Annotated in this window: 88 protein-coding genes, 4 tRNA genes and 3 pseudogenes (2 of these 95 running past the window's edge); 45 read left to right on the top strand and 50 right to left on the bottom strand. The window is 65.8% G+C overall.

Translation table 11 applies throughout. From position 1 onward, the window contains the following. The 3 genes in view from EPAKOI_RS06475 to EPAKOI_RS06465 are tightly spaced (at most 23 nt apart) and all read right to left on the bottom strand, a layout consistent with a single transcriptional unit that may run on beyond the window. Nucleotides 1-194 carry the 5' portion of a hypothetical protein gene (locus tag EPAKOI_RS06475; protein ID WP_423193307.1) on the bottom strand. It extends 76 nt beyond the left edge of the window, so only the first 194 of its 270 coding nucleotides appear in the window; its start codon is at nt 192-194; its stop codon lies beyond the left edge, outside the window. Next, nucleotides 194-1,603: a LutB/LldF family L-lactate oxidation iron-sulfur protein gene (locus tag EPAKOI_RS06470; RefSeq protein ID WP_423193306.1), complete on the bottom strand. Its 1,410-nt coding sequence runs from the start codon at nt 1,601-1,603 to the stop codon at nt 194-196. Before EPAKOI_RS06470 ends, EPAKOI_RS06475 begins: the two co-directional genes overlap by 1 nt. 23 nt (nt 1,604-1,626) lie before the next feature. After that, nucleotides 1,627-2,352: a (Fe-S)-binding protein gene (locus EPAKOI_RS06465; RefSeq protein ID WP_423193305.1), complete on the bottom strand. Its 726-nt coding sequence runs from the start codon at nt 2,350-2,352 to the stop codon at nt 1,627-1,629. Between the two features lie 244 nt (nt 2,353-2,596). Between EPAKOI_RS06465 and EPAKOI_RS06460 the strand changes: the two genes are divergently transcribed. Continuing rightward, entirely contained in the window at nt 2,597-3,382 is a 786-nt protein-coding gene (locus tag EPAKOI_RS06460) for an IclR family transcriptional regulator (protein ID WP_423193490.1), read from the top strand. Between the two features lie 93 nt (nt 3,383-3,475). On the opposite strand, the gene pbpG is transcribed toward EPAKOI_RS06460, so the two are convergent. The 4 genes from pbpG to EPAKOI_RS06440 form a co-directional block, all read right to left on the bottom strand. After that, on the bottom strand, nt 3,476-4,663 hold the full coding sequence (gene pbpG, locus EPAKOI_RS06455) for a D-alanyl-D-alanine endopeptidase (protein ID WP_423193304.1): 1,188 nt from the start codon (nt 4,661-4,663) through the stop codon (nt 3,476-3,478). Between the two features lie 273 nt (nt 4,664-4,936). Continuing rightward, entirely contained in the window at nt 4,937-5,632 is a 696-nt protein-coding gene (locus tag EPAKOI_RS06450; RefSeq protein ID WP_124684477.1) for a nitroreductase, read from the bottom strand. Nucleotides 5,633-5,643: 11 nt separating this feature from the next. Then, nucleotides 5,644-6,105: an acyl-CoA thioesterase gene (locus EPAKOI_RS06445; RefSeq protein ID WP_423193303.1), complete on the bottom strand. Its 462-nt coding sequence runs from the start codon at nt 6,103-6,105 to the stop codon at nt 5,644-5,646. A gap of 127 nt (nt 6,106-6,232) precedes the next feature. Next, entirely contained in the window at nt 6,233-7,177 is a 945-nt protein-coding gene (locus EPAKOI_RS06440) for a histone deacetylase (RefSeq protein ID WP_423193302.1), read from the bottom strand. A 458-nt stretch (nt 7,178-7,635) separates the two neighbouring features. On the opposite strand from EPAKOI_RS06440, the gene phaP1 reads away from it, so the two are divergent. The 7 genes from phaP1 (at nt 7,636) to EPAKOI_RS06405 (ending at nt 21,385) form a co-directional block, all read left to right on the top strand. Continuing rightward, a complete protein-coding gene (gene phaP1, locus EPAKOI_RS06435; protein ID WP_124684480.1) occupies nt 7,636-8,214 on the top strand; it encodes a TIGR01841 family phasin PhaP1 in 579 nt (192 codons plus the stop codon). 418 nt (nt 8,215-8,632) lie between these two features. Then, entirely contained in the window at nt 8,633-16,582 is a 7,950-nt protein-coding gene (locus tag EPAKOI_RS06430; RefSeq protein ID WP_423193301.1) for a hemagglutinin repeat-containing protein, read from the top strand. A 425-nt stretch (nt 16,583-17,007) separates the two neighbouring features. After that, entirely contained in the window at nt 17,008-17,619 is a 612-nt protein-coding gene (locus EPAKOI_RS06425) for a hypothetical protein (protein WP_423193300.1), read from the top strand. A gap of 86 nt (nt 17,620-17,705) precedes the next feature. Further along, entirely contained in the window at nt 17,706-18,023 is a 318-nt protein-coding gene (locus EPAKOI_RS06420; protein ID WP_423193299.1) for a hypothetical protein, read from the top strand. A gap of 244 nt (nt 18,024-18,267) precedes the next feature. Then, nucleotides 18,268-18,702, top strand: a complete 435-nt coding sequence (locus EPAKOI_RS06415) for a hypothetical protein (RefSeq protein WP_423193298.1) — start codon at nt 18,268-18,270, stop codon at nt 18,700-18,702. 142 nt (nt 18,703-18,844) lie between these two features. Continuing rightward, nucleotides 18,845-18,973 (top strand): hypothetical protein, encoded by a 129-nt coding sequence (locus tag EPAKOI_RS06410; RefSeq protein WP_423193297.1) that lies wholly within the window; start codon nt 18,845-18,847, stop codon nt 18,971-18,973. A gap of 639 nt (nt 18,974-19,612) precedes the next feature. Then, a complete protein-coding gene (locus EPAKOI_RS06405; RefSeq protein WP_423193296.1) occupies nt 19,613-21,385 on the top strand; it encodes a ShlB/FhaC/HecB family hemolysin secretion/activation protein in 1,773 nt (590 codons plus the stop codon). Nucleotides 21,386-21,434: 49 nt separating this feature from the next. On the opposite strand, the gene lpdA is transcribed toward EPAKOI_RS06405, so the two are convergent. The 4 genes from lpdA to aceE form a co-directional block, all read right to left on the bottom strand. After that, the gene (gene lpdA, locus EPAKOI_RS06400; protein WP_423193295.1) at nt 21,435-23,231 is read right to left on the bottom strand and encodes a dihydrolipoyl dehydrogenase; all 1,797 of its coding nucleotides are present in this window, start codon (nt 23,229-23,231) and stop codon (nt 21,435-21,437) included. A gap of 39 nt (nt 23,232-23,270) precedes the next feature. Beyond that, nucleotides 23,271-23,903, bottom strand: a complete 633-nt coding sequence (locus EPAKOI_RS06395; protein WP_423193294.1) for an MFS transporter — start codon at nt 23,901-23,903, stop codon at nt 23,271-23,273. 59 nt (nt 23,904-23,962) lie between these two features. Further along, nucleotides 23,963-25,630, bottom strand: coding sequence for a dihydrolipoyllysine-residue acetyltransferase (gene aceF / locus EPAKOI_RS06390; protein ID WP_423193293.1), 1,668 nt, complete (start codon nt 25,628-25,630; stop codon nt 23,963-23,965). A 200-nt stretch (nt 25,631-25,830) separates the two neighbouring features. Further along, on the bottom strand, nt 25,831-28,518 hold the full coding sequence (gene aceE / locus EPAKOI_RS06385; protein WP_313837857.1) for a pyruvate dehydrogenase (acetyl-transferring), homodimeric type: 2,688 nt from the start codon (nt 28,516-28,518) through the stop codon (nt 25,831-25,833). A gap of 434 nt (nt 28,519-28,952) precedes the next feature. Between aceE and EPAKOI_RS06380 the strand changes: the two genes are divergently transcribed. Further along, the gene (locus EPAKOI_RS06380) at nt 28,953-31,583 is read left to right on the top strand and encodes a PAS domain S-box protein (RefSeq protein ID WP_423193292.1); all 2,631 of its coding nucleotides are present in this window, start codon (nt 28,953-28,955) and stop codon (nt 31,581-31,583) included. A gap of 138 nt (nt 31,584-31,721) precedes the next feature. Continuing rightward, a complete protein-coding gene (locus tag EPAKOI_RS06375) occupies nt 31,722-32,354 on the top strand; it encodes a response regulator transcription factor (protein WP_124684486.1) in 633 nt (210 codons plus the stop codon). A 55-nt stretch (nt 32,355-32,409) separates the two neighbouring features. Here the strand turns inward: EPAKOI_RS06375 and EPAKOI_RS06370 are convergent, their stop codons facing one another. Then, nucleotides 32,410-33,108 (bottom strand): energy-coupling factor ABC transporter permease, encoded by a 699-nt coding sequence (locus tag EPAKOI_RS06370; RefSeq protein ID WP_124684487.1) that lies wholly within the window; start codon nt 33,106-33,108, stop codon nt 32,410-32,412. 159 nt (nt 33,109-33,267) lie between these two features. Between EPAKOI_RS06370 and folD the strand changes: the two genes are divergently transcribed. From folD to EPAKOI_RS06345, 5 genes are all read left to right on the top strand, one after another. Then, nucleotides 33,268-34,125, top strand: a complete 858-nt coding sequence (folD, locus tag EPAKOI_RS06365; RefSeq protein ID WP_313837859.1) for a bifunctional methylenetetrahydrofolate dehydrogenase/methenyltetrahydrofolate cyclohydrolase FolD — start codon at nt 33,268-33,270, stop codon at nt 34,123-34,125. 144 nt (nt 34,126-34,269) lie between these two features. After that, nucleotides 34,270-36,375 (top strand): M3 family metallopeptidase, encoded by a 2,106-nt coding sequence (locus EPAKOI_RS06360; protein WP_423193291.1) that lies wholly within the window; start codon nt 34,270-34,272, stop codon nt 36,373-36,375. A gap of 27 nt (nt 36,376-36,402) precedes the next feature. Beyond that, on the top strand, nt 36,403-36,828 hold the full coding sequence (locus EPAKOI_RS06355; protein ID WP_423193290.1) for a hypothetical protein: 426 nt from the start codon (nt 36,403-36,405) through the stop codon (nt 36,826-36,828). A gap of 6 nt (nt 36,829-36,834) precedes the next feature. Continuing rightward, the gene (gene xth / locus EPAKOI_RS06350; protein WP_423193289.1) at nt 36,835-37,632 is read left to right on the top strand and encodes an exodeoxyribonuclease III; all 798 of its coding nucleotides are present in this window, start codon (nt 36,835-36,837) and stop codon (nt 37,630-37,632) included. 4 nt (nt 37,633-37,636) lie between these two features. Further along, nucleotides 37,637-39,484, top strand: a complete 1,848-nt coding sequence (locus EPAKOI_RS06345) for a SulP family inorganic anion transporter (RefSeq protein ID WP_423193288.1) — start codon at nt 37,637-37,639, stop codon at nt 39,482-39,484. Between the two features lie 183 nt (nt 39,485-39,667). On the opposite strand, the gene EPAKOI_RS06340 is transcribed toward EPAKOI_RS06345, so the two are convergent. Further along, a complete protein-coding gene (locus tag EPAKOI_RS06340) occupies nt 39,668-39,931 on the bottom strand; it encodes a DUF1488 domain-containing protein (protein WP_066738920.1) in 264 nt (87 codons plus the stop codon). A gap of 331 nt (nt 39,932-40,262) precedes the next feature. On the opposite strand from EPAKOI_RS06340, the gene EPAKOI_RS06335 reads away from it, so the two are divergent. Further along, nucleotides 40,263-40,338, top strand: a tRNA-Lys gene (locus EPAKOI_RS06335). 77 nt (nt 40,339-40,415) lie between these two features. On the opposite strand, the gene EPAKOI_RS06330 is transcribed toward EPAKOI_RS06335, so the two are convergent. Further along, a complete protein-coding gene (locus EPAKOI_RS06330; protein ID WP_423193287.1) occupies nt 40,416-41,801 on the bottom strand; it encodes an 8-oxoguanine deaminase in 1,386 nt (461 codons plus the stop codon). A gap of 110 nt (nt 41,802-41,911) precedes the next feature. Next, on the bottom strand, nt 41,912-42,811 hold the full coding sequence (locus tag EPAKOI_RS06325) for a LysR family transcriptional regulator (protein WP_423193286.1): 900 nt from the start codon (nt 42,809-42,811) through the stop codon (nt 41,912-41,914). 126 nt (nt 42,812-42,937) lie between these two features. On the opposite strand from EPAKOI_RS06325, the gene EPAKOI_RS06320 reads away from it, so the two are divergent. The 5 genes from EPAKOI_RS06320 (at nt 42,938) to EPAKOI_RS06300 (ending at nt 50,633) form a co-directional block, all read left to right on the top strand. Then, nucleotides 42,938-43,013: transfer RNA gene (locus tag EPAKOI_RS06320), tRNA-Lys, on the top strand. A gap of 272 nt (nt 43,014-43,285) precedes the next feature. After that, entirely contained in the window at nt 43,286-44,263 is a 978-nt protein-coding gene (locus EPAKOI_RS06315; RefSeq protein WP_423193285.1) for a tripartite tricarboxylate transporter substrate binding protein BugE, read from the top strand. Nucleotides 44,264-44,429: 166 nt separating this feature from the next. After that, nucleotides 44,430-44,801 (top strand): hypothetical protein, encoded by a 372-nt coding sequence (locus tag EPAKOI_RS06310; RefSeq protein WP_124685131.1) that lies wholly within the window; start codon nt 44,430-44,432, stop codon nt 44,799-44,801. A gap of 297 nt (nt 44,802-45,098) precedes the next feature. Then, nucleotides 45,099-45,620 carry a MarR family transcriptional regulator gene (locus EPAKOI_RS06305; RefSeq protein WP_124684495.1) on the top strand — a complete coding sequence of 174 codons (522 nt, stop codon included), beginning with the start codon at nt 45,099-45,101 and terminating at the stop codon, nt 45,618-45,620. Between the two features lie 141 nt (nt 45,621-45,761). Next, on the top strand, nt 45,762-50,633 hold the full coding sequence (locus EPAKOI_RS06300) for an NAD-glutamate dehydrogenase (protein WP_423193284.1): 4,872 nt from the start codon (nt 45,762-45,764) through the stop codon (nt 50,631-50,633). 77 nt (nt 50,634-50,710) lie between these two features. On the opposite strand, the gene EPAKOI_RS06295 is transcribed toward EPAKOI_RS06300, so the two are convergent. Both EPAKOI_RS06295 and EPAKOI_RS06290 read right to left on the bottom strand, forming a co-directional pair. Continuing rightward, nucleotides 50,711-51,100 carry a hypothetical protein gene (locus tag EPAKOI_RS06295; protein ID WP_124684497.1) on the bottom strand — a complete coding sequence of 130 codons (390 nt, stop codon included), beginning with the start codon at nt 51,098-51,100 and terminating at the stop codon, nt 50,711-50,713. Between the two features lie 456 nt (nt 51,101-51,556). Next, entirely contained in the window at nt 51,557-51,967 is a 411-nt protein-coding gene (locus tag EPAKOI_RS06290) for a hypothetical protein (protein ID WP_423193283.1), read from the bottom strand. A gap of 265 nt (nt 51,968-52,232) precedes the next feature. Between EPAKOI_RS06290 and EPAKOI_RS06285 the strand changes: the two genes are divergently transcribed. After that, the gene (locus EPAKOI_RS06285) at nt 52,233-52,493 is read left to right on the top strand and encodes a hypothetical protein (protein WP_124684499.1); all 261 of its coding nucleotides are present in this window, start codon (nt 52,233-52,235) and stop codon (nt 52,491-52,493) included. Between the two features lie 25 nt (nt 52,494-52,518). On the opposite strand, the gene EPAKOI_RS06280 is transcribed toward EPAKOI_RS06285, so the two are convergent. After that, complete coding sequence (locus EPAKOI_RS06280; protein ID WP_423193282.1) at nt 52,519-53,994, bottom strand: sensor histidine kinase; 1,476 nt, start codon at nt 53,992-53,994, stop codon at nt 52,519-52,521. Beyond that, nucleotides 53,991-54,731 (bottom strand): response regulator transcription factor, encoded by a 741-nt coding sequence (locus EPAKOI_RS06275; protein WP_423193281.1) that lies wholly within the window; start codon nt 54,729-54,731, stop codon nt 53,991-53,993. The genes EPAKOI_RS06280 and EPAKOI_RS06275 overlap by 4 nt, the downstream gene beginning before the upstream one ends. A 167-nt stretch (nt 54,732-54,898) precedes the next feature. Here EPAKOI_RS06275 and msrB point away from each other — a divergent pair, with 167 nt between their 5' ends. Genes msrB through msrA form a run of 3 tightly spaced genes read left to right on the top strand, consistent with a single transcriptional unit; the run spans nt 54,899 to nt 58,083 of the window. Continuing rightward, entirely contained in the window at nt 54,899-55,420 is a 522-nt protein-coding gene (gene msrB, locus EPAKOI_RS06270; protein ID WP_124684502.1) for a peptide-methionine (R)-S-oxide reductase MsrB, read from the top strand. A 27-nt stretch (nt 55,421-55,447) separates the two neighbouring features. Then, nucleotides 55,448-57,286: a cytochrome c biogenesis protein DipZ gene (locus EPAKOI_RS06265; RefSeq protein ID WP_423193280.1), complete on the top strand. Its 1,839-nt coding sequence runs from the start codon at nt 55,448-55,450 to the stop codon at nt 57,284-57,286. Between the two features lie 44 nt (nt 57,287-57,330). Continuing rightward, nucleotides 57,331-58,083 (top strand): peptide-methionine (S)-S-oxide reductase MsrA, encoded by a 753-nt coding sequence (msrA, locus tag EPAKOI_RS06260; RefSeq protein ID WP_313837870.1) that lies wholly within the window; start codon nt 57,331-57,333, stop codon nt 58,081-58,083. 243 nt (nt 58,084-58,326) lie between these two features. Here the strand turns inward: msrA and tssJ are convergent, their stop codons facing one another. The 9 genes and pseudogenes from tssJ to EPAKOI_RS06215 form a co-directional block, all read right to left on the bottom strand. Continuing rightward, a complete protein-coding gene (tssJ, locus tag EPAKOI_RS06255; protein ID WP_423193279.1) occupies nt 58,327-58,896 on the bottom strand; it encodes a type VI secretion system lipoprotein TssJ in 570 nt (189 codons plus the stop codon). Next, nucleotides 58,893-59,894 (bottom strand): type VI secretion system baseplate subunit TssG, encoded by a 1,002-nt coding sequence (gene tssG, locus EPAKOI_RS06250; protein WP_423193489.1) that lies wholly within the window; start codon nt 59,892-59,894, stop codon nt 58,893-58,895. The genes tssJ and tssG overlap by 4 nt, the downstream gene beginning before the upstream one ends. A 68-nt stretch (nt 59,895-59,962) precedes the next feature. Further along, the gene (tssF, locus tag EPAKOI_RS06245) at nt 59,963-61,783 is read right to left on the bottom strand and encodes a type VI secretion system baseplate subunit TssF (protein WP_423193278.1); all 1,821 of its coding nucleotides are present in this window, start codon (nt 61,781-61,783) and stop codon (nt 59,963-59,965) included. 21 nt (nt 61,784-61,804) lie between these two features. Further along, nucleotides 61,805-63,379, bottom strand: a complete 1,575-nt coding sequence (tssA, locus tag EPAKOI_RS06240) for a type VI secretion system protein TssA (RefSeq protein WP_423193277.1) — start codon at nt 63,377-63,379, stop codon at nt 61,805-61,807. A gap of 340 nt (nt 63,380-63,719) precedes the next feature. After that, nucleotides 63,720-65,771, bottom strand: a pseudogene (locus tag EPAKOI_RS06235) (ImcF-related family protein); the annotation flags it as partial. 1,109 nt (nt 65,772-66,880) lie between these two features. Next, a complete protein-coding gene (locus EPAKOI_RS06230; protein ID WP_423193276.1) occupies nt 66,881-67,852 on the bottom strand; it encodes a hypothetical protein in 972 nt (323 codons plus the stop codon). 327 nt (nt 67,853-68,179) lie between these two features. Next, complete coding sequence (locus EPAKOI_RS06225; protein ID WP_423193275.1) at nt 68,180-68,938, bottom strand: hypothetical protein; 759 nt, start codon at nt 68,936-68,938, stop codon at nt 68,180-68,182. Nucleotides 68,939-69,006: 68 nt separating this feature from the next. Next, on the bottom strand, nt 69,007-71,526 hold the full coding sequence (locus tag EPAKOI_RS06220) for a glycoside hydrolase family 19 protein (RefSeq protein ID WP_423193274.1): 2,520 nt from the start codon (nt 71,524-71,526) through the stop codon (nt 69,007-69,009). Nucleotides 71,527-71,532: 6 nt separating this feature from the next. Further along, nucleotides 71,533-73,881, bottom strand: coding sequence for a type VI secretion system Vgr family protein (locus EPAKOI_RS06215; RefSeq protein WP_423193273.1), 2,349 nt, complete (start codon nt 73,879-73,881; stop codon nt 71,533-71,535). 284 nt (nt 73,882-74,165) lie between these two features. On the opposite strand from EPAKOI_RS06215, the gene tssB reads away from it, so the two are divergent. From tssB to tssE, 8 genes are all read left to right on the top strand, one after another. Continuing rightward, the gene (gene tssB / locus EPAKOI_RS06210; protein ID WP_313839813.1) at nt 74,166-74,672 is read left to right on the top strand and encodes a type VI secretion system contractile sheath small subunit; all 507 of its coding nucleotides are present in this window, start codon (nt 74,166-74,168) and stop codon (nt 74,670-74,672) included. A gap of 24 nt (nt 74,673-74,696) precedes the next feature. Then, nucleotides 74,697-76,256, top strand: coding sequence for a type VI secretion system contractile sheath large subunit (gene tssC, locus EPAKOI_RS06205; RefSeq protein ID WP_423193272.1), 1,560 nt, complete (start codon nt 74,697-74,699; stop codon nt 76,254-76,256). A 104-nt stretch (nt 76,257-76,360) separates the two neighbouring features. Beyond that, on the top strand, nt 76,361-77,707 hold the full coding sequence (tssK, locus tag EPAKOI_RS06200; protein ID WP_423193488.1) for a type VI secretion system baseplate subunit TssK: 1,347 nt from the start codon (nt 76,361-76,363) through the stop codon (nt 77,705-77,707). Then, entirely contained in the window at nt 77,704-78,354 is a 651-nt protein-coding gene (locus EPAKOI_RS06195; protein WP_423193271.1) for a DotU/TssL family secretion system protein, read from the top strand. Before tssK ends, EPAKOI_RS06195 begins: the two co-directional genes overlap by 4 nt. Nucleotides 78,355-78,361: 7 nt before the next feature. Further along, a complete protein-coding gene (locus tag EPAKOI_RS06190; protein WP_423193270.1) occupies nt 78,362-80,077 on the top strand; it encodes an OmpA family protein in 1,716 nt (571 codons plus the stop codon). A 13-nt stretch (nt 80,078-80,090) separates the two neighbouring features. Further along, nucleotides 80,091-80,576 carry an Hcp family type VI secretion system effector gene (locus EPAKOI_RS06185; RefSeq protein WP_124684516.1) on the top strand — a complete coding sequence of 162 codons (486 nt, stop codon included), beginning with the start codon at nt 80,091-80,093 and terminating at the stop codon, nt 80,574-80,576. Between the two features lie 102 nt (nt 80,577-80,678). Further along, nucleotides 80,679-83,408, top strand: coding sequence for a type VI secretion system ATPase TssH (tssH, locus tag EPAKOI_RS06180; protein WP_423193269.1), 2,730 nt, complete (start codon nt 80,679-80,681; stop codon nt 83,406-83,408). Continuing rightward, entirely contained in the window at nt 83,408-83,836 is a 429-nt protein-coding gene (gene tssE, locus EPAKOI_RS06175; RefSeq protein WP_172966063.1) for a type VI secretion system baseplate subunit TssE, read from the top strand. Before tssH ends, tssE begins: the two co-directional genes overlap by 1 nt. 563 nt (nt 83,837-84,399) lie before the next feature. Here tssE and EPAKOI_RS06170 read toward each other — a convergent pair. Continuing rightward, nucleotides 84,400-85,101: a hypothetical protein gene (locus tag EPAKOI_RS06170; RefSeq protein ID WP_423193268.1), complete on the bottom strand. Its 702-nt coding sequence runs from the start codon at nt 85,099-85,101 to the stop codon at nt 84,400-84,402. Beyond that, entirely contained in the window at nt 85,098-85,445 is a 348-nt protein-coding gene (locus EPAKOI_RS06165) for a hypothetical protein (protein WP_423193267.1), read from the bottom strand. The genes EPAKOI_RS06170 and EPAKOI_RS06165 overlap by 4 nt, the downstream gene beginning before the upstream one ends. 465 nt (nt 85,446-85,910) lie before the next feature. Here EPAKOI_RS06165 and EPAKOI_RS06160 point away from each other — a divergent pair, with 465 nt between their 5' ends. Further along, the gene (locus EPAKOI_RS06160; protein ID WP_423193266.1) at nt 85,911-86,078 is read left to right on the top strand and encodes a hypothetical protein; all 168 of its coding nucleotides are present in this window, start codon (nt 85,911-85,913) and stop codon (nt 86,076-86,078) included. An 89-nt stretch (nt 86,079-86,167) separates the two neighbouring features. Here EPAKOI_RS06160 and EPAKOI_RS06155 read toward each other — a convergent pair. The 13 genes from EPAKOI_RS06155 to EPAKOI_RS06095 form a co-directional block, all read right to left on the bottom strand. Beyond that, a tRNA-Pro gene (locus EPAKOI_RS06155) sits at nt 86,168-86,244 on the bottom strand. A gap of 56 nt (nt 86,245-86,300) precedes the next feature. Further along, a complete protein-coding gene (locus EPAKOI_RS06150) occupies nt 86,301-86,735 on the bottom strand; it encodes a MerR family transcriptional regulator (RefSeq protein ID WP_124684521.1) in 435 nt (144 codons plus the stop codon). A gap of 215 nt (nt 86,736-86,950) precedes the next feature. Continuing rightward, nucleotides 86,951-87,367 (bottom strand): integration host factor subunit alpha, encoded by a 417-nt coding sequence (locus tag EPAKOI_RS06145; protein ID WP_124684522.1) that lies wholly within the window; start codon nt 87,365-87,367, stop codon nt 86,951-86,953. A gap of 74 nt (nt 87,368-87,441) precedes the next feature. Beyond that, on the bottom strand, nt 87,442-89,889 hold the full coding sequence (pheT, locus tag EPAKOI_RS06140; RefSeq protein WP_423193265.1) for a phenylalanine--tRNA ligase subunit beta: 2,448 nt from the start codon (nt 89,887-89,889) through the stop codon (nt 87,442-87,444). 72 nt (nt 89,890-89,961) lie between these two features. Next, nucleotides 89,962-90,987 (bottom strand): phenylalanine--tRNA ligase subunit alpha, encoded by a 1,026-nt coding sequence (pheS, locus tag EPAKOI_RS06135; protein ID WP_423193487.1) that lies wholly within the window; start codon nt 90,985-90,987, stop codon nt 89,962-89,964. A gap of 185 nt (nt 90,988-91,172) precedes the next feature. Continuing rightward, on the bottom strand, nt 91,173-91,529 hold the full coding sequence (rplT, locus tag EPAKOI_RS06130; RefSeq protein ID WP_008650487.1) for a 50S ribosomal protein L20: 357 nt from the start codon (nt 91,527-91,529) through the stop codon (nt 91,173-91,175). A gap of 28 nt (nt 91,530-91,557) precedes the next feature. After that, nucleotides 91,558-91,755 (bottom strand): 50S ribosomal protein L35, encoded by a 198-nt coding sequence (gene rpmI, locus EPAKOI_RS06125; RefSeq protein ID WP_006575466.1) that lies wholly within the window; start codon nt 91,753-91,755, stop codon nt 91,558-91,560. A 170-nt stretch (nt 91,756-91,925) separates the two neighbouring features. Further along, nucleotides 91,926-92,447, bottom strand: coding sequence for a translation initiation factor IF-3 (gene infC, locus EPAKOI_RS06120; protein WP_124684525.1), 522 nt, complete (start codon nt 92,445-92,447; stop codon nt 91,926-91,928). A 47-nt stretch (nt 92,448-92,494) separates the two neighbouring features. Continuing rightward, nucleotides 92,495-94,402, bottom strand: a complete 1,908-nt coding sequence (gene thrS / locus EPAKOI_RS06115) for a threonine--tRNA ligase (protein ID WP_124685136.1) — start codon at nt 94,400-94,402, stop codon at nt 92,495-92,497. 350 nt (nt 94,403-94,752) lie between these two features. Beyond that, a tRNA-Val gene (locus EPAKOI_RS06110) sits at nt 94,753-94,829 on the bottom strand. A gap of 21 nt (nt 94,830-94,850) precedes the next feature. Further along, nucleotides 94,851-97,082 (bottom strand): RelA/SpoT family protein, encoded by a 2,232-nt coding sequence (locus tag EPAKOI_RS06105; RefSeq protein WP_423193264.1) that lies wholly within the window; start codon nt 97,080-97,082, stop codon nt 94,851-94,853. A gap of 16 nt (nt 97,083-97,098) precedes the next feature. Then, on the bottom strand, nt 97,099-97,461 hold the full coding sequence (locus tag EPAKOI_RS06100) for a RidA family protein (protein WP_124684527.1): 363 nt from the start codon (nt 97,459-97,461) through the stop codon (nt 97,099-97,101). 29 nt (nt 97,462-97,490) lie between these two features. Further along, complete coding sequence (locus tag EPAKOI_RS06095; protein ID WP_423193263.1) at nt 97,491-98,372, bottom strand: alpha/beta fold hydrolase; 882 nt, start codon at nt 98,370-98,372, stop codon at nt 97,491-97,493. 188 nt (nt 98,373-98,560) lie between these two features. Here EPAKOI_RS06095 and EPAKOI_RS06090 point away from each other — a divergent pair, with 188 nt between their 5' ends. Together EPAKOI_RS06090 and EPAKOI_RS06085 are read left to right on the top strand one after the other, a co-directional pair. Continuing rightward, nucleotides 98,561-99,337, top strand: a complete 777-nt coding sequence (locus EPAKOI_RS06090; RefSeq protein ID WP_423193262.1) for a 3-hydroxybutyrate dehydrogenase — start codon at nt 98,561-98,563, stop codon at nt 99,335-99,337. A gap of 12 nt (nt 99,338-99,349) precedes the next feature. After that, on the top strand, nt 99,350-99,847 hold the full coding sequence (locus tag EPAKOI_RS06085) for a DUF411 domain-containing protein (RefSeq protein WP_423193261.1): 498 nt from the start codon (nt 99,350-99,352) through the stop codon (nt 99,845-99,847). A 125-nt stretch (nt 99,848-99,972) separates the two neighbouring features. Here EPAKOI_RS06085 and EPAKOI_RS06080 read toward each other — a convergent pair whose 3' ends face one another. Together EPAKOI_RS06080 and EPAKOI_RS06075 are read right to left on the bottom strand one after the other, a co-directional pair. Then, a complete protein-coding gene (locus tag EPAKOI_RS06080; RefSeq protein ID WP_423193260.1) occupies nt 99,973-100,611 on the bottom strand; it encodes a CoA transferase subunit B in 639 nt (212 codons plus the stop codon). A gap of 11 nt (nt 100,612-100,622) precedes the next feature. After that, nucleotides 100,623-101,321, bottom strand: a complete 699-nt coding sequence (locus tag EPAKOI_RS06075) for a CoA transferase subunit A (RefSeq protein WP_124684532.1) — start codon at nt 101,319-101,321, stop codon at nt 100,623-100,625. A 157-nt stretch (nt 101,322-101,478) separates the two neighbouring features. On the opposite strand from EPAKOI_RS06075, the gene EPAKOI_RS06070 reads away from it, so the two are divergent. The 8 genes and pseudogenes from EPAKOI_RS06070 to EPAKOI_RS06035 all read left to right on the top strand — a co-directional run. Further along, nucleotides 101,479-102,024 carry a PAS and helix-turn-helix domain-containing protein gene (locus EPAKOI_RS06070; protein WP_124684533.1) on the top strand — a complete coding sequence of 182 codons (546 nt, stop codon included), beginning with the start codon at nt 101,479-101,481 and terminating at the stop codon, nt 102,022-102,024. 311 nt (nt 102,025-102,335) lie between these two features. Continuing rightward, a pseudogene (locus tag EPAKOI_RS06065) lies at nt 102,336-102,566 on the top strand (contractile injection system protein, VgrG/Pvc8 family); the annotation flags it as partial. A 4-nt stretch (nt 102,567-102,570) separates the two neighbouring features. Further along, nucleotides 102,571-103,038 (top strand): DUF2345 domain-containing protein, encoded by a 468-nt coding sequence (locus EPAKOI_RS06060; protein WP_423193486.1) that lies wholly within the window; start codon nt 102,571-102,573, stop codon nt 103,036-103,038. A gap of 191 nt (nt 103,039-103,229) precedes the next feature. Further along, entirely contained in the window at nt 103,230-104,210 is a 981-nt protein-coding gene (locus EPAKOI_RS06055) for a T6SS immunity protein Tli4 family protein (RefSeq protein WP_423193259.1), read from the top strand. A 225-nt stretch (nt 104,211-104,435) separates the two neighbouring features. After that, nucleotides 104,436-105,335: a T6SS immunity protein Tli4 family protein gene (locus EPAKOI_RS06050; RefSeq protein WP_423193258.1), complete on the top strand. Its 900-nt coding sequence runs from the start codon at nt 104,436-104,438 to the stop codon at nt 105,333-105,335. A 194-nt stretch (nt 105,336-105,529) separates the two neighbouring features. Then, nucleotides 105,530-105,703, top strand: a complete 174-nt coding sequence (locus tag EPAKOI_RS06045) for a hypothetical protein (protein ID WP_172966064.1) — start codon at nt 105,530-105,532, stop codon at nt 105,701-105,703. An 82-nt stretch (nt 105,704-105,785) separates the two neighbouring features. Next, a complete protein-coding gene (locus EPAKOI_RS06040) occupies nt 105,786-106,979 on the top strand; it encodes a hypothetical protein (RefSeq protein ID WP_423193257.1) in 1,194 nt (397 codons plus the stop codon). Nucleotides 106,980-106,987: 8 nt separating this feature from the next. Continuing rightward, nucleotides 106,988-110,143: pseudogene (locus tag EPAKOI_RS06035) on the top strand (ImcF-related family protein); the annotation flags it as partial. A gap of 351 nt (nt 110,144-110,494) precedes the next feature. On the opposite strand, the gene EPAKOI_RS06030 reads toward EPAKOI_RS06035, so the two are convergent. The 5 genes from EPAKOI_RS06030 to EPAKOI_RS06010 all read right to left on the bottom strand — a co-directional run bounded on the left by EPAKOI_RS06030 (nt 110,495) and on the right by EPAKOI_RS06010 (nt 114,763). Continuing rightward, nucleotides 110,495-110,896 carry an acyl-CoA thioesterase gene (locus EPAKOI_RS06030; RefSeq protein ID WP_423193485.1) on the bottom strand — a complete coding sequence of 134 codons (402 nt, stop codon included), beginning with the start codon at nt 110,894-110,896 and terminating at the stop codon, nt 110,495-110,497. Nucleotides 110,897-110,903: 7 nt separating this feature from the next. Continuing rightward, the gene (locus EPAKOI_RS06025) at nt 110,904-111,932 is read right to left on the bottom strand and encodes a DctP family TRAP transporter solute-binding subunit (RefSeq protein ID WP_124684537.1); all 1,029 of its coding nucleotides are present in this window, start codon (nt 111,930-111,932) and stop codon (nt 110,904-110,906) included. Between the two features lie 34 nt (nt 111,933-111,966). Beyond that, nucleotides 111,967-113,271 (bottom strand): TRAP transporter large permease, encoded by a 1,305-nt coding sequence (locus EPAKOI_RS06020; RefSeq protein ID WP_172966065.1) that lies wholly within the window; start codon nt 113,269-113,271, stop codon nt 111,967-111,969. Next, nucleotides 113,268-113,867 (bottom strand): TRAP transporter small permease, encoded by a 600-nt coding sequence (locus EPAKOI_RS06015; protein WP_124684538.1) that lies wholly within the window; start codon nt 113,865-113,867, stop codon nt 113,268-113,270. Before EPAKOI_RS06015 ends, EPAKOI_RS06020 begins: the two co-directional genes overlap by 4 nt. A gap of 110 nt (nt 113,868-113,977) precedes the next feature. Next, nucleotides 113,978-114,763, bottom strand: coding sequence for an SDR family oxidoreductase (locus EPAKOI_RS06010; RefSeq protein WP_124684539.1), 786 nt, complete (start codon nt 114,761-114,763; stop codon nt 113,978-113,980). 437 nt (nt 114,764-115,200) lie between these two features. Between EPAKOI_RS06010 and EPAKOI_RS06005 the strand changes: the two genes are divergently transcribed. After that, nucleotides 115,201-115,343: the start of a 4Fe-4S dicluster domain-containing protein gene (locus EPAKOI_RS06005; RefSeq protein WP_423193256.1), read on the top strand. Its footprint extends 1,537 nt past the window's final position; only the first 143 of its 1,680 coding nucleotides appear in the window; its start codon is at nt 115,201-115,203; its stop codon lies off the right edge, out of view.

The raw sequence follows: 115,343 nt of genomic DNA, 5'->3' as shown, positions 1-115,343 counted from the left end.
TCTTGGGCGAAGGCGGCCGACATCTCCATCCGGCGTAGCAATTCCTCCATGACCTGCCCGAACGCGGGCGGCAGCGACAACGATGCGGCCGATGCGCGCCAGCGGGCGATCAGCTCGCCGACGGGCAGCGTGCCGGCCACGTGGGCGTCCAGTGCCTGGCGCATGACGGCCAGCGTGTCCTGATTGGCGCTCATTACCGCGCCCTCCTTTCCTTGTAGAGTTCGCGGAACGTGCGGCCCGCCGGGGCGGGCATGTCGCGGGTGTCGGTCCAGCCCTTGCCGGCCATTGGCAGGCTGGCGATCAGCTTGCTGCGCCCGCCCATGCGGGACAGCAGGCGGGCGCCGATGCGCGTCAGGAATGCATAGAGATCCGGGCGGCGCGCCACGTAGCCCCACGCCTGCAAGGCCACGCGCTCCTGCCACGGCCGCAGGTGGCGCTCCATCTGCTTCTCGCGCAGCTTGCGCAGCAGGTCGGACAGCGGGATCGATGCCGGACACACCCGGTTGCACTCGCCACACATCGTCGCAGCCTGCGGCAGGTCCACGGCATTGGCCAGCCCCACGTAGCTCGGCGTCAGCACGCTGCCCATCGGCCCCGGATAGACCCAGCCATAGGCGTGCCCGCCGATCTTCTGGTACACCGGGCAGTGGTTCATGCAGGCGCCGCAGCGGATGCAGCGCAGCATTTCCTGGAATTCGCCGCCGATCAGGCCGCTGCGGCCGCCGTCGACGATGACGAAATACATATGCTCCGGGCCGTCCTGCTCGCCGGGCGCGCGTGGGCCGGTCAGGATCGAGAAATAGTTCGAGATGGCCTGCCCCGTGGCCGAGCGCGGCAGCAGCCGCATCACCGTGGCCAGGTCTTCCAGCGTCGGCAGCACCTTCTCGATGCCGGTCACGGCCACATGAACGCGCGGCATGATCGTGCACATGCCCTCGTTGCCTTCGTTGGTCACCACGGCCACCGAGCCGGTCTCGGCGATGATGAAGTTGCCGCCGGTCACGCCCATGTCGGCCGACAGGAACTCGGGGCGCAGCACCTCGCGGGCCTCGCGCGTCATCTCGGGAATGTCGGTCAGGCGCGGCTTGTTGTGGACCTTCGCGAACAGGTCGGCAATCTCGTCCTTGTCCTTGTGGATCACGGGCGCGATGATGTGCGACGGCGGCTCGGCATCGTTGATCTGCAGGATGTACTCGCCCAGGTCGGTCTCGATGCTCTGCACGCCCATCTCGCCCAGCACCTGGTTGAGCCGCATCTCCTCGGTCACCATCGACTTGCTCTTGATGACCTTCTTCACGCCATGCTTGTGGGCGATCTCGGCCACCAGCCGCGCCGCGTCGGCCGTGGATTCGGCGAACAGCACCGTGGCGCCGCGCTGCGTCGCATTATCTTCAAAGGTGGCGAGCCAGACGTCCAGGTTCTCCAGCGCGCGGTTGCGGCGCTCCTTCAGCGCGGCGCGCGTGGCGTCGAAGTCGATGTCGCGGATGGCATCGGCGCGGGCCGTGACGAACTTCGTGGACAGTTTCTCGAGGTTCTGCTGCAGCCGCTGGTCGGCCAGCTTCTGGCCGGCGCGCGCCTTGAACTCCATGCTGTGGACTTGCATCGTGGGGGTTTCCTTTTGGCGCGTCAGGCGTCGCCGGCCAGTACCTGCGCGATATGCAGCACGCGCGTGCGCGAATCGCCGGTGCGGCGCAGCCGGCCTTCGATGTTGAGCATGCAGCCCAGGTCGCCCAGCACCACGGCATCGGCGCCGCTGGCCTGGATGTTGGCGCACTTCTCGTCGACGATGGCCGTCGAGATGTTGCCGTACTTGACCGAGAACGTGCCGCCAAACCCGCAGCACGCCTCGCAGTCCTTCATCTCGGTCAGTTGCACGCCGGGCAGCTTGTCCAGCAGCGCGCGGGGCTGCTGCTTGACGCCCAGTTCGCGCAGGCCCGAGCACGAATCATGATAGGTGACATGGCCGGTAAAGCCGGAGTCGAGCGTGTCGATCCGGGCCACGTTGACCAGGAAGTCGGTCAGCTCGAACACCCGCTCGCGCAGGCGCTCGTAGCGGCCGTGGAGTTCGGGGTCGTCGCGCAGCAGGTCGTGGTAGTGATGGCGGATCATCCCGCCGCACGATCCCGAGGGCACCACCACGTAGTCGAACATCTCGAACTCGCGCAGGAATTTCTCGGCCAGGTCGCGCGAGACGGTGCGCTCGCCGGAGTTGTACGCGGGCTGCCCGCAGCACGTCTGCGCCTCGGGCACCATCACCTCGTAGCCGGCCGATTCCAGCAGCTTGAGCACGGAGAACCCGATGTCGGGACGCATGAGGTCCACCAGACAGGTGGCGAACAGTCCGATTCGCATGACTTCCCTTTTCCAGACCCAGAAACCCCGCAATTATGCCCCGCCACCCTGCCGCTGCGGGCACCGGGCGCCGCAATCCTGCTCATGGCCGGGCCAAATGTGGCTCATCGACGGCGCGCTGCCGGGCAGTATCGGCCGAAGGAAATCTCGGAAATCACGTTTCACCCGTTGAAATTTTCACGATGCGAGATAGAATCAGGCAACCGCTTAATATGCCGCACGGCAACATTTTCCCATGGCAGAAATGGCAGAAGCCGACAAGGCGCCCGGCAAGACCTCGATCCAGGTGATCGAGCGCATGATGACGCTGCTCGACGCGCTGGCCCAGCACGCCGACCCCGTCAGCCTGAAAGAGCTGTCGGGGGCCACCGGCCTGCACCCTTCCACCGCCCACCGGATTCTCAACGACATGGTGGCGTGCCGCTTCGTCGACCGGTCCGACCCCGGCAGCTACCGCCTTGGCATGCGGCTGCTGGAGCTGGGCAACCTGGTCAAGGCACGGCTGTCGGTGCGCGACGCGGCGCTGGCGCCGATGCGCGCCCTGCACCGCGTGACCGGGCAGACCGTGAACCTGTCGGTGCGCCAGGGCGACGAGATCGTCTATATCGAACGCGCCTATAGCGAGCGATCGGGCATGCAGGTGGTGCGCGCCATTGGCGGGCGGGCGCCGCTGCACCTGACCTCGGTCGGCAAGCTGTTCCTGGCCGCCGACGAAGGCCCGCGCGTGCGCAACTACGCCACGCGCACGGGGCTGGCCGGGCATACGCGCACGTCGATCACCGACCTTGCCAAGCTGGAGCGCGAACTGAGCTGGGTCCGGACCAACGGCTACGCGCGCGACAACGAGGAGCTGGAACTGGGCGTGCGCTGCATCGCCGCCGGCATCTACGACGATTCGCGGCGGCTGGTGGCCGGCCTGTCGCTGTCGGCGCCGGCCGACCGGCTGCAGGATAGCTGGCTGCAGAACCTCAAGGAGACCGCGCTGCAGATCTCGCGCGGCATGGGCTACGTGCCGGAACCGTCGGCCTGACCGCGCCGCCGCCCTTCATCGCCAGACGGCCAAAAAAGAACGCGCCGGGAGCGCAAGCTCCACGGCGCGTTTTCCATGCGCGACGGCAACCGCTCAGGTGCCGTGCGACTGCTGCGATGCCAGGACCGCCGCAGGGGATTTAGGACCCTGCGTAAGATTGGGTGTAGACGGAAAAGGGCGCGGCTGGCCCCCTGCCGACGGTGGCTGGTGCTCAAGCCATTGGCGCACCCGCGTGGCATCGGCAAAGCGCGACAGCTTGCCGACCGAATCCAGGAACACCATCACCACGTTGCGATCGTTGACGCGCGTCTGCATCACGAGGCACTGGCCGGCTTCCGAGATATAGCCGGTCTTCTGCAGGCCGATCTCCCAGCTGCCGCCACGCACCAGGCGATTGGTGCTGACGTAGTGCATCGTGCGGCCGGCGACGCTGACCTCGTGCTCGGGCTGCGTCGAGAATTCGCGGATCGTCGGGTTGCGGTAGGCGGCGTTGACCAGGCGCGCCAGATCGACGGCGCTGGACACGTTGCTGCTGGACAGGCCGCTCGAATCGACGAAGTGGCTGTCGTTCATGCCCAGTTCGCGGGCCTTCTTGTTCATGGCGCTGACAAACGCGGGCAGGCCGCCCGGATAGCTGCGGCCCAGCACCGACGCGGCGCGGTTCTCCGACGACATCAGCGCCAGCAGCAGCATCTCGTGGCGCGTGAGCGTGGTGCCAAAGCGTAGGCGCGAGCTGCTGTGCTTCTCGGTGTCGCGGTCGTCCTCGGTCACCGTGAGCATCTCGTCCATCGGCAGGCGGGCGTCCATCACCACCAGCGCGGTCATCAGCTTGGTGATCGAGGCAATCGGCAGCACGGCCGTGGAATTCTTCTGGAACAGCACCTCGTTGGTGTTCTGATCCATCACCAGCGCCACCGACGAGCGCAGCGACAGCGCGTCTTCGGTATCGCGCAGGCCCATTGCCTCGCCCAGCGACGGCTTGGCCGGCACGAAAGCGGCCCGCACCGGCGCCGCATGGCGGGCCGCCACGACGGAGCGCTTGCCGTTCTTGAGCACGATCACCTTGCGCGGCGACGCTGTCGCCTTGGCAGAAGCAACCGCTTTGGTGGATTTAACAGCTTTTTGAGTCTTTTTCGCCGACGTTTTCGCCGCAGTCGACTTCGTCGCTGCGTACGTGGCCGGCGCGGCCATCATGGCGACCGACACCAGCGCCGCAGTGGCGAAGGCGGTCAGTCGAGGAAGGCCGAAGCGTAGAGAAATCATGGATTCGGTCCGGAACATGTCTGTTCAGCGCGGAAACGGAATGGCGCTAGTGTAGGAAATTAAGAAATTCTTAGCAAGATTAACGACTTACAACGGCTCTTTAAAGTTCGATTGCCAAACATTTCCACGATGTGGAAAAAGAGACGTTTCAGTCATCCCCTGCCTAACGTAAATACAACAATACTTTTGCGCCGGCGGCGCCGGGATCACCCCACCCTTCAGGCCCCGGATAACGTCATAACGGCCTGCATGATGGAATCCTAATACCGGAAAACGCCGACTGCGGGTGAATCAGGAGAGGAAACGCACGAACTGGCTGACCGGTTCACGTTCCGTCGTCAACTGGTTGGCCGTCGCGTCGGGGTCTGCATAGCCGAGCGACATGCCGCACACCACCATTTCCTCCTCGGTCAGCCGCAGGTGCTGCTTGATGATCGTATGGAACTGCGTGAACGCCGCCTGCGGGCAGGTGTCCAGCCCGCGGGCCCGCGCCGCCACCATGATGCTCTGCAGGAACATGCCGTAGTCCAGCCAGCTGCCCTGCTCCATGATCCGGTCGATCGTGAAGATCAGCCCCACCGGCGCGTCGAAGAACCGGAAGTTGCGCGCGTGCTGCTCGTGCATCCGCGCCTTGTCCTCGCGCCGGATGTCCAGCAGGCTGTACAGGTCCCAGCCGAGCTTGCGGCGGCGCGACAGGTACGGGTCCACCCACTCGCGCGGGTAGTACGGATACTCCTCGCGGTACTTGGCGTCGCGTTCGGGATCGTCGTAGGCGGCCAGCACGTCGGCGCAGAACCGCGCCTTGGCTTCGCCCGACAGGACATAGACCTTCCAAGGCTGGGTGTTGGTACCGGACGGCGCCCGGCTCGACACGGCCAGGATGGCCTCGATGGTCTCGCGCGGCACCGGGGTGTCCAGGAACGCGCGGACCGAGCGGCGCGTGGTGATGGCGCGATCGACAATCGCGGCGTCATCTGGGGGCGACATCGGGTCTCCTGTCATGCCTGCTGTCTGTTGTCCTCGGGCCGGTCGACGACCAGCGCCTGCAATGCCTGCCGCAGCGCCGGCGGCAACGCCACCGGACGCCGCGTCTCGCGGTCCACGTAGACGTGCACGAAGTGCCCCTGCGCGGCCGCCACGTCGTCATCGTTGCGGAACAGCCCCACCTCGTAGCGCACGCTCGAATTGCCAAGCCGCGCCACGCGCAGGCCCGCCACAACCGTATCGGGAAAGCTCAGCGACGAGAAGTAGTTGCACTGGATCTCGATGACGAGCCCGATCGTGCCGCCCCGCTCGATGTCGAGCACGCCTTCCCGGATCAGGTACGTGTTCACGACGGTATCAAAGTAACTGTAGTAGACAACGTTGTTGACGTGGCCATAGACGTCGTTGTCCATCCAGCGTGTGGTGATGGGCTGGAAGTGCGCGTACGCGCTTCGGCTATCGGGTTCAGGCTTCATCGGATGCGATCCAGGTCGGCAGGAAGCGAAGACGGGATGAGCGTCGCCGCAGCCACACGGGAGGTCCGTATGAGCGCACGGCAAACCACAAGGTTCCCAGGATTTTGCGATGTATGCGACGCCATCGTCAGACCGCCGCGGCCACGGATGCGGCCGGCAGGCCGTCGAGCGCGCGATAGCGGGCGTGATAGCCGGCGGCCAGCATGACGGTTTGCCGGTGCACGGCCACGGTGTTCTCGATCTGGTTGCCGTAGCCGCCGGCCATCGCCACGGCAATCGGCAGGCGCTGCGACAGCGCGAAATCGAACACCATGGTGTCGCGCCGGGCCAGCCCCGCCATGGTCAGGCGCAGCCGGCCGAGCCGGTCGTCCTCATGGGGATCGGCGCCGGCCAGGTAGATCAGCAGGTCGGGCGCAAAGCGGGCGCGCAGTGTGTCGAGCGCACCAGCCAGCGCGGCCGCATAGCCGTCGTCGTCGCACCCATCGGGCAGGCCGACGTCGAGATCGCTGGCCTCCTTGCGGAACGGGTAGTTCTTCTCGCCATGCAGCGACAGCGTGAACACGGTGGGGTCGTCGCGCAGGATGGACGCCGTGCCGTTGCCCTGGTGGACGTCGAGGTCGATCACGGCCACGCGGCGCACGTTGCCGTCGCGCTGCAGCTGGCGCGCGGCGATGGCGGCGTCGTTGAACACGCAGAAGCCGCCGCCCTTGTCGGCATAGGCGTGATGGGGGCCGCCGGCCAGGTTGACCGCCACGCCCTCGGCCAGTGCGGTGCGGCATGCGGCAATCGTCGCACCGGCCGACCGGCGCGAACGCTCGACCATCTCGGCCGACCACGGGAAGCCGATCTCGCGCTGGCGCGCCGCGTCGAGCTGGCCGCTGGAGATATCGGCGATGTAGTCGGCGGTATGGGCCAGCGCCAGCGCGGCATCGTCGGCGCGTGGCGCTTCGTGCAGGACCAGCCCCGGCACGTCGTGCACCACGGCGTCGCGCAGCATGCTGTATTTGCGCATGGGGAAGCGATGGCCGGGCGGCAGCGGCAGGACGAAGTGGTCGGCGTAGAAGGCTTGCATCGAACGAATGGGAGGCGCGGGAAGCCCGGCGGCGCGTGACGCGCTGGCGCCATTCCCCGACCGGGCAGTCAGCGATGGTAGCACCGCCGCTGCCGGCGTGTCCGTACCCGCCTGAAACGGGCGTTTTTCTCGCGTTGCACCACCGGAAATGGCATCTGCCGACTCAGGAAAAACCCTGATCTGGCGCCGGATAGTGGCTCACGATGCCTTTCCCGGCCCCTTCCGGCCCCTATTTTTTGTGCGACGCACAAAAACCGCTTGACACATATCGTCGAATTCTTAGAATTGGAATTGTTGCGGCGCATCAAAGCGCTGGACGGTCGGCAACGACAGTCCGGACGGCGCCGCCGGATACGAAGGTACGCTCGGGCTGGCCAGACATTCAAGTCATGGCCTTGACATCTGGGCGGCTTAATTTCTTTACGCTTGACCTTGAAGTTCACCACTGGAGACCAGCAATGATCCTGACCCCGGAACAAGTTGCAGCCGCACAAAAAGCCAACCTCGAGACCCTGTTCGGTCTGACCTCGAAGGCCTTTGAAGGCGTCGAGAAGCTCGTCGAGCTGAACCTGCAAGTGGTCAAGGCTACGTTTGCCGAGAACGTCGACAACGCCAAGAAGGCGCTGTCCGCCAAGGATGCCCAGGAACTGCTGGCCATCCAGGCCTCGCTGGTGCAGCCGGTTGCCGAGAAGACCCTGGCCTACACGCGTCACCTGTACGAAATCGCTTCGGAAACCCAGAGCGAGTTCACGAAGGTTGCCGAAGCCCAGCTCGCCGAAGGCACGAAGAACGTGCAGGCCCTGGTCGACAACTTCGCCAAGAACGCCCCGGCCGGCTCGGAATCGACCGTCGCCATCGTGAAGTCGGCCATCTCGGCCGCCAACAACGCCTACGAATCGGTCCAGAAGGCCACGAAGCAGGCTGTGGAAATGGCCGAAAGCAACTTCCAGGCTGCCGCCACCGCCGCGACCAAGGCTGCCCAGCAAGCCAGCGCCACGGCCCGCACGGCTGCCAAGAAGCCCACGGCTGCCGCCTAAGCTTCTGCATCTGTAACACTCCAGCGTACCGGCTCCGGCCGGTCCGTTGGCAGAGCGCCCTCTCCGCCCGTCGACCAGGACGCTCCGCCAACGGCGGCGACCCCCGCAGCACCCCTATCGCCCGCACCGTACCGCTGTCTCCTCGGTGCCGATCCAAAAGGTATCGATTCAAACCCGGCCCCTGCCAGCAGGTCGCCGGTTTTTTTTCGTCCCGGCATTGGTGGACGCCAGAGATGCTTGGCGGTTAATTGATAAATGGCGCCGATATCAAGATCCCGCAAATTCCCATAAGGCGTTGATGTATATAGCGAAAACGCCATTCCCACCCAACTCGCCCAGCATTGACATGCGTTAAGGCCTGACCAGGCACCCGGCGGTTACAGTCCGCGCCATCCCGCAATCCGCGCCAGGCCGAATCGTGAATCGCAGTCGCTACCGCCTCGTCTTCAACCATCATCGCCGCATGCTCATGGCCGTGGAGGAATCCGCCACAAGCCAGGGCAAGGGCCGGGAGGCAGGCAGCCGGGCCGGCACGCGCGGCACCCCCACCACCACCGTGCGTTTTGCCGTGCCAACACTGGTCCTCTCGGCCTGGATCGCGGCGGGCCTGCCCGTGGATGGCTGGGCGCAGGTGGTGGCCGACCCGAACGCGGGCGCGCACCGTCCGACCATCGGCCAGACCGCGAACGGCCTGCCCCAGGTCGATATCACCCGGCCCTCGGGCGCGGGCGTATCCATCAACGACTACAGCCGCTTCGACGTGCCGAAGTCCGGCGTCATCCTCAACAACTCGCCGACCGCCGTCGCCACCCGGCAGGCCGGGTTCATCAACGGCAACGCCAACCTGCTGCCGGGCGGCTCGGCCCGGATCATCGTCAACCAGGTCACCAGCGCCAACCCGAGCCAGCTACGGGGTTACCTTGAAGTGGCCGGGCCGCGCAGCGAGGTGATCGTGGCCAATCCCAACGGCATCCTCGTGGACGGCGCCGGCTTCATCAACACCAGCCGTGCCACGCTGACCACTGGCGCGCCGGTCTACGGCGGCAGCAGCAGCCTCGACGCGTTCCGCGTGACCGGCGGTCGGATCGCCGTGCAGGGCGACGGGCTCAATGCCACCAATGTGGACCAAGTCGACCTGATCGCCCGCGCGGTACAGGTCAACGCCGCGCTATACGCGAACCAGCTCGGCGTGGTGGCCGGCGCCAACGAGGTCAGGCGCGATACGCTGGCCGCCACGCCAATCACGGGTGCCGGCCCTGCCCCGTCCGCCGGCATCGATGTCGCCGAACTGGGCGGCATGTACGCCAACAAGATCCTGCTGGCCTCTACCGAGCATGGCGTGGGCGTGTCGCTGCGCGGCGTGGCGGCGGCACAGGCCGGCGACCTGACGCTGACTTCCGCGGGCCGTCTGGTGCTGGCCGGCCAGGCGTCGGCGAGCGGAAACGTTGTGGCCCGCGCCCGCGACGGGATCGACCACACCGGCACCACCTACGGCATGCAGGATGTCTCGATCGAAACCGGCGGCGCGCTGTCGAACCGCGGCACGCTGGCAGCGCAACGCGGGATGTCGATTGCCGCCGGCAGCGTGGCATCGACGGGCACGCTGGCGGCTGGCGTGGACCGGGACGGCACGGCCGGCGCTCCGGCGGATCTCAGCGTGGTGGCCACCGCCGGGACGTTGTCCGCGACCGGCCAGAACCAGGCCAGCGGCAACGTAACACTCCAAGGCGCGGGGCTCGATCTCGCCGGCAGCCAGACCGCAGCGGGCGGGAATCTCGACCTGCGGGCCGGACCTGGCGATCTCGATTTGACCGGCGCCAACGCGACGGCGGGCGGCAAGCTCTCCGCCAACGCTGCAGGCGCCCTGACCAATGATCGGGGCCAAATCGCCAGCAATGGCGACATGACCCTCTCGGCGGGCAGTGTGTCGAACCGGGGCGGACAGATCGGCACGCAAGGCAGCGCCTTGATGGCAGCGGCCCGCATCGACAATCGTGACGGGGCGGTACAGGCGGCAGGCGCCCTGTCGTTCGTGGGGCCGGTGGCGCTGGACAACCGCAAGGGCCTGCTCTACGGCGGCAAGCGCTTCACGCTCGATCACGTCGGCGCCACGTTCGCCAATGCCGGCGGCCAGGTGCTCGGCGGCACCGATGTCACGATTCGCGTCGACTCGCTCGACAATCTCAAGGGCGCCATCAAGGCCAACCGGGACGTGACCGTGGCCGGCGCCGTCTCGGGCAATGGCGAGATGGCAGCGGGCCGAAACTTGTCGCTCGATGTCTTGGGCGACTACGAGAACGATGCCGACAACAGGCTGCGCGCCGACGGAGACATGCGCCTCTCGGCCAGCGGCAAGCTGACCAACACCGGCACGCTGGCGGCGGTGGGCGGCTTGACCGTGCAAGGCGCCGATGTGGTCAATGCCGAGGGCGCCGGCATGGTGGGCCGCTCGACTACCGTCGAGGCCGGGCATTCCCTCGCCAACGCCGGCCGCATCGAAGGCGATACGGTCCGCACGCACGGTGCCACGACCACCAACACCGGCACGATCATCGGCAACGACGTCACGGTGCAAGGCGGAATCATGGTCAACCATGGCCCGGCGGCACTGGTGGCCGCGGTGAAAAACCTGCGCGTCCACGCCACCGATTCGGTCCACAACCTTGACGGCGCCACGCTCTACAGCGCGGGCGACCTGCAGATTGCCCGCGATGGCGAACGGGATGCGGAGACCGGCCTGCTCGTCAACCAGATGGCCAAACTGGTCAACCGGTCGGCCACGATCGAGGCCGAGGGCGATATCGACATTGCAGCCACCGATATCAGCAACACACGGACGAGCATCGTGACCGAGGCCGGGACGCCCACGTCAACCACGAAGAAGCTGAAGCTGTGGCAGGCAGGGCTGAAGGGCTGGGACCTGCACTACTACGCAAGCATCACCTTCCCGGCCTGGCGCTGGGGTACGGAAAACGCCGGCGTCAGCACGCCGCAGACCGACGCACTACGCACGCCGGTCACCATCACCGTAGACAAACGGACCGTGGCGAACCTCGACACCGGCAAGCGCAGCCTGACATTCCTCGAATCTCCCATCGAACTGTTCCGGGGCCAGGATGCGGAAAGGGGCTGCGACATGGAGACCTACGTCTGCTCGCGCGCGCTCACCACCCATCCCACCCAGTATTTCGAGGAGATCCGCGACAACGGCGATACGTACAGCATCACCTTCTGGCCCGACTTCGACCCGGAAATCCATATCCGGCCCGACGAAGTCCGCCAGCAGCACATTGGCACGGACCACAACGAGATTTTCCGGACCATCACCACCACCACCGCGACCGACCGGCTCGTCAGTGCGTCGGACCCAGCCAGGATACAGGCCGGCGGCGCGATCCGGATGCAGAGCCGGGGCGGCAAGATCCTGAACCATTCCTCGATCATGGCGGCCGGCGGCGATCTGGTCCGGGTGTCCGACGCCGGGGCGGTGCAAGACATCGGGACGGTCCTGCAACGGACCGTGACGACGACCGAGACGTCCACGCTCTACTGGCACCAGCGCAGCGGGAGCCGAGAGAGCTTCTACGACATCGCCTTCCCCACCACACCCCAGGCGCCGACGACCGTCGCCAGCCTGCCGGCCATCGCCACGGCCAACCAGGCCGTCAAGACCTCCGGACAGACCATCGACATCGCCACCGTGAACCGCTCGGGCGAGACCGTCACGGGCGGTGATGGCGGCGGCAACGGCTTGCGCGAGGGCCTGCCGGACCTGCGATTGCCGACCAACGGCCTGTATCGTCACCAGACCGCGCCGGACGACACCTACCTGATCGCCACCGATCCGCGCTTCACGCAGTATTCACAGTTCATTTCGAGCGACTACATGCTCGGCCAGCTCGGGCTCGACCCGATGCAGATGCAGAAGCGGCTCGGCGACGGCCACTACGAGGCCAGGCTGATCCGGGATCAGGTCACGCAACTGACCGGCCGCACCTTCCTTGGCGAGCATGACGACAACCTGGCGCAGTACCAGGCGCTGATGGACAGCGGCGTGGCCCATGCCGGCGCGCTGAACCTGACCCCCGGTATCGGCCTGACCGCGGACCAGATGTCGCAGCTCACCTCGGACATGGTGTGGATGGTCAGTCAGGATGTGACGCTGCCCGATGGCACGCGGCAGAGCGTGCTGGTGCCCAAGGTCTACCTGGCGCAAGCCAGCACCGTCGACCTGCAAGGCTCGGGTGCGCTGGTCAGCGGCAAGCAGGTCAGCATGCAGGCCACCGGGACCGTGGCGAACAGCGGCCGGATCGTCGGCGACCTCGCCACGCGCGTGGTGGGCACGAAAGTGATCAATCAGGGCGCCATTGGTGCAGTGGGCACGACGCTGGTGGCGGCTCAGGAAGACGTCCGCAATCTGGGCGGCCGGATCGCCGGCACCGATACGCTGGTGACGGCCGGACGAGACGTGATTAATACCGCATACACGATCACGAACACCACGAGCCTCGCCAACGGCAACACTGCGAGTGCCACGGGCGTGGGCGCGGCGGGATCGATTTCCGCCACGAACAGCGTCGGCGTGCTGGCCGCGCGCGACATCGACATGGCAGGCGGCAGCGTCAATGCGGGTCAGGACGCCCTGCTCGGCGCCGGCCGTGACCTGACGCTAGGCACGGCGACCACAGGCACCACGCAGGATGCCAGCGCGAACGGTGGCAGCGACTTCCTGCGGGAGCGGACCAATACGGGCGTCGGCAGCCACGTGCAGGCCGGCGGCAGCTTGACGGCCGTGGCCGGACGCGACGCGTCGCTGATCGGCTCGGCCATCGAGGCCGGCGGCAACGCTACCCTGCTCGCGGGGCGCGACGCCACGGTGACCGCGTCGCTGGATACGCAATCGCGCGAGTCCGCCTCGCTCAGCAACAAGCGGTCGCAATCTACGGCTTCGTCGTTCGACGAAACTGCGCGCGGCAGTGCGATCCAGGCGGGCAGCAATGCCACGTTGGGGGCCGGGCAAACCGCCGCCGTGGGCGCGTTCCTGCAGGCCAACGGCATCACCCCGGTGGACGCCGGCCCGCAGCGGGCCGGCAGCGTCGCCATCCTCGGCTCGTCGGTCAGCACGGGCACCGCTGACAGCCCCGGCGGCGCCGTGGCGCTGGTGGCCACCGGCGACATCGGCATTGGCACGGTCACCGAACGGCACGCATCGCAAAGCTGGTCGCAATCGAAGAAGTCGGGCTTCATGTCGAAATCCGAGACGACCAAAACCACCAGCTCGCGCGAGACCGTGGCCGTGGGCTCGGTGGTTTCCGGCGACGCCATCGTCGGCAGCGCGGGCCGCGATCTCGCCATCAGCGGATCGACCGTGGCCGCAACGCAGGACCTGGGCCTCGAAGCCGGCCGCAACCTGACCATCGCCGCCGCCGAGAGCACGAGCGAGCGCAGCAGCTACTCGCGCACCCGGGCCTCAGGTCTTGGCGCGACGGGCGGCGGCCTTTCCTATGGCTCGCGCGACCAGAAGGACACCTACAACGACAGTGCAGTGACGCAGACCGGCGGCCTGGTCGGCAGCACCGACGGCAACGTCAGCCTGCGGGCCGGGACCACGCTGCAGGTGACTGGCAGCCAGTTGATCGCTGCCAAGGACCTCAAAGGGGTGGGCGCGGACGTGGTGATCGAAGCTGCCAAGGGCAAGGAGCACCACGATGAGACCCACGAGATCAAGCAAACTGGCCTGACGCTCGGCGTCAGCGGCGGCGCCCTGGGCTCGGCCATCAACGCGGGGCAAAAGGTCGGTTCCGCATCGAAGAGCCAGGATGGCCGGGCATCGGCACTGTGGGGTATCGCCGCGGGACGCGATGCGTACGACGCGGCCATGGGCGCCGGCGACGCGGTCAACAGCCTGGCCGGCGGCGGCGGTCTGGCGGGCACCGCGATTACGCTCTCGCTGGGCACCAGCAAAAGCAAGACCACCCTCACGCAGGACAGCACCACGCATACCGGGTCGAACGTACAGGCCGGCGGCAAGGCTGTCTTCATCGCCACGGGCACTGACGCCGACGGCAACCAGACGGCCGGCAACCTCGACATCATCGGCTCCGGCGTCTCGGGTGCCCATGTGGGGCTGGCGGCCACGGGCGAGGTCAACGTGGTCTCCGCCACGGACACCTACGAGAGCCACAGCACGAGCAAATCAAGCAGCGGCAGCATCGGAGTGTCGTATGGCGCACATGGTTTCGGGGTGTCGGTGTCGGGCGCGAAGAGCAAAGGCAACAGCGACACTACCGGCACCACGCAGGTCAACAGCCGCGTGACGGGCAGCGAAACCGTGCCGATCGTCTCCGGTGGCGACACCAACATCCTCGGCGGCGTGGTCAGCGGCGGCAAGGTGGCGGCCAACATCGGCGGCAACCTGACCATCGCCAGCCGCCAGGACACCGAGGAAACCAAGGCGCGGCAACAGAGCATGGGCGGCGGCCTCAGCTTCAGCCAGGGCGGCGGCCTGAGCGGCTCGTTCTCGGCGTCGAAGGGCAAGGCTGACGGCAGCTACGCCAATGTGGCCGAACAATCCGGCATCCGGGCCGGCGACGGCGGATTCGATGTCCAGGTCAAGGGCAACACCGACCTCCAGGGCGCCGTCATCGCCAGCACGGCCGACAGGGAAAAGAACAAGCTGACCACCGGCACCCTCAGCTGGAGCGACATCGAGAACAAGTCCGACTACAAGGGCACCTCGCTCGGGGTGGCCGGCGGCTTCACCTTCGGACCGAAGGCCAAGGACGAAAAATCCGGCCAGACCGCGGGCAAGAATACTGGCGGGATAAGCCCCATGATTCCCCAGAGCGAGAGCGGCAGCCAGCGCGGGCTGGCCCAATCGGGCGTCGCCGAGGGCACCCTTCAGATTACCGATCAGGGCAACCAGCAGCAGGACGTGGCAACCCTCAACCGCGATACGACCGATACCAACTCGGGCGTGGGCAAAGGCCCGGACCTCAACAGCCTGCTCAACAAGCAGGCCGACATGATGTCGGCCGCCCAGGCGGCTGGCGAGGCCGTGGCCAAGTCAGTGGGCGACATCGCCGGCAGCAAGCTCAAGGACGCGGCCGCGGAGCAAAAGAAAGCGCAACAAGCCTTCGACGCCGACCCCAGCGAGGAAAACCGCGCCGGACTGGCCAAAGCCACCGCCGATGTCGAAGGCTGGAAGGAAGGCGGCGACTACCGCGCCGCCCTCCACGCCGCCGGCGGGGCGATGATCGCCGGGTTGGGAGGTGGGAATGCGCTGGCCGGGGCGGTGGGCGCAGGGGCTTCCTCGCTCGCAGCTGGGAAGCTGGCTTCGCTGGGACAGTCGGTGGCGGATGGCGTTCGCAGTGGGAATGCCGGTTTGGATGAAGCGATTGGGAATCTGGCGGCGAACGTGCTGGCTGGGGGGATCGGGGCGGCTGTTGGTGGTGGGTCCGGGGCGGCGACTGGGGCGAATGTGGATCGGTTTAATCGGCAGTTGCATCAGAGCGAATACGACCTAGCCAAGAAAAACGCGAAGCTGGTGGCCGAGAAGCTTGGTATCTCAGTAGATGAAGCCGAGGGCCGAATCGTGGCCGAAATTCTTCGAAACTCGGACGAGCGCACAGCCGACGCCGCAGGCGGCAAGCATGATTATGACGTCCGTAAAATCGTGGGATGCCAGAATCTGAATTGCAACGGCTCGACCGAAGCTGAATATGCAAACCACGATTTCAATCGTGAGCTTATACCCGCCAATCAGGCTGGGTATGATCGAGGGCAATCTCGGTTGGGCTCTGGCCAAACGTATAACGACCTTGTCACGTCCAATATCGTGAAGGACCCGGTGGGGACGGCCATAGCTGGGGCAGGGATGGTCGGATTGGGGTATCTGACGGGCGGAACCCGAACGGCAATTGGTACTAAGCTACTGGGCGGCGGCTTGAGCGGGACCGTGAACTACCTGGCTCAATCCGGCAAACCGGAATGGATTGATGTTGCTACAGCCACAGCAGCGGGATTCATTGCGACAGGATCGGGGCTTAGCTCCTCATTGTTCACTAATGTCGGTGGCGCCCTCACTAGCTCAAGCATCAAAGGTGAAAATCCAAACAGCAGTTTGGGTGCTGCGGCCCTAGGTACAGTTGGTGGATATAGCGCAGGGAAAGTAGCTACATCTTCTTCCGCTAGATTCTATCCGCCTCACGGTTGGTCTACGCCGGACTGGATCGACATAGGTTTTGGAATCACAAAGTGGAATGCACCCAGCCCCATCCCGGGGATCTTCGGCGGATTTGGATCCACCATAACGCAGGAACTATTGGGGAACGAAGCAAAAAATCAGTTTGAAAGAGCACGAAAATGACACGAGCCACATACGCTCTCTTGCACAATATTTTATGCGTCACGGCGATATTTACCGCATGCTTTTTCGGACTTGTCGTAGTAATAAAGTTTGCTTTCGTTCCTTTTTTAATTGCCCTCTTCCATAACTCACCTCAATGGTGCGGAATCGTTTCCGCATGCCAAGTGCGTGGGATGCCAACGCTGATGCAAGTGATGACGTCTAGCTCTACGTGGACGGATATAACAGACATCAAAATCTGGCTCAGCCTCAAGAAATGGGTGGGAGTAGGAATATTGGGTGGATTGGCCTGGTCTTTACTTCACGCGCCGTCACGCAAATAAACCTGAAATCGGCATAGCTCAGTCGATAAAACGACACTCGAAGTAAGGCAACCCTCTAAGCTCTACTTTTGACACCAAACGTTAGTGATCCGACAAATAAAGATGACCCATCAGGATGAAGATCGGTTTAATCGGCAGTTGCATCCGGATGAACGCGAGTGGGCGAAGGAAAATGCCAAGGAGTTTGCGGAGTTTTATGCGGAGCGGGCTGGTAGGGAGATCACGGAAGAGCAGGCTCAGAGTATGCTGCTGGCGTCCGGATATCGCCTTGTTGACGGCATGGCAAGTAAAGGACTTTCCGGTGAACTGCTGCCGATAGAGTTTATCGGCCAGTTCGCGGGTTCAATGTTCAGCGCAACACCCACTGAATATAACAATCCATTTCTGCATGGAAACGAGAGCGGTTCGCTAACCCCGGAGCACCAGCCATATTTGGGCGCCGGGGGAGCCGTTCCCTTAGCCCCGTCTGGAAGTTTCGTGTGGGGGTTCATTTTCAATAAAAAAGGCGACCCTGCAGAGGCCACCGATAGATTCCTGGATGGCGCTTCATATGTAGGGGGCGGCTGCTTCGGTGTTTGTTTGAACGTAAATAAGTCAATTGGTGGCAGCTATGCACTGGAACTTGGCTTTGGATCACCAGGTATTTCACTAGGCACGGGGGTTAGCAAGCCAATTGGAAAAAGCCGGGGAATAATAAAAACTTTGCACTCTTAATTCCCTTCCTTACGGCTATAGCGATAGGCCTCGTGCATTCGTGTCTATCGGGGCCTTCGATTGGACAAATAAGGAAAGCGCGAGAAATGCTCCGAGTGGATATGAGCATACTTAGAAAACAAGTCAGCAACGTTGCAAGCTTTGACGATGACCGCAAAACTAAAGTGGGTAGTGCGATTCTCTCACTGGAAATAACCCCTGCTTCTTGGACACAAAGCGGAACGCCAAGTTACGTAACGCTTCTCGATGGATTGGGTTGGAAACGGGCGGCCATCGCCACTGGAATTATTTTCATGTGCAAGCAAGGCGCCTCAGCTTCCATAATCGAACCACCATCTGAAATCAATGGTCACGGATATATTAACATGAAATACCCAGCCGATCCCCGCGCTAGATGTCAATGAATCCGAACTGAAAGGATAAAGGATGAATCTTAGCGAGCATTGACACAGGAGCCTCCACGGACCACGCAAAAAATCCTTAGAAACCGGAACAAGAGGATGGTGAACATAGTATCGGCGGCGCTGCCGCCGGAACGATAGCAGGGTATTTTGCAGGGCAAGGTATTGCGAAGCCCTTCGCCCACATCAAGGGTGACTTGGATCCGTTCAGACCAGATTGAATAGACCTCGGTTACGGAATCTCCAAATGGAATGCACCCAGCCCAATACCTGGCATCGCTGGGGTGCGGGATCTACTATCGAACAGGAACGCACAGGGAACAGCGCAAAGAATCTTATCGAGGGGCTGCAAAAAATGAATCCGCAATTCCGACACTGGATCGGCCAGGGCATACAGCTTGTGCTTTTATTCTCCGTCACAATGATTGCACTTATTTTAGCATTCGATATTTTCATCGTTCCATTACTTAATGCAATCTTCTTAAGTACAAAAAATTGGTGCGGCATTATTTATCAATGTTCCACGGGAAAACTACCCTCACTAAGTCAATTTCTATTGTCAGCCGCACCCTGGCAAAATTCAATAAATGAGCATACGTGGCCAAATATAAAGAAAGGCGTCATGGCTGGCGCCATAATGGCCTTTATATGGACTTTGTATCTTGTACCTAGGCGGAGATAACAGCACAAAAGACTACCTCCAAAGGAAACAAGAACGACTCCAAGCCATTTATTCCGGCCCAAAAAATAATTTGCATTATAGCAATATTTACAATTGATTTTGTTTCCGCTCTATGCAGTACGCAGATTTCAGGCAGGCCGACATGATGTCGGCCGCCCAGGCGGCTGGCGAGGCCGTGGCCAAGTCAGTGGGCGACATCGCCGGCAGCAAGCTCAAGGACGCGGCCGCGGAGCAAACGAAAATACGGATAAAAAATGAATCCATACGATGAGAGAAAAAAAATCTACATAAGATTAATTTGTGGATACGCTGGCGTCGCAATTCTAATAGTTATGTGCGTGACCTATGCCGCCTACCGCAATACGGGATGGAAGCCATTTATCTCTGCATCCATCATCTATATAGCGGCTTTCATGCTCGTAAATTATCACTTCATCAAGGATATTCGAGCATTACGACGAAGAGAAAGAGGGGAGCCGGATCCCCCCTCGAGAAAAAACTATTGGGAGCAAGATTGAGTGCGCCGGGAAATCGAAGGGGGCGATTGGTGCGAATCCCACCTATGGCATTGGATTGGAGGGCAAAATCAATCTCCTTGAATTTTATTATAAGAGTAGGTGATATGCATTTCGACGACGACAGCCTAAAGAAATTCTTGCGATCAAGAAAAATACTTATCGCCGTCTCCATCGTCTTTTTTTCTCGTATTTCATCTCCTTTAGGATATTCGATTCACCCTTTGCACAAACCATCCTGATGGTCGTATATTTACCGTGGATGTTATTCTGGGTTCACACAAGATGCCGATGCACGAGGACCATAGTGCTATCAGCACCATACAACCCGCTTCCGAAATCAACTTATTAATTCCAACCGGCCCGGACGCCCCCCTCTGGCCTCTCCAACGCCGATGTTTTCAACACCTTCCCAATTCGCCACCGCCGCCGCGCTTGCGGTCGGTTTTTTGAGCGTGCCATCCGTCTCGATGGCGCAGACATCTCCAACTCCCCGCCAAGCCGCAGCCCTGAACAACGCCGAGCAGGAGCAGCGTAATCGCCAACAGCAGGAAGCGCGGGAGCGTAGTGCCGCCGTGGAAGCCCCGGCAGTGCTGGCCCCTGCCGCCGAGCAGGCGGTGTTTCCGCCGCTCTCGAAAGAGGCCCCCTGCTTTCCCATCCAGCGTTTCGTTCTTGAAGTGCCAGCCGACCTCCCGGCCGACCTGCAGGCCAGCGGTGCCTCGGCCTTGCCGATGGACCCATTCGCCTTCGCACGCGCCTGGCTTGACCATTACCGGGGCGAATGCGTTGGCGGTCAGGGCGTCGGGACGCTGGTCAAGGGGCTCTCCCAGGCGATTCTTTCGCGCGGTTATGTGACCACGCGGGTGCTGGTGCCCGGGCAGGATCTGACGTCTGGTACGTTGAAGCTGGCCCTGATTCCCGGCGTGATCGGGGAAATTCGATTCAGTGAGGCCGATGTTTGGGGGACATGGAAGGCGGCGTTTCCGACCTCGGCCGGGGAACTGCTGAATCTGCGCGATCTGGAGCAGGGGTTGGAGCAGATGAAGCGCGTCGCCAGTCAGGACGTTGACATGCAGATCATGCCGACGCCGGTACCGGGTATCAGCGACGTGGTCATCACGGTCAAGCGCGGCAAGCCGTGGACGTTGGTGGCATCGGTCGATAATTCGGGATCGCGTTCCACGGGCAAATGGCAGGGAAATCTGAGTCTGGGCATCGATAACCCGCTGGGTCTGAGCGATATTCTTAATGTCGGCTTCAGTCAGGATGTGATGGTCGATGACAAGGAATATGGCACCCGTGGCTGGAATACTTTCTACGCGATTCCATGGGGTTACTGGACCGCGACTCTATCCGCATCGAGCAGCAACTATTATCAGCAAATCGCCGGCGTCAACCAGACGTTTGTTTCCAGCGGAAAATCCGAGAATGTCGACCTGAAGCTTCATCGGGTGCTGCGCCGCAGCCAGAACGATGTGCTGGGGGTGCAGATGCGATTGACGCGCCGCTTCGGTCGGAGTTTTATCGCGGATTCCGAACTTCCCAATCAGCGCCGGAACAATACGATCCTGGAACTCGGCATCACGGACAGGCATTATTTCGGTCGGTCCCAGCTCGACGCCACGGTTTCATACCGCCAGGGCATCGGGGCTTTTGGCGCGCAGGATGACCGGCTGGCAGCCGAAGGCGGGGCGACGTGGCGCTACCGGATGGTGGTGATCGACGCGAACCTCTCCGTGCCATTCAAGCTGGCAGATCAGCCTATACGTTACGTCACGACGGTGCGCGGACAGTACACCAACGACCGCCTGTATTACGTCGACGACCTGACCATTGGCAGCCGATATACCGTGCGGGGATTCGACGGGGAAAGCATGCTGGCGGGCGAACAAGGATTCTACTGGCGCAATGAACTGCAGCTTCCGTTGGGGACCTCAGGGCAATCCATATACGCGGGGCTGGATTATGGCCGGGTTGCTGGGCCAGCCACGAAAAATCAGGTTGGAAAACAACTGGCGGGCGCCGTGATCGGCCTACGCGGAGGGCTGGGCGGATCGAGACTCGGTAGTCTGTCGTATGACGCGTTTGTCGGAACGCCGGTTTATAAGCCAGAGCATCTGCATACGGCCGGACTGACTGCAGGCCTGCAGATGACATATCAGTACTAAGAAAGAAAAACCCGCCTCTCGGCGGGTTTCTCTCATTCAACAGCCAAACTCAGCGCTTGCGCGGCGGCGGCACGTCCGTGCACACCCCTTCGTAGATCTCCGCAGCCATGCCGATCGACTCGCCGAGCGTCGGGTGCGGGTGGATGGTCTTGCCAATATCCACCGCATCCGCGCCCATCTCGATGGCCAGGCAGACTTCGCTGATCAGGTCGCCCGCGTGGGTGCCGACGATGCCGCCGCCGATGATCCGGTGCGTTTCCTCGTCGAAGATCAGCTTGGTGAAGCCTTCGTCTCGGCCGTTGGCGATGGCTCGGCCCGACGCGGCCCACGGGAACACGCCCTTGCCGTACTTGATGCCCTGCTGCTTGCACTGGTCCTCGGTCAGGCCCGCCCAGGCCACTTCCGGATCGGTGTAGGCCACCGACGGAATCTGCTTGACGTCGAAGTATGCCTTCTCGCCGTGGGCGGCTTCGGCGGCCACGTGGGCCTCGTGCACGGCCTTGTGCGCCAGCATGGGCTGGCCGACGATATCGCCAATGGCGAAGATGTGCGGCACGTTGGTCCGCATCTGCTTGTCAACGTCGATGAAGCCACGGTCGGTCACGGCCACGCCGGCCTTCTCGGCGCCGATCTTCTTGCCGTTCGGCGTGCGGCCCACGGACACCAGCACCGCGTCGTAGCGCACCGGCTCGGCCGGGGCGCCCTCGCCTTCGAACTTGACGTAGATGCCGTCCGGCTTGGCTTCCACGCCCACCGTCTTGGTCTTCAGCATCACGTTGTCAAAGCGATGCTTGTTCATCTTGTCCCAGACCTTCACCAGGTCGCGGTCGGCGCCCTGCATCAGGCCATCGAGCATTTCCACCACGTCGATGCGCGCGCCCAGCGTGCTGTACACCGTGGCCATTTCCAGGCCGATGATGCCGCCGCCGATGACCAGCATCTTGTTCGGGATGTCGCGCAGTTCCAGCGCGCCGGTCGAATCGAAGATGCGCGGATCTTCGGGGATGAACGGCAGCTTCACGGCCTGGCTGCCGGCCGCGATGATCGCCTTTTCAAAGCGGATCACGGTCTTCTTGCCATTGGTGGCCTTGCCGTCGCCCTCGGTTTCCTGCACTTCCAGGTGATTCGGGTCCAGGAACGTCCCCACGCCGCGCACCACCTGCACCTTGCGCGCCTTGGCCATGCCGGCCAGGCCGCCGGTCAGCTTGCCGACCACGGTTTCCTTGTAGTGGCGCAGGCCGTCCAGGTCGATCTTGGCTTCGCCGAACAGGATGCCGTGCGCGGCCAGCGCCTTGGCCTCGTCGATCACGGCCGCGTTGTGCAGCAGCGCCTTCGACGGGATGCAGCCCACGTTCAGGCAGACGCCGCCCAGCGTGCCGTAGCGCTCCACCAGCACCGTGTTCATGCCCAGGTCGGCCGAGCGGAAGGCCGCCGAGTAGCCGCCGGGGCCGGCGCCCAGCACGAGCATGTCGCACTGGATGTCGGCGCTGCCGCCGTGCCGGGCGGCCGTGGGGGCCGGGGCCGCTGCGGGGGACGGCGCTGCCGCCGGCGCCGGCGCCGGGGCCGGGGCCGATGCAGGAGCCGGAGCCGGCGCGGCTGCTGCCGCCGCGCCGCCTTCCACCGTGCAGATCACGGTGCCCTTGGCAACCTTGTCGCCCACCTTTACCTTGACGTCCACCACCTTGCCGGCGGCCGACGACGGCACGTCCATGCTGGCCTTGTCGGACTCCAGCACGATCAGCGACTGCTCTTCCTCGACCGTGTCGCCGGCCTTGACCAGCACCTCAATCACTTCCACCGCGTCGAAATCGCCGATATCCGGCACCTTGACTTCGATCACACTCATGCTTTTCCTCCTGGATGCGCGCCCCGCCCGCCGTGGGGGTCAGGCCGCGTCGTCTTTGTTGGTTGCCGCGTCGCCGGGTTCCTGGGGCGCCGCCTGGATGCTGCCAAGGAGCTGTACCGTATGCACGTCGATCGGGCCGGCCGAGCTCTTGTCGAACTCGATCCCGGCATCCACGCCGATCCGCGCGATGTCGCCCGCGCCCAGGTCGGACCGGTCGTAGACCGCGTGCATGGCCCCGAGCGCATAGTTGCGGCCCGAGCCGATGCCCCAGAAACGGTCGAACGAGAACACCTCGCGGTAGGAATAGACGCCAAAGATGCCGCCCGGGTTGGCGATCAGGCAGACGATCTGCGAAGACTCGTACGGGTCGTCGTCGTCTTCCTTGGTGTTGATGAAGTACTCGGTCTTGAGCCGTTCATGCACCTTCAGGAAGGTCCGGAACACGTCGTCGCGCGTCAGCAGCCGGCATTCGTCGCCCATGCCCGTCAGCAGCGCGCGCATGACCGGGAAATGCGCCGTGGTGCCCGCCAGCGCGACAAAGCTCTCGCCCACGGGAATCACCTTCTGGTTGCGCTCGTAGGCACGCGACAGCCGCGTATCGCCGAACGTCACCAGCGCATCGGCCGCAATCGCTACCTCGTCACCCTTACGTACGACAACGCAGGTCGTCATGGCTCGCCCCTCGAATCGAATCGGCGGTCAGCCGGAAGCCCGGCGGACCGCCCAGGTACTTAGAGCAGGATGCGGCGGAAGTCTGCCAGCAGTGCCGCAAAGTACGTGTTGAAGCGCGCGGCCTCGGCGCCGTCGATCACGCGGTGGTCCCACGACAGCGACAGCGGCAGCGTCAGGCGCGGCGCGAACTGCTTGCCGTCCCACACCGGCTTCATGTACGACTTGCACACGCCCATGATGGCCACTTCCGGCGCGTTGATGATCGGCGTGAAGTACGTGCCGCCGATGCCGCCCAGCGACGAGATCGAGAAGCAGCCGCCCTGCATCTGGTCCGGCTTCAGCTTGCCGTCGCGGGCCAGCTTGGCCAGCTCGCCCATTTCCTGGCTGATCTCCAGCACGCCCTTCTTGTCGGCGTCCTTGATCACCGGCACGACCAGGCCGTTCGGCGTGTCAGCGGCAAAGCCGATGTTGAAGTACTTCTTCAGCACCAGGTTGTCGCCGTCCAGCGAGGCATTGAAGTTCGGGAACTTCTTCAGCGCCGCCACGGTGGCCTTGATCATGAACGCCAGCATCGTCACCTTGATGCCGGCCTTCTCGTTTTCCTTGTTCAGCTGCACGCGGAATGCTTCCAGCTCGGTGATGTCCGCCTCGTCGCAGTTCGTGACGTGCGGGATCATGACCCAGTTGCGGTGCAGGTTGGCACCCGAGATCTTCTTGATGCGCGACAGCGGCTTGGATTCCACCTCGCCGAAGCGCGTGAAATCGACCTTCGGCCACGGCAGCAGGTCCAGGCCGGCGCCCGAACCGCCGGCGGCGGCAGCGGCGGCCGGGGCAGCGGTCTGGCCCGACATCACGCCCTTGACGAAGCCCTGCACGTCCTGCTGCGTGATACGGCCCTTGGGGCCGGTGCCGGGCACGCGCGACACGTCCACGCCCAGTTCGCGCGCGAACTTGCGTACCGACGGGCTGGCGTGGGCGGCCTTGCCAGTCACGCCCTGCGCGGCGGCGGGCGCCGGGGCGGCGGCCGGGGTCGGTGCGGGCGACGGCGCGGCGGCAGCGGGTGCCGGTGCCGGTGCAGCGGCCGGAGCCGGCGCCGAGGCGGCCGGTGCGGCGGCGGCCGCGCCACCGGCGGCTTCGAGGATCAGGATCAGCGTGCCTTCGGCGACGTTGTCGCCGACCTTGACCTTCACTTCCTTGACCGTGCCGCCCTGCGGGGCCGGCACGTCCATCGTGGCCTTGTCGGATTCCAGCGTGACCAGCGCGTCCTCGGCGTTGATCGTGTCGCCGGCCTTGACGTGGACTTCGATCACCGGCACGGCGTCGTAGTCGCCGATGTCCGGCACCTTGACCTCGACGGTGCCACCGCCGGCCGGAGCCGGGGCGGGTGCCGGGGCGGCCGCGGGGGCCGGCGCAGAGGCTGCGGGCGCCGGGGCCGGTGCGGCGGCGGCCGGAGCCGGTGCGGGCGCCGGTGCCGACGCGGCGGCGCCGGCCGGTTCCAGCATTACCAGCACGGAGCCCTCGGCCACGTTGTCGCCGACCTTGATCTTCACTTCCTTGACCGTGCCGGCCTGCGGCGACGGCACGTCCATGGTGGCCTTGTCCGATTCCAGCGTGACCAGCGCGTCTTCCGCGTTGATCTGGTCGCCCGGCTTCACATGCACTTCGATGACGGGAACGGCGTCGTAGTCGCCGATGTCCGGCACCTTGATTTCAATCGCTTGACTCATTCAGTGTCTCTCCTGGGCAGCCGGCACCGTGGTCCGTTACGCGCAACGCGGCAAACGCAATCGGCGAGGTTACTCTCGCCGCACGCATCTGTCACGCTGCCGCGCATCACCTGCGCCGCCGGGCGCCGCCGGACCAGCCGGGGGCGCCCGCGGCGCGGCGGGGCGCCGTGCTGCGGGGGTTCAGTCGTGCAAGTCCGGGGTCAGACCGACATCGGGTTCGGCTTGTTCGGGTCGAGGTTGTACTTCTTGATCGCCTCGGCCACCTTCTCGCGGCCGATCGCACCCTCGTCGGCCAGCGCCTTCAGCGCGGCCACCGTCACCCAGTTGCGGTCCACTTCGAAGAAGTGGCGCAGCTTCTCGCGCGTATCCGAGCGGCCGAAGCCGTCGGTGCCCAGCACCACGTAGCGGCGCGGCACGAACGGACGGATCTGCTCGGCGAAGGCGCGGATGTAGTCGGTCGACGCGATCACCGGGCCGCGCACGCCCTTGAGCTTCTGGGCGACGAACGATTCGCGCGGCGTCTCGGTCGGGTGCAGCAGGTTGTAGCGCTCCGTGGCCTGGCCTTCGCGGGCCAGCTCGGTGAAGCTCGGGCAGCTCCAGATGTCCGATTCCACGCCCCAGTCCTTCTTGAGCATGTCGGCGGCGGCGATCACCTCGCGGAAGATGGTGCCCGAGCCCAGCAGCTGCACGCGCGGCGCGTTGCTGTTCTCCACGCCCTTGCGGAACTGGTACATGCCCTTGACGATGTCGCGTTCCACGCCAGCCGGCATTTCCGGATGCTCGTAGTTCTCGTTCATCACCGTCAGGTAGTAGTACACGTCTTCCTGCTCGGCGTACATGCGGCGCAGGCCGTCCTGCATGATCACGGCCAGCTCGTACTGGAACGTCGGGTCGTACGAGATGCAGTTCGGGATGGCGGCGTGGAACACGTGCGAGTGGCCGTCCTCGTGCTGCAGGCCCTCGCCGTTCAGCGTCGTGCGGCCCGACGTGCCACCCAGCAGGAAGCCGCGCGAGCGCATGTCGGCGGCGGCCCAGCACAGGTCGCCGATCCGCTGGATGCCGAACATCGAGTAATAGATATAGAACGGGATCATCTGCACGCCGTGCGTCGAGTACGACGTGGCGGCGGCAATCCAGTCGCACATGGCGCCGGCTTCGTTGATGCCTTCCTGCAGCACCTGGCCCGTCTGCGATTCCTTGTAGAACATGAGCTGGTCATGGTCTTCGGGCACGTACTTCTGGCCTTCCTGGTTCCAGATGCCGACCTGGCGGAACAGGCCTTCCATGCCGAACGTGCGCGACTCGTCGGGCACGATGGGCACCACGTGCTTGCCGATCTGCTTGTCCTTGAGCAGCGTGTTCAGGATCCGCACGAACGCCATGGTCGTGGACACCTCGCGGCCTTCGCCGGTGGCCTTGAGCAGCGCGTCGAACGCCGACAGCTCGGGCACCTTCAGCGCCTCGGCCTTCTGGCGGCGGGTAGGCAGGTAGCCACCCAGGTTCATGCGCGCCTGGCGCATGTATTCCAGTTCCTTCGAGCCTTCCTCGAAGGTCAGGTACGGCACTTCCTCCAGCTTCTCGTCCGGCACCGGAATGCTGAACTGGTCGCGGAACGCGCGGATGGCGTCCACCGGCATCTTCTTCTGCTGGTGGGCCACGTTCATGGCCTGGCCGGCGTCGCCCATGCCATAGCCCTTGATCGTCTTGGCCAGGATCAGCGTCGGCTGGCCCTTGTGCTCGCTGGCGGCCTTGTACGCGGCGTAGACCTTGTGCGGATCATGGCCGCCACGGTTCAGGCGCCAGATGTCGTCGTCGGACCAGTCGGCCACCATGGCCTTCAGTTCCGGCGTGTTGAAGAAGTGCTCGCGCACGTAGGCGCCGTCCTTGGCCTTGAAGGTCTGGTACTCGCCGTCCACGGCCTCCATCATCCGCTTCATCAGCAGGCCCTTGGTGTCGCGCGCCAGAAGCTGGTCCCAGCGGCTGCCCCAGACCACCTTGATCACGTTCCAGCCCGAACCGCGGAATTCCGATTCCAGTTCCTGGATGATCTTGCCGTTGCCGCGCACCGGGCCGTCCAGGCGCTGCAGGTTGCAGTTGATCACGAAGACGAGGTTGTCCAGCTTCTCGCGGCCGGCCATGCCGATTGCGCCCAGCGATTCCGGCTCGTCGGTCTCGCCGTCGCCCAGGAACGCCCAGACCTTGCGGTCGCCGGCCTTGGCCAGGCCGCGGCTGTCCAGGTACTTCATGAAGCGGGCCTGGTAGATGGCCATGATTGGGCCCAGGCCCATCGACACGGTCGGGAACTGCCAGAAGTCCGGCATCAGCCACGGGTGCGGGTACGACGAGATGCCCTTGCCGTCCACTTCCTGACGGAAGTTGTCGAGCTGCTCGGTCGTCAGGCGGCCCAGCAGGAACGCGCGCGAGTAGACGCCCGGAGCCGAGTGGCCCTGCACGAAGACCAGGTCGCCGCCGCTCTGTTCCGACGGGGCGCGCCAGAAGTGGTTGTAGCCCACGTCATAGAGCGTGGCCGCCGAGGCGAACGACGAGATGTGGCCGCCGACGTTGGTGTGCTTGTTGGCGCGCAGCACCATGGCCATGGCGTTCCAGCGCGTGTACGAGCGGATGCGGTGCTCGATGTCCTGGTCGCCGGGGATGCGGGCCTGCTGCTCCACCGGGATGGTGTTGATGTACGGGGTCTCGGCGTGGAACGGCTGCGTCACGCCATTCACGCGCGCGTATTCGATCTGCTTGTCGATCAGGAAGGCTGCGCGTTCGGCGCCTTCCGCGTTCAGGACGCCCTGCAGGGCATCCAGCCATTCGTGCGTTTCCTGGGGATCTGCGTCGTTGGCGCTGCTGGCGCCGAGGATCTGCTCTGGTACAGCGGACATGACTGTCTCCTGGGTAAATTCCTGCCCCGGCGGCCGCCCGGTGGGGCGGTTATCGGTCGGCCGGTCTGACGGTGTTGACGTCGCGGCGAAAGCCTTGCCTTCCTGCCCTGGCATCGGTGTACGGTCCAGGACGGGGATCTTTCTTGTCGGGTCGCATCGCCCGGATCCTCAAGCTCAAGCGCATGGCTGGCGCCCGCATTTGTTCGGTCGAAGCGATTCTATGGAAGCACAGCAACCGCTGACAAGCTAAATTTTCAGATTACGAAGTCCTTTCTTATAATGTGAAATATTGCCGCAGTGCACCAGAATCCGCCCGGTGGCGCGGGCTGGCGGGTCGCCGGGCGCCGCGCCCCGGCTTGTGCCGGATAGGCGCTTTCCCCAAGCGACGCACTGCAATAAAGCCGATACACTGGCCGGTCGACCGTCAATCCCTTATGCAGTTCTTCGAACGAATCCTCTCCGGCCTGCGCACGGCCATCCTGCCCCCGGGCTCCGCCGGCACGGTCGGCGACGCCTCCCACGAGGTGCCGCCCGGCGTGGCATCGGCCCGTCACGGCGATGCGCACCCCGACCACGCCGACCACCCCGACCACGGCGACCCGGCCGATCACGTCGACCATCCCGACGCGATGGAGCCGCTGGCCGCCCCGCCGCGCCGGCTCTGGATCATGCGCTGGCGCAACCTTGTGGCAACCAGCTGGTTCATGTTCATCCCGCTGGTGGCCATCGTGCTGTTTACGGTGGCGATGGGGGTGATCCTCTGGTCGCTGCACGAGACCGAGCGCCAGCAGCAGCGCGACGCGCTGTACCGCGACGCTGCCTGGGCGCAGCAGCGCGTGCGGCTGTCGCTGCTGAGCAACCAGGACCAGATGGCCTCGCTGGCGCGCGACATCGCCGCCGCGCAGCTGGACCAGGGCGCCTACCGCACCGCCGCGCAGGAAATCCTGCGCGAGAACCCCGAGATCGTCTTCATCAACTGGCTCGATGCCACCAAGCGCGGGCGCTGGTCGCTGCCGTCGACGTCCGAGTTCGCCGGGCGGCTGCGCGAGACCGTGGACAAGCCGCTGGAACCCGAGGTGCTGGACACCTTCGACGCCGCGCGCGAGACCCAGCGCGTGGTCTACTCGCGCCCGCTGACCAACGACCGCGGCGACAGCTTCATGCTGATGGAAGTGCCGATCGTGCGCGACAACGAGTTCCTGGGCACCCTGGGCGCGCTCTATTCGATCAACGGCATCCTGACGCACCTGCTGCCGCCCGAGCTGACCGAGCGCTACCGCTTCTCGCTGATCGACAAGAACAACCAGACGCGCGCCAGCACGTCGGTGCGCCCGGTGCCGGGCAACGCGCTGTCGTACGAGGTGCTGCTGGACCCGCCCGGCCATTCGCTGTCGCTGCGGGCCGACGCCTATCCGCCGCCGTCGAACCTGCCCAACAACATGCTGCTGTGGCTGGTGGTGGGGCTGTCGTGCTTCCTGCTCTGGAGCCTCTGGAGCATGTGGCGGCACACGAGCCGCCGCTCCGAGGCCCAGCGCGCGCTGCTGGCCGAGACGTCGTTCCGGCGCGCGATGGAAAACTCGATGCTGATCGGCCTGCGCGCGCTGGACCTGAACGGCCGCATCACCTACGTGAACCCGGCGTTCTGCCGCATGACGGGCTGGGCCGAGACCGAGCTGGTCGGCCGCATCCCGCCCTTCCCCTACTGGCCGCCGAACGACCAGCAGGAGATGCAGAAGCAGATCGACCTGACGCTGCAGGGCAAGTCCCCCGCCACCGGCTACGAGATGCGCGTGATGCGTCGCGACGGCAGCAGCTTCTTTGCGCGGATGTACGTCTCGCCGCTGGTGGACAGCCGCGGCCGCCACACGGGCTGGATGAGTTCGATGACGGACATCACCGAGCCCAAGCGCGCCCGCGAGGAACTGGCCGCCGCGCACGACCGCTTCACCACGGTGCTGGAAAGCCTGGACGCCGCGGTGTCGGTGCTGGCCACCGACAAGGCCGAGCTGCTGTTCGCCAACCGCTACTACCGCCAGTTGTTCGGCTGGGAGGCCGAGGGCCACCTGAAGCTGGCCGGCGACGACTTCGACAAGGAGCAGATGTCGAGCGACAACACCGACTTTGTCGATGCCTACGCCGGCCTGCCCGCATCGGAGCTGATGCCGTACGCATCTGACGCGCGCGAGGTGTTCGTGCCCGACATGCAGAAGTGGTTCGAGGTGCGCCGCCGCTACATCCAGTGGGTGGACGGCCACCTGGCGCAGATGCAGATCGCCACGGACATCACCGTGCGCAAGGCGGCCGAGGAAATGGCCCGCCAGCACGAGGAACGCATCCAGTTCACCAGCCGCCTGACCACGATGGGCGAGATGGCGTCGTCGCTGGCGCACGAGCTGAACCAGCCGCTGGCCGCCATCAACAACTACTGCATGGGCGCCGTGGCGCGGCTGCACTCGGGCCGCAGCACGCCGCAGGACCTGATTCCGGTGCTGGAGAAGACGTCGGCCCAGGCCGTGCGGGCCGGCACCATCATCAGCCGCATCCGGGGATTCGTGAAGCGCAGCCAGCCGCAGCGGCGCGAGGCGGCGCTGCACGACATCGTGGCCGACGCCGTGGGCCTGGCCGACCTGGAAGCCACGCGCCGCCGCGTGACCATCCTGACCCGCCTGCCCGCCCCGCCGCTGATGCTCTACGTCGACCCGGTGCTGATCGAGCAGGTGCTGGTCAACCTGCTCAAGAACGCCGTGGAAGCCATGGCCGGCCTGCCCGCCATGCGCGCCGCCGGCGTGGTGCGGCTGCACGCGCGGGTCGAGAACGTCGAGTTCGGCCAGTGCGTCTGCATCGACGTGATCGACCAGGGCCCGGGCGTGGACGAGGCCACCAAGGAACGGCTGTTCGAGCCGTTCTTCAGCACGAAGTCCGACGGGATGGGCATGGGCCTGAATATCTGCCGCTCGATCATCGAATCGCACCAGGGGCGCCTCTGGGTCGAAAACAATGTGGACGGCATCGGTTGTACGTTTAAAATCACCCTGCCGCTGCAGCCGGCGCTGCCCGAACAGTAACGGGCGCACCCCCTGGCATGCCGGGCGACCCTCTGCCGCGGGGCATCGGGAGGCCGGCCGGACCGTTTGCCCAGGGGTGTCGCGCACCGGCGCATGCAGTTACACTTCGTTGCAAACGACTTTGCCCCAGGAGACTTCATGACCGCAACGCCCAGCCCAACGCCGCATCGTGGCGAGACCGTCTTCATCGTCGATGACGATGAAGCGATGCGCGACTCGCTGACCTGGCTGCTAGAGGGCAACGGCTACCAGGTGCGCAGCTTCAACAGCGCCGAGCAGTTCCTGTCCGCCTACGACGCCGGCGCGGTGTCGTGCCTGATCCTCGACGTGCGCATGCCGGGCATGAGCGGCCCGGAACTGCAGGAGCGCATGATTGCCGAGAACATCGACATCCCGATCGTGTTCATCACCGGCCATGGCGACGTGCCGATGGCCGTGTCGACGATGAAGCGCGGCGCCGTGGACTTCATCGAGAAACCGTTCGACGAGTCCGAACTGCGCGCGCTGGTGGAACGGATGCTGCAGAAGGCCCGCACCGACCATTCCGCCGCCCGTGAGCAGCGCGCCGCCAAGGACCTGCTGGCCAAGCTGACCACGCGCGAACAGCAGGTGCTGGAGCGCATCGTGGCCGGCCGCCTGAACAAGCAGATTGCCGACGACCTGGGCATTTCCATCAAGACCGTGGAGGCGCACCGCGCCAACATCATGGAAAAGCTCAACGTCAACACCGTGGCCGACCTGCTGCGCCTGGCGCTGTCGCGCAACGCCTGAGGCGCCCGCGCCCGGCCTATCCCCCCTCCCGCCGCGCGGGAGCGGGGCGCCCCCCCTACTTCCCCCGCAGATAGTCCTCGTCGGCAAACGTCACCACCCATTGCGGGCGGTAGATGACGAAGATCGCCACCAGCATGCCGGTCAGGAACGCCTCGCCGAACGCGATGACGACCACGCCGGTCAGGCTTTCGGCGGCCGAAAGGCCCACGTCGGCCGGAAACCCCGTGTGCGCCAGCCACGCCACGCGCAGCGCGCCGGCCACGATGGCCGCCAGCAGCGCGGCAAAGTAGCCGTGGCCCAGGATGAAGATGAACAGGTGGCGCGGCAGCCAGCGCCGCATGGCCGCCTGCAGCGCCACCGTCACGAAGGCGGGCACGGCCGCCATCCAGACGAAGCGCGGCGCCAGCGACACCCAGTGGATGTCCTGCCAGGCCAGGCCGGACAGGTAGGCCAGCCCCAGCAGCGAGATCACGTTGGCAACCGCCAGCGACACCAGCGCCAGCGGCAGCCCGAACATCGTCACGGCCAGCGTGGCGCCCATCAGCTGGATCACCACCCCGCCGCCCAGCGTGGCGCGCGCCGACCAGAGCAGCGCCAGCAGCACCAGCGTGCCCAGCCACGCATGCTGCAGCGGTTCCCGGTCCAGCACCCGCCACGGCCGCTGGGCCAGCGCCCAGGCCAGCACCGCCACGGCCAGCGTGGGCAGCGGCCAGGTCGCCAGCAATTCCTGAATTGAAGATTCTTCGATGTCCATCGCCGGATGCTAGCAGCCGCCGGGGCTCGTTTGCTTGCATCGCGTCAAGGCGTCGCCGAATGCCGCCGACCCCTTATAATTCGGCTTTTGCCCCGCGCAGGCCCCCTTGGCGCGCGGCGCGCCGCCCCATCCTTCCAGCCTTTCCAGTCACGTACACCCATGTCCGCCCAACTGATCGACGGTAACGCCCTTGCCAAACAAATCCGTGCCGAGGCCGCCCAGCGCGCCGCCCGCCTGACCGCCGCCGGCCACCAGCCGGGCCTGGCCGTGGTGCTGGTGGGCGAGGACCCCGCCAGCCAGGTCTACGTGCGCAACAAGGTCAAGGCGTGCGAGGACAATGGCTTTTACTCGTCGCTGGACCGCTATCCGGCCGACCTGTCCGAAGCCGACCTGCTGGCCCGCATCGACGCGCTGAACCACGACCCGAAGATCCACGGCATCCTGGTGCAGCTGCCGCTGCCCAGGCACATCGACAGCCACAAGGTGCTCGAAGCCATCGCCCCCGAAAAGGACGTCGACGGCTTCCACGTGGCCAACGCCGGCGCGCTGATGACCGGCGCCCCGCTGTTCCGCCCCTGCACGCCCTACGGCTGCATGAAGATGCTGGAGTCGATCCAGTACCCGCTGCGCGGCGCCCGCGCCGTGGTGATCGGCGCCTCGAACATCGTCGGCAAGCCGATGGCCATGCTGCTGCTGCAGGCTGGCGCAACCGTCACCATCTGCAACAGCAAGACACGCGACCTGGCCGCCCATACCCGTGACGCCGACGTGATCGTGGCCGCCGTGGGCCGCCGCAACATCCTGACGGCCGACATGGTCAAGCCGGGCGCCGTGGTGATCGACGTGGGCATGAACCGCAACGACGAAGGCAAGCTCTGCGGCGACGTGGACTTTGCCGGCGTGCGCGAGGTGGCCGGCCACATCACGCCGGTGCCGGGCGGCGTGGGCCCGATGACGATCACGATGCTGCTGGTGAACACGCTGGAAGCGGCCGAGCGCACCGCCGGCCTGGCCTGATACCGGGCGCCGGGGCGCGCCGGACGCGCGCCAATCGGCCCGATAGCAAAGTCGTACTGGATATTTGGCCGCCAAGGCCTCATCTTGCACAGGTACATCGTGCCGCCGTGCGCTGTTGCCGCGGCACGCCAACCGGGAATCGCCATGACTGACACCACCGACCGCGCCAACAATCCCCTGCTGGATTTCTCCGATCTGCCGCGCTTTGCGGAGATCCGCCCCGAGCACATCGGCCCGGCGCTCGACGTGCTGCTGGCCCAGGCCCAGGCCGCCGTCGATCGCGCCGAAGACCCGGCCACCCCGGCCACCTGGCTGACCGCCGTGGAAGCGCTGGAAGCAGCCACCGAGCCGCTGGGCCGCGCCTGGGGCGTGGTGGGCCACCTGAGCGCCGTGGCGGACACGCCCGAGCTGCGCAAGGCACACGCCGACAACCTGCCGCGCATGACCGAGTTCTGGTCGTCGCTGGGCCAGAGCCTGGCCCTGTACGAAAAGTACAAGGCCGTGGCCGCCGGGCCCGAGTTTGCCGGGCTGTCCCCGGCCCGCAAGCAACTGCTGGAAAACGAGTTGCGCGGCTTCCGCCTGGGTGGCGCCGAGCTGCCCGAGGACAGCAAGCCGCGCTTTGCCGAGATCCAGGAGCAGCAGGCGCAGTTGTCCAAGGCGTTCTCGGACCACGTGCTCGACGCCACCAACGCCTACGCGCTCTATGTCGAGGACGAGGCGCGCCTGGCCGGCATCCCGGCCGACGCCCAGGAAGCCGCCCGGCTGGCCGCCGAGAAGGACGGCAAGGCAGGCTGGAAGTTCACGCTGCACTTCCCGTCGTACTTCCCGGTGCTGCAGTACGCCGACGACCGCGCGCTGCGCCAGACGATGTACGAAGCCAGCGTCACGCGCGCGTCCGAACTGGGTCCGCAGTACAACAACGGCCAGGCCGACTGGGACAACACGGCCAACATGCGCGAGCAGCTGACGCTGCGCCGGGAAGAGGCGCGGATGCTTGGCTACAACAACTACGGCGAAGTGTCGCTGGTGCCCAAGATGGCCGAATCGCCGGCCGACGTGCTCAAGTTCCTGGACGAACTGGCCGTCAAGGCCCGCCCCTACGCCGAGGCCGACTGGAAGGAACTGCGGGCGTTCGCGGCCGCCGAGCTGGGCCTGGACGAGATCGCGCCGTGGGACGTGGCCTATGCGTCCGAGAAGCTGCGCCAGAAGCGCTACGCGTTCTCCGACGACGAGGTGAAGCAGTACTTTCAGGAGCCCAAGGTGCTGGAGGGGTTGTTCGGCGTGGTCGAGAAGCTGTTCTCGGTCAGCATCCAGCCGGACCAAGCCCAGACCTGGCACAAGGACGTGCGGTTCTTCCGCGTGGTGTCGCCGCAGGGCGCGCTGCTGGCCCAGTTCTACATCGACCTGTACGCCCGCGAAGGCAAGCGCGGCGGCGCCTGGATGGACGACGCCCGCGGCCGCAAGGAGCGCGACAACGGCACGGTGCAGACGCCGGTGGCCTACCTGACGTGCAACTTCACGGCGCCCGTGGGCGGCAAGCCGGCGCTGTTCACGCATGACGAAGTCATCACTTTGTTCCACGAGTTCGGCCACGGCCTGCACCACATGCTGACGCAGGTGGGCGACCTTGGCGTGTCCGGCATCAACGGCGTGGAATGGGATGCCGTGGAGCTGCCGTCGCAGTTCATGGAGAACTTCTGCTGGGAGTACGAGGTGCTGGCCACGATGACGGCCCACGTCGACACCGGCGAGCCGCTGCCGCGCGTGCTGTTCGACCGCATGCTGGCGGCCAAGAACTTCCAGAACGGCATGATGACGCTGCGCCAGATCGTGTTCTCGTCGTTCGACATGCACCTGCACACCGACTACGACCCGCAGGGCGACGTGTCGGTGCTGGAGCTGTCGCGCCAGATCAACGACAGCAAGCACGTGGTGCCGCAGTCGCCGCTGTCGCGCTGGCCGAACACGTTCAGCCACATCTTTGCGGGCGGCTACGCGGCCGGCTACTACAGCTACAAGTGGGCCGAGGTGCTGTCCGCCGACGTCTATGCCGCGTTCGAGGAAGCGGGCCAGCTCTCGGGCAGCGTGCTCGATGGCGAGGTGGGCGAGCGCTACCGCCGCGAGATCCTGTCGGTGGGCGGCAGCCGGCCGGCCATGGAGTCGTTCGTGGCGTTCCGCGGCCGCGCGCCGCAGATCGACGCACTGCTACGGCACGGCGGCATGGCGGAAACGGCAGCCGCCGCGGCCTGACCGCCCTGCCCCGCGCGCGCCCGGCCCATGGACTCCGCGATCCCGATCCGCACGGAGTGTCCGCCGGGCGCCTGCGACTGCCGGCGCGAACTGCTGCTGGACGACCCGGCCGCCGACCGCCGCATCCTGATGCTGACCCAGCACGAGGAAAAGCGGCTCGTCGCGCGGCTGGAGGCCATCGAGACCCTGGCCGACCTGCGCCGGATGCAGGACCGGATGCGCGCGCAGCTTGGCATCGTCGTGACGATCACGCCGAGCGACAACGAGGTGCGCACGGTCAAGGGCTTCGACATCGACGTAGCCGACCAGCCGGGCCTGTGCCGCAAGACGCGCGCGGCCATCCCGGCCGCCATCCGGCGCTGCATGAAAACCCAACCGCAGATCGCCTTCGACCTGCTGAACGAGCGCGACCTGCTTGGTGGCCTGTTCGGCCAACCACCCTCACAAGAATAACGACCGATGAGAATCGCGAGCTGGAACGTCAACTCCCTGAAGGTGCGCCTGCCGCAGGTGCTGCAATGGCTGGCCGCGCAGGACGCCGCGGGCACGCCCGTCGACGCGCTGTGCCTGCAGGAACTGAAGCTGCCCGACGACAAGTACCCGCTGGCCGAGCTGGAAGCGGCCGGCTTCCACAGCATCTACACGGGCCAGAAGACGTACAACGGCGTGGCCATCGTCGCGCGCGACGGCACCATGCCGGCACCGACCGACGTGGTGCGCAACATCCCCGGCTACGAGGACACCCAGCAGCGCGTGGTAGCCGGCACCTACGGCGACGTGCGGCTGATCAGCGCGTATTTTCCGAACGGCCAGGCGCTCGATTCGGACAAGTTCGTCTACAAGCTCGACTGGCTCAAGGCCATGACCGACTGGCTGCGCGCCGAGATGATCAAGTACCCCAGGCTGGCGCTGCTGGGCGACTTCAACATCGCGCCCGAAGACCGCGACGTGCACGACCCGGCCAAGTGGGAGGGCCAGAACCTGGTCTCGCCGCCCGAGCGCGACGCGTTCAAGGCCCTGATCGCGATGGGGCTGGTCGATTCCTTCCGCATGTTCGAGCAGCCCGAGAAGACGTTCTCGTGGTGGGACTACCGGATGATGGGTTTCCGCCGCAACGCGGGCCTGCGCATCGACCACATCCTGCTGTCGCCAGCGCTGGCCGAGCACTGCACGACCTGCCTGATCGACAAGGAACCGCGCCGCTGGGAGCAGCCGTCCGACCACACCCCGGTCGTCGCCACGCTCCAGCTCGCCTGAGCCGATGAGCGCCGTCCGCGCCAACGCCGCCGCCACCCCTGCCCTGCACCGCTGGTTCCCGTGGCTGGCGCGCGTGACGCCGCTGACGCTGCGCGCGGACCTGATCGCCGGGCTGCTGGGCGCGGTGCTGGTGCTGCCGCAGGGCGTGGCGTTCGCCACGCTGGCCGGCCTGCCGCCGCAGTACGGCATCTACACGGCCGTGGTGCCGTGCATCGTCGCCGCGCTGTTCGGATCGAGCTGGCACGTGATGTCGGGGCCGACCAACGCCAATTCGCTGGCGCTGTTCGCGATGCTCAGCCCGGTGGCGTTCGCGGGCAGTCCGGCCTATATCGCGCTGGCGCTGGCCGTGACGATGCTGGTGGGCATCCTGCAACTGGCGGTGGGCGCGCTGCGGCTGGGGTCGCTGGCAAACTTCATCTCGCCGTCGGTGCTGCTGGGCTTCACGTGCGGGGCGGCCACGCTGATCGGGCTCTACGCGCTCAAGGACCTGTTCGGGCTGGCCGTGCCCACCGGCACCAGCGCGTTCGGCGTGGTGCGCTATCTGGCGGAGAACGTCGACACGATCAACGTCGGCGCGGTGATCGTCGGCGCCGTGACGCTGGCCGCGACGGTCGCGGTCAAGCGCATGTCACGCAAGCTGCCGTTCATGCTGCTGGGCCTGCTGGCCGGCTATGGCGTGGCGATGCTGCTGAACCATGGCGGCTGGCTGGGCGGCAACGCCGGGCACGTCGACGTGGTGGGGCCGATCCCGTCGGCCATCCCGCCGTTCCACCTGCCGGACATCAACTGGCGCACCGTGCCGGACCTGCTGGGCATTGCCGCCGCGCTGACCATCGTCGCGCTGGGCCAGTCGATTTCGATCGCCAAGGCCGTGGCGCTGCGGTCCGGCCAGCACGTGGACGCCAACCGCGAGTTCATCGGCCAGGGGCTGTCGAACATCGCCGGCGGGCTGTTTTCGAGCTACATCTCGTGCGGGTCGCTGAACCGGTCGATGCCGAACTTCGAGGCCGGCGCGCGGACGCCGCTGGCCAGCGTGTTCTCGGCGCTGCTGCTGGTGGCGCTGGTCACCGTCAGCGCGCCGCTGCTGGCCCAGATTCCGCTGGCCGCCATCGCCGCCATGCTGCTGCTCGTGGCGTGGGGCCTGTTCGACTTCCAGCGCCTGCGGCGGATAGCGCAACTGTCGCGCACCGAGTTCGCCATCGCGGTCGGCACGTTCGTCGCCACGCTGGTCATCCGGCTGGAAATGGCGGTGCTACTTGGCACGATCCTGTCGCTGGTGGCCTACCTGTACCGCACGTCGCGCCCGGCCGTGCGCAGCCTGGTGCCGGACGCCGACGACCCGGGCCGGCGCTTTACGCCACTGGACGAACTACGACGTCCGCAGCCCGAATGCCCGCAGCTCAAGCTGCTGCGCATGGAAGGGGCGATCTACTTTGGCGCCGTGCAGTACGTGACCGATCGCCTGCACGGGCTGCGCACCGGCGATGCCGGGCAGAAGCACCTGCTGGCGATGACCAAGAGCATGAACTTCATCGACCTGGCGGGCGCGGAAATGTGGGAGGCGGAACTGACCGAACGCCGCGCGGCGGGCGGCGACCTCTACTTCCACCGGCCGCGCACGCAGGTGCTGGAGACCTGGGAGCAGACCGGCTTTACCGACAAGCTCGGCCGCGACCATGTCTTTCCGACCAAGCGGCAGGCACTGCACACGATCATCGGTCGGCTGTCGCCCGAGATCTGCGCCCAGTGCCAGGCGCGCATCTTCGAGGAATGCGCGCAGCAGCCGGGCGGCCCGCACTACGCGCCGGCCCCGGACAAGGCCAGCCAGCCGGCACCCGTGCAGCGGGCCTGAATGGCAAAGCCTGCCGATGGCCGGCGTCGTCGACGCGGTCGGACCTTGAAAAAACTGCAAGAAAAACGGCCAGAGACAGCTTGAAAGGATGCACCGGGGAATCCGGGCACCTGGCGCGCCGGCCGGCCCGCGGTGAAGCGGAACCGAAGCCGGCGGCGGAGGGTTGTTACCGTCGGTCGGTCTTCAGACCGGCGCCACGTGCGCGCGCTTGACCACGACCGGCTGGGGCACGCCCTGCTCGATCAGCACCACGGCCGCGCGTTCGATCGTGTCACGACCGGCGCGGAACGCCTCTTCCAGCGACAACACCTGGTCGGCACTGAAGCCTTCCCAAAGCGCTTCGCGTGTTACCACGCATGTCACTTGCTCGCCATCGACAAGCGCGTGGAACAGCAAACCCTCGTTGTTGATGTCGTAGCGGTCTTGCTCCTGGAATTTGATTTCCATCATCACAGCCCTCCATATGCAAGTGGAAAAGAATCCTAACATGGCTTTGCGGAAATCGTCTTCGATCCCCTGCACTGCGCAGGCAGAATGCGATTCGTCTCAATGACCGGTGGCGGGTACGGCAAGTTCCATCGACGTGCGTCGCGATGGGTCGGTTCACACCGTCGCCTGTCGGTCGATCGCCGAGCATCGCATGCGCGTGTGTCAGCGCGATGTGCCATGGTGCCGGACGCGCGCGACGCGGCCGGTGCGCGCGTCCGGGCCATTCATGCGAGCGCCGCATGAAACGTTTGACAAAGCCAGAAATGCTGCTAGAATCTCGGTCTTCGTCGGGGCGTTAGCTCAGTTGGTAGAGCAGCGGACTCTTAATCCGTAGGTCGAGTGTTCGAGTCACTCACGCCCCACCAGACACCAGAAAGGCCGGAAGCAGCAATGCTTCCGGCCTTTTGCTTTTCCACGATTGCCGCGATTGTCGGTGCCCCGCTCAGGCCGCCAGCGACGCCTCGAACAGCGTGCGGGCCAGGCGGCGATGATCGGCCAGCACGTTCGGCAGGTCCACCGTCAGCAGGCGCCCGTCGCGCACCACCACGCGGCCGTTGATGATGCTGGTCGACACATTGGCCGGCGTGCAGAACACCAGCGCCGCCACCGGGTCGTGGCCGGCGCCCGCGTAGCCCACCGCGGACATGTCGAACGAGACGATGTCGGCCGACATGCCCGGCGCCAGCGCACCGATATCGTCGCGGTTCAGCACCCGGGCCCCGCCCAGCGTGGCGATCTCCAGGGCCTCGCGCGCGCTCATCGCGGCCGGGCCAAAGCCTACGCGCTGCAGCAGCATGGCCTGCCGCGCCTCGCCCAGCATGTGCGCGCCATCGTTCGATGCGCTGCCATCCACGCCCAACCCCACCGGCACCCCGGCGTCGCGCATGCGGCGGACCGGCGCGATGCCGGACGCCAGCCGCATGTTCGAGCACGGGCAGTGCGCCACGCCCGTACCGGTGCGTGCGAACAGCGCCAGCCCTTCGTCGTCCAGCTTCACGCAGTGCGCGTGCCAGACGTCGTGCCCCACCCAGCCCAGGTCCTCGGCATACTGCGCCGGCGTCATGCCGAACTTCTCGCGCGAGTAGGCGATGTCGTTGTCGTTCTCGGCCAGGTGCGTGTGCAGCGACACGCCGTAGTGCCGCGCCATCGTCGCCGATTCGCGCATCAGGTCGCGCGACACCGAGAACGGCGAGCACGGCGCCAGCACCACGCGCAGCATGGCGTGCCGCGACGCGTCGTGGTACTGCTCCACCAGCCGCTGGCTGTCGCGCAGGACGTCGGCCTCGCGCTCGACCACGACGTCGGGCGGCAGGCCACCCTGGCTGCGACCCACGCTCATCGACCCGCGCGCCGCGTGAAAGCGCATGCCGATCTCGTGCGCGGCGCCGATCGAATCGTCGAGCCGCGACCCGTTCGGATACAGGTACAGGTGGTCGCTCGTGGTCGTGCAGCCGGACAGCATCAGCTCGGCCATCGCGGTCTGGGTGGACACGCGGATCATCTCCGGCGTCAGGTGCGACCAGATCATGTACAGGTTGGTCAGCCAGCCGAACAGCTCGGCGTCCTGCGCCGCCGGCACGGCGCGCGTCAGGCTCTGGTACATGTGGTGGTGCGTATTGACCAGGCCGGGCATCACCACGTGGCCGTGCATGTCGGCCACCTCGGCGCGGCCCTCGTCGATCATGCGGCGATAGGTCTCTGGCAGGTCCGCCGTGGCGCCGACCCATTCGATGGCCGGGCCGTTGGCGACGAGCGCGCCGTCGGCGATCTCGCGGCGCTGGGCGTCCATGGTGACCAGTACGTCGGCGTGCTTCAGGATCAGGGTCATGGGATGTCGGGGGTCGGTGGTGGTCAACGCCCCGGAGTCTACGCAGCCCGGCCAGCCGCGCCCAAGCGCAGAATTTCGCGCGGCCTGTCCACAAATTGTGGACAGCGCCCCTAGCGGGACAGTGCCTGCAGCGTGTCGGCCATGGCGTCGGCCATCAGGCTGGCGGCCGGCGTCAGCGGGCTTTGCGCACGGGCCACGAGCCGCAGCGTCTGGCGCTGCAGGTCGTCGTCGCGCAGCGGCACGAACACCACGGCGCCGCGCGCGCGTTCCTCCATGACGTCGAGCGGATTGAGCAGCGCCACGCCGGCGCCGGTGGCCACCAGCCGCTGGATCAGCACCACCGACGTCGACTCGACGATCGGCACTACGTCGGTCGACTGGCGCGCGAAACCATCGTCCACCAGCGCGCGGATCGACAGCGACGGCGCCGGCAGGATCAGCGGATACCCCGCGCATTCGGCCAGCGTGGCCGACGCCTGCGCCGCCAGCGGATGCCCCGGCGCCACCACCGCGCCAATCGACCACTCGCGGCTGGCCACCACGCGGAAGGCCGCCACCTCGGGCAGGTCGTAGCCCAGCCCCAGGTCCGCGTCGCCCTGCTCCACCGCCTTGACGATGCCATCCACCGGCAAATCGGCCACGCGTACGACGATGCCCGGCTGATGCTGGCGGAAATCGTGCACCAGCGACGGCATCAGCGCGCCGGCCAGGCCCGACGTGGTGGCAATGGTCACCATGCCGCGCCGGGCGCCCTTGATCTCGGCCACGCGCGCCAGCAGCCCCTGGTGCTCGCGCAGGGTCTGCCGCACATGGGCCAGCACGGCCTCGCCCAGCGGCGTCAGGTGCAGGCGCTGCTGGATGCGGTCGAACAGCGGCGCGCCCAGTTCGACCTCCAGTTCCAGGATCTGGCGGTTGATGGCCGTCGGCGCCACGTGCAGGTGCTCGGCGGCGCGGCGGATGGACCCGCGCCGGACGACTTCATCGAAATAGCGGAGGACGCGCGCGTGCATGGGCTGTCAGCGGGGGAGAGGCGTGTTCGGGCATCCGCGCATTGTACGGGTCGCAAAATCCTCAAAAAAATAGTGCGAAGGGGCTTGCGCGATACTATTCGCCTTGCTAGAATCTCGTTCTTCGTTGGGGCGTTAGCTCAGTTGGTAGAGCAGCGGACTCTTAATCCGTAGGTCGAGTGTTCGAGTCACTCACGCCCCACCAGCGAATTCCCGAAGGCCCGAAGCCACCAGCTTCGGGCCTTTTGCATTTCCCTTTTGCATTTCCGCCCTCTCCTTCCTCTCCACGGCCGTGCCGCCGTACCGAGTGGTCATATGTCCACGGGTTCCTCCCTATACCCCGTCCCCGCCTTTCCGGGTTGAATGCATCTCGGCGCATATCATGGAACGTAGTTCCGTGATGCGGAACCGATAGCCTGTCCCGCGACGGACGGGCAAGACAAGCAGCAACACGCGCAATACGTTGGGAGGCATCTCTTGAAAGCAGTTCTGAAAGCGGGCGCTGTGGGCGCCCTGGCCGCTCTGGGTCTGGTGGCAACGGCGGCACACGCACAGTCGTATCCGAACAAGCCCATCCGGCTGATCGTGCCGTTCGCGGCGGGCGGCACCACCGACATCGTCGGCCGCGCCGTGTCCGACGCGCTGGGCCGCGAACTGGGCCAGCCGGTGGTGGTGGAAAACCGCGGCGGTGGCGGCGGCGCCATCGGGGCCGACGCGCTGGCCAAGTCCGTGCCGGACGGCTACACGCTGGGCATCGCCACGGTCAGCACCATGGCCACCAACCCGGCCACGAACGCGAAGAACCCGTACGACCCCATCAAGGACTTCGCGCCGATCACGAACCTGGTCAACGTGCCGAACGTGCTGACGGTGAATCCGAAGGTGCCGGCCAAGAACCTCAAGGAATTCGTCGCGCTGCTCAAGGCCAACCCGGGCAAGTACAGCTACGCATCGGCCGGCAAGGGCAGCATCTCGCATCTGGACGGCGAGCTGTTCAAGTTCATCACCAAGACCGACATGGTCCACATCCCGTACCGCGGATCGGGCCCGGCGCTCAACGACACGCTGGCCGGCCAGGTGAACGCCCAGTTCGACAACCTGCCGTCGTCGATGCCCCACATCCAGGCCGACAAGCTGCGCGCGCTGGCCGTGGCCGCGCCCAAGCGCGTGGAGGGCCTGCCCAACGTGCCGACCTTTGCCGAGGAAGGCATGAAGGACATGAACAACATGGCCTGGTACGGCCTGGTGGCGCCGGCCGGCACGCCTGCGGCCATCGTCACCAAGGTGCACGATGCCGCGGTCAAGGCGCTGCAGGACCCGAACGTCAAGAAGCGCCTGCACGACGCCGGCGCCTACCCCGACGGCAACACGCCGCAGCAGTACGCGGCCCAGATCAAGCGCGAGCTGGACCTGCGCAAGAAGATCGCCACCGACCAGAACATCACGCTGGAATAACGGCGGCGAGCGCCTCATAGGTGACGTATCTGCCGCACGTGCGTGGTTACCACAGTGCTGCGGCAGACCGTCGCGAATCCCGGTACAGTGTCAGACGATGCAGACATTTTCGACAGATTCCCTATCTGGCTGGCACCCTGCCCGGCCATCACTTGTGAGGATGATGATGCTGAAGAAGACCGTACCGGCGCTGATCGTTGCCGCCCTGACCGCCCTGGGCGCCGTGCAACTGGCGCATGCACAGAAGAACTACACGGACGGCGGCGATCTTTATAGCGGTAGCCGGACCAAGAACCAGGCCAACCCGAACCAGAACCCGGCCAAGTCCGGCAAGTTCGACCCGTACACCGACGGCGCCAAGAAGTCGACCCGCACCGACCTGGCCCCGAACCGCAAGCCGGACCCGTACACCGACGGCGCCAAGTCGGGCAAGCCCGATCCGTACCTGGACGGCGCCAAGACCGGCAAGCCGGACCCGTACCTGGACGGTGCCAAGTCGGGCAAGGCCGACCCGTACACGGACGGCGCCAAGAAGTAATCGACGCCACGCCGCGGGCCCTCGCCCGCATGGCAACGCCCGCGCAAACCCCCGCCCCACGGCGGGGGTTTTTCTTTGCGCAGGCGCCCCCTGCGGCGCCTCGGCCATAAGATTGACTAGGACATACCCGACCTGTCACGCAAATGTCCCAACATTACTGCTAGTGTTCGCCATACCGATTTTTCAAAGAAGCGACCGGCCCGATGCGAGGCAGGCGCCACCGCCGTCCGGGCCGGCCAAAGCACCGGCCCAAGAAGTGTCCCAGGCGGCAGCACCCTAATAGGGAGACCTGAGCAAATGCAGCCCAAAGCACTCGAAATTCACGAGCCCGTCGTGCTCTCGCTCGTCGATGCGGTCACCGCATGGCAGGGCGCCCTCGACCAGACCCTGAGCGATTCGGGGCTGACCTATCCCAAATGGCTGTTGCTGCGCGCCATCCGGCTTGGCGATTTCACGCGCGGCGAGCCCTGCCAGGGCGCCATCTTCCTGGACGTGCCGCAGACCGAGCGGCTGCTGCGCGAGTTGCATGCCGATGGCTGGATCGACTTTCCGGCCGACGGCACGCCGCATATCGCCGCCGATGCCTGCCCGCGCCTGGAGCGCGCCGCCCAGGCCGTGCGTGCGCTGCATTCGGTGTCCGTGGGCCAGTTGGCCCCGGCCGAGCGCGCCGCGCTGACCAGCCTGCTGCATCGCATGACCACCACGCTCGAAGACCACGCGGCGCGCCACACCCGCCGCGCCGCGCGCGACGCCCACGAACTCTCGCTGATCGTCTCCGACCAGGCCAGCCGCAGCGCGCGGCAGGCCCTGGCCGCCTGACACGCGCCCGCCTGCTTCTTCCCGCCGCACCGAGACGCCCCGCCCAGCGGGGCGTCGCCGTTTTGTCGCACCGGCGCCTCAAATCTTTCCTACAGTGTGAGGATGCACCGGCACACCACCGAGAATGACCGAGGAGACGCCATGCCCCCGGAAAACGAAGAAAAGGTCGCGCAACTGCTGGAGGATCTGGTCGCATTCGCGCGCGAGCGCCTGCCCGCCGCCACCTTCGCCATCGTCGAGCCGCTGTTTCGCCATTACTACGACCTGGCCGATGCCGAGGACCTGCTGGCGCGCGACGTGGCCGACCTGTACGGCGCCGTGATGGCGCACTGGCAGACGGCCCAGAAGTTCGTGCCCGGCGCCGCGCGGCTGCGCGTCTACAACCCGAACCTGGAAGAGCACGGCTGGCACTCGGACCACACGATCATCGAGATCGTCAACGACGACATGCCGTTCCTGGTCGATTCGGTGACGATGGAAATCAACCGCCACGGCCTGACGCTGCATTCGGCCATCCACCCGGTGTTCCGCATCTGCCGCGACGCGCGCGGCGCCATCGAGAGCATCGGCCTGGGCGGCACCGAGGCCAGCACCGATAGCTGCCGGCTGGCCTCGTTCATCCACTTCGAGGTGGACCGCACCGGCGACGCCACGCGGCTCGACGCGCTGCGGCTGGGCATCGCCGCGGCGCTGGGCGACGTGCGCGCGGCCGTGGAAGACTGGCCGCGCATGCGGCAGATCGCGCAGGAAACCGTCGCCGGCATGGCCCGCGCGGCCGACGCCAGCTCGCCCGAAGCCACCGAGGCGCGTGCGTTCCTGGAATGGATGCTCGACGACCATTTCACGTTCCTGGGCCAGCGCGACTACGAACTGGTGGCGCGCGACGGCCAGTATTTCCTGCGCGGCGAGCCGGGGTCGGGCACGGGCATCCTGCGCGAGGCGCTGCGCGACCCCGGGTCGGACGACCTGACGCCGCTGCCGCCGGCCGCGCGCGCGATCATCGAGGGCGCGTCGCCGATCTTCATCACCAAGGCCAACTCGCGGGCCACGGTCCATCGCCCCGGCTACCTGGACTACGTGGGCGTCAAGCTGCTCGATGCCGACGGCAAGCTGTTCGGCGAGCGGCGCTTCGTGGGGCTGTACACGTCCACGGCCTACATGGTCAGCACCAGCGAGATCCCGCTGATCCGACGCAAGTGCGCCAACATCCTGGCCCGCGCCGGCTTTCTGACCAAGGGCCACCTGTACAAGTCGCTCGTGACGATCCTGGAGCAGTATCCGCGCGACGAACTGTTCCAGGCCGACGAGGACGAGCTGGCCGAGATCACGCTGGGCATCCTGCGCCTGCAGGAACATCAGCGCACAAGGCTGTTCGTGCGGCGCGACCGCTTCGACCGCTTTATCTCGTGCCTGGTCTTCGTGCCGCGCGACAAGTACAACACCGACCTGCGCCAGCGCATTCAGAAGCTGCTGGTGGAGTCGTTCAACGGCACGAGTTGCGAATTCACGCCGCAGCTATCCGAATCGCCGCTGGCCCGCATCCAGCTGACCGTGCGCGGCGAGCCCGGCACCATGCCCGAGGTCGACACGCGCGAGCTGGAACAGAAGATCGTGCAGGCCACGCGCCGCTGGCAGGACGACCTCGCGCAGGCGCTGCACGACAGCCGGGGCGAGGAACAGGGCAACCGGCTGCTGCGCCGCTACGGCGACTCGTTCCCGGCCGGCTTCCGCGAGGACTACCCGGCCCGCACCGCCGTGCGCGACATCGCGCTGATGGAACACGCGCGGCAGCACCCCAGCGGGCTGGCGATGAACCTGTACCGGCCCATCGAGGCCGCGCCGGGCGCGTTCCGCTTCAAGGTGTTCCGCGCCGGCGAGCCCATCGCGCTGTCCGCCAGCCTGCCGATGCTGGAGCACCTGGGCGTGCGCGTGGACGAGGAGCGGCCGTACCTGATCGAGCCCGAGGGCGGCGAGCCGGTCTGGATCCACGATTTCGGGCTGGAGATTGCGGCGGACCCCGACGGCCGGCCGCTGGACGTCGAGATCGAGAAGATCAAGCCGCTGTTCGAAGATGCCTTCGCGCGGGCCTGGAACGGCGAGATCGAGAGCGACGACTTCAACCGGCTGGTGCTGCGCGCGGGCCTGTCCGCGCGCGACGTGACGATCCTGCGCGCGTACGCCAAATACCTGCGCCAGGTGGGCTCCACGTTCAGCAACGCCTATATCGAGCGCGCGCTGACGGCCAACCCCGGCATCGCGGCCATGCTGGTGTCGCTGTTCCACGCGCGCTTCGACCCGGCCACGGCCCGGCCGGACGGGCCGGCGGACCAGCGCGGCCAGAAATGGCTGGCCGAGATCGAGGCCGCGCTCGACAAGGTGCCGAACCTGGACGAGGACCGCATCCTGCGGCTGTTCCTGAACGTGATCGGCGCCACGGTGCGGACCAACTACTTCCATCGCGGCGCCGACGGCCAGCCGCGCCCGTACGTGTCGTTCAAGTTCAACCCGGCGCTGGTGCAGGGCCTGCCCGAGCCGCGCCCGATGTTCGAGATCTGGGTCTACTCGCCGCGCGTGGAAGGCGTGCACCTGCGCGGCGGCCGCGTGGCGCGTGGCGGGCTGCGCTGGTCCGACCGCCGCGAGGACTTCCGCACCGAGGTGCTGGGCCTGATGAAGGCGCAGATGGTCAAGAACACAGTGATCGTGCCGGTGGGCTCCAAGGGCGGCTTCGTCGTCAAGCGCCCGCCCCCGCCCACCGACCGCGACGCCTTCCTGGCCGAGGGCGTGGCCTGCTACCAGACCTTCCTGCGCGGCCTGCTGGACCTGACCGACAACCTCGTGTCCGGCGAACTGGTGCCGCCGCCCGACGTGGTGCGCCACGACGAGAACGACCCGTACCTGGTGGTGGCCGCCGACAAGGGCACGGCCACGTTCTCGGACTACGCCAACGCCATCTCGGCCGAATACGGCTTCTGGCTGGACGACGCCTTCGCGTCGGGCGGATCGGTCGGCTACGACCACAAGAAGATGGGCATCACCGCGCGCGGCGCGTGGGAAAGCGTCAAGCGCCACTTCCGCGAGATGGGCGTCGATATCCAGAGCACGCCGTTCACGGTGGTAGGCGTGGGCGACATGTCCGGTGACGTGTTCGGCAACGGCATGCTGCTGTCGCCCCACATCAAGCTGCTGGCCGCGTTCGACCATCGCCACATCTTCCTGGACCCCGATCCCGATCCGGCCAGGAGCCTGGCCGAGCGCCAGCGGCTGTTCGACCTGCCCCGCTCCAGCTGGGCCGACTACGACACCGCGCTGATCTCGGCCGGCGGCGGCGTGTTCCCGCGCACGGCCAAGACCATCCCGCTGTCGCCGCAGGTGCAGGCGGCGCTGGGCATCCAGGCCGCCACGCTGTCGCCCAACGAGCTGATGCACGCCATCCTGGCCGCGCCGGTGGACCTGCTCTACAACGGCGGCATCGGCACCTACGTCAAGGCCAGCACCGAGACGCACCTGCAGGCCGGCGACCGCTCCAACGACGCCATCCGCGTCAACGGCAGCGACCTGCGCTGCAAGGTGGTGGGCGAAGGCGGCAACCTGGGCTTCACGCAGCTTGGCCGCATCGAGTTCGCGCGCAATGGCGGCCGGATCAACACCGATGCCATCGACAACTCGGCCGGCGTGGACTGCTCCGACCACGAGGTCAACATCAAGATCCTGCTGGGCCTGGTGGTGGCCGACGGCGAAATGACCGAGAAGCAGCGCAACGCGCTGCTGGCCGAGATGACCGACGAAGTGGGCCTGCTGGTGCTGGAAGACAACTACTTCCAGACCCAGGCGCTGTCCGTGGCCAACCGCGAGGCGCCCACGCTGCTCGACGCCGAGGCGCGGCTGATCCGCTGGCTGGAACGCGCCGGCCGCCTGAACCGGCCGCTCGAATTCCTGCCCGCCGACGACGAGATCGCCCAGCGCAAGGCGCTGAACCAGGGGCTGACGTCGCCCGAGCGCGCCGTGCTGCTGGCCTACAGCAAGATGTGGCTGTACGACGAGTTGCTGGCTTCCGACCTGCCCGAAGACGCGCTCGTGGCCAACCTGCTGGTCGACTACTTTCCCAAGCCGCTGCAGGCCCGCCACGCGGCGGCCATGACGCGCCACCCGCTGCGCCGCGAGATCCTGGCCACGCACCTGACCAACATGCTCGTGAACCGCATCGGCGCCACGTTCGTGCACCGGCTGATGGAGGAAACCGACGCGCGCCCGGCCGACATCGTGCGCGCCTGCCTGCTGGCGCGCGACGTGTTCGGGCTGACCGCGCTCTGGCAGCGCATCGACGCGCTGGACAACCACGTGGACGACGCCATCCAGGCGCGCATGTTCGGCGCGCTGGGCCGGCTGCTGGAACGGGCGACGCTATGGTTCGTGCGCTACCTGCGCGGCGGCGGCACCGTGGACGCCGGCGCCACCCGCTTCACCGAGGCCGCGCAGTGGCTGTTCCCGCAGCTCGCGGCGCTGCTGCCGCCGGAGACGTCGCAGGCGATGGCCGATGCCGCGCTGTCGCTGACCGAGGCCGGCGTGGACGACGACCTGGCCCTGCGCGTGGCGGCCAGCGACAACGCGGCCGCCGCGCTGGACATCGCCGAGGTGGCGGCGTCGTGCCAGCGCAGCCTGGCCGCCGTGGCGGCCGTCTACTTCGCGCTCGATACGGACCTGAACTTCGGCTGGCTGCGCGAACGCGCGCTGTCGCTGCCGTCAGACACGCACTGGGACTTGCTGGCGCGTACCACGACGCTGGAAGACCTGGGGCGGCTCAAGCGCGCGCTGACCACGAGCGTGCTGGCGCAGGCGCACGACGGCGAGGACGCCTCGGCGCTGATCGACCACTGGCGCGGCAGCCGCCAGACCGCGCTGGACCGCTACGCGCAGATGCTGGCCGACCAGCGCGCATCGGGCGTGTCGGGCGCGGCCGGGCTGTCGATGCTGTCTGTGGCGGTCAGGGAGATCGGACTGCTGGACCGGGCTTGATGGGGCTTGGGAGGGCTTGATAAGGCTTGGGAGGCAAGCAGGACGACCGGGCAGGCCGCGCGGCGGCGGCCCGGGCCTCAGTCGTCGTCGATGACGTCGTCGTCGTCGATGTCGCGCAGCGGCGGCGCGTCGTCGCCGTCGTCCATCAGGTCGTCGTCGGCGCCGTCGCCGCGCGCGCGGAATTCCAGCCCCAGGCGCAGGAAGAGCTCGAACGCATCGGCCAGCAGGTGTTTCTGACGCGGCAGCAGGCTGGCATACGGCATGTCGTAGATCGACTGGTGCGTGCCCCGCGCGCCCTTGAGCCCGCGGTCACGTGCGATGTCAGACAGCAGCGCGGCAAAGCCCGAGAGATCCTCCGCGGCCAGCGCGGTGTTCAGCACACGGGCGATGACCTGGGAGGATGCGCCCGCCCAGCCAATGACTTCGGCATTGGAGGCGGAATCGTGGGAGATGTCGCTAATGTCCATGATTGTCTTAACGGTACGAGACCGCGCAGCCTTGAGGCGACAATCGCGACAACACGTTTCGCGGTTGACGTTGCCCCTCTTGCGCGGGGACGTCAGTGCCGTTTTCGGCCGCGCGGCGGCGGCGGGCCGGGCCGGCGCGCCGGGGCGCTGGGGGCGGGTGCGTGCGACACCTGCCGATACCGTGGCGCACCATCGGGCCCGGGGCGGGCCTCCAGCGGGTTACGCGCGCCGCACAGCGGACAACGGAACAGCGGGCCCTGGCCCTCGTTCCTGATTTCCACCTCGTCGGGCGACCACTGCGCACCGCAAGGCTGGTTCTGGCAAACAAACATCGTGGACTCCGGATGAAGCGAGTCATCGTACCACGCGGGTCTCGCGCATCACACCGCGCGCGTGTCTGAAACACGCCCCACGTCGGCGGGATGGCTTGGCGGCATCGATGCCACGCCGGTGCGCCTAGGCGTTGTTCTGGATCCAGTGGCGCGCCCACGCGCCGGCCGCGAGCCGCGCTTCGCCGGCCGTCAGAAACGTGGACGGCGGCCCGCCCGCTTCCTGCACGACGGCGCCGGCCTCCCAGATATCGCACCACGCGCGATAGCGTTCCGGACCCAGCGCCTGCCAGAACAGATGGACGACGAAGCCACGGTACTCGAACATGTCGGCCCCGCCATCGGTCTCGCGCGATGCCGCCGCCGGCCGCGAAGTGCCAGCGCGCGGGTCGGTGGACCCAGCCTCGGCCTCCGCGCCGCCCTGCGCGCCCGCGCGACGCGCATGCTGGCTGCCCAGCAGCGCGCATAACCCGGCCGTGATGGCGCCGGTCAGCAAACCCGCCGCAAACCAGCACGCCCTGCTCTCGCGTTCCACCATGCGTCGCCTCCGCTTCGGGTCGTCTCTACGATGTCGAGATGCGCCGGAGATCGGCGGTTCCTACAGGTCAGGTTATACCAATCCGGCACCCGGACAGGCGGCAGGCACCGCCATGTCGACCAGACCCGACTTGGCGCGCCCGGCGCGGCCAGCATTTTGAGAATCGGGCACGTGCAAGGCAGCAACGGCGTGGCTATACTACTGTACGTTTATACAGTATCCGCCTGACTACGCCTTCCGACCCATTCCGACCCCTGCCCACCCCATGCCCGCCTATCAAGCCGCTTCGATCCTGCTGGAAGCCCATTACTTCGGCGACGACGCCGAGCTGCTGCGCCTGCCCTGTGACCGCGTCACCGTGCAGGCGGGCGCCATCGTCGTCGACGGCCTGGAGACCCGATATCTGCGCAACCTGCGCTGGACGCCCGACTACCTGTCGTTCGAGGCCGGCGGCGACCGCCATCGCTACCCGGTGAGCCGCCCGGCCGTGGTCGGGCCGCAGGCCGCCCGCTTCGCGCTGCTCTAGGCTGTCGGGGTGGGGAGTGGAAACCCTAGCGCCCGGCCGCGCGCAGCGCGAACGTCAGCGTGGTGCCGGCGGGCCGGTCCACGAGCCGTACCTGGCTGCCGTTGAGCTGCAACATGCGCTGGACGATCAGCAGGCCCAGGCCGCCGCCGCGATGCGCGCCGCCCGACGGGAACGGCCGCTGGAAGATCGACTCGCGCAGCGCGGGCGGGATGCCCGGCCCCGTGTCGCTGACCGTGACGGCGACGTTGCCGTCCTGGGCCGCGAGGTCGATCTCGACCGTGCCGCCGGCCGGCGTGTGGCGAATGGCGTTGTCGAGCAGGTTGGTCAGCACCCGCTCGATCATGCCGAGGTCGGCCGAGACGGCTGGCAGCGCCGGCGGCACGCCCGCGCGCAGTTGCAGGTGCTTGGCTTCGGCAGGCAGCGCGAATTTTTCGAGCACGTCCTGCGTGAGGTCGACCATCGAGAAGGTCTCCGGCACCGCCTGGACCATGCCGTGCTCCAGCCGCGCCAGCTCGAACAGCGACTGGGCCAGCCCGCCGACCTTGGCGCTTTGCGCCAGCGCAATCGCCAGGTATCGCTGGCGTTCGTCGGCGCTGAGGCTGTCGGCCTTGACCGAGAGCGTTTCCAGATAGCCGTGCAGGGATGTCAGCGGCGTGCGCAGGTCGTGCGAGATATTGGCCACCATCTCGCGGCGCTCCTGATCCTGCTGCTTCAGGGCCCGCCACTGGCTGTCGATGCGCGCCGGCATCTGGCGAAACGCCGATTCCAGCGCGGCCATTTCATCGCGTGTCCCGTCGTGGGCATCGTCCCGGGGCGTCGGCGGCGGCACGGCCGGCGGGGCGTCGGCGCTGCCCGCGCCGCCGGCCGACTCGAACTGCCGGATCTCGTGGGTCAGCCGCCGCAGCGGGCGCGTGATCAGCGCAAAGGCGACCAGGCCGGCGATCAGGCCCAGCCCGGCCACCAGCGCCATCGACCACAACGTGGTGCGCATGACCGCGTCCTGCGACGCGCGGGCGGCCAGCTTGTCGTGCGCCTCGCCCATCAGCACGACGTAGATGTAGCCGCCCTGCCGCAGCGGCGCGGCGCTGAACACCTTACGGCCGGACGCGCTGCGCGGGTCGTCGCCCAGGATCGGCAGCGCCCCGCCGTCGATCAGCTTCCTGACCGGGGCCAGGTCGACGTGGTCGCGCAGCAGGTGGCCGCTTGGCGCGTCGTGGCCGCGGATGCGGCCCGTGTCGTCGAGCAGGTACACCTCGACGCTCGGATTGACGACCATCAGCTGGCCGAACAGTTGCCGCAGGGCCTGCGGCGCGATGGCGCTCTGATCCTCCAGCAGCGCATTGCGGGCGATGTAGGCGGCCAGCCCGCGCGACAGGCTCTGCACGACTTCCTTCTCGTGCATCGTGTTGGCGCGCACCTGCAGCCAGGCCGACGCCCCGCAGCACGCCAGCAGCAGCGCGGCGAAGACGGCCGACAGGCGCTGGGTCAGGGACAGGTTCACGATCCGCCCTCCCCGCCTTCCGGCCCGGCCGCCGGGTCCGCCACGAAGCGGTAGCCGCGCCGCCAGACCGTCAGGATGCGCCGGGGCTGGGCCGGGTCTGCCTCGATTTTGGTGCGCAGCCGGTTGATATGGGTGTTGACCGTGTGCTCGTAGCCCTCGTGCTGGTAGCCCCAGACCGCGTTGAGCAGGTCCATGCGCGAAAACACCTGGTCCGGGTGCCGAGCGAAGTAGTACAGCAGGTCGAACTCGCGCGGCGTCAGGTCCAGGCGCCGGCCATCGACCGATGCCTGGCGCGCCAGCGGGTCGATCGCCAGCCCGGCCAGGTCCAGGCTGCCCGCGTCGGCGCGCACGTCGCGCGCCATCGCCTCCACGCGGCGCAGCAGCGCCTTGACGCGCGCCACCAACTCCAGCACCGAGAACGGCTTGGCCAGGCAGTCGTCCGCGCCCAGTTCCAGGCCCAGGATGCGGTGGACCTCGCTGGAGCGCGCGCTGGTGATGATGATCGGCGTATAGCGCGTCATGGCGCGGGCGCGGCGGCAGATCTCCAGGCCGTCGACGCCGGGCAGCATCAGGTCCAGCACCAGCGCATCCCAGCCGCCCTGCTCCAGCAGCCGCAGGCCCTCGGCGCCGTCGGCGCTGTGCACCACCTCGTAGCGCTCGTCGCGCAGGTGCATGGCCAGCACGTTGGCAATGCCGGCATCGTCCTCGACCAGCAGGATCCGTTTCGGTTGTTCCATGTTGCACCCCGTGGCAGGAGTCTCGGGAATGGGATAGGTGTCGCTATTGTGCAGAATTCCGGCCGGCCAGTTATCACGAATTGTTTAAGGTTTGGCGAGGACTCCGAGACGCCCCGTTGCCTACCATCCGATCAATCCCTCAATCCTTCTCGATCACGGAGTCCATCATGCGCATCACCCGACGCTTCCTGCTGTCCGGCGGCACGCTGGCCGCGGCCGTGGCCACCGTGGGCGGCTGGCGCCTGCTGGCCGGCCCCGCCGCCGTGGCGGCCACCCCCGGGCAGGCCCCCGCCCGGTTCGACGTCACGCTGAGCGACGCCGAATGGCGGCGCAAGCTGACGCCGGCCCAGTACAACGTGCTGCGCCAGGAAGGCACCGAACGGCCGTACAGCAGCCCGCTCAACGACGAGCACCGCAAGGGCGTCTTTGCCTGCGCGGGCTGCCAGCGCGACCTGTTCTCGTCGAACACCAAGTTCGACAGCGGCACCGGCTGGCCCAGCTTCTGGGCGCCGCTGGCCGGCGCGGTGGGCACCACGCAGGACGTGTCGTTCGGCATGATCCGCACGGCCGTGCATTGCAGCCGCTGCGGCGGCCACCTGGGCCACGTGTTCGACGACGGCCCCAAACCCACCGGGCAGCGCTACTGCATGAACGGCGTCGCCATGACCTTCCGGCCCGTGCCGGCCTGATCCCCCGCTGCCACGGAGTCCATCGCCATGTTGCTGCTGATACTTGCCTACCTGGGCGGGGTCCTGACGATCCTGAGCCCCTGCATCCTGCCCGTGCTGCCCTTCGTCTTCGCGCGGGCCGACCAGCCATTCGTGCGCAGTGGCCTGCCGCTGCTGGCCGGCATGGGCGTCACGTTCGCCGGCGTGGCGACGCTGGCCGCCGTGGGCGGCGGATGGGTGGCGCAGGCCAACGAGTTCGGACGCTGGCTGGCCATCGCGCTGCTGGCGGTGTTTGGCCTGACGCTGCTGCTGCCCAGCCTGGCCGAGCGGCTGACCCAGCCGCTGGTCCGTGCGGGCAGCCGCCTGACCAACGCCGCGCAGGCCGACGGCCGCCCGGCCGGCCCGGCGTCGTCGTTCCTGCTGGGCATCGCCACGGGCCTGCTCTGGGCGCCATGCGCCGGGCCGATCCTGGGGCTGGTGCTGACCGGCGCGGCGCTGCAGGGCGCCAGCATCGGCACCACGCTGTTGCTGCTGGCCTATGCGGCCGGCGCGGCCACGTCGCTGGCGGTGGCGCTGCTGATCGGCGGGCGCGTGTTCGCGGCGATGAAGCGGTCGCTCGGTGCCGGGGAATGGATCCGGCGCGGCATCGGCGCGGCCATGCTGGTGGGCGTCGGCGCCATTGCGCTGGGGCTCGACACGGGCATCCTGACGCGGATCTCGACGGTGGCCACGGGCGGCCTGGAACAGCGGCTGGTCGACACGTTCGCGGCACGCAAGCCTGACGCGGGCCCCGGCAACCCGGGCAGCGCGATGATGATGCAGGCCGCCGCCACCAACGCGATGGCGCCCAAGCCTGAGGCAGGCGGGTCGATGATGATGCGCGCGGCCGGCAACGCCGGGGCGGCGGCCCTGCCGATCGAGGGCACGTTCCCGGGCCTCGATGGCGCCGTGGCGTGGCTCAACTCGCCGCCGCTGACCGCCGAGGGCCTGCGCGGCAAGGTCGTGCTGGTCGATTTCTGGACGTACTCGTGCATCAACTGCCTGCGGTCGTTGCCCTACGTCAAGGCGTGGGCAGACAAGTACCGCGACCAGGGCCTCGTGGTGATCGGGGTGCACGCGCCCGAGTTCGCGTTCGAGCGCAACCTCGACAACGTGCGCAAGGCGACGAAGGACCTGGGCGTCACCTATCCGGTGGCGATCGACAACAACTTTGCGATCTGGCGCGCCTTCCGCAACAACTACTGGCCGGCGCACTACTTCATCGACGCGCAGGGGCGCGTGCGCTTCCACCATTTCGGCGAGGGCGAGTACGACAAGTCCGAGGCCGTCATCCGCGCGCTGCTGGCCGAGGCCGGCCACGGCGCGGCGATGGAAAAGACCGCCATGGCCGCACCCGGCGCCATGCAGGGCGTGGAGATGGCGGCCGATGCGGGCGCGGTGCGGTCACCGGAGACCTACGTCGGCTACGGCCGGGCCGAGAACTTTGCCTCGCCGGGCGGGCTGCGGCAGGACGCCAGCCGCGCCTACACGGCGCCGGCGCAGCCCGCGCTGAACCAGTGGGGCCTGGCGGGCCAGTGGAAGGTGGGCGAGGAGAACGCGACGCTGGCGCAGCCGGACGGCCGCATCGTCTATCGCTTCCACGCCCGCGACCTGCACCTGGTGCTGGGCCCGGGCAGCGACGGCAAGCCCGTGCGCTTCCGCGTGACGATCGACGGCCAGGCCCCGGGCGACGCGCACGGCACCGACGTGGCCGCCGACGGAACCGGCACCGTCACGGACCAGCGCCTGTACCAGTTGGTGCGCCAGGGTGGCGACATCCGCGACCGCACCTTCGCAATCGAATTCCTCGACCCCGGCGTGCAGGCCTACGCCTTTACGTTCGGCTGAGGCCCGCGCCCCACCTTGACGCCGACTACATTAGGAAAACAACCATGAAAGCGACCCCGAACACCTTAACCCTGCTGCAACGCTGGACCCGCCCCACCACGCTCAAGATGATGGGCCTGGCCATGCTGGCGGCCGTGGCCACCACCTGGCGCGTGCCCGCCCTGTCCGCTGAGGATGCCGTGCGCATTCCCGCGCCAACCGTCGACGAGAAGGCCGACGCGAGCCATAGCGCGACGGCCATCTTTGCCGGCGGCTGTTTCTGGGGGGTGCAGGGGGTGTTCCAGCATGTACGCGGCGTAACACTCGTCACATCCGGTTACGCCGGCGGCGCGGCCAATACCGCGCAGTACGAAAAGGTGGGCACGGGCCGCACGGGGCACGCGGAGTCCGTCGAGGTGCGCTATGACCCCACGCAGATCAGCTACGGCAAGCTGCTGCAGATTTTCTTCTCGGTGGCGCACAATCCGACCCAGCTCAACTACCAGGGCCCGGACCACGGCACGCAGTATCGTTCGGCGATCTTTCCGCTGACGGCCGAGCAGAAGCGCATCGCCGACGCCTACATCGCCCAGCTCGGCGCGGCCAAGGCGTACCCGTCGCCAATCGTCACGCGCGTGGAGCCCGGCAAGCCGTTCTATGCGGCCGAAAGCTATCACCAGGACTATCTGACGCGGAACCCCAACGACATGTACATCGTCTTCAACGACCTGCCGAAGATCGGCAACCTGAAGAAGATGTTCCCGGACGTCTATCGGAACGATCCGGTGCTGGTATCCGGCGCCAAGACGGCCAGGTGAGGCGCGGGCCGTTCACTCCAGCAGCCGGACGGCCGCCGTCACCACCCATCCCGCGGCCACGCAGGCCCCAATCCAGCCAAATCCGATCAGCAGTACGTCTCGCCAGGTCATCGGTAAAAAATGCAGCCGCACGATGCAACACCGTCGTGCGGCTTTTCTGTTGGAAGCAATGGGGTCAAGGCTAGACGATCTATGACGCAGAACAATGTCGGAGATGTAAGGAAAGGTTGCCGTGCGCGGGCTTCAACCTGCCGCCGGCGGGGCGCCCCGTTGTGGTGCCGGTGACGTGACACGCGCAGGCTTGGTGCCGATCACCTCCAGCACGTTGTCGCTCACCACGATCTTCACCGGGTCGGTGTCCTTCCACTGCTTGCGGGGCAGCACGACCTTCCAGACGGCCGGGGCGTCCGCGCGCCGGAAGAAGGCGACGACGCCCACGTAGTCGGCATCCTCGTCCATCGGCTCGCTGATGCTTGCCGCCGTGTCCGGCCGCAGCACGACATCCTTCGTCGCCAGCAGGTCGGCCTGCAGGCGGTCCAGATCGTCGTTCTGGAAATCGGCATAGTCCATCTGCTCGAATGCCTGCGGTGACTTTAACTGGTACAGCCGCACCACGGTCGACAGCGACTTGCCCTGCCCGTCCGTGTTCAGCGCCGACCGGCTGACCAGGTCGACATTCATGGCCTTGACCTGCGTCGTGAACGCCCATTTGGCGGCATCGACCGTGCTGTCCTTGACGGCCTGCCCTACCCCGCAGCCGGCCAGCAGGGCCGCGCCCACGGCGGCGGCCACGTACCTGATTGTCATCGTCATCTTGTGGTTCCTATCGGTTCATGCGGATGGCTGGCCGGCGGCATGCTGCCCCGCCATGTGCCCAGCCTTACGCGGGTCAGTCGCCCGGGCGGGCCGTCGGCATCAGCCGTCGGTGCCGGCAGTTGCGACGTGTAGCCAAGGCGGACGTCCGGCGCGTTGAGCCCCGGCGCCGGCATCAGCGGCCGGCGCACGTGCATTTCGAGCTGAGCGTCGGCCTCGTGGCCCAGGTAGAAGCGCAGCAGCGCCATGACCGCGCGGTGCATCGGCCGGCCGGGCACGAGGTCCAGCACCGTCTCGCGCGCCGACGGCGTGATCACCACCCGCACGGTATTGGCCCGGTCGCGGAAGCCGCGCCCCAGCACGCAGTTCTCGCCCAGCGGCATCGGCTCCGGCGTGTCGATGCGGATCCAGACCGGATGGAATTCCTCCACCCGGATCGCCGCGTCCGGCACCGCGTGCTGCAGCACGCCGGCCAGCCCCTCCGCCGTGCGCGTGCGCTGGCTGGCCAGCCCGAGCATCGACAGCAGCGTCTGCGTGGGCACGTCGCGCCCGCCCGGCCGGGGCGCCAGGCCCAGGCCCAGGCCCAGGAAGCTGAGCAGGTAGCGCGACACCTCGTCGCCGCCGTCCTTGCGAAAGCCCACCGGATAGCGATACTTGCGCCCCGCGCGATAGAACTGCGTGACGATGCGGTGGTGGAACAGGTCCAGGAACGCCGCCAGCGGCTCGGCGCCATCGCGGCGCTGCGCGACCTCGTCGACGAAATACGACGGCATGCGCGCGTCCACGCCGTGCAGGCCCAGGAACGTGGTGCGGACCGTCGGCGGCCGGGCGGGCGCGTCGGCGTCGATCTCGACCGTGTCGATCTCGCGCCCCGGGAACCCGAGCCGCCCGCTCGCGCGGAACCGCACCGGCTCGTGGGCCGGCGAATCGGTGGTGCCCAGCGGGGCGCGCGCCGGGTCGGCCAGTTCCAGCAGTTCGCAGAGCCGGAAGAAATGCATGCGGGGCGCGTGGGCCAGCAGCGCGCCCAGCAACGGCGCGGCGTCGTCTGTGCGCAGATCGGCTTCGCTCAAAACGGTGCCCCCTCGCCCTTGCTGTCGGGCCATTGCTGCCGCTTGCCGCTGGGCTGCGATACGATGACCAGCCGCGTGTAAAGGTTCACGGTGGCATACAGCGACAGGAAGCGGTTCAGCAGTTCGCCGAACAGGCCGATGTCGCCCTCTCCCGCAAACCGCGTGCTGTCCAGCGTCACCTCGATCTCCACGCCACGCAGCAGGCCGCCGCGCACCAGCTTCTGCAACGGCCGGTGGCGCACGTGCCGGATGCCGTCGATCCGGCGACGGTTCAGCTCGCCGTCGGTCCAGTCGTAGAGCGCCAGGCTGCCGCGCAGCACCTCGGCGTCGAGCAGCGACAGGTAGTTGGGCGCCAGATGCGACAGCACGCGCCAATGGAAGCGGTCCCGCGTCGGCGGGTAGACGGGCAGCGTGGGCGCGGTCAGGTTGCGCACCGCCGCGATATGGGTAAAGCCGCCGCGCATCCGCGTGATGCCGGCCTCGCGCAGCCCCTTGCGCGGCAGCATGCCGTTGGTGCCGGTCACCGACAGCGACAGCGTCTCGCGGGGCAGCGCGTCCTTGTGCTCCCAGGCATGGCCGCCCAGCACCAGCCACGTGTCGAAGCGGCCCGACGGCCCGCGCCGCATCCGCGTGTGGAAGTAGCGCTCGGGCATCTCGTGGCGCAGCATGCCGCCCCGGTGCCGGAACGCCGCGAACGGCGCATATTCGAAGCGCGCGCCGGTCTCGGCCTCGAAGCCGCGCACGGTATCCACCGAGTACGGCTCCACGTGCTTGCCGTGGTGCTCCATGGCCCGCACGCGGTACTCGGTGTCGAACTGGTTGACCGTGATCGGATCGGCTTCCAGGTCGAACAGGTTGATGATCGGCGTGCAGTAGAGCCGGATATTGTCGGCCGTGAACCGCATGTCGTCCGGAAACGGCTTTGCCAGCACGATCTCGATGTCGACGAAGGCGCTGTCGTCGGGCACGGCGTCCAGGTCGAGGCCGACGAGGTCGACGAACATGAACTTCTCGGGGAACGTGAAGTATTCGAGCAGCAACTGGTAGCCGCCGAACGCGTTGTCGGCCTTCGGCCAGAGCCGCTCGGCGGGGCCAAAGCCCACCGGCTCCAGCCGCAGCCCCGGCATCGTCTGGGGCGCGCCCGGCCGGTCGGACGGATGCCCCGGCATGCGCACCTGCACGGCCAGCGGCGGCGCGGTCAGCGCGGCATGAAGCGCCAGCGCCACGGGCCGGTCGGCATGCAGGTACATCCGCAGGCGCGGCACGTCGCGCTGCTCCCGCCGCGACTGGACCTGCAGGGCCAGCCGCAGGCGGATCACCGAGCGGCCATCCTCGCGCGCATAGGTGCCGGCCTCGGCCATGCGCAGCGGGTAGAGATCGACGGGCTGGGTCGTGCGGTACGTGCACGACACGGTGTCGGCCGGGCCGCCGTGGGCGTCCAGCGGCACGGGGTCGGACACGACTTCCAGCCCGGCCGGCAGCGTCTCGTGCCGCTGCAGCGTGCCGGCCGCCGGGATCATCTCCAGGATCGACAGCGACGGGATCATGCGCAGGTAGTGCGGCCACAGCATGCTGACCAGCCCCTCGGTCAGCTCCGGCAGTTCGTCGTCCAGCTTGTGCCGCAGCCGGCCCATCAGGAACGCGAAGCCCTCGAACAATCGCTCCACGTGAGGATCGCGCTCGCCGATCCGGTCGATGTTGAGCATGCGCGCGCGGTCCGGGAAGGCCTGGGCAAACTCCTTGCCCGCCTCGCGCAGGTAGCGCATTTCGGCTTCGTAGTAGCGAAGGATGTCGTTGTCTTGGGTGAATTGGCTCATGGCAGATGGGCGGTGCGGCGGTCAGGCGAGCGCCACGGCGCGGGCCGGGTCGATCGCGGTCAGTTCCCCGGCCAGCGTGTCGATCCGCTGTGCCAGCGCGGGCTTGTCGGCGTCCTTGCGGGTCATGCGGGACTTCAGCAGGCGCAGCAGTTGCTGCTTGACTTCGAAGGCCAGCGCCGGCTCCCACGCAGCCAGCCGGAACTGGCCGCCGCGCTGGTCCAGCGCGGTCAGCAGGTGCAGCGCGGTATCGGCCCGTTCGGCGCGCTCGGCCACGCGGGCCATCACGAGCTGCCGCATGAAGCGGTCACGCTCGCCATCGCGGGCGGGCAGGTCCTGCAGCCACGCCAGTGCGGCATCGAGGCTCTGCTGGGCGGCAAGGTCCGCCGCCTGTGCCTCGGTTTCGGCCCAGTCCATGCTGGCCGAATCGAGCGCGACCGGCACCACCGGATCGCCCCGCTCGATGTCGCGCACCGTGGCATGGCGGGCGATCCATTCGAGCGTGGTGTCGTCGGCGAACGGCGTGCCATCGGCAAACAGCAACTGTTCGACGCCCGGCAGGCGCGCCAACATCAGCGCGCAGTCGGTGGCCAGCAGGTCGCGGCTGCGGGCGCTGGCGTTGGCCGACGCGTCCTGCGCGGTGAAGGCGTAGTACTGGAGGTCAAGCCAGAAATGGTTGGCGCCCTCCGCGAACGCCTGCTCCACGCGGTCGAGCAGTTCCGGCCATTGCTTCTGCAGGACCAGGCGCTTCATGTGCGCGCGCAGCTCGGCGCGCGGTCCGATCAGGCGGGTCTTGCCGCCCGCCTCGTGCGGCGGCGGCTCGGTCAGCGTGTCCCATCGAACGCAGCGCATCAGCCGGCAGGCGGCGAGGTAGCCGTCGGGCTGCTCGCGCAGAAAGCCGGCCATCTGGCGCGCGCGGTCGAGCAGGTCGCGCGTGGACGCCACGTCGCCCGCCGCCAGCGGCGGCGCCACGGCGGTGGTGCGTGCTGGTTCGCTCGGCCGGTCGGCATCGCTCGCGGCCGGCGATTCCACCCTGCCCTCGAAGCGCCGGAACAGCGGCTCCAGCGCGGGGCGGCCGGCCTCGGGCCATTGCGCGGTGTGTTCCTGAATCAGTGCCAGCGCCGACAGCGTGCGCTCCAGGCGGGCATCGACCAGGCCCGGCACGCGGTCGAGCCGGTCGGTGAACGTCGTCCCGGCCAGCCATTCCAGCGCGGCCCGCCGGCTCTCGGCGCGCGCGGGCAGCAACTGGTCGCCAAAGCGATCGATCAGCGCCGACAGCAGCTCGAACGCCGCGGCCACGCCTTCGGCCCCATCCCGACGCATCCGGCCATATGCGTAGTACACCGCCAGTCGCGCGTCCTTGGCCGCCGACTTGAGCAGCCGCTCGGCCAGTTCGACGATCAGGTTGTCATCGATATCGGACAGCTTGGCCACTTCCTCCTTGATGGCGAGGAAGTCGTCGTCGTACCCGGGGTCGTCGCCCACCGGGCAATCGGGCCGGATCGGCTGCAGCCAGGGTTCCAGGCTCGCCTGCGTGGCGCGGGCGAGGTCGGACGGCGCGCGGGTGCCGAACAGGGCGTCCAGAAGATGTTTGAACATGGCGGCTACATCGAGATGGGATAGAAGGCCCGGGCCGGGCTGGTCGGCGGCGCCCGATCCAAAAAGATCCGCTCCGGCAGGCGCAGGTCGCGCAGTTCCAGCGCCTCCAGCGGGCCCCGGCCGACGGCCGTGCGCATCTGGTAGTGGATCGGATGGACGAGCGTGGCCGGCGCGGCGACACGCTCGGCGCGCGGGAGCAGGGTGGCGGCGCTGTCGGGGGCTCGGCGGTTTCGGGCTTGGGTTTTGCCATGCCCGGGCTGAAGTCGCCGGTGTCGGGTCGCGCATGGAAGGTCAGCTGCACCGTGGCGCTGTCGATCGGCGTCACGCGTGCGTGTTCCAGCATCCGCACCCAGGCCCAGACGCCCTCGATCTCCAGCGTCTTGTTCGTGCCGGCCCGCTCGGTCTGCCATTGCAGCAGCGTGCGCGGTTCCTGCAGGTTGGCCACCGGCCACGACATCGCCTGCCACGTCTCGCGCTGGTTGTAGTAGTGCAGCGTCTGGCGGTCCAGGGTCAGCCGGGTGTCGGTCAGGCCCGGCGTCGGGATCGGGCGCAGTTCGAAGTGGTACCTCGGCTCGCCCTGCACCAGCAGATGGGCGCCGATGCGCTGCAGCGTATTGATCGACTTCAGGAACGCCGGGTCGAACGTCAGCCCCGTGCCGCTGCCCACCGGCACCCAGTGGTCGCCCTGCAGCGCCAGCACGCCGGCCAGTTCGGCCAGCAGGAACGTGTTGATCAGGCCACTTTGCGGCCGGATGTAGCGGGCCAGCTCGGGCAGCGACGCGTCGTTGGCGGTCGCCGCGAACGGATAGCGGCCGGCAAACGCGCGTTGCCACGGCAGCGCGATCGAGCGGCGCCACGCCTCGTTCAGACTCGCCTGCGCTGGCTGCAGCACCGACTGCTCGGCCTGCACGACCGGGCGCACGAACAGCGTCTCGCCCATGCCGGCCCATTCGGCGCCCAGACTGGCCGCCATGAGCCGCGCGTACGCCTGCGTGTCGGCCAGATCGGACCCTTTGCCCTGGAACAGCGACTGCGCCATCTGGCGCGCCAGCGCGTTCGCGTCGGCGCTCTGGGTCATCTGCTGCAGGCGCAGCCGCACGGCCGTGACGCGATCCAGATAGCGCTGCAGGCTCAGTTCGCTGCCGCCCGTATTGCCGGTGGACGGCTGCCCGGCCAGCCGCAGCACCGGCCCGAAGGCCGCGCCGAGCGGACCCGCCGGGTCGGGCCGGACGGCTTCCGGCGCCTCGTCCTTGCGGCCCAGGATGCCCTGGGCCTTGGCGACCAGCGTGTCCGATAGCGAATCCTTGCGGGCCCCGGCGCCGCCCTGGTAGGCGAGCGACTTCATCAGCGCGATCACCGGCGACTGTCGCGCGTCGGCCAGCAGCTTGAGTTGGTCGACCACGCCCGGCAGCGTGGTGGCCGGCTCCCACTGCAACCCGTTCATGAACTGCTGCCAATGCTCGGCATAGTCGGCGAAGTAGCGCTGCGCGAGGGCGTCGCGCAAGGCATCGGCCGAAGTTGACGGTTGGGGCGACGATGGCGCGGCCTCCGGCTGACCGTCGGTCAGCACCCAGTCGTGGGCGACGTCCTGGCTGCGGGTGGCTTTTTCGATCGCCGCCTCGACGTAGCCCTCGTAGCCCTGCCGCGTGAACACACCCGGCACGGCGCCGGTGGCACGGACAAGGCCCCGGGTATCGGTGCCCGCGGCGAGCGCGGCCAGGGTCAGGTCGGGATACTTGCGCCCGGCGCCTTCGAGAATCGTCTGATAGATCGTATCCACCGCGTTGCGCTCACCGACTACCGCCAGCAATGTCTGCCGCGCCCCGGCCACCAGCTCCGCGCGCGGCGTGACCCGCCAGTCGGGATGGGCCCGCAGATGATCGGCATAGAACCGGGCCAAGCGCTCGGCCAGATCCTGCTTCCGGCCCGGGGGGATCCGGGCTTCGGTGGACCAGTGCCGGGCAAGCTGCTGGGCGAGGAAGTCGGATTCGACCCGCTCGGGGTGGGCCAGCATCAGGTAGGCCTTCAGGGTGTCCCGGCCATCGAGCGCCCAGCGGCTGGCCTCGTCGGTCAGGCCCTGAACCTGCAACTGCGCCAGATCGACCAGCGTCGCCTCCATGTCCTGCACCACGGGCGTGACCAGCACGGCATGGCTGGCGGCCGCGTAGGGTTTCCAGAGCGCGGCCAGCGCCTCGGCGTCACGGTTCATGCCGAAACGGGTGAACAGAGGGGCCGAGTTCTGCAGACGGTGTTCGTAGCGCTGGATGTGTTGCTGGAGGGTGTCGAGGGCCTGGAGGCGGGTGTCAGGGTTGGTTCTCGCGGTGTGGAGGGCTTGCACCGCCTGGCGGGCGGTGCGGAGGTCGTGGTGGTTCTGGACGGCGGCGAGGAGCATGGCGGTGGTCCAGACGGTGGCGCACGTCGAAATGACAATGCCGAGCACCACATAGGGATGCCGCAGAGTGAGGACCCCGCGCGCGCGTTTCGCTCTTTCGCCCACATACCGCCAGATCGGCCGGTCAGCGCCCGTGCTCGCGTCTGCCGCCCCGGCGGGAGCAAACAGCACCGCCTCCACCGAGCGGCGTGGCACAGCAAGGGTTCGCCCCAGCCAGTCTGTGAGCGGCTGGCTGCGAACATCCAGTTGCTTTGAGAGTCGTCCGAGGTACTGCGCAAAGACGTCCTGCGGCAAGCAGGAAACACTCCGAATCGCGGCTTCATCCCGCAACTTCAAGAGCTGCATCCGGATGGATTCCGCATCCGCTCTCGGCTGCAGCTCGCACGCGATGACAGGCGTATTGCCAGCGTCCTGTTGCATCCCGCGCGCGACGTCCAGCACATAGACGGGGGCCGCCCATCGCAGGGAATCGCAAATATGCGAGAGCTGAACCCCGTGATTATCAGAACGATGCCGCTCCCTCAGGTCCGCAGCAGAATCCATCACCAGAACGACCGCGTCGACCGGGCGGCCGCGTCGCAGCCTGTAGATTCTCCGAAGCCAATCTTTGTTGAAGTGAAGGTTTGCTGCGTTGCTATAAAGCAGGACGGTATTTGCGGTAATGCTCCACCCTGCTTCCACGGCCTCCGGCTCGAGACGGCGGATGAGGTCGTTGTCGCCAGTCAGAAGCAACCATGGTCGGTCCTTTCCACCAATGCCACCGGATTGCAATAGTGCATCGCGAAGCGCCCGGGCTCGCTCGTCCGCTTGCGGCGCCGATTCGCTGGATGAACCTGCAACCCCAACCGTCGCATGACGCCTGTCGTAATTGAACACCCATTGCACGGCTCTCATCGCGGCAATCTTGAGCAGAATTGCTTCGAAGAACCGGACAAATATCAACAGTAACAACCCGAGAGCCAGCAGGCCGAGCGCTATGGCCAGTAGCTTGTCGCCGGTCCAGCCAATCTGCGGCCCCTTCAAGACCGCGGCACCGATCAAGCCCGCAAAGATGATAACGATCGCAGCACCGAACCAGAACGCGACCGGGGTTTTGGTCTGCATTTCCTTCATACTCCGCATCCAATAGCAATGAGTTCAGTGGCCGACCGAGAAACGACGAGCTGCGGATTGCCACTCTGGCGCGCATGATCCAGCGCCAGTGCCACTGCGAGCCAGGACCCGGCCATACCGCAGTCGCCCACGGTTGTCTTTACGTCTACCCAATCCGTGCGCGGCGTCGCCTCAGCCACGGGTGGAATCGGGCGGATAATTTCGGTCGGCACGTTGTCACCCCAGATTGTTTGCACCTGCGCGGCCGTGACGCCGCTCCATCGCAAGGCTAGATCGAGCACTTCCTGATGATGATCGACACCGCCTTTGCTGGGGCGGTGGAGGTGCAATGGCGCGGCGCGCTTGGTTAAATTGTCGGGATGAGCAACCAGTATTGCGACAGCGGCCTCTACGGCGCCATCCGGTAAAACATGGCTGATCGCCCTCTGCATCTGAAGGGATACGAGCAAGCGTGCATGTTGCGGCTTGGACTGGTCATGCCACGCATCCACCAGAAACAGCGACGCATTTTGGGCGCTTGTTCGTACGCCGACCTGAAGGTGCGGCGCCTCAGCCAGGATCAAATCTTCAACCTGTGCCGCAACCTCGGTCGGATCCACCAACGGATGCACGTAGACATCCACGTTCAAAGTCGTACGTGCGGGCAACTCGGCGAGACCGCTGCGTACTCGACCCACGAGTTGGGGAACCAGCCATCTGCATAGGGCCTGATGACGCTCGTGCTCCAGCAGTACATTGCCCGAATAAAAGCGGCGCCCCGGAACATCGAGCCAGTGCGCCCTGACTTCTATGTCGGGATATGCCGCGCTGGTTCGCGCAGACATCTTGATGTTGCCACTGAGCACACGCTCGGCGCTAACGTCGCCTGCTAAAGGAAGGCACCAGGCATACCCCATCACGTGTAACGGCAAACTGGCTTGCTGGTGTTGGGCCTGCTCAAGCTTTTCGCTAACACGATTGATTGCCATGGCTTCCGCGCGTCTTGCATGGATGAGACCGCGGTATATGCAAAGCACAAGGCCCCAAATCAACATGGGGAAAATTACAGCGCAGTACCAAAACCAAAGCGTGCTATCCCGCCCGCTATCTGCCCACAGCACCGTTGCTAGCCCGGCGCCCGAGCACGTGATGATGAAGAACAACCCCGCCCAGAGCGCAACTGAAGCTCGTGGCGGGGGCGGCACCGCGACTCGCGGAGGAATGCGTTCAAAGTTGACAGGCATCTAACGTGTGCAATGGGAGAAGAAGATAAAAATGACCAAATCGTTCAACTAGGCCAAGTAAGACCTAATAAATCACTTCTTCTCTAATGAGAGCAATTCTTTGCAAGGCAGCCACCTTTCAGTGCCCACAGCTTGCCCGGCGTACTGGATCTCGCACCAGCCACCCGTTACATCGACAACTCCCGCACGATCGCCTTTATTGAGATAGCCATCAGTCCTGCTGTTGATATACGGACTATCGAATAGATAACTCTTCCTCTTCACTGCCACTGAAATCCTGGCCGGCTCAAGCATCAGCCGGGCGAAAGGCGACCTAAAAGCTGCGAGCACGCGCGCCTTAGTGACATATGGAAACCTATACGCATATTTCCCCCCATCGTCGATAAACGAGTATCCCGATCCAAACCAGTGCGAAGCGCGATTATCACGAGACAAATCACCTTCTGAATGAGTGAAAACATCTACCATATAAAAATGACCAGAAGAGTTCGGCTCGACCAGCGAAGCCCGTACCTCCAAGGAGTAGACGACGAATAAACTCTCTCGACCGCCAAGCCTCGCCGCAAATGCGCTCTCTATCTTCCCGGGTGTCGAGTCGTGCATCAGTCCCGGCCCCTTCATGAAATCTTTCCTGCCGCTAGCCCGAAAATATAAGGTGATGTGCTCGAGCTCTCCCAATTCGACAGATTCGACAACAAAACAAACAGTCCCGCCCTGCATTTTTAGCGGCGGATAAACTTGCTTTCCCGGCAAAGCCTCGCAGACGCCCTGCGCGTTCACGCCATACGCCACTAACATTCCGATAAGAACTGCAAGCATCTGCCGCAACATAAACTTCACTCCTATCTCGCAAAGATCCGAATTTCAAAGGCAGGGCAAGGGTGAACCTTAGGGGTAGATTAGTCATCCTCACACCTCGAGGAGGAATACTGCTCACGAAAAACCAACGAGATTTCCCGCTTGAAGCGCTGACGCTCCGCCAATCCAGCATACCCCGGATTTATTCTCCGAGTTACGTCTTTTACGGCCGCATCACCCGTAATCATCGGATTATCCGCAACTCGCCCAATTCGCCGATATTTCCAGAACCACAAGCCTGACTCCACGATTACCGCGTCATCTTTCTCGACCAACTCTGGGCTTTCATCTATCGGATAGCCAATATCCCGACCGCAGCGCTTGTAATTCTCGTAGTGCGTCAAATGCAAGAGGCCACGCCCTCTGAAATCTTTTCCAGGTTGCTCATCCGATCCGAAACAGTGATCGGCGTAGCCTTCCTCGTTAGCAACGAGATTTTCTTGCACCCAAGATATCTTTTCCTCTTGACTTGAGAAGCTAAGTCCTTTTCTTTTGAACCCTGCCTCAATCGCGCTGCGCGCCAGTTGATACAAAGCTTCAGCTGTGCGATTCCGATAAAGCAGTGACTCTCTAAAGAGTCTAAATCCTTGGGTTTCATGTTTTGCCTGCCCCAGAAAATGCGTCACCTGTCGACAACTATTCAACCCATAGTTCGCAAAAATACCCCGCGAAGCGATGATCAACTCTTGTATGACACCATCGTGGGCACCTGGCGCGATCTTGCTGAGAAACTCATTCGTTAGCGCGATATCGGCACCGCAGGCCTTACAGATCAGCGTCTTGTGAAAATTCCCCACCAACCCAATCGGATGGATATGGAACACGTTTGGCCCGGGCAGGTCGCTCACGCCAGCCTTTACCTCATCCCACCACGCCAGTTTCCCGATCCGCCGCTGTTCCTCGTCGTGTTCTGGCTGCGGACCGGTGCGCTGCTCGATCGCTTTCAGTAGCGCCTGCCATTTGCCGGGATTGGCCCATTCGCTTTCATGCCGGATGATCAGCCGGGACGACCGGAACGCCCGCGATGGGTCGTCCATGGTTGCACATAGTTCGTCCGCCGCCCGGCTGCCGTCGCCTTTGGGGTAGATGGCGCGGTGCACTTTCACCATCAGCGGACTGAGCTTGTCCACCGCCCCAGGGGACACGACGTCAGCGCCCATGGCGTAGTCGACGTAGGCCGCCGCGCTTGCGAATATCGTGTGCGCCGCGTCATGCGGCGCTTTCAGCGTGGCATCGAAATCCGGCCAGGTCTGGGCGAATTCCGGCGTGACACGCCCACCGGCGAAGTCCCGCTGCCTTACCCAGCCTTCGATGCCGCGGCCCATGAAGTCGACGCTGCGGATCCGCCACCACGGCTGCTTGCCGCCTTCGACCGGCTCGGTCTCCATCCGCTTGTTGTCGGGGATGCGCTCGAGCTCCGCAAACGAATGGGTCTGGATGACGTCTGTCCGGGGCGACTCGGCGCCCGCCCTGAACGGCTGCCGGTATAGCCGGGTGTTCTGGTCCACCCGCAGCAGCGTGGGCTCGCTCGACAGTCCCAGCTTCTTCCATTCCCCGGCCTTGTGCCCGTGGCTCTCCACCCAGGCACGGCTCTTCTCGAGGAACGACTGGACCCTGTCATCGCAGAACACCTCGAGATGGACCATGCGGTGCTCTGCCGGCTGGCGCAGCGGGTCGTAGCGCCCCAGGTGGCCGACCAGCTCGCCGGCCCGGATCGGGATCGGCGTGGCAGGCGTCACCACGTGGTCAAGCTGCGCCTCGGGCATCACTTCCTCGACCACCCGATGACCGCGCTCTTCGCCCAGGAATACCCACCCGCCAACCGCGCCGGCCGGCGCGATACGGCCTCCGACAGAGGCAGGGATCAGTTGGGCGCCGTGCGTATCCTCGATCTGGCCCCAGTGGCCTTGCCGCTTGCCGATGCGGATCCGCGCGCCATGCGGCAGCAGGCACAGGGGCGTACCGCGCGGCTGGGTAGCCCGCACCCGCAGGCCCACCTGATCCGGAGCGCCGGCCCGCGGCCGGCCGGTTGGCCTGTCGCTGGCAAACGGCGTGACCTTGAAGTCGGGCCGCCAGTAGCCCGGCCTGGGCAGCTTCGGATCGCTGTCGTACCCCGCCAGGTCCTGCAGATGCATGTACAGGCTGAAGAACGTCAGCCGATTGCCCTTCGGAAACTCCATGGCATGGCGCACAAGGACGAAGCCTGTGCTGTAGCGCGCCTCGCGCTCGGGCTTGCCCTCCTGCGCTGCCACCTGACTGACCAGATAGGCGCGATTGATCCGGTAGGCCACCACCTCGCCATCGGCCATGCAGCGCACCCCGTGGAGGAGATCCAGTGACGCCCCTGCACCCGACTCGGACACGTGGATGCCTCCATGCCACATGCCTTTCGGGCCGACGGCAAAACAGCCCGACGGCTCCTTTCTGAGCAGGGTGTGGAAGTCGTGCTCGCTGGTGAAGTTCCGGCCCGCGGCCTGCCCATCGCCTTTGCGGCGGAAAGGGAAAGCAAAGGCGAGTTGCCGGACGCGGGTCGCGTCTGGGTTCGGTGGAGTCTGGGTCATGATGCGCTATTCGGAGAAGCTGAAGCCCATCGCGCCGCGTCCCTCTTTGACCGCCACATTGGTCCAGCTCGGAAAGGCGAAACTTCCACCAGCCGGGCCTTCTACATTGAGATGCCCCTTGGCCTGGATCCTCCCGTTGGGACTGGCCAACTCGACCGACCCCTTCGCGATCCTGAGATAGGCGCCCGATCCATCGCCGAGCGTGATGCCATCGGCCGCGGTGATCGTGACTTGCCCGGCCGATGAACTGATCACGACGTTGTTGTGTGCCATCAGCTCGAGATCATCGCTCTGGGCCTGTACCTGTACCTTGCCCTTTGCAGCGAAGATGCGAATGCCAAGCTTGGCAGCAAACAGTGATATGGCCTCTCCCGCCGCCGCCGTGATGCGCTTGGCCACGCCGACATCGAGCCCTCCGCCGGCCGTCGCGAAGATCTGCTGGCGGGCGGCAATCTGCACGTCCTTTCCGCTGGCGATTCCAATGCCTTCCGGTGCGCTGGCAACCAGTACCGGCTTCTTCAATCCCAACAAGCGCTGTTCGATGAGCGTGCGTTGCTGGTCGACCTCTGCCAGCCAGGCCTTCGCCGCGTCAGCCGAGTCGTTCAGCGAGCGGAGCAAGTCCATCGCCTGCCTGAAGCTGTCTTCGGCTTCCCGCATGTCGAGCTGCTGGCCGCGCGCACTCTGCCGGTCCTCCGCCGAAATAAACACCCACCTCCCACCCCGGATCGCCCCCCACCCCGACGTCCGCAGCTCGAACCCTTCCCCGCGCTTCTTCCTCTGTCCGTCGACCAGGTACCCCAGGTTCAACTGGCTTTTCCCGCCGTAATCGGTCGACAGCTTGACGCCTTCCTCACCCTCCCAGTCCTCGAATCGCAGCTTATTGTTGCTCTGCGTCCGGATGACGTTGCGCGACAGCCAGCGGTCCTGGTTCGTGATCAGGTCCGCGTGCTCGCTGTGGTGGTGGGCGTGCGCGATGTACGGCTTGTTCGGATCGCCGTCCCGGAACGCCACCGCGACCTCGGTGCCGTCGATCAGCGGAAAGTGGAAGCCGGTCTGCCGCGCGCCCGCGAACGGCTTGGCCAGCCGCAGCGGCACGCTTTCGCTGCCCTTGGGCCAGTCGTCGAAGTCCAGGTCCAGGCGCACCACGTACAGGCCCTGCTGCGTCAGGTAGGCGTACTGGTAGTCCCTCGGGGAAGTCACCCGGCCGCTCAGCGTGCCGGCGATCCGCGGCCACCGGCTTTCGTCGATCGGCAGGCGGAAGCGCCGGTCCGACGGAATCGCCTTGAAGGTATTGCGATAGGCCTCGTCGCGCGCCCCGGAATGGACGACCTCGGTGATGACCTGCCCGTTCGGCGCGTCGTCGAGCGCCATGTCCAGCCGCAGGATCCGTGCCGGACACAGTCCGATGACATTGCTCTGCCCCGTGTAGACGATCTGCCCGGCCAGCGCCGCCTCGTGTCGGAGTTGCGCCTCCCAGGTGGCGCTGGCCGCATCCAGGTGGTGGGTGCCATAGAGGTAGGACTGGCCGTAGTTGGCCTTCTCCTTGCGGGCAACATTGGCCTCGGCGGCAAGGCGTTCGTAGGCGCTTTCCGGGTTGTAGTCGGCCACCCGGATCGATTCGGGCACCGTCCGCACATGCGTCTGGATATCGAAGACGGTCTCGACCCCTGCCTCAAGGCCGGCCGTTTCCCGGTACGGCACGCGCAGGGCGGGCTGGTAGAGGTAGTGGTCGATGTCGTCGCAGACCTGGAACACGTCGCCGAAGTGGGAACCGAACTTGCCGGGCACGAAGTAGCTGTACAGCCCCTCCTGCTCCATCAGCAGCCGGATGTAGTCCCAGTCGGACATCTGATACTGGAGTCGGAACTTGTGCTCGGGATAGGCGCGCCGGGTGCGGAACGCGAACTGGCTGCCTTCGAGCCCGTGCCGGCGCAGGATCGACTCGATGATCTGCGGCGCGGTCTGGTGCTGGTAGACGCGGCTCGCCTTGGTCAGCGTCAGCAGCGCCACCTTCGGACGCACCTCCAGCTCGTAGGCGTGGAAGTCGCGGGTCTGGCGGGTTCTGGAGAAGCGGAAGATGCAGCCGGAGAACTGGCGCGGCGGCGAGCCATCGCCGGGATCGATCGAGAAGGTGGCGTCCTTGCGCAGGTACTCGTGGCGATCCAGCGGCAGGGGGTGGGTGACGCGGACCGTCACCGTGTAGGGCTCGCCCAGTCGCTCGACCGCGTCGAAGGAAACCACCGACAGCGCCACGGCGCTCGGTGCGGCCGGCACTTCAAGAAAGTATGACTGATGGGCAGTCGCCCGCCGCAGCCCTTCGCCCAACGCCTTCAGTCCATCGACCACACCAGCCATCGTCCTTGCTCCGTTTCCAGTGGGCCACAGCCACCGCGACACCCATCGCACGCGTTGCGCTCAATTGCCTGCGCGCCGCACGTTACGCGGATTTCGCCCATCTGGAAACTTTGAGATTTCGGATAAACGACTTAAATCAAAAGAACGCAAAGATTCTGACGAAGGCTATGTACGGCCGCCGACAGAAGCTGATAAATAGCCAAACGCTTCGCCGCGTCGACGTCTTGCAGAGACAAGATCCGACGTGAATATCGTCGAATTACTATTTAAATGGGAATAGGCATATGTCGGAAAGCTTTCAGAACGAAGTGCCCAAGGCGCGCGTCAACATCAAGCTGGATCTGCATACGGGCGGCGCGCAGAAGAAGGTGGAGCTGCCGCTCAAGCTTCTGGTCATGGGCGACTACAGCAACGGGCAGGACACGCGGGCGCTGGCTGAACGCGAGAAGGTTTCCGTGAACAAGAACAACTTCAATGCTGTGCTTTCCGACTACAACCCGAAGGCGCGCATCGCCGTCGAGAACACCCTGGCCGGCGATGGCACGGAACTCGCCGTCGACCTCGACTTCAAGTCGATGAACGACTTCAAGCCCGAAATGGTGGCCAGCCGCGTGCCGGAACTCCGCGCGCTGATGGCCGCGCGCAATCTGCTGCGCGACCTCAAATCGAATCTTCTTGATAACGCCATGTTCCGCCGGGAGCTGGAAAAGATCCTCAAGGATCCCGCGCTGTCCGAGCGCCTGCGCGCCGATCTGCAACAGATTGGTGAATCCGCCCCGTCCGTCCAGTAATTCGTCCAGGAAGAGTGAACTGCAATGGCCAATCGCGAAATGTCTTCGTCCTCCCAGAGTGCTGCCCAGGGTCAAACCGACGCCTTGGTGCTGGATGCGCCGGCCCAGAGCGTCTATGAGTCGCTCTGCGCCAAGATCAACCTGACGCCGGTCACCAGCACCCGGCCGGTCGAGTCCTTCCAGAGTGCCGATGCCCTGGCGGAATCGTCGCTCGACGAGCGCGTAACCCAGGCGATGAGCGTGTTCCTGAAGATGATCCAGGATTCGTCGCAACAGGTAGACCGCCTCGACAAGAGCCTGCTGGACTTCCACATCGCGCATCTGGACGACCAGATCAGCCGCCAGCTCGATGCGATCATGCACCATGAAACGTTCCAGGAAATCGAGTCGGCGTGGCGCGGCCTAAAGTTCCTGGTGGACCGCACGGACTTCCGCAAGAACGTGAAGATCGAGGTGCTCGATGTGTCGAAGGAAGCCCTGCGCCAGGACTTCGACGACACGCCCGAGGTCATTCAGAGCGGGCTGTACCTCCACACCTATATCCAGGAGTACGACACCCCCGGCGGGGAGCCGATCGGCTCCATCATCTCGAACTACGCGTTCGACCGCAGCCCGCAGGACATCGCCCTGCTGCGCAATATCTCGAAGGTCTCGGCCGCCGCCCACATGCCGTTCGTCGGCTCCGTATCGCCGAAGTTCTTCGGCAAGGATTCGATGGAGGAAGTGGCCAGCATCCGGGATATCGGCAACTACTTCGACCGGGCCGAGTACCTGAAGTGGAAGAGCTTCCGGGACTCGGACGATGCCCGCTATATCGGGCTGACGCTGCCCCGCTTCCTGGCGCGGCTGCCGTACGGCCCCGAGACCGTGCCGGTGCGAGCGTTCAACTACACCGAGGCGGTGAAGGGGCCGGACCACACGCGCTATTTGTGGGCCAACGCATCGTTCGCCTTTGCCGCGAACATGGTGCGTAGTTTCATCAAGAACGGCTGGTGCGTCCAGATTCGCGGCCCGCAAGCCGGCGGCCTGGTCGAAGACCTGCCGATTCACCTCTACGACCTGGGAACGGGCAACCAGGCCAAGATTCCGACCGAGGTGCTGATACCGGAAACGCGCGAGTTCGAGTTCGCCAATCTCGGCTTCATCCCGCTGTCGTACTACAAGAATCACGATTTTGCGTGCTTCTTCTCGGCTCACTCGGCCCAGAAGCCGGCGCTGTACGACACCAGCGAAGCCACGGCCAACAGCCGCGTGAATGCGCGCCTGCCGTACATCTTCCTGCTGTCACGCATCGCGCATTACCTGAAGCTGATCCAGCGCGAGAACATTGGCACGACGAAGGACCGCCGCGTACTGGAGCTGGAGCTGAACACCTGGATCAAGACGCTGGTGACCGAGATGACCGATCCTGGCGACGAACTCCAGGCTTCGCACCCGCTGCGCGAGGCGAAGGTGATCGTCGAGGACATCGACGACAACCCGGGCTTCTTCCGCGTCAAGCTCTTCATCGTGCCGCACTTCCAGATCGAAGGGATGGACATCAACCTGTCGCTGGTATCCCAGATGCCCAAGGCCAAGAACTAGGCGGCGCCGGTTCATCGGCACCGCGCGGGTGAGAATGCCCCGCGCGGTGCCCCCTCCTTGCGTTCGCCATGACTTCGCGCGTTTCGGCGCGGCTTTGGATCACCATGAAGATATCGAGACCGCTGTGGGCACAGGGCATTTTCATGACCCCGCAGCACTTCCAGCAACAGGCCCTTTGGGAACGCCACGCCGACGAGCTTGGCGCCCGCATTGCTTGCCCCGATCCCTGGGGCGTGGCGCGTGTGGTGCCCGATACGCAGGCGCTGTCGATCCATCGTCTCGTCCTTGCCGCGGTGACGGCGCGGCTGCCCGACGGCACCCTGGTCGATACGGAAACGGCCGACTGGACGCCGGCGACGCGCGATCTTGGCGATGTGCCGGCCCACCTGGACAGCGTGACGGTGCTGATCGGGCTGCCGCTGATGGACGCGCAGGGCGGCAATTGCATCGAGGCCGGCGAACGCCCCGCGCGGCCCCGCCGATTCGTACGCGAGTACCTTGCCGTGGCCGATCTGCATGGCGAGGGCAACGAGGAAATCAGCGTCGAGCGCCATGCGCTCACGCTGCTCTTTGATTTCGAGGCACACAGCGATTATGTTACCTGCCCGATTCTTCGACTGGTCCGCACACCGCAGCATCGCTTTGAGCTCGACGCGACGTTCGTGCCGCCCTGTCTCTTCCTGTCAGCCAGCGATCGCCTTACCGAGCGCATGCAGCGCCTGGCCGAAATCCTATCCGCGAAAAGCCGCAGCCTGGCGGTACGCCGGCGCGAACGCTCGGATCAGATCGCAGACTTCGCAGTGGCCGACGTCGCCCTGTTCTGGCTCCTGCACAGCGTCAACAGCCACTGGCCCGAACTGGCGCGGCTGTGCGCAGCGCCCCAGCAGCCTCCGGAGCGCCTTTATCACGTGCTGGCCCGCCTGGCCGGTGCGCCGCTTACGTTTTCTACGACAGAAACGCTGCAAGCCATCCCGGCCTACGATCACCACACTCCGGAACCCGTCTTTGCCGAACTTGAGTCGCTGGTCCGGACACTGCTCGACACGGTGATCCCGTCCCGCGTGGTGCCTGTTGCGCTGGAGCAGACGCGGCCGACCATCTGGGTCGGCACCATCCAGGACGAACGGCTTGTCGAAGGCGCCGAGTATTACCTCTCCGTCCAGTCCGGCTTGCCTGCGCACGCGTTGCTGGAGCAATTGCCACGGCTGTGCAAGGCCGGTGCACCGGACGAGGTGGAACAGATTGTCAATTCGGCGCTGCCGGGCATCCCGCTGCGCACCTTGTCCCGCTTGCCTGCCGCCATCCCGGTTCGCCTGGAGAACCAGTACTTCGCGCTGGACGGCTCCCATCCTGCCTTCCGACGGATGCTCGACGCGCGGGCCTGCCAGTTCTATGTGCCGGCATCGATCCCGGACGTCTCGCTCGAACTCTTCGCCGTGTTGCCCGCATGACCACCCTTGCCCCGACCTGCCCGCTGGCGCTACGCGATACCGCGCTGACCGTCACCGAATTGAACGATGCCGCCAGACCGGCTGACACCTTCGAATCGTTTCGCGCGACCTGCCTGACGCACGTCAACCGACTGCGCGAGGAGTTGACCGCAGCCGGCCACCCACCGCCAGTCGTCCAGGACGCAATCTACGCACAATGCGCGCTGTTCGACGAAGTGGCGCTACGCAACCTGGACGAGCCCCACCGTAGCGCGTGGGAACGCGAGCCGCTGCAGGTCAAGGAGTTCCAGAGCCATAACGCCGGCGAGGAGTTGATCGCGCGCATGGAGCGACGGCTCGCCGAGCCTGAATCGGTCGTGCCGCTGCTGATGGTCTTCCACACTGTCCTGGGACTTGGCTTCCAGGGCAAGTTCGCGCTCGAAGGCGCCGGCGCCCGCGAGGCGCTGATGCGCGCCATCGACGAACGTCTGGTGCGGGCGGGCGTTCGCTGGGACGAAGGGCCCATTATCGTCACCGCCGGCAAGACGCGCGGCGTTCGCCACATGCCCCCCATCGCTTGGGTGGGCCTGGCCGTGGCCGGCGCGGGGGCCGTCTATTTCCTGCTGGATCGATGGCTGACAGCTTCGATCGCGCAACTGGCCGGCTGAGACATTCGTGACCGGCTACCCCTACCGCACGCAGTTTGGCTGGATAGCGACGCTCGCGCTGGCCTGGCTGGCGCTGAGTTCGCCATGGAGCACCGCCTGGAACTTGATGATCGCTGGCGTGACGGTGACGCTCGCCATCGCAGCCATCGCCCTCGCCACTCGGCGCCAGCGCGCGCGCCGTCGTGCCGCGCAGGCCGTGCTGACCGCGATCGACGCCTCGCTGGAGACGCTGCCTGGCGATATCCGCCGCAACACGCCGCTTGTGCTCACCGCCGGCATGACGCGCGATGTCCAGTCGTCTGTCTTTGGCAACGCACTCGTGAAGATCACCGACGCCGCGATCTGGGTGCGCGTGGACGATCCGAGTCGGCTGCCGCACATCGCCGATGCCTTGAAACGCTGGCGCAATGGGCAGGGGCCCGATGCCGTGGCCTGCCTGGTCGCCGCCGACGCGGCGCGCGATGCCTCCACGCTGACGGTGTCGCTGCGTAACTGGCGGGCGTCGATCGGCGCCGCCAGCCGCGCGCTCGGGTACTCCCTGCCCGTGTGCGTAGCCGTCTACGCCGAGGAAGCTAACGGCCCGCCGGACGATTCCCCCTGGTTCGGCTTCTCGGGCGATGTCCCTGTCGACGGCGGTATCGCCGAGACGCTGGCGATCCGGCTATCCCAGTACGCTGGCATCAGCGTGCCCGCCGATCGGCCGCGACGCATGCACCGCGCGGCGCGACTCGATGCACTGGTGCGTTGGGCCGATACGGTCCTGATGCCGACGTTGCGGCATGACGATCCGCACCGAGCGAACGCCAGCCGACCGCTGCCGCTTGCGGCGTTCGGTGTCACGGCAATCGCGGGCGCCCCGGCGCCGGACGCGGACTATGCGCGGTACATCGCCAGCATCACCGGCCTGACACCCGCTACCCGTGAAGGCCGGCGCCCGCCCTATCCCCTGCCCGACCCGCTGCTCCGGGGCCTCGCCCTGCAACCGGTGCAGCGCGTGTTGCCCCACGCGCTGGCCCACGGTTTCGTCTGGCTGACCCTGGCGTTCTGCGCCGCCGCCGCAGCTTCCGCGTGGCACAACCAGCAGTTGGTGGCGCGTGTGACCGGCGACATGGCGCGTTTCCAAGCTCTGGACCCCGCCAACGATGCGGCGCGCCGCGATGCCCTGCTGGCACTCAAGCGCGACCGGGACGAACTGGAGCGCTATCAACGCAACGGCGTGCCGCCCCGGCTCGGGCTGGGTTTCTACCGGGGCAAGGCGCTGCGCGAGCCGGTGGATGGCCTGATCGCCTCCTACCAGCCGCCCGCGCCGCCGCCACCCACGGTCGAACTGGACAGCCTGTCGCTGTTCCGCAGTGGCAGTGCGGTGCTTGAACCAGGGTCCAACCGCGTGCTGATCGCCGCTCTCGACATGATCAAGGCCCACCCGGACAAGCGCGTGCTGGTGGCCGGACACACCGATTCGACGGGACACGCCGCCACCAACCTGAAGCTTTCCGAGGCGCGCGCCACGTCGGTACGCGACTGGCTGGCCGATGCGGCCGGACTGCCCGTCACGCACTTCGCGATCCAGGGCTATGGCGATACCCGCCCGAAAGCTTCGAACACTACCGACGCCGGGCGCGCCGTCAATCGCCGCGTCGAGATCACGCTTGTCCCAGATTGCCGCGACACAGGTCGCGGTGCTCAGGCAACCTCGGGCCATCCGGCCTGTTCATTCCAGTGAAAGGAGTTAGTCCATGGCAATTCCCGCATACATGTGGATCAAGGACGATGGCGGTGCCGACATCAAGGGTTCGGTCACCGTTTCGGGCCGCGAAGGCAGCGTCGAGGTCGTGGCGTTCGACCATGCCGTCAATATTCCGACAGACTCGAACACCGGCAAGCTGACCGGCACCCGGGTGCACAAGCCGATCACCTTTACCAAGGAGACCGATGCCTCGACGCCCTATCTGTACAAGGCGGTCACCAGCGGCCAGACCCTGAAATCGATCGAGATCAAGTGGTACAAGATCGACGACGCCGGCAAGGAGAAGGAGTACTTCAACACCAAGCTGGACAACGTGAAGGTGGTCGGCGTCACGCCGAAGATGCTGGACATCAAGAATCCGGCGTACGAGAAGCACAACCACCTGGAAGAAGTCGAGCTGCGCTACGAGAAGATCACGTGGTCGTACAAGGACGGCAACATCATCCACGCCGATAGCTGGAACGAGCGCTCGTAACCCTTGCCTGGCCGCCGCCCTGCGCCGGCCCTCCACTCGCCGCGGCCGGGACACCCCGGCCGCGCGCTTCTGATACGCCTGGTTGCTCCAACTCAAATCGCCATGACCGCCCGAGACTATTCGCCGTACCTGCGACGCCTGAACAACCATTGCGCCCGCGCGCTGACTGACGCGGCCGGGCTATGCGAGACACGCGCGCACCGGGATATCGAAGTCGAACACTGGCTGATCAAGCTGCTGGAACTCGGGGACGGCGACATCCTGGCCATCCTGCGACGCTATGAGCTTGACGTCGATGGCATCTGGAACGCGCTGCTGGGCAGCATCGACCGGCTGCCGCACGCGCTGCGGGGCAAGCCCGGGCTGTCGGCCCGGCTTGGCCAATGGCTGGAGGCCGCGTGGGTCAAGGCGTCGTTGAGCGATGGCGGCGACGTGATCCGCTCCGCCCATCTGCTGGCGGCGCTGGCCGATACGCCCGCCCTGCTCCGCGCGCCCGACGCCTGGCCACTGCTCAGTATCTCGGCGGCGCAGATCGAGCGGCTGCTGCCGGAGCTGGACAAGATTTCATCCGAAACAAACGACTCGCCGGTCGCGACCCGGCGCGCATCCCGGAGTCGGCGGAACGCCGCCGGCGCTGCCGCCAGCGACGCCATGAACGCCATCGCCCGTGCGTCAGCTTCGCCAGAGGCTCCGGTCACTGGCGACAATGCCGCCCTCGAAAGGTTTACGACTGACATCACCCAAAAGGCTCGCGACGGCCAGATCGACCCGGTTCTCGGCCGCGATGTCGAGATCCGGCAGATGATCGATATCCTGGCGCGCCGCCGCAAGAACAATCCGATCCTGGTCGGCGAACCGGGCGTGGGCAAGACCGCGCTGGTCGAGGGCCTGGCGCTGAAGATCGCCAACGGTGACGTCCCGGCCGTGATCCGCGACGTCAGCGTGCTGACGCTGGACCTCGGGCTGCTGCAGGCCGGCGCCGGCGTCAAGGGCGAGTTCGAGCAGCGTCTGAAGCATGTGATCGAGGCGGTCCAGCAATCGCCCAAGCCCATCCTGCTGTTCATCGACGAGGCCCACACGCTGATCGGCGCGGGCAACCAGGCCGGCGGAGCCGATGCCGCCAACCTGCTCAAGCCGGCCCTCGCTCGCGGCGAACTGCGCACGATTGCGGCCACGACATGGTCCGAGTACAAGCAGTACTTCGAGCGCGACGCGGCGCTGGAACGGCGCTTCCAGATGGTAAAGGTCGACGAGCCCGACGACGCGAACGCCTGCCTGATGCTGCGCGGGATCAAGGATCGCTACGCACAGCATCACAACGTCCACATTACCGATGCCGGGGTCGCGGCAGCAGTCCGGTTGTCTCGGCGATACCTGACCGGCCGTCAGTTGCCCGACAAGGCTGTCGACCTGCTCGACACGGCGGCAGCCCGTGTACGCATGAGCCAGGAGGCCCGGCCCATCGCCTTCGAGATGTGCGAGGCCGAACGGGCGGCGCTGGAAGTCGAACGCCATGCCCTGCAGCAGGACCAGGGTGCCATCGGCGTCCATGACAAGGAACGGCTAGCCAGCATCGAGGACCGACTGGCCGCCCTTGCCGCCGAACACCAGCGACTCGAACAGGCTTACGCCGACCAGAAGGATGCCACCGAAACCCTGTTGACCCTGCGCAAACGCTGGCAGGCGGCCAACGACGATTCCATCCGGCGCGACCTGGAACCCGCCATCGCCGCCACGCGCGCCACGTTGTCGGTGCCCGGTCAACCGGGACTGATCCATGCCGAGGTCGACGAGATGGCGATCGCGCAGGTCATCGCCGACTGGACCGGCGTGCCGGTGGACAGCCTGCTGTCGAACGAGATCGCAACTTTGCTGGAACTGGAAGCGCGCCTTGCCGATGTCGTGGTCGGCCAGGATGGCGCGCTGGCGACGCTGGGCCACAGCCTGCGCGCCGCCAAGGCGGGACTGAAGCCAGCCGAGGCGCCGCTGGGCGTGTTCCTGCTGGTCGGACCGTCGGGCGTGGGCAAGACCGAGACGGCGCGCGCGGTGGCCGACCTGATGTTCGGCGGAGAACGGTCCCTGATCACGATCAACCTGTCCGAGTACCAGGAGGCGCATACCGTATCGCAGCTCAAGGGGTCCCCGCCGGGCTACGTTGGATACGGACAGGGCGGGATTCTGACGGAAGCGGTGCGGCAGCGGCCGTACAGCGTCGTCTTGCTCGACGAGGTCGAGAAGGCCCACCGCGACGTGCTCAACCTGTTCTACCAGGTGTTCGACCGCGGCTTCATGCGCGATGGCGAAGGCCGGGTCATCGATTTCCGCAACACGGTCATCTTCATGACGTCGAATCTGGCCAGCGACGCCATCATGGCCGCCAGCGATGCCCTCGCGGACGCCTGCGACGAAACCGCCCTCACCTTGCTGCTGGACACCATCCGCCCGAAACTGGCCGCCCACTTCCAGCCGGCGTTGCTGGCACGGTTCCAGACTATCGTCTACCGCCCGCTTTCGGCAGCGGCGATGGCCACCATCATGCGCATGAAGCTTGGAAAGCTCGCGACACGAATCCAGCAGCGCTTTGGCGTGCCGCTCCAGTTCGACGATCCACTGGTCGACGCGCTCGTGCAGGCTTGCCTGCAACCAGACTCCGGCGCGCGCAATATCGACAGCCTGCTGGACCAACGCCTGCTGCCGGTGCTGTCGCGCGAGCTGCTGTCGCGCGTGGGCAGCGGCCAGCTTCCGGCTTCGATCTCGCTGTCGTATGCGGAAGCAGACGGCATCGGCGTGCAGTTCGAAGACCGCTGCAACGACACCCGGGAGGCAGACTGATGCGCGGCGGACCCGGTCTCTTCGAAGCCGTCACGGGCTTCTTCGCGAACGGCGTGCCAGTCGACGCGTTCGACCCCGCCACGCAGACGTTCCTGTCCGTGCAGGACAATATCCAGCGCATCCTCAACAGCCGCCGCGGCAGCCTCGCCCACCTCCCAGACTACGGACTCGGCGACCTGTCGCGCATCTACCGCCACCTGCCCGCGTCGGCGCACACGCTGCAACGCGAGATCGAAACCACGCTGCTGCGCTACGAACCGCGCCTGAAAGCGATCGACATCGCCATCGATGACACCGAGCCCGGCATGCTGCTCAGCTTCACGATGAGCTGCCACCTCCATCGCGCCGGCCTCGTACGATTCGGCACGCATTTCACCCCGGATGGCAAGACAAGGCTGACGCTGTTACGGGCGGGTCAGGAACCGTAGGCGGGCGACGGACGTCGCCCAAAATGAAAAGCCCGCTAGACGTTGATCTAGCGGGCTTTATTTTGGTCGGGGCGAGAGGATTTGAACCGCGTCGTCTTTGCTGGTAATGCTAAAGCCGCTTACTTTCTCGGGCATATACCCCATCCGTTTTGCGGCTTCGGTGAGCGGTTGCCCAACATACCGGATAGGATCGCCGGGTCCGCCAACAGGAGCGAAATTGAACTCGACAAAGCTGTCAGTCGCAGGTGCCGCCTTGACGACGAGTACAAGGTCTGCGTCTTCGTAGTACCCTTCCGTTATCCCACGGGTAACTGGAGTATGGGGCCTATCTGTTCGTAGCAAAGCCAAGGTACACCGCTCAGAGTGGGTAGTTGAAGTCTTCTCTACAAGAAAGACGGTGACTCCCCTTGGTACACTGAACGTTACGCCACACTGCTTCTTGATGCGCAAATCTAGTCGATGCACCGATCGACTCGCGGGCTCGACGTTCTTGCTTGCTGCCGCGCAAACGGCTGATGTAGCTAGAAGTATAAGGCTCAGGACTACACGCCTTAAGAATTGCATTACTCAGCAGGCTTGAAATTGGCCGGACGGGCGGTTATACCATGCAACGCTGCAGCGCTGACACCATCCGGCGCCGAAGTTTCAACAAACTCGACAGATTCAAGAATCGCCTTAATTCGATCGAGATCATTCCGCTTCTTTCGATCCGACAGCCATTCGACCACCGTGTACCCGCACAATGCATGGTCATTGTGGATCAAACAGAAATGAAATACGCGAGCCCGCCGCCGCTCGTCACCAGTCGTGTCATCTTCGGTGTAGGCTCTTCCGGTCCAGTTCTTTCCCTTCAACGAAATCGTTCGAGCACTTGCCTGCTTTTCGTACGGAACAAACTCAGGGCCATTAACCGGCCCGTACCTCATCCAGTGACCATCCTCGTATTTTGCACCCAAGGCTGAGGTTATCTTCTCTTCACTTGAATCAATGCAGGAGATGCCAAAGCCGCCGGCCAAGAACCCGTCTGGCCCCGTTATTGGAAGGTAATATGATCCACTTTGTGGAAATGATTTATCGGAATGTGAGACTCTAAACTCCCCTCCAAACATATCTTCGATCCTGAAATGACACGAACCAACGACATGGGCCCACGTCGTCACATTTTGTTCAGCAGGATTATGATCGACGCTCTGTTTTTCAATGGCGCTTAGTGATTGCGTGGCAACCATGTAGGTAACAAGACAACCAAGGATGATTTTTCTCATAGGCTTGCTCGCGCCCGCCCATGTGAGTGGTGCTCCGGATACTGGCGGCGGGTCTTAAAGGCGAACTGATGGCCCTCCAGGCCGTGGCGTTGCATCCGGTCCAGGGCCATCGGATGGGTAAGCCGTACGTTGACGCTGTAGGGTTCGCCCAGGCGCTCCGTGGCCTCGAATGACACCACGGACAATCCAGCAGCGCTGGGCGCGCCGAGCACCTCGAGGCGATAGGCCTGACGCCCAGTTACGGCCTTAAGCAAACCGCCTCCCAATGCCTTCAGTTCATCTACCACCCCAGCCATTGCTCGTCGCTCCATTGTCAGCGTGACCGAATTCTCCGCATAGGCCATCGCTTACGACACGAGGCCACATCCCTGCGCGCCGCACGATACGCTGTTTTCGTTCGACTGAGAACAGTCCAAGCGTCGCGCAAACAACGCAAATAAAACAAAACTAAGAATCGGATAAATCCTATATACGCGGCGATTTTTAACTGATAAAAATCCGCGAGGATCTTTATGCCTGCTGTTTCAAATGGACAATAAATTTCGATATAAGTGGCGCTTGGTTCTGATAGAAAAGGTCATCAGAATTTGTCGGAAAGCTTTCCGAGGGCGGGAACGTCTACACCCCGCACGCGCACTTCGTGGTCATCCGTGAGGCCCTGGCGGTCTAGTGGGTCCAAGGTGCACACCCTGACGGCCGACGACTATGTGGTGGTGAACCGCCAAGGCCAGCCGAAGACGGCGGCCGCCTGCCGAGAGGTTTGGCGCGACGCACTGGAGCGCGCATAGCTGGGCGACAAGGACTACGTGGTGAGAGACGTTCGGGAGAAGGCGCTGACGGATGCGAAGCGCGCGGGCTACGACATCGAGGCCGTGCCGGTAGCCGGAGCGCATGCCGATCGCTGTACCACCGAGGGGCACATCAAGCAGGGCGAAGTGCCGGTTGCGGCGGTGCATCTGAAGTTGCCGCCCGCTTGATATTAGGGATCGTCTGATAAGCCAGGATGCGCGCTACCGTGCGGCACAAATGAAAAGCCCGCTAGACGTTGATCTAGCGGGCTTTATTTTGGTCGGGGCGAGAGGATTTGAACCTCCGACCACCTGCACCCCATGCAGGTACGCTACCAGGCTGCGCTACGCCCCGAAGAAGAACGAAATTATATCAGAGCCATCGGCAATGGCTAGTGGTTTGAGCGGAATTTATTCGCGTTCCGCTACTTGCTTGAGCTGGGCCAGCAGGTGCTGGACTTCGACCAGTTCGGTGCGGAGCGCGTTGAGGTCGACGGACAGCACGGGGGTCGGGGGCGTGCTGAGCGTGGACGCTGTGTCGGCGGTTTCCGCAGCCGGGTTGGCGCCGTGGTGGCGGCCCTCGTCGAGGCGGTTGCGGGCGCCGTTGATCGTGAAGCCCTGCTCGTAGAGCAGTTCGCGGATGCGGCGGATCAGCAGGACTTCGTGGTGCTGGTAGTAGCGGCGGTTGCCGCGGCGCTTGACGGGCTTGAGCTGGGTGAATTCCTGCTCCCAGTAGCGCAGCACGTGCGGCTTGACGGCGCAAAGCTCGCTGACCTCACCGATTGTGAAGTAGCGTTTCGCGGGAATCGGCGGCAGCGCGACGCGCTCGCTGGATTTTTCCGTCATGCAGAGGAGGAGCAGTTGTCAGCCCGGCAGGGCAAGACGCGGTTGGCGCGACGCACGCGCGGCATTGCAGGATACAGATTGCCATCGCGTCGGGCAATCCGACGGATGGCGCAAACCGTTGCAGGTGTGTACTGGCTGCGACGATGGTGGGCGGTCAGCGCCCAATCAGCCGGGCTGGCGGTCGGCGGACCGGCGCAGCCCCCACGAACCCGGGGTCAGGTCGGGACGGCGAGGTCGGCCCGTTCCTCGACTAGGCTCTTGAGCTTCTGGCTGGCGTGGAAGGTCACCACGCGGCGGGCGGTAATGGGAATGATCTCACCGGTCTTGGGATTGCGACCGGGGCGCTGCGCCTTGTCGCGAAGCTGGAAGTTGCCGAAGCCCGAGAGCTTCACGCTATCGCCCTTCTCCAGGGCTTCGCGAATCACGTCGAAGAAGGCCTCGACCATATCCTTCGATTCACGCTTGTTCAGCCCGACCTGGTCGAACAGCATTTCTGCCAGTTCTGCCTTTGTCAGGGTGGGCACCTCCGTCGCGCGGGCTTCCGGCGATGCATCGTCGAAGGAGGCAGCATGCCGGTCGCTTGCCTCGCCCAGGTCTGCAGCATTCATGGAAATCGCGTCTCGATCGTTCATCCTTGATCGCTCTCTTCAATCCGTCTGGCGATCGGCCCGGGAGCTGTGCCCGGGCGCTCCTACCGCGGGGTTGCTCAACCGCGCAGGCGGGCCGCGAAGCCCGCCGTCAGCGCGTCGATCATGCAACGTACCGCACTGTCGACTGTCTCGTCCTGGAGGGTCGACCCAGTATCTTGCAACGTAATCCGGAAGGCAAGACTTTTCTCATCCGCCCCGATGGACGCCGATGCCGCCTTCGGGCGGAACTCGTCGAACAGCACCAGGCTCTGCACGAAGTGGCCCGAGCCGGCCTGGTCCAGCGCCGCGCGCATGGCATCGATCATGTCCTGCACGCGCACCTGCTGCTTGACCACGACGGCCAGGTCCCGCACGGCCGCCGGGAACTTCGATATCTCGGTGTACACCGGCAGGCCCACGTCGCGCAGCGCATCCAGTTCCAGCTCGAACACCACCGGCGCGTTGGTCAGCTCGTATTCCTGCAGCCAGCGCGGATGGATCTCGCCCACCACGCCAACCGGCTTGCCATCGACGATCACCCGCGCGGCGCGGCCCGGGTGCAGCGCCGGGTGCGACACCGGCTCGAAGCGCGGCGTACGCGGATGGAACAGCGCCTCGACGTCGCCCTTGATGTCGAAGAAGTCGACCTGGCGCGTCGCCACGCCCCATTGCTCCTCGAACGCCGGGCCGTAGGCGATGCCGGCCGCCATCATCGGCTGCCGGTAACCCGCCACGGTCAACCCGCCGTCGGTCACGCCGGGGTCACGGTGGAACACGCGGCCCACCTCGAACAGGCGCACGCGCGCGGCCTTGCGGTTGAGGTTGTAGCGCACCTTGTCGACCAGGCCGCCGATCAGCGTCGACCGCATCACGGCAAGCTGGCTGGCGATCGGATTCAGCAGGCGGATCGGGTTGTCATTGGCGGCAAAGTCGCGCTCCCACTGCGCCTCGACGAAAGCGAAATTGATCACTTCGTTGAAGTCGCGTGCGGCCAGCGCGTGGCGCACCACGTGCTGCGAGCGGCGGCCCTCGTTGGTCGGGCGCATCTCGCTCTCGGCAATCGGCGGGCGGGCCACGATGCGCTCGAAGCCATAAATGCGCGCCACTTCCTCGATCAGGTCTTCCTCGATCTCGATATCGAAGCGATAGCTCGGCGGCGTCACCTCGAACACCTCGCCGTCGGCGCCGGCCGACCGCGTGAAAGGCAGGTTCAGGCGCTGGAACACATCGGCAATCTCGGTCGACGACAGTTCGATACCCAGCACGCGCTCGGCACGCGCCACGCGCAGCTTTACCGGGGCGCGCTGCGGCAAGTTGACGATCTGGTCGTCAACCGGGCCGGCCTGGCCGCCGCAAATCTGGAGAATCAGCGAGGTAATGCGTTCGATATGCTCGACGGTCGTCGCGTAGTCCACGCCACGCTCGAAGCGATGTGCGGCATCGGTCGAGAAGTTGTAACGGCGCGCGCGGCCCTGGATGGCGTTCGGCCACCAGAACGCGGCCTCCAGATAGATGTTCGTCGTGTCCAGCGTCACGGCCGTGCTGTCGCCGCCCATGATGCCGGCCAGGCTTTCGATCTCCTTGTCGTCGGCGATCACGCCGACCTGCTCGTCCACATCGACGGTGTTGCCGTTCAGCAGCTTCAGTTGCTCGCCCTTGCGGCCCCAGCGCACGTCCAGGCCGCCATGGATCTTGTCGAGGTCAAACACGTGCGACGGGCGGCCCAGCTCCAGCATCACGAAGTTCGAGATGTCGACCAGTGCCGAAATGCTGCGCTGGCCCGAGCGCTCCAGGCGTTGCACCATCCACGCCGGCGTGGCGGCGCGGGCGTTCACGCCGCGGATGACGCGGCCCGAGAACCGGCCGCACAGGTCGGGCGCCGAGATTTTGACCGGGAGCTTGTCGTCGATGGTGACCGCGACGGGCGCCATGTCGGGCAGCGTCAGCGCGGCGCCGGTCAGCGCCGACACCTCGCGGGCCACGCCGTGGATCGACAGGCAGTCGGCCTTGTTCGGCGTCAGCTTGATCGTGAAGACCTGGTCGTCCAGGTCCAGGTACTGGCGGATGTCCTGGCCCACCGGCGCGTCGTCGGGCAGTACCAGCAGGCCGCCGTGATCTTCCGACAGCTTCAGTTCGCGCGCCGAGCACAGCATGCCGAAGCTATCCACGCCACGCAGCTTGCCCACCTTGATCTCGAACGGCTTGCCGCCGTCTTCGCCCGGCGGCAGCACGGCGCCCACCAGCGCGCACGGCACCTTGATGCCGGGCTTCACGTTCGGCGCGCCGCAGACGATCTGCAGCGTCTCGCCAGTGCCGGCGTCCACCTGGCAGACGTTCAGGCGGTCGGCGTTGGGATGGCGCTCGGTGGCCAGCACGCTTGCCACCACGATCTTGTTGAACGGCGGGGCGACCGGGCCCACCTCTTCCACTTCAAGGCCGGCCATGGTCAGCGCGTGCGACAGCGCATCGGTGGAAAACTTTTCAGGATTGGCGAAAGTACGAAGCCAGGATTCCGAGAATTGCATGGCGCTTCTGATCCGGTAGGTATGCGGTGTTGTCTGTGACGTTGCGGTGCGGTGTACGGGCGTGCCGGGCGATCAGGCAAACTGGCGCAGGAAGCGCACGTCGCCTTCGAAGAACAGCCGCAGGTCGTTGATGCCGTAGCGCAGCATCGTCAGGCGCTCCAGGCCGGAGCCGAACGCGAAGCCGATATAGCGCTCGGGGTCCAGGCCCATGTTGCGCAGCACGTTGGGGTGTACCTGGCCCGAGCCGGAGATCTCCAGCCACTTGCCGTTGCCGAACGCCATGTCGATCTCGGCCGACGGCTCGGTGAACGGGAAGTACGACGGGCGGAAGCGCACCTGGATGTCGTCGCGCTCGAAAAACTTGCGCAGGAAGTCGGTGTAGACGCCCTTCAGGTCGGCAAAGCTCACGTCCTCGCCAATCCACAGCCCTTCCACCTGGTTGAACATCGGCGAATGGGTGGCGTCGCTGTCCACGCGGTACGTGCGGCCCGGGCAGATCACCTTGATCGGGGGCATGGCCTTGCCGGCGTACTTCTGCACGTGCATGCGTGCGTAGCGCACCTGCATCGGGCTGGTATGCGTGCGCAGCAGCAGGAGCTTGTCGTCGCTGTCGCGCCCGTCGATGTAGAACGTGTCCTGCATCGAACGTGCCGGATGGTTGTCCGGGTTGTTCAGCGCGGTGAAGTTCATCCAGTCGGTCTCGATCTCGGGGCCGTCGGCCACGTCGAAGCCGATCGAGCCGAAGATCTGCTCCACGCGCTCCCACGTGCGCATCACCGGATGCATGCTGCCGCGCGACACGGCGCGGCCCGGCAGCGTCACGTCTATGGCCTCCGCGGCCAGCCGGGCGTTCATCAGCGCATCGGCCAGCGCCTGGCGGCGCGCCTGCAGCGCGGCTTCCACCTGCTGCTTCACCTGGTTGATGCGGGCACCTTCGGACTTGCGCGCCTCGGGGTCCAGCTTGCCGAGCCCCTTGAGCAGCTCGGTCAACGCGCCGGTCTTGCCCAAGAAACGGGCCTTTTCGTTTTCCAGCGTGGCGTTGTCGTTGGCGGCAGCGAAGGCGGCCTGTGCGTCGGCGACGATTTGATCCAGATCCAGGGACATGACGGTGGATGGTACGTGGAAGGAAGTCGCACCAGGTGCGGACATTTCGGATGCCGTTTCGGACGTGGCGCGTCGACACGGCATTCGAAATGAAAACGGGGCTCGGTAAGGAGCCCCGTTTCAGCAGACCTTGCGGTCGGTGCTTGCCCGGAAGCGCTCACGCGCTCCCGCAGCCGGCATCAGGCAACGGTGGCTTTCACCTGGTTGACGATGGCGGCAAAGGCAGGCTTGTCATGGATGGCCATGTCCGACAGCACCTTGCGGTCCAGTTCGATCGAAGCCTTCTTCAGGCCGTTCATGAACACGCTGTAGGTCATGCCATGCTCACGCGTCGCGGCATTGATACGTGCAATCCAGAGGGCGCGGAACACGCGCTTCTTGTTGCGACGATCGCGGTACGCGTACTGGCCAGCACGCATGACCGCCTGCTTGGCGATACGGTAGACATTATTGCGACGGCCGCGGTAACCCTTGGCAGCGTCAATAACCTTCTTGTGACGGGCCCGTGCAGTGACCCCACGCTTGACTCGAGGCATGTAAAACTCCTTTCGTTATCGTTTGGGGTTATGCGTAGGGCATCATTGCGCGAACCGACTTCAGGTTCGTCTCATGGACGTCCTGGGTGCCGCGCAGTTGACGCTTGTTCTTGGTGGTCTTCTTGGTCAGGATGTGACGCTTGAAGGCCTGGCCGCGCTTGAACGAACCGTTCGGGCGCGCCGTAAAGCGCTTCGAGGCGCTTTTCTTGGTCTTCATCTTAGGCATGAAAAACTCCAGCTCTATGACATGCATGCAGGTGGATGGCTCACGCCATCGCTTGCAAGACCCGCATCCACTTGTTTTTGTACGCGGCGCCCCGAAGAGCGCCCCGCACGGTTTCCGCGCAGGACTGCGCCGGGATACGCATGGCATCCCGGCCGTCGCCCGCACAGGAATTACTTCTTCTTCTTGGGGGCCAGGACCATCACCATCTGGCGGCCTTCCATCTTGGGCATCTGCTCGACCTGGCCCAACTCCTCCAGATCCGACTTCAGACGCTCCAGCATGCGCGCGCCGATTTCCTGGTGGGCCATCTCACGGCCGCGGAACCGCAGCGTGATCTTGGTCTTGTCCCCATCTTCCAGAAAGCGCCTCAGGTTGCGCAGCTTGACGTTGTAGTCGCCATCATCCGTGCCAGGACGGAATTTGACTTCCTTGACCTGGATGATCTTTTGCTTGAGCTTGGCCTCGTGGGCGCGCTTGGCTTCCTCGTACTTGAACTTGCCGTAGTCCATGATGCGGGCCACGGGCGGAGTCGCGTTGGGCGCGATCTCCACGAGATCCAAGTCCTTGTCCTCGGCCATGCGCAGTGCGTCCATGAACTTGACGATGCCGAGCTGCTCGTTATCAACCCCTACCAGGCGCAGTTCGGGCGCGCTGATCTCCCGGTTGATACGGTGACCTTTGTCTGTAGCGATGTTCCGTTACCTCAAGAAGACAAAAAAACAAGCCGTGCTTCACACCCTCAGGCTTTGCTGGAGACGTCGTTCTGAAGACGTTCCACAAACGCGGAAACGGGCATGACACCCAGATCCACATTGCCACGGGCACGCACGGCCACTTGATTGGCGTCCCGCTCCTTGTCGCCTACCACTAGCAGGTAAGGGATCTTCTGGAGCGAGTGCTCGCGGATTTTATACGTAATTTTCTCGTTACGCAAATCCGCCTTGGCCCTAAACCCTTGTTTTTGCAAGAGTTGCACGACGCTTTCGGCATATTCCGACTGCGATTCGGCAATGTTCATGACCACGACCTGCTCCGGCGCCAGCCAGGCGGGTAGCGCACCCGCGTGGTTTTCCAGCAGGATGCCCAGGAAACGCTCGAACGAGCCCAGGATGGCCCGATGCAGCATCACCGGACGCTTGCGGCCGTTGTCGTCCGCCACGTACTCGGCACCCAGCCGCTCCGGCAGCACCAGGTCAAGCTGCAGCGTGCCGCATTGCCACGACCGGCCGATCGCATCCTTGATGTGGTACTCGACCTTCGGGCCGTAGAAAGCGCCCTCGCCTGGCAGCTCTTCCCACTCCACGCCGCAGGCACGCAGCGCCAGCCGCAGGCCGTCCTCGGCGTGATCCCAGATGGCATCGGAGCCGGCGCGCTTTTCGGGACGCAGCGACAGCTTGACCTTCACGTCCTTGAAGCCGAAGTCGTCGTAGACCGAGAACGCCAGTTCGTTGAACGCCTTCGCTTCCTCGACGATCTGCTCCTCCGTGCAGAAGATGTGTGCATCATCCTGCACAAATCCACGCACACGCATCAGGCCGTGCAGCGCGCCCGACGGCTCGTTGCGATGGCAGGAGCCAAACTCGGCAAAGCGCAGCGGCAGGTCGCGGTACGAGCGCAGGCCGTGGTTGAAGATCTGGACATGGCCCGGGCAGTTCATCGGCTTGATCGCGTAGTCGCGCTTTTCCGACTCCGTGACGAACATGTTTTCCTTGTAGTTCTCCCAGTGGCCGGACTTTTCCCAAAGAGAACGATCCATCACCTGCGGCGTGCGAACTTCCTGGTAGCCCGCCTCCGTCAGCCGGCCGCGCATGTACTGCTCCACCGCCTGCCAGACGCTCCAGCCCTTCGGGTGCCAGAACACCATGCCGGGCGCTTCTTCCTGCAGGTGGAACAGGTCCAGCGTCTTGCCGAGGCGGCGATGGTCGCGCTTCTCGGCCTCTTCCAGCATCGTCAGGTAGGCGTCCTGGTCTTCCTTCTTCGCCCACGCGGTGCCGTAGATGCGCTGGAGCATCTCGTTGTTCGAGTCGCCGCGCCAGTAGGCGCCGGCCACCTTCATTAGCTTGAAGACCTTGAGCTTGCCCGTGGACGGCACGTGCGGGCCGCGGCACAGGTCGACGAAGTTGCCTTCACGATAGAGGCCGATTTCCTGGTCGGCCGGGATCGAGGCGATGATCTCGGCCTTGTACTTCTCGCCCATCGATTCGAACAGCGCCACGGCCTCGTCGCGATTCCACACTTCGCGCGTGACCTTCTCGTCCTTGCGGGCCAGTTCCGTCATCTTCTTCTCGATGGCGGCAAGGTCCTCGGGCGTGAAAGGCCGCTTATAGGAGAAGTCGTAGTAGAAGCCGTTGTCGATGACCGGGCCGATCGTGACCTGCGCGTCCGGAAACAGCTCCTTGACGGCATAGGCCAGCAGGTGGGCCGTGGAATGGCGGATCACGTCGACGCCATCGGCGTCCTTGTCCGTGACGATGGCCAGCGACGCGTCGCTGCCGATCGTGTAGCTCGTATCGACCAGCCGGCCATCGACCTTGCCGGCCAGTGCGGCCTTGGCCAGGCCCGAGCCGATACTCTGCGCCACTTCTGCCACCGTGACGGGGCCGGGGTACTCGCGACGGGAACCGTCCGGCAGCGTGATTGCGATCATCATTGCACCTCTTGTGGATTCCGCCGCGCCGGCTTCTGGGCGCCATGGCGAGCGGAGCATAGCAACTTTTGTGGCGCCGGCCCGTCAGATGCGACGAAACACGCATCGGATGGCACCAGCAACGATGGATGCGGGGCTGTCCCGCACCCGCCCGAACTGGGCGACGCGGCAGCTTAGCAGGATGCTGGCTGGCGGCAGACGAAAAAAAACGCGGCCAAGGCCGCGTTTTTCCGTGTTTCCCCGCATCCGCTGCGGGTCGAAGGCGCACCTCGACTACTGTCGCTAACCAGCGGTAGTAGTTCGAGTTGTCATGTTCATGATGCGCTTCCGGCGTTGTACTGCATGTTCGTTGGTAGGCTCGATTGGACTCGAACCAACGACCCCCACCATGTCAAGGTGGTGCTCTAACCAGCTGAGCTACGAGCCTAGCGAAGCGCGAAGTATAACCTTATTTGCGCCGCGCGTGCAACACCCCCTGCACATCCTCGATCAGCGCCAGCGCCCGCTGGAGCTGCGTGGCCTCCGACACTTCGGCGGTGAACTGCATGCGCGCCACCCCCTTGTTCGACAGCGTTTTCACGCCGGTCACGTTGATCTTCTCGCGCGACAGCACTTCGGAAATGTCCCGCAGCAGCCCCTGCCGGTCCACCGCCTCCACCTGGATGTCGACCGGGTACACGGCGTCGCTGCGCTTGCCCCATTCCGTCTGGATCACGCGCTCGGGCGCGCGGGCCGACAGTTGCAGGAACGTGTTGCAGTTGCGCCGATGGATCGACACCCCGCGCCCGCGTGTGACGAAGCCGACGATCTCGTCGGGCGGCGCCGGCTTGCAGCAGCGGGACATCTGCGTCATCAGCGAGTCCACACCCACCACCAGCACGCCGCTCTTGGCGCCGCGCGCCACGCTGGTGGCCCGGCTCTTCTTGGTGACGGCCTCTTCCTCGTTGAACGCCGGCTGCGGCTCCCCCTCGGGGTGGCGCAGCGCATGCTCCACATGCCGCAGGCTGAATTCTTCCTTGGCAACGGCCGCGTACAGATCGTCGGTCGACTTGAAATTGAGCCGCGTGGCCAGGTCGCCGAGGTTGACCGCTGTCTTGCCCTCGCGCTGCAGTGTCTTTTCGATCAGCGCGCGGCCCTGCGCGAGCGTTTCCTGCGAATCGAGCGCGTTGAACCACGCCCGGACCTTGGACCGCGCCCGGTTGCTCGCCAGGTAGCCAAGCTCCGCGTTGAGCCAGTCGCGCGACGGCCCGCCCTGCTTGACCGCCACGATCTCCACGGTCTGCCCGTTCTTGAGCGGCGTGTTCAGCGGCACCATGGCGCCGTCCACGCGGGCGCCGCGGCACCGGTGGCCCAGGTCGCTGTGCAGGTAGTACGCGAAATCGACCGGCGTTGCGCCCTGCGGCAGCGCCACCACGCGCGCCTGCGGGGTCAGCACGTAGATATGGTCGTCGATGGCCGCGTGCTTGAGCTGCTCCCACGGCGAGTCCTCGTGCGCGACGGTGTGGTCGGCCTCGTCCTTCCAGGCCAGCAGTTGCCGCAGCCAGGCGATCTTCTCGTCGTAGGTGTTGTCGGCGGCGAACTGGCCCGCGTAGCCCTTGCCGCCGGCCTCCTTGTAGCGCCAGTGGGCCGCCACGCCGTACTCGGCAAAGTGATGCATCTCCTGCGTCCGGATCTGCACCTCGAACGCGCGGCCGTCGTCGCCAATCACCACCGTGTGGAGCGACTTGTAGCCGTTGGCCTTCGGCCGCGAAATATAGTCGTCGAACTCGCGCGGGATCGGCTGCCAGATATGGTGGACGATGCCCAGCACCGTGTAGCAGTCCTTGATGTCGTCCACGATCACGCGGAAGGCGCGCACGTCGTACAGGTCGGCAAAGTCCAGCTCCTTGCCGCGCATCTTCTTCCAGATGCTGTAGATATGCTTGGGCCGGCCGCTCACTTCGGCGCGGATGCCGGCCGACGCCAGCTCAGACTGCAGCCGCGCGATGGCGCTGGCGATGTAGCCCTCGCGCTCGATGCGCTTCTCGTCCAGCAGCTTGGCGATGCGCTTGTAGGTATCGGGCTGCTCGAAGCGGAACGCCAGGTCTTCCAGCTCCCACTTCATCTGCCAGATCCCCAGCCGGTTGGCCAGCGGCGCGTAGATGTCCAGCGTCTCGCGCGCCACGCCGGGCAGCGGCGGGTTCTTGGTCTGCGCCAGCCAGCGCAGCGTCTGCAGCCGCGACGCCAGCCGCACCAGCACCACGCGGATATCCTGCGCGAAGGCCAGCAGCATCTTGCGCAGCGCCTCCACCTGCTCGTGCCGGGCCGCCACCTGCGACTTCGACGATTCCGACACATCGGCCTGCGTCACCGCGATGGCGCCGATCCGCAGTAGCTGGCGCACGCCCTTGACCAGCCGCACCACCTCCTCGCCGAAGATTTCCTCGATCCGCGCCTCGGCCTCGGGCACGAAGGCGGCCGCCGCGAACAGGCAGGCCGCGGCGCGCGCGGCGTCGTCCACGCGCAGGCCGTCCAGGATGCGCAGCATGCCCTCGGCATGCGACAGCACGCTTTCACCGGTCGGCAGCAGCACCGGCGTCTCGCCGTCCGCCACCTCGCGCACGAATGCCAGTGCGCGCTCGACGAGCCCGGCATCGGGGATGCCCGCGGTCTGGCCCGTCAGCTCCGTCGACGTCACCATGTCACATCGTCCGGCGTCAGTTGAGGGCGGCCGTCACCACCACTTCGATCAGGTAGTCGGGATTGGCCAGCTTTGCTTCCACCGTCGCGCGCGGCGGCGTGTTGCCCTGGGGCACCCAGGCGTCCCAGACCTCGTTCATCTCGCCGATGCGGCTGACATCGGTCAGGAAGATCTGGCACATCAGGATGCGCGTCTTGTCGCTGCCGGCCTCCGCCAGCAGGCGGTCGATATGGCCGAGCACCTCGCGGGTCTGGCCGCGCAGGTCCGCCTTGGGATCGACCTCGGGTACCTGCCCCGCCAGGTAGACCACGCCGTTGTGGACCGCGTATTCGGACAGGCGCTTGCCCACGTGGGCGCGCTTCAGGGTATCGGTGCTCATGTTCGGATAGTTCTCAACAAAAAAACGGTTCAGGTGCCCAGGAAGAAGTCCCGGGCGATGGCAATCTGGGCCGGATCGATGAACGTGGGCGCGTGGCCGACGTCGGCAATCTCCACGCTCGACACCTGCCTGCCGCGCGCGACCATCTCGGCCACGGTCTCGCGCAGCAGCAGGTCGGACTGGGCGCCGCGCACCACCAGCGTCGGCCCCGGCACGGCCTGGAACATCTGCCACAGCCCGGCCTCGCCGGCCTGCACGGCCTCGGGCGACGTCTCGCGGAACGGCACGGCCAGCGCCGGGTCGTAGTGCAGGCCCCACTCCAGCCCCTCGGCGCCCTGCACGGGCTTGAGGATGGCGCCATTCAGCTCGCGCCACTGCTCGGGCGTGTGCCGGCCGAACGACGCGCTGATGGTCTGCAGGTAGGCCAGCCCTTCCTCGAACGTCTTGAAGCGCACGGGCAAGCCCAGGTAGGCGCCGATCCGCTCGATCGCCTGCGCCGTGATGCGCGGCCCGACGTCGTTGAGTAGCAGCTTGCGCACCGGCGACTTGGGCAGCCCGCCCAGCCCCATGCCGATCAGCCCGCCCATCGACGTGCCGAACCAGTCCACCTGCTCCACGCCCAGCCGTGCGATCAGCGTCACCATGTCGGCCACGTACTGCGGCACCACGTACTGACGCGGATCGGCCAGCCATTCCGACCGCCCGCGGCCCACCACATCGGGACACACCACGCGGTACTCGCCAGCCATCGCCTGCGCCAGCGCGTCGAAATCACGGCCGGTGCGGGTCAGGCCGTGCACGCACATCAGCACGCGCGGGTTCGCGGGGTCGCCCCACTCGTGATAGGCCATGCGATGCAGGCCGCCCGGGCTGATGCACTGGACAAATCCGAGGCGCGGACTGGATGACATCTGGAACTCCCCTGCTGGGTGCCGCCGCATCCCCTGCGGCGTGCGGGTGTTTAGGAAATGCCTGCCGATGACGCATTGGCGCCGGACCGCGCAAAAACCAGCGGAATCGGGCGCCGGGCCAAAGCCGGATTGTACGCCCTGCGAGTACAATGCCACAGCACATCCTGACTCTCCCGACGGAGGCTTACATGCTCAAAGGCAAGACGGCACTGGTCACGGGCTCGACCAGCGGTATCGGACTCGGCATCGCGCAGGCACTGGCCGCGCAGGGCGCCAACATCATCGCCAACGGCTTCGGTGATGCCGACGGCGCAAAGGCGGAAATCGCCCGCGCCGGCAGCGGCATCCAGGTGGGCTACCACGGCGCCGACATGAGCAAGGCGGCCGAGATCGAGGACATGATGCGCTACGCCGAAAAGGACTTCGGCGGCGTCGACATCCTGGTCAACAACGCCGGCATCCAGTTCGTGGCGCCGATCGACGAATTCCCGGCCGACCGCTGGGACGCCATCATCGCCATCAACCTCACGTCCGCATTCCACACCACCCGTCTCGCCCTGCCGTCGATGAAGGCCAAGAACTGGGGTCGCATCATCAACGTGGCGTCGACCCATGGGCTGGTGGCGTCCGCCAACAAGTCCGCCTACGTGGCAGCCAAGCATGGCATCGTCGGTTTCACCAAGGTGACCGCGCTGGAAACCGCCCAGACCGGCGTGACCGCCAACGCCATCTGCCCGGGCTGGGTGCTGACGCCGCTGGTGCAGAAACAGGTGGAAGCCCGCGCGCAGCAGCAGGGCATCCCCGTGGAACAGGCCAAGCGCGACCTGGTGCTGGAAAAGCAGCCGTCCGGCCAGTTCGTCACGCCTGAGGAACTTGGGGCGCTGGCCGTCTTCCTGTCCAGCGAAGCAGCCCGCCAGGTGCGCGGCGCCATCTGGAACATGGACGGCGGCTGGGTGGCGCAGTAAGGAGGAATGATCATGCAACCACGCTCACGGCGCGACGTGCTGCGCGGAATCGGCGCCGGCGCCCTGCTGCTGTCGCCGCTGGCGGCCCTGGCACAATCGGCCAAGGCCCCCGGCAGCCCCAAGCCGCTGAAGATCGACGTCTACAAGACCCCGACCTGCGGCTGCTGCGAGGACTGGGTCAAGCATCTGCGCGACAACGGCTTCACGGTCGCCACGCACGACGTGGAAGACACCGGCATCTATCGCACGAAATACGGCATTCCGGAGCGCTTCGGCTCCTGCCATACCGGCGTTATCGAGGGATACGGGATCGAAGGCCACGTGCCGGCCGGCGATATCCGCAAGCTGGTGGCGGCCCGGCCCAAGGCGGCGGGGCTGGCGGTGCCGGGCATGCCGGCGGGGTCGCCAGGCATGGAGTACGGGCCCCGCAAGGACCCGTTCGACGTACTGCTGGTGAAGACCGACGGCGGCGCGTCGGTATTTGCGAGCTACAACAAGGCGAAAAGCTGAGCCCGTCAGGGCTTCATCGTTCCGGCCGGCCATGGACATGACCGGCCGGTGATCCTTGTTGCCCTACCCTCCGGCCCTCTCCCGGGCGGGAGCGGCATACCGGAGGGATGCAGGCAGGCACCCGCCTAGATCAGCTCGGCCCCGGTCTTCGCCTGGACTTCCTCGCGCGTCACGCCCGGCGCGGTTTCCACCAGCTTGAGGCCCTGCGGCGTGATGTCGATCACGGCAAGGTCGGTGATGATGCGATTCACCACGCCCACGCCGGTCAGCGGCAGGTTGCATTCCTTCAGGATCTTCAGGTCTTCGGTGCCGTCCTTCTTCTTGGCGGTGTGTTCCATCAGCACCACCACGCGGCCCACGCCTGCCACCAGGTCCATCGCGCCGCCCATGCCCTTGACCATCTTGCCCGGGATCATCCAGTTGGCCAGGTCGCCGCGCTGGTTCACCTGCATGGCGCCCAGGATGGCCAGGTTGATCTTGCCGCCGCGGATCATCGCGAACGAGTCCGCCGACGAGAAGATCGACGAGCCCGGCAGCGTCGTCACCGTCTGCTTGCCGGCATTGATCATGTCGGCGTCCACTTCTTCCTCGGTCGGGAACGGGCCGATGCCGAGCAGGCCGTTTTCCGACTGCAGCCAGACCTCCATGCCCTGCGGCACGTGGTTGGCGACGAGCGTCGGCAGGCCGATACCCAGGTTCACATAGAAGCCGTCCTGCAGCTCGGCGGCCGCGCGGGCGGCCATTTCGTCACGTGTCCATGCCATGATCTGTCTCCTTACTTGGCACGCACGGTGCGCTGTTCGATGCGTTTTTCGGGGCTCTTGTTCAGCACGATGCGGTGCACGAAGATGCCGGGCAGGTGCACGTCGTCCGGGTCGATCTCGCCGGTCTCGACAATCTCCTCCACCTCGGCCACCGTGATCTTGCCGGACATCGCGCAGACCGGGTTGAAGTTGCGCGCGGTGCGGCGGAACACCAGGTTGCCGGCCTTGTCGGCCTTCTGGGCCTTGACAATGGCCACGTCGGACACCAGCGAGCGCTCCATCACATAGGTCTCGCCGTCGAATTCGTGCGTTTCCTTGCCTTCGGCGACGATCGTGCCGACACCGGTCTTGGTGTAGAACGCCGGGATGCCCGATCCGCCAGCACGCAGCTTCTCGGCCAGCGTGCCCTGCGGCGTGAATTCCAGCTCCAGTTCGCCGGCCAGGTACTGGCGCTCGAACTCCTTGTTCTCGCCCACGTACGACGAGATCATCTTGCGGATCTGGCGCGTGGCCAGAAGCTGGCCCAGGCCGAAGCCGTCGACGCCGGCGTTGTTGGAGATGCAGGTAAGCTGCTTGACGCCGCTGTCGCGCAGGGCGGCGATCAGCGCTTCGGGGATGCCGCACAGGCCGAAACCGCCCACGGCGATCGTCTGGCCGTCGCGGACGACGCCCGCAAGCGCCTCCGCGGCGCTGGCGTAGACCTTGTTCATGTTCGCTCCTTCCTCGGTAGTCCCGCTCGACTGCGGCCGGTTGGCCACACGCGGAAATTGTAACGGTACAATCGGCGGTCAGGCGCCGCCGTTGACGCCCCAAAGGATACGTCAACGGATACCGCCAACGCCATTACGTAAAAGTACATAAGGGATAATGCCGGCCATCGACTACCAGACCGCCTTCCAACTCGCCCCGGTCGGCCTGGTGCTGTCACGCGCCCGCGTGATCGAGGACTGCAACGACGAAGTCTGCCGGATCTTCGGCACCACGCGCGAGGCGCTGGTCGGGCAGTCGTTCCAGGTGCTCTACCCCACCGCCGACGAGTTCGAGCGCACCGGCGCCCGGATCGTGCCGGTGATGAACACCAAAGGGCTCTATTCAGACGAGCGGATCATGAAACGCGCCGGCGGCGAGCTGTTCTGGTGCCACGTCACCGGCCGCGCCCTCGACCGCAAGGACCCGCTCGGCGCCGGCATCTGGACCTTCGAGGACCTGTCGCAGAAGCGCCCGGTCACCGCCGAACTGACCGCCCGCGAGCGCGACATCGCCGCCCAGCTCGTGGAAGGCAAGACCAGCAAGCAGATCGGCAAACTGCTGTCGATCAGCCCGCGCACCGTGGATATCTACCGGGCACGGCTGATGAAGAAATACGGCGCGCATACATCCGTGGACCTCGTGCAGCGGCTGGTGAACCACTGAGCGTGCCCAAGTGCACCACGGATTACGTGGGGCTGTTGGGGGCGTCGGGCAGCCGCTGCGCCCTCTTCCTGTGCTCTGTTTTCCTGCCAAAACCCCACCGCCGCCTGCCCAATGATTGAAGTCAAGCGGCGTTTATTCAGGCCCACGAAGCGATTCAAAACCGCGTAACGTCCCGCTCCGAGCGATTGATGCATCTTCAGTGACGGATCGCACAGCGATGTCGATCCCACGGGAAACGGAGCAAGGACGATGGCTGGTGTGGTCGATGGACTGAAGGCGTTGGGTGAAGGGCTGCGGCGGGCGACTGCAGCCAGTTCGCGTTCCGCACCCGGCGCGCCTATCCCGAGCACAAGTTCCGACTCCAGTATCAGATGTCCGACTGGGACTACATCCGGCTGCTGATGGAGCAGGAGGGGCTGTACAGCTACTTCGTGCCCGGCAAGTTCGGGTCCCACTTCGGCGACGTGTTCCAGGTCTGCGACGACATCGACCACTACCTCTACCAGCCCGCCCTGCGGGTGCCGTACCGGGAGACGGCCGGCCAGACTGTTTGCCGCGCGGGGAGCGGTCGATATCCAGGCCCAGAGCGATGCAATCCGCGTGCTGGTCGACCAGAACGTCACCGTCAGCAGTGCGAAGGGGCGCGTCGTTATTGAGGCCAAGGAAGAGCTAGTGCTGAAGTGCGGCGGATCGTATCTCCGCATGTCATCGACCGGCATCGAGGACGGGACCCGCGGGGACAGAAACTTTAAGGCGGCGTCGCACGACTTCGAAGGGCCGAGTTCCCTGGCGCAGGAGATGAATAGGTGGAAGCAAGCGGATTTCGACGAGCAGTTTGTCCTGCGTCGTCCATTCGACGGAGCCCCCATCGCCAATCGGCGATTCAAGGTAATCCGGGCTGACGGTAGCGTGATAAACGGCGTAACGGACCCCGAAGGCCGGACGGGCCTCCAAAAAAGCCTGTTTGCTGAGGAAATCCGGCTACGGGTTCTGCCCAATGAGCCCAATACCTGATTCTTGCGCTGTCACTCCATCGCCCGCCACACGCTGCGGGGAATACATGAACTAGCGAATCGAATTCAAAGCAACGCCATTGTATGTGTCCTATGCGTAGAGCTATTGCCACACTTGCCGCCGTGTCTATCGCAATGAGTTTGCATGGATGTGGGCGTCCCCCGTCCCCAACCGTTGAGGAACAAGCCACCGTGAAAGACTTGACCGCAAATCTGACGCCGCGCTGCGCGGGCCGCTATCTGATCGACGTGCCGGCCGATGCGCATATCTTTCAATCGGTTGAGGTAGAGCGCGTCCGAGTCAGCGCACAACCGGTGACCCTGGACGACCACCGTCTGGCAATGCAAGAACGCAGGGGTGAGCTGAACGCCGCCAAGAGCCATTTCGGTTATCGCTTCCTCTATGCCGACCATGAGGTCAAGGGTATTCCAGATTCTCGCTACTTCATTTCGCTGGGAAGTATTTTCCAGGATCCCGATAGCATTCGCGTCATCGAAGCCTACAGATGGAGCAACGGATACCAGATCAAGATGGAGATCGAAGCCTCCTCTGCGAAAGACTCCTTGTATTTCAAGGACCAGCCATCCGTGAGAGACGATCCCGATATGACGAACGTCTCTGAACGCCTGACTCGGGTTATCTCGCTGCTGTCAAAAGCCAGGGGCCGCACCGACGACGAGATTCCGCGCGAGCCGGGAACGTGCTTTCAGGGCGGGTTTCTGGCAGGAAAATCTGGGGACAGGGAGAACTTACGTACGTCGTTCGTTTTGGCCATGCATCGAGATGTCGTGCTCAACCTCGATTCAGATACGGACATCGTTTCGGATGACTCGCTTCTGCAGCGTGGTGTCCAGATCGCCAAAAAAGCCACCCACATTAACGGCCGTACCCTACGAAAAGGGCCTGTGACGTTGCAGAGCGTACCGGCTGAAGAATGGCTCATGGCACTTACCACATCGGCCGATGTTCCGGGCTTTCATTTTCTACTCGAAGGCAACGCAAGAATAGGAGACCCGAGAACACCGTTGATCAATCTGGCCCTGAACGTGGGTGTCACCAACAAGCTGATGCGGCGGGACGAACTGAAGCATGCATCTCTGACGGAAGGCGAGTCGGTAGCCCTGTGGGACACAGTGAGCCGCACCGTGCGGCCGCGGCCAAACGGCTTCTAGCGTTCCAAGGAAGGGACCAAGTTAGACACGGCGCCACCATGACGACGGCGCCGCGTGCCTTCGATTGATCCTTCTACCGGAGGGAAGCCAACGAGTCCTTTGCCGATGACGAAGAAGCGTTGGCAATCTGCGACGCCGTAGTCAAGTTCACGGCTACATCCCGTGCCGCATGACGGACTCCGAGGTCAGCGCCAGACTCGCAAACTGGCACAAATAGGAATCAGCATGACAAGTCCCCGGGTAACTCGCGCCATTGGCCGCCATCTTGTCGATCTGCCGCCGGGCGCCGAGACGCTGGAAACTTACAGTTTCAACGAGGTACCGATCGAACTTCGGCCAGACGTTCAAACGCTTGAGCATTTCCAGCAAATGGTCGCGAAGCAGGAGCGCTACCTGCGAGAGTCCGTCCATGAAAAGCGAGGGGCCATGTTTGTCCGACGCGCCACTCACAAGAACGGAGCCGTTTCACTCGTTTCCTGGGCAAAGCCTTACTCGGAAGCGATGTACCACATGGAAACGTATTTCCGTATCGGGTCAGGATCCATCGCTTACGCGGGAGACGTATCGCCAGATCTTGTCGATTCTTCCCTTGGCTTGTGCGAGGACATGTCTGGAAAATGGCGAGAAGTCCAATCCCCTGAGATCCCTTCCGGGATTGGTTTCGTAGCGGGTGATTGCATGCTCGTCGACAAGACAATGAATCTCGAAAGCTGGGATATGCAGATTCATTTGGCTGGCAAGCCTGACGTTTCATTTCGCCTGACGTCGTACGCCCAGTACAGAGTCGAAAATGGCTTACGCGACCGCGCTGGCGGCATTCTCGCCGGTTTGCTAGGCGCGGCCGCCGGTGTCAGCCAACTGCGCAACCGCAGACGCCCCGTCGGCCCCATCGAAGCCGATGAGATTCTCATCGCCGGTACGCAGGACGGCAAACGGACCTATGGATTCAAATGGGAGGCGCCGGGAAAGGCTGCATCACTAGCCGAGCCGAACCTCAACGTCTCCATGCGGGTCGGGCAAAGCGCCTATCCCACCAACAACGAGTCCTTTGCCGATGACGAAGAAGCGTTGGCAATCTGGGACGCCGTAGTCGAATCCATTCGCCTTCGCCTTGGCGCCGCGTGACGGACCTCCGGCGCCGTCCTCGTCCCCGAAGAGGCATCCCTACGCCCCCTTGCGTCAGGGGAAATTTTTTGTCGTCAGATTGCGCATAGACAAAACAGTACTGCCTCCCACCACGTAGGGTATTGCCTCATCGGCGCCGCTACCGCAGACGGTAGTCGTCGCCCTCGCATCCCATTCTGCTCTCCGGAGGCACCATGAATAGTATGTCGCGTCGATGCATTCTCCAGGCTTTCGGCTTTGTGCCGGTGGCCTTGCTGACCTCCGGCCTGTCCTTCGCGAAGCCGCGCCCTCCTTCGGTTGGCGCGGTCATGCGCTATCTCTGCGACGAGGTCTTTCCCTCTCCTCACCAGATCGCCACGCCGCTGTAGCAAGGGGCGCGGTGTGGCGGTCGACTTCACGCTTCTCCCTGAGGAAACTCCTGCCTACAATCGCGCGCCCTCTCGGCGGAGCGTGATCGTCGTATTCCTCGTGATGGTGCTTGCGGGCGCGACTGCCCTGCTGGTGCTGTGGCCCGCGCAACAGTCGACGCAGACCTGGAAGTTCTGGGTCAGCCTGGCTCTGTTTCCTATCGGCATTCCGGCCGTGCTGGTCATGCGTTGGCAGAGTCTCCATGCTGGCCGGAGACTCGACACCGAGGTGCACAACGACCTCGTCCGCCAGTACAGGGAGCGTGTCAATGGCGTGGCGGCTCGTCCCCTGGCCCTGCTTGGCGCCGCATACCGGTTCTCGTCGGATCCTGAAGAGAATGCTGTCGAAAGCCTTCGGACGGGGCGCATCAGGCTAGTCACGCGGCAGCCGGTTGCCAGCGCCGGGGACCCCGTCAAGGCACGTTGGCTTAGCCTGCCCGATGTCGAGTCCGTGCCGGGCGATCAAGCCGCGGATTGCGGCCGTCAGCAGGCGTTGACGCGGTGGCTATACGAGGCGCTTATCGACGAGATGACCGAGCACATCCGCCTTATCCCTGCGAAAGTCGATCTTGTGGTCCATCTTTGCGCGGCGCGCGAACTTGGTCACCAGGCGTGCGCCGACCTATGGACAACATGCTGGCAGCAGCGCCGGCTCCGTGCGATGCGCTGTGCAGCGGAGGACGCAAGCTGTGATCTGGCGACGCTCGACGGGTGGCTAGATCAGATTGCAGGCGGCAACGCACGAGAAGCCAGGTTGATTGTCGCTACGCGCCTGCATCTTCTGTTGAGCGAATCGCCGCCGCCTGGGTCTGCGGAAGCTGGCGCCGCGGTCCTGCTCATGCCCGTCGAGTTGGCTCAGAATCATCAGTTGCGATACAACGCTACCGTCCACCGTCCTGTCCGAAGCCTGCCCGCTGCTGCAAAAGACAACCTGTCGCACGCCCTGAGATGGGGAGGCGTCGCGCCCGCCGACGTCTCGCAAGCGTGGCAGACGGGAATGAACGCGGCGCAAACCGGTGTGTTTCGGGTAGCCGCTAGCCAACTCGATCTCCCCCTTCTCCCCGCCGATCTGGACACGACGGTCGGCCATGCCGGCTCGGCGGCGCCATGGCTGGCGATTGCCCTCGCCGCAAACGCACTGGTCGGCAAGGACCAGAACCAGTTGGTTCTGGCTGGCAGTGGCGAAAACGTCGATATCGCAGTCGTCCGGCGCACGCCGCACGGCGTAACTACCTGAGCCGCCCGATGAGAAAACTGCAGTTCGACCTTGCCTCCATTCTCGTCCTGGCGCTGATTGTCGCGGGCGGCATCTGGATGTGGGGCGGTCGAATTGGCATTGAGACGACAGAGGAACAAGGTTACTGGCTGTCGGTCATCGCGGTCTGTGCTCTTGTGCTCGCGTTGGTGGCTTCGCTCGATCGCATTGGCCGCTGGTGGTATGCCGTCCACACGCTGACCAAATGGTTGCGTCAGCGTCGCCCCGACATGCGTGGCACGACCCAGGCCATGGTTTCGGTGGTGGAAGACCAGCCCAGGAAAAGCCCCACCGCACTCGCGTCGCTCCGCGCCGAGCTGCGCGCGATGCACGGCCGGCGGTGGCGCTGGCGACAGCCGTGGTTCCTGCTAACAGGCGATGCGGCAGCGATCAGCGCACTGGTCCCAGAACTGCCAGAGCGCGGCTGGATAGCCTCGGCCGACGGCGTCTTGCTCTGGTCCAGTGGCAGTGAGCCGGGCCGTCCTGATACCGCCTGGCTCAAGCAACTCTATCGGATGCGACGCAGGCGCCCGGTGGACGCGATAGTGGTGGTGACAGATGGTGATGCCCCCATCAACGAAGCCACCCCTTCGCACCGTGCCGATTTGGCCCGTATCAGGGAGGTACTGCGCTGGTCGGCCCCGACCTTGGTGTTGGAAGTGGACACACCCAGTGCCGCCATGGTGGCATGCCCGACGGTGGCTTGCGGCCTGCCGCGCCACGCGCTGCCCGGTGAAATCTCGGCGACGCTCGAAATCCTGCGGGACCGATTGTCTGACCGAAGCGTGGCACAACTGCCTCAGGACGGACTGGGACGGTACTCGGGGAAGCTGTCCCAACGGCTGGATGGGCGCATCAGTGCTTTGTCGGAATGGCTCGCCAAGCTGGCGGGCGGCAACGGGATGCGATCATCGTTGCTCGGTGTGGCCTTTGTGCCCGCGACCGGCGACGCTGGCGACTCGGTCCACAATGGCGGGCTCTGGCAATACATCACCGAGGCAGCACGCCGCCACCCCGGTCGCCGGACGGTCTGGCATCCGCTGACGATTGGCGCCGGCGTGACCACGGCAGCCGTCGTGCTCTGGACCACCGCCATGCTCCTCTCCGCCGTCCAGAACCACCACGACCTCCGCACCGCCCGCCAGGCAGTGCAAGCCCTCGACATCGCGAAAGCCAACCCCGAAACCCGCCTCCAGGCCCTCGACACCCTCCAGCAACACATCCAGCGCTACGAACACCGCCTGCAGAACTCCGCCCCTCTGTTCACCCGTTTCGGCATGAACCGCGACGCCGAGGCGCTGGCCGCGCTCTGGAAGCCCTACGCAGCCGCCAGCCATGCCGTGCTGGTCACGCCCGTGGTGCAGGACATGGAGGCGACGCTGGTCGATCTGGCGCAGTTGCAGATTCAGGGCCTGACCGACGAGACCAGCCGCTGGGCGCTCGATGGCCGGGACACCCTGAAGGCCTACCTGATGCTGGTCCATCCCGAGCGGGTCGAGCCCGACTTCCTCGCCCAGCAGCTTGCCCGGCACTGGTCCACCGAAGCGCGGATCCCGCCGGGCCGGAAGCAGGATCTGGCCGAGCGCTTGGCCCGGTTCTATGCCGATCACCTGCGGGCCCATCCCGACTGGCGGGTCACGCCGCGCGCGGAACTGGTGGCTGGGGCGCGCCAGACGCTGCTGGCGGTAATCGGCGAGCGCAACGCGGTGGATACGATCTATCAGGCGATTCTCGAAGGCGCCGGGCGCAAGTATCCCGACCTGACCCTGGCCGCGCTCGCCGCGGGCACCGATACCCGGGGCCTTGTCCGTGCCACCGGCGCCGTGCCGGGTGTGTTCACGCGGCAGGGCTACGAGGGCTACGTCGAGGCGGCGATCGAAAAAGCCACCCGCAGCCAGGACGTCGCCCACGACTGGGTGCTGACCGACGGTCAGCCGGAGGCCGCGCCATCGTCGCCCCAACCGTCAACTTCGGCCGATGCCTTGCGCGACGCCCTCGCGCAGCGCTACTTCGCCGACTATGCCGAGCATTGGCAGCAGTTCATGAACGGGTTGCAGTGGGAGCCGGCCACCACGCTGCCGGGCGTGGTCGACCAACTCAAGCTGCTGGCCGACGCGCGACAGTCGCCGGTGATCGCGCTGATGAAGTCGCTCGCCTACCAGGGCGGCGCCGGGGCCCGCAAGGATTCGCTATCGGACACGCTGGTCGCCAAGGCCCAGGGCATCCTGGGCCGCAAGGACGAGGCGCCGGAAGCCGTCCGGCCCGACCCGGCGGGTCCGCTCGGCGCGGCCTTCGGGCCGGTGCTGCGGCTGGCCGGGCAGCCGTCCACCGGCAATACGGGCGGCAGCGAACTGAGCCTGCAGCGCTATCTGGATCGCGTCACGGCCGTGCGGCTGCGCCTGCAGCAGATGACCCAGAGCGCCGACGCGAACGCGCTGGCGCGCCAGATGGCGCAGTCGCTGTTCCAGGGCAAAGGGTCCGATCTGGCCGACACGCAGGCGTACGCGCGGCTCATGGCGGCCAGTCTGGGCGCCGAATGGGCCGGCATGGGCGAGACGCTGTTCGTGCGCCCGGTCGTGCAGGCCGAGCAGTCGGTGCTGCAGCCAGCGCAGGCGAGTCTGAACGAGGCGTGGCGCCGCTCGATCGCGCTGCCGTGGCAACGCGCGTTTGCCGGCCGCTATCCGTTCGCGGCGACCGCCAACGACGCGTCGCTGCCCGAGCTGGCCCGCTACATCCGGCCGCAAAGTGGCCTGATCAACACGTTCCTGCTGGCCGAACTGGCCGGCGTGCTGGCGCTGCAGGGCGACCACTGGGTGCCGGTGGGCAGCGGCACGGGGCTGACGTTCGACCCGGCGTTCCTGAAGTCGATCAATACGCTGCAGCGCATCGGCGCCCATCTGCTGGTGCAGGGCGAGCCGAGGTACCACTTCGAACTGCGCCCGATCCCGACGCCGGGCCTGACCGACACCCGGCTGACCCTGGACCGCCAGACGCTGCACTACTACAACCAGCGCGAGACGTGGCAGGCGATGTCGTGGCCGGTGGCCAACCTGCAGGAACCGCGCACGCTGCTGCAATGGCAGACCGAGCGGGCCGGCACGAACAAGACGCTGGAGATCGAGGGCGTCTGGGCCTGGGTGCGGATGCTGGAACACGCACGCGTGACGCCGATTGACAGCGCCACGGTGCAGCTGACCTTCCATGCGCGACCCGACACCGGCGATACCAGCCCGGGCATGGCGAAGCCCAAGCCCGAAACCGCCGAGCCCCCCCGACAGCGCCGCCAGCCTGCTCCCGCGCGCCGAGCGCGTCGCCGCACCGGCCACGCTCGTCCATCCGATCCACTACCAGATGCGCACGGCCGTCGGCCGGGGCCCGCTGGAAGCGCTGGAACTGCGCGATTTGCGTCTGCCGGAGCGGATCTTTGTGGATCGGGCGGCGGTGCCAGCGCAATCCCCGGCCGCCCGTCCCAAACCGATGTAGGGCGACCTCCCGCCCTACCCCTCGATCAGTTGCCGGATCGTCTCCGGCACCGGCACGCTCTTCTCCACCGCGTAGTCGCACCACACCACCTTTGCGCCGCCCTCTGCCCAGACCACGTCGGGCAGATCGGTGCGGCGGATCTCGATCTTCGTCTCGAAGCTCGACCGTCCCGGTTGCCCCGCGTACACCCGGCACTCGATGTCGCCGGGGTAGCGCAGTTGCTTGAGGAACGTCATGTGGGCGTTGATCAGCACGGGGCCGTGGCCGTTGTCGTCGCGGCCGTTGCGGCCGATGGACTCGAACCATTCGATCCGCGCCTGCTCCAGGTAGCGGAAGTACACGGTGTTGTTGACATGGCCCATGGCGTCCATGTCACCCCACCGGATCGGCATGACGCAGGTGAAGACGTGTTTCATCGGCCGTTCAGCGCTTGGCGATGGATGCTTCGGCCTTGGTCACCAGGTCCGCGCCAATCTGCTTCTTCCACTTGTCGTAGACCTTGGCCGTGGCCTTCTTGAACGCGTCGTGCTCGGCCGGCGACAGCGACGTGACCTTCACGCCATGCTGCTCCATGTCCTTCCAGGCCGGCGCGCCCGGATCGACCAGACCCTTGCGGGCCAGCGCGATTTCCTGCTTGCCGGCGTCGATGGCGGCCTGCTTCACGATCTCGCGGTCAGCCGGCGTCCAGCTTTCCCAGATCTGCTTGTTGACGACGAAGATCAGCGGATCGGCCACGTAGCCCCAGGTGGTCACGTACTTCTGGCCCACCGTGTACAGCTTGGCGGCCGCGAAAACGCTCTGCGGGTTCTCCTGGCCGTCCACGGCGCCCGACGCCATCGCGGGCTGGGCGTCGGCCCAGCTCATCTGCGTCGGGTTGGCGCCCAGCGCGTTGAACGTCTCGATATAGAGCGGCGATCCCACCACGCGCAGCTTCAGGCCCTTCAGGTCCTCGGGCTTGCGGATCTCGTGCTTGGAATTCGACACCTCGCGGAAGCCGTTCTCGCCCCAGGCCAGCGGCACCACGCCGGCCTTTTCCAGCGTGGCGAAGATCGACTTGCCGACCTCGCCCTGCGTGAGCGCGTCCAGCGCCTTGTAGTCGGGCATCAGGAACGGCAGCGAGAACAGGTTCAGTTCCTTGACCTGCGGCGACCAGTTGATGGTCGAGCCCACGGCCATGTCGATCACGCCCTGGCGGATGGCCGAGAACTCGCGCGTCTGGTCGCCCGCCACCAGCGACGTACCGGGGTAGAGCTTGATGTTGATGCGGCCATTGGTCCGCTGGCGCACCAGGTCGGCCCAGATCTCGCCGCCCTTGCCCCACGGAAACGCGGGGCCGAGCACCAGCGACATCTTGTATTCGGACTTGTAGGTCTGGGCCGACGCACCCGCCGGCAACAGCGCGGCGGCGGCGATCGAGGCGGCAACGGACAGCATCAGGGCACGGCGTTTCATGCGGGAATCTCCTCGTTTCATCTTGTCGTTCAAATCAGTAGCCCAGGTAGTCGGGCAGCCACGTGGCCAGCGGCGGATAGGCCAGCACCATCAGCATGGCGATGAACATCGCCAGCAGCATCCAGATCACCCAAGGCACGGTTTCCTCCATGCGCACGCGGGCGATGCGGCACGAGACCATCAGGTTCACGGCCAGCGGCGGCGTGAACTGGCCCAGCGCCACCTTCAGCGTCAGCACCACGCCGAACCATACCGGGTTCCAGTGGAACGCGTTGGCAATGGGCAGCAGCAGCGGCACGAAGATCAGGAAGATCGAGATGCCGTCCAGGAACATGCCGACGGTCATCAGCAGCAGCACGATCAGCGCCAGCACGCCGTACTCGCCCAGCCCCGAATTGGCGATGGCATGCGCCAGCGGGTCGATCACGCCAAGCGTGGACAGCGCGTAGGCGAAGATGCCGGCCAGCGCCACGACCAGCAGGATCACCGCCGAGGTCTCGGCCGCCTCCTGGAAGATCGTAAACAGGTCGCGCAGGCCGATGCTGCGGTAGATCACCATGCCGACGAACAGCCCGTAGACCACGGCAACCACGGCGGCCTCGGTTGGCGTGAACCAGCCGGCGCGCATGCCGCCCAGGATCAGGAACGGCGCCACCAGCCCCCAGGCCGCCTCGCGCAGGCTCTTCCAGAACGGCGGGCGCGGCAGCGCGGCCTCCACCTGCCCCATGTTGTGCTTGCGCGCCAGCCAGACGGCCGGCACGATCAGCGCCACGCCGGCCAGCACGCCCGGGATCATGCCGGCCGCGAACAGCGCCGGCACCGACGCGCCGGGCACCAGCACGCTGTAGATGATGAACGCCACCGAGGGCGGGATCAGGATGTCGGTGGCCGCCGCGGCGCCCACCACGGCCGCGCTGTACGACCCCGGATAGCCGGCGCGCGACATCGCCGCGATCATCACGCCCCCCACGGCCGCCGCGTTGGCCGGCCCGGAGCCCGAGATGCCGCCGAGGAACATCGCCACCAGGATGGCCACCAGCGGCAGCATGCCCGGCCCGCGCCCCACCACGGCGATGGCAAACGTCACCAGCCGCGCGGCCACGCCGGAGCGGTCGAAGATCGACCCGACCAGCACGAACATCGGAATTGCCAGCAGTGGGTACTTGGCCAGCCCGGCGTAAAAGTTCTGCGGCACGGCCAGCAGGCCGAACATCTGGGTGTCGAGGTTCGACAGCCCGATGGCGACCAGCCCGCCCAGCCCCAGCGACACGCCGATCGGCACGCCCAGCAGCATCAGGCCGATGAAGACGACGAACAGGATGATGGCGACCAGCGTCATTGCGCGCCCTCCCCGCCTTGCTTCAGCGCGTGGAGCGCCTTGAGCGCCCGGACGTTGCGCCAGGCCAGCGCCAGCGCGCGCAACGCGATCGCCACGGACAGCACCGGCAGCCAGACCGAGTACCACCAGCTCGGCACGCCGATGCCGGGCGAGGTCTCGCCAAAGGTGTATTCGTCCCAGGTAATCCGCGCGCCCAGCACGGCCAGCGCCAGGAACATGACCGCCACGGCCACCGCCGACAGCACGGCCAGCCGCTTCTGCCGCGCCGCGCTGCCGCGTTCGAAGAAGTACTCGATGCGGATGTTGCGGTCGCGCGCCACGGCGGCGCTGCCGGCCACCAGCGCCAGCACGATCATCAGGAAAACCGAGAATTCCTCGGTCCAGGCGAACGATTCGTCGGTGAAGTAGCGGACCACGACGTTGGCGAACGTGATGCCGACCAGCAGCACCATCACGATCACGCCGATCCAGTCCTCGATACGTGGGGAAATGCGGAATTCGCTGTCGCGCGCCTCGTCGGCGGCCTCGGGGATAACCACCGAGTCCACGACGTGCTGCGGCCCGGCGTCGCGCCGTGCCTGTTCTTCTTGAGCCATCTAAACCCGGCCTCCGGTTCCGGGCCGCCCCGCGCCAAGCCGGCGCTGCAGGGGCGTTTCTCCTGTTGCTTGTTCTTGTCGGCCCAGCCGCGCCCCCGAAGGGTCAGCGGTCAGACCATGCCATCGTCGGCCGTGACCACCGCGCCGTTGATAAAGCGCGATGCGTCGGACGCCAGCAGCAGCAAGAGGCCATCGAGGTCTTCGGGTTGGCCCAGGCGCTTGCGCGGCAGCATCTGGATCAGCTTCTGCCCCGCGTCGGAATCCCAGTGGTGGTGGTTGATATCGGTGTCGATGTAGCCCGGGCAGATCGCGTTCACGTTGATGCCGTGACGCGCCCATTCCAGCGCCATGGCCTTGGTCATGTGGACGACCGCGGCCTTGCTCATGCAATAGACACCAATCTGCGACAGTACCTTGAGACCGGCCACCGACGCAATATTGACGATGCGCGCCTGTGGCAGCGGGTTGCCCAGTTTCTCGGCGCCCTTGGCCCGCGCGATCATGCGCTTGGCCACTTCCTGGGCCACGAAGAACGCGCCGCGCGTGTTGGTATCGAACACGAAGTCGAAGTCGTCGGCCGTGACGTCGGTCAGCCGCTGCGTGGTGGACACGCCGGAGTTGTTGACCAGGATATCGATGGCGCCGGCCTCGGTCTCGGCATGCGCCACGGCGGCGCGGATGCTGTCCGGATCGGTCACGTCCAGCCGCACCACGTGGGCGCTGCCGCCATCGGCCTCGATCGACGCACGCAGTTCCTTCAGCCGCTCCACGCGCCGCGACGCCAGGATGACCTTGGCCCCGGCCGATGCCAGCACATTGGCAAAGCGCGTGCCCAGCCCGCTCGATGCCCCGGTCACCAGCGCGACCTTGCCTTCCAGATTGATCGACAAACCCATAGTTACCTCGGTGTGGAGTCGCCACCGCGCCGCCTGGCACGGCCTGCTGTTCCGCATCGCGGGCGCCCTGTCAGGCGCCTGCGGCGACGCGGCCGCAGCCTGGCAAAAAAAAGAACGGTCGTTCAAAAAAATGTCTTGCCTGAGGGTGTCGAGTCCCGGACAATGCCGAAGATTCTAAGAACTTGGTCCCCAAAGGGAAAGAGGAAAAACGCCTAGATCGGCCCGGTCACCCATCCGGATGTCCGATCACCGCGCATGCCGCCATGCCCGCAACCGGGCGCGCCCATGCCGCTCCTCCCGGCCGCCTCGTCCCCCTCTGCCCGGCCCCGGTTCCGCAGAGCCAACGATCACCGCATCCCACGAACCGCAGGTCCGGCACACGGGCTGCACACCATGCGGCAGTATTGCCGCCCAGAAGAAACTGAGGGTTAGAGACAATGGATCAGCAACAGCTCGTCGAGCAGTTCGGCCCGCGCGAAGCCATGGAGTACGACGTCGTCATCGTCGGTGGCGGCCCCGCCGGCCTGGCCACGGCCATCCGCCTGAAGCAGCTGGCTTCGGAGAAAGGCGGCGACGTCAA

Source organism: Cupriavidus sp. H18C2 (assembly GCF_049393795.1).
GTDB lineage: Bacteria > Pseudomonadota > Gammaproteobacteria > Burkholderiales > Burkholderiaceae > Cupriavidus > Cupriavidus pauculus_C.
The sequence above is the reverse complement of the archived record's forward strand: the minus strand, read 5'-3'. Positions and strand labels throughout refer to the sequence as shown.

Bases quoted from the DNA above. Each gene is read 5' to 3' on its own strand.
- EPAKOI_RS06470 (WP_423193306.1), bottom strand. From the start codon at position 1,603: ATGCAAGTCCACAGCATGGAGTTCAAGGCGCGCGCCGGCCAGAAGCTG.
- EPAKOI_RS06465 (WP_423193305.1), bottom strand. From the start codon at position 2,352: ATGCGAATCGGACTGTTCGCCACCTGTCTGGTGGACCTCATGCGTCCC.
- EPAKOI_RS06460 (WP_423193490.1), top strand. From the start codon at position 2,597: ATGGCAGAAGCCGACAAGGCGCCCGGCAAGACCTCGATCCAGGTGATC.
- pbpG (WP_423193304.1), bottom strand. From the start codon at position 4,663: ATGTTCCGGACCGAATCCATGATTTCTCTACGCTTCGGCCTTCCTCGA.
- EPAKOI_RS06450 (WP_124684477.1), bottom strand. From the start codon at position 5,632: ATGTCGCCCCCAGATGACGCCGCGATTGTCGATCGCGCCATCACCACG.
- EPAKOI_RS06445 (WP_423193303.1), bottom strand. From the start codon at position 6,105: ATGAAGCCTGAACCCGATAGCCGAAGCGCGTACGCGCACTTCCAGCCC.
- EPAKOI_RS06440 (WP_423193302.1), bottom strand. From the start codon at position 7,177: ATGCAAGCCTTCTACGCCGACCACTTCGTCCTGCCGCTGCCGCCCGGC.
- phaP1 (WP_124684480.1), top strand. From the start codon at position 7,636: ATGATCCTGACCCCGGAACAAGTTGCAGCCGCACAAAAAGCCAACCTC.
- EPAKOI_RS06425 (WP_423193300.1), top strand. From the start codon at position 17,008: ATGACCCATCAGGATGAAGATCGGTTTAATCGGCAGTTGCATCCGGAT.
- EPAKOI_RS06420 (WP_423193299.1), top strand. From the start codon at position 17,706: ATGCTCCGAGTGGATATGAGCATACTTAGAAAACAAGTCAGCAACGTT.
- EPAKOI_RS06415 (WP_423193298.1), top strand. From the start codon at position 18,268: ATGGAATGCACCCAGCCCAATACCTGGCATCGCTGGGGTGCGGGATCT.
- EPAKOI_RS06410 (WP_423193297.1), top strand. From the start codon at position 18,845: ATGATGTCGGCCGCCCAGGCGGCTGGCGAGGCCGTGGCCAAGTCAGTG.
- EPAKOI_RS06405 (WP_423193296.1), top strand. From the start codon at position 19,613: ATGTTTTCAACACCTTCCCAATTCGCCACCGCCGCCGCGCTTGCGGTC.
- lpdA (WP_423193295.1), bottom strand. From the start codon at position 23,231: ATGAGTGTGATCGAAGTCAAGGTGCCGGATATCGGCGATTTCGACGCG.
- EPAKOI_RS06395 (WP_423193294.1), bottom strand. From the start codon at position 23,903: ATGACGACCTGCGTTGTCGTACGTAAGGGTGACGAGGTAGCGATTGCG.
- aceF (WP_423193293.1), bottom strand. From the start codon at position 25,630: ATGAGTCAAGCGATTGAAATCAAGGTGCCGGACATCGGCGACTACGAC.
- aceE (WP_313837857.1), bottom strand. From the start codon at position 28,518: ATGTCCGCTGTACCAGAGCAGATCCTCGGCGCCAGCAGCGCCAACGAC.
- EPAKOI_RS06380 (WP_423193292.1), top strand. From the start codon at position 28,953: ATGCAGTTCTTCGAACGAATCCTCTCCGGCCTGCGCACGGCCATCCTG.
- EPAKOI_RS06375 (WP_124684486.1), top strand. From the start codon at position 31,722: ATGACCGCAACGCCCAGCCCAACGCCGCATCGTGGCGAGACCGTCTTC.
- EPAKOI_RS06370 (WP_124684487.1), bottom strand. From the start codon at position 33,108: ATGGACATCGAAGAATCTTCAATTCAGGAATTGCTGGCGACCTGGCCG.
- folD (WP_313837859.1), top strand. From the start codon at position 33,268: ATGTCCGCCCAACTGATCGACGGTAACGCCCTTGCCAAACAAATCCGT.
- EPAKOI_RS06360 (WP_423193291.1), top strand. From the start codon at position 34,270: ATGACTGACACCACCGACCGCGCCAACAATCCCCTGCTGGATTTCTCC.
- EPAKOI_RS06355 (WP_423193290.1), top strand. From the start codon at position 36,403: ATGGACTCCGCGATCCCGATCCGCACGGAGTGTCCGCCGGGCGCCTGC.
- xth (WP_423193289.1), top strand. From the start codon at position 36,835: ATGAGAATCGCGAGCTGGAACGTCAACTCCCTGAAGGTGCGCCTGCCG.
- EPAKOI_RS06345 (WP_423193288.1), top strand. From the start codon at position 37,637: ATGAGCGCCGTCCGCGCCAACGCCGCCGCCACCCCTGCCCTGCACCGC.
- EPAKOI_RS06340 (WP_066738920.1), bottom strand. From the start codon at position 39,931: ATGGAAATCAAATTCCAGGAGCAAGACCGCTACGACATCAACAACGAG.
- EPAKOI_RS06330 (WP_423193287.1), bottom strand. From the start codon at position 41,801: ATGACCCTGATCCTGAAGCACGCCGACGTACTGGTCACCATGGACGCC.
- EPAKOI_RS06325 (WP_423193286.1), bottom strand. From the start codon at position 42,811: ATGCACGCGCGCGTCCTCCGCTATTTCGATGAAGTCGTCCGGCGCGGG.
- EPAKOI_RS06310 (WP_124685131.1), top strand. From the start codon at position 44,430: ATGCTGAAGAAGACCGTACCGGCGCTGATCGTTGCCGCCCTGACCGCC.
- EPAKOI_RS06305 (WP_124684495.1), top strand. From the start codon at position 45,099: ATGCAGCCCAAAGCACTCGAAATTCACGAGCCCGTCGTGCTCTCGCTC.
- EPAKOI_RS06300 (WP_423193284.1), top strand. From the start codon at position 45,762: ATGCCCCCGGAAAACGAAGAAAAGGTCGCGCAACTGCTGGAGGATCTG.
- EPAKOI_RS06295 (WP_124684497.1), bottom strand. From the start codon at position 51,100: ATGGACATTAGCGACATCTCCCACGATTCCGCCTCCAATGCCGAAGTC.
- EPAKOI_RS06290 (WP_423193283.1), bottom strand. From the start codon at position 51,967: ATGGTGGAACGCGAGAGCAGGGCGTGCTGGTTTGCGGCGGGTTTGCTG.
- EPAKOI_RS06285 (WP_124684499.1), top strand. From the start codon at position 52,233: ATGCCCGCCTATCAAGCCGCTTCGATCCTGCTGGAAGCCCATTACTTC.
- EPAKOI_RS06275 (WP_423193281.1), bottom strand. From the start codon at position 54,731: ATGGAACAACCGAAACGGATCCTGCTGGTCGAGGACGATGCCGGCATT.
- msrB (WP_124684502.1), top strand. From the start codon at position 54,899: ATGCGCATCACCCGACGCTTCCTGCTGTCCGGCGGCACGCTGGCCGCG.
- EPAKOI_RS06265 (WP_423193280.1), top strand. From the start codon at position 55,448: ATGTTGCTGCTGATACTTGCCTACCTGGGCGGGGTCCTGACGATCCTG.
- msrA (WP_313837870.1), top strand. From the start codon at position 57,331: ATGAAAGCGACCCCGAACACCTTAACCCTGCTGCAACGCTGGACCCGC.
- tssJ (WP_423193279.1), bottom strand. From the start codon at position 58,896: ATGACGATGACAATCAGGTACGTGGCCGCCGCCGTGGGCGCGGCCCTG.
- tssG (WP_423193489.1), bottom strand. From the start codon at position 59,894: ATGCATTTCTTCCGGCTCTGCGAACTGCTGGAACTGGCCGACCCGGCG.
- tssF (WP_423193278.1), bottom strand. From the start codon at position 61,783: ATGAGCCAATTCACCCAAGACAACGACATCCTTCGCTACTACGAAGCC.
- tssA (WP_423193277.1), bottom strand. From the start codon at position 63,379: ATGTTCAAACATCTTCTGGACGCCCTGTTCGGCACCCGCGCGCCGTCC.
- EPAKOI_RS06230 (WP_423193276.1), bottom strand. From the start codon at position 67,852: ATGGCAATCAATCGTGTTAGCGAAAAGCTTGAGCAGGCCCAACACCAG.
- EPAKOI_RS06225 (WP_423193275.1), bottom strand. From the start codon at position 68,938: ATGTTGCGGCAGATGCTTGCAGTTCTTATCGGAATGTTAGTGGCGTAT.
- EPAKOI_RS06220 (WP_423193274.1), bottom strand. From the start codon at position 71,526: ATGACCCAGACTCCACCGAACCCAGACGCGACCCGCGTCCGGCAACTC.
- EPAKOI_RS06215 (WP_423193273.1), bottom strand. From the start codon at position 73,881: ATGGCTGGTGTGGTCGATGGACTGAAGGCGTTGGGCGAAGGGCTGCGG.
- tssB (WP_313839813.1), top strand. From the start codon at position 74,166: ATGTCGGAAAGCTTTCAGAACGAAGTGCCCAAGGCGCGCGTCAACATC.
- tssC (WP_423193272.1), top strand. From the start codon at position 74,697: ATGGCCAATCGCGAAATGTCTTCGTCCTCCCAGAGTGCTGCCCAGGGT.
- tssK (WP_423193488.1), top strand. From the start codon at position 76,361: ATGAAGATATCGAGACCGCTGTGGGCACAGGGCATTTTCATGACCCCG.
- EPAKOI_RS06195 (WP_423193271.1), top strand. From the start codon at position 77,704: ATGACCACCCTTGCCCCGACCTGCCCGCTGGCGCTACGCGATACCGCG.
- EPAKOI_RS06185 (WP_124684516.1), top strand. From the start codon at position 80,091: ATGGCAATTCCCGCATACATGTGGATCAAGGACGATGGCGGTGCCGAC.
- tssH (WP_423193269.1), top strand. From the start codon at position 80,679: ATGACCGCCCGAGACTATTCGCCGTACCTGCGACGCCTGAACAACCAT.
- tssE (WP_172966063.1), top strand. From the start codon at position 83,408: ATGCGCGGCGGACCCGGTCTCTTCGAAGCCGTCACGGGCTTCTTCGCG.
- EPAKOI_RS06170 (WP_423193268.1), bottom strand. From the start codon at position 85,101: ATGAGAAAAATCATCCTTGGTTGTCTTGTTACCTACATGGTTGCCACG.
- EPAKOI_RS06165 (WP_423193267.1), bottom strand. From the start codon at position 85,445: ATGGCCTATGCGGAGAATTCGGTCACGCTGACAATGGAGCGACGAGCA.
- EPAKOI_RS06150 (WP_124684521.1), bottom strand. From the start codon at position 86,735: ATGACGGAAAAATCCAGCGAGCGCGTCGCGCTGCCGCCGATTCCCGCG.
- EPAKOI_RS06145 (WP_124684522.1), bottom strand. From the start codon at position 87,367: ATGAACGATCGAGACGCGATTTCCATGAATGCTGCAGACCTGGGCGAG.
- pheT (WP_423193265.1), bottom strand. From the start codon at position 89,889: ATGCAATTCTCGGAATCCTGGCTTCGTACTTTCGCCAATCCTGAAAAG.
- rplT (WP_008650487.1), bottom strand. From the start codon at position 91,529: ATGCCTCGAGTCAAGCGTGGGGTCACTGCACGGGCCCGTCACAAGAAG.
- rpmI (WP_006575466.1), bottom strand. From the start codon at position 91,755: ATGCCTAAGATGAAGACCAAGAAAAGCGCCTCGAAGCGCTTTACGGCG.
- thrS (WP_124685136.1), bottom strand. From the start codon at position 94,402: ATGATCGCAATCACGCTGCCGGACGGTTCCCGTCGCGAGTACCCCGGC.
- EPAKOI_RS06105 (WP_423193264.1), bottom strand. From the start codon at position 97,082: ATGGTGACGTCGACGGAGCTGACGGGCCAGACCGCGGGCATCCCCGAT.
- EPAKOI_RS06100 (WP_124684527.1), bottom strand. From the start codon at position 97,461: ATGAGCACCGATACCCTGAAGCGCGCCCACGTGGGCAAGCGCCTGTCC.
- EPAKOI_RS06095 (WP_423193263.1), bottom strand. From the start codon at position 98,372: ATGTCATCCAGTCCGCGCCTCGGATTTGTCCAGTGCATCAGCCCGGGC.
- EPAKOI_RS06090 (WP_423193262.1), top strand. From the start codon at position 98,561: ATGCTCAAAGGCAAGACGGCACTGGTCACGGGCTCGACCAGCGGTATC.
- EPAKOI_RS06085 (WP_423193261.1), top strand. From the start codon at position 99,350: ATGCAACCACGCTCACGGCGCGACGTGCTGCGCGGAATCGGCGCCGGC.
- EPAKOI_RS06080 (WP_423193260.1), bottom strand. From the start codon at position 100,611: ATGGCATGGACACGTGACGAAATGGCCGCCCGCGCGGCCGCCGAGCTG.
- EPAKOI_RS06075 (WP_124684532.1), bottom strand. From the start codon at position 101,321: ATGAACAAGGTCTACGCCAGCGCCGCGGAGGCGCTTGCGGGCGTCGTC.
- EPAKOI_RS06070 (WP_124684533.1), top strand. From the start codon at position 101,479: ATGCCGGCCATCGACTACCAGACCGCCTTCCAACTCGCCCCGGTCGGC.
- EPAKOI_RS06050 (WP_423193258.1), top strand. From the start codon at position 104,436: ATGACAAGTCCCCGGGTAACTCGCGCCATTGGCCGCCATCTTGTCGAT.
- EPAKOI_RS06045 (WP_172966064.1), top strand. From the start codon at position 105,530: ATGAATAGTATGTCGCGTCGATGCATTCTCCAGGCTTTCGGCTTTGTG.
- EPAKOI_RS06030 (WP_423193485.1), bottom strand. From the start codon at position 110,896: ATGAAACACGTCTTCACCTGCGTCATGCCGATCCGGTGGGGTGACATG.
- EPAKOI_RS06025 (WP_124684537.1), bottom strand. From the start codon at position 111,932: ATGAAACGCCGTGCCCTGATGCTGTCCGTTGCCGCCTCGATCGCCGCC.
- EPAKOI_RS06020 (WP_172966065.1), bottom strand. From the start codon at position 113,271: ATGACGCTGGTCGCCATCATCCTGTTCGTCGTCTTCATCGGCCTGATG.
- EPAKOI_RS06015 (WP_124684538.1), bottom strand. From the start codon at position 113,867: ATGGCTCAAGAAGAACAGGCACGGCGCGACGCCGGGCCGCAGCACGTC.
- EPAKOI_RS06010 (WP_124684539.1), bottom strand. From the start codon at position 114,763: ATGGGTTTGTCGATCAATCTGGAAGGCAAGGTCGCGCTGGTGACCGGG.